81 protein-coding genes (2 of these 81 only partly in view) are annotated in these 115,343 nt (G+C 74.8%); 43 read left to right on the forward strand and 38 right to left on the reverse strand.

What is annotated here, in order from left to right:
- Together ACFCLZ_RS05330 and ACFCLZ_RS05335 are read left to right on the forward strand one after the other, a co-directional pair.
- A protein-coding gene (locus tag ACFCLZ_RS05330) for an SDR family NAD(P)-dependent oxidoreductase (protein WP_380283510.1) crosses the window boundary here: on the forward strand, positions 1-3,053 show its 3' portion. The gene continues 1,504 nt to the left of window position 1, outside the view; 3,053 of the gene's 4,557 nt are visible here — the last part of the coding sequence; the start codon falls outside the window, past its left edge; the stop codon is at positions 3,051-3,053.
- Positions 3,053-13,678 (forward strand): SDR family NAD(P)-dependent oxidoreductase, encoded by a 10,626-nt coding sequence (locus ACFCLZ_RS05335; RefSeq protein ID WP_380283511.1) that lies wholly within the window; start codon positions 3,053-3,055, stop codon positions 13,676-13,678. Before ACFCLZ_RS05330 ends, ACFCLZ_RS05335 begins: the two co-directional genes overlap by 1 nt.
- A 57-nt stretch (positions 13,679-13,735) precedes the next feature.
- Here the strand turns inward: ACFCLZ_RS05335 and ACFCLZ_RS05340 are convergent, their stop codons facing one another.
- Together ACFCLZ_RS05340 and hcp are read right to left on the reverse strand one after the other, a co-directional pair.
- Entirely contained in the window at positions 13,736-14,752 is a 1,017-nt protein-coding gene (locus ACFCLZ_RS05340; protein WP_380283512.1) for a 2Fe-2S iron-sulfur cluster-binding protein, read from the reverse strand.
- A complete protein-coding gene (gene hcp, locus ACFCLZ_RS05345) occupies positions 14,749-16,419 on the reverse strand; it encodes a hydroxylamine reductase (protein WP_380283513.1) in 1,671 nt (556 codons plus the stop codon). The genes ACFCLZ_RS05340 and hcp overlap by 4 nt, the downstream gene beginning before the upstream one ends.
- Before the next feature lie 277 nt (positions 16,420-16,696).
- On the opposite strand from hcp, the gene ACFCLZ_RS05350 reads away from it, so the two are divergent.
- From ACFCLZ_RS05350 to ACFCLZ_RS05445, 20 genes are all read left to right on the forward strand, one after another.
- Positions 16,697-17,656 (forward strand): acyl-ACP desaturase, encoded by a 960-nt coding sequence (locus ACFCLZ_RS05350; RefSeq protein ID WP_380283514.1) that lies wholly within the window; start codon positions 16,697-16,699, stop codon positions 17,654-17,656.
- Between the two features lie 207 nt (positions 17,657-17,863).
- Positions 17,864-19,711 carry a phage tail sheath family protein gene (locus tag ACFCLZ_RS05355; protein ID WP_380283515.1) on the forward strand — a complete coding sequence of 616 codons (1,848 nt, stop codon included), beginning with the start codon at positions 17,864-17,866 and terminating at the stop codon, positions 19,709-19,711.
- A 7-nt stretch (positions 19,712-19,718) separates the two neighbouring features.
- Positions 19,719-20,243 carry a phage tail protein gene (locus ACFCLZ_RS05360; protein WP_380283516.1) on the forward strand — a complete coding sequence of 175 codons (525 nt, stop codon included), beginning with the start codon at positions 19,719-19,721 and terminating at the stop codon, positions 20,241-20,243.
- Between the two features lie 13 nt (positions 20,244-20,256).
- A complete protein-coding gene (locus ACFCLZ_RS05365; RefSeq protein WP_380283517.1) occupies positions 20,257-20,988 on the forward strand; it encodes a hypothetical protein in 732 nt (243 codons plus the stop codon).
- Positions 20,989-21,558: 570 nt separating this feature from the next.
- Positions 21,559-21,690, forward strand: coding sequence for a hypothetical protein (locus ACFCLZ_RS05370; protein WP_380283519.1), 132 nt, complete (start codon positions 21,559-21,561; stop codon positions 21,688-21,690).
- A gap of 16 nt (positions 21,691-21,706) precedes the next feature.
- The gene (locus tag ACFCLZ_RS05375) at positions 21,707-22,975 is read left to right on the forward strand and encodes a DUF4255 domain-containing protein (RefSeq protein WP_380283520.1); all 1,269 of its coding nucleotides are present in this window, start codon (positions 21,707-21,709) and stop codon (positions 22,973-22,975) included.
- 21 nt (positions 22,976-22,996) lie between these two features.
- Positions 22,997-24,991 (forward strand): ATP-binding protein, encoded by a 1,995-nt coding sequence (locus ACFCLZ_RS05380; RefSeq protein ID WP_380283521.1) that lies wholly within the window; start codon positions 22,997-22,999, stop codon positions 24,989-24,991.
- The gene (locus tag ACFCLZ_RS05385; RefSeq protein ID WP_380283523.1) at positions 24,982-25,323 is read left to right on the forward strand and encodes a hypothetical protein; all 342 of its coding nucleotides are present in this window, start codon (positions 24,982-24,984) and stop codon (positions 25,321-25,323) included. The genes ACFCLZ_RS05380 and ACFCLZ_RS05385 overlap by 10 nt, the downstream gene beginning before the upstream one ends.
- A complete protein-coding gene (locus tag ACFCLZ_RS05390; RefSeq protein WP_380283524.1) occupies positions 25,320-30,251 on the forward strand; it encodes a DUF4157 domain-containing protein in 4,932 nt (1,643 codons plus the stop codon). The genes ACFCLZ_RS05385 and ACFCLZ_RS05390 overlap by 4 nt, the downstream gene beginning before the upstream one ends.
- A gap of 1,302 nt (positions 30,252-31,553) precedes the next feature.
- Entirely contained in the window at positions 31,554-32,150 is a 597-nt protein-coding gene (locus tag ACFCLZ_RS05395; protein ID WP_380283525.1) for a hypothetical protein, read from the forward strand.
- Entirely contained in the window at positions 32,147-32,794 is a 648-nt protein-coding gene (locus ACFCLZ_RS05400; protein ID WP_380283526.1) for a hypothetical protein, read from the forward strand. Before ACFCLZ_RS05395 ends, ACFCLZ_RS05400 begins: the two co-directional genes overlap by 4 nt.
- Complete coding sequence (locus ACFCLZ_RS05405; RefSeq protein ID WP_380283527.1) at positions 32,791-33,144, forward strand: hypothetical protein; 354 nt, start codon at positions 32,791-32,793, stop codon at positions 33,142-33,144. Before ACFCLZ_RS05400 ends, ACFCLZ_RS05405 begins: the two co-directional genes overlap by 4 nt.
- 55 nt (positions 33,145-33,199) lie before the next feature.
- On the forward strand, positions 33,200-34,294 hold the full coding sequence (locus ACFCLZ_RS05410; protein WP_380286084.1) for a hypothetical protein: 1,095 nt from the start codon (positions 33,200-33,202) through the stop codon (positions 34,292-34,294).
- Positions 34,295-34,312: 18 nt separating this feature from the next.
- Complete coding sequence (locus ACFCLZ_RS05415; protein ID WP_380283528.1) at positions 34,313-34,822, forward strand: phage baseplate assembly protein V; 510 nt, start codon at positions 34,313-34,315, stop codon at positions 34,820-34,822.
- A 13-nt stretch (positions 34,823-34,835) separates the two neighbouring features.
- Entirely contained in the window at positions 34,836-35,168 is a 333-nt protein-coding gene (locus tag ACFCLZ_RS05420) for a hypothetical protein (protein ID WP_380283529.1), read from the forward strand.
- Entirely contained in the window at positions 35,165-35,581 is a 417-nt protein-coding gene (locus ACFCLZ_RS05425) for a GPW/gp25 family protein (protein WP_380283531.1), read from the forward strand. Before ACFCLZ_RS05420 ends, ACFCLZ_RS05425 begins: the two co-directional genes overlap by 4 nt.
- Positions 35,578-38,835 (forward strand): putative baseplate assembly protein, encoded by a 3,258-nt coding sequence (locus ACFCLZ_RS05430; protein ID WP_380283532.1) that lies wholly within the window; start codon positions 35,578-35,580, stop codon positions 38,833-38,835. The genes ACFCLZ_RS05425 and ACFCLZ_RS05430 overlap by 4 nt, the downstream gene beginning before the upstream one ends.
- Positions 38,832-42,587: a putative baseplate assembly protein gene (locus tag ACFCLZ_RS05435; RefSeq protein WP_380283533.1), complete on the forward strand. Its 3,756-nt coding sequence runs from the start codon at positions 38,832-38,834 to the stop codon at positions 42,585-42,587. Before ACFCLZ_RS05430 ends, ACFCLZ_RS05435 begins: the two co-directional genes overlap by 4 nt.
- Positions 42,584-44,815, forward strand: coding sequence for a hypothetical protein (locus ACFCLZ_RS05440; protein WP_380283534.1), 2,232 nt, complete (start codon positions 42,584-42,586; stop codon positions 44,813-44,815). The genes ACFCLZ_RS05435 and ACFCLZ_RS05440 overlap by 4 nt, the downstream gene beginning before the upstream one ends.
- A 68-nt stretch (positions 44,816-44,883) precedes the next feature.
- Positions 44,884-46,290: a DUF6519 domain-containing protein gene (locus ACFCLZ_RS05445; protein ID WP_380283535.1), complete on the forward strand. Its 1,407-nt coding sequence runs from the start codon at positions 44,884-44,886 to the stop codon at positions 46,288-46,290.
- A gap of 14 nt (positions 46,291-46,304) precedes the next feature.
- On the opposite strand, the gene ACFCLZ_RS05450 is transcribed toward ACFCLZ_RS05445, so the two are convergent.
- Positions 46,305-47,228 (reverse strand): hypothetical protein, encoded by a 924-nt coding sequence (locus tag ACFCLZ_RS05450; protein WP_380283536.1) that lies wholly within the window; start codon positions 47,226-47,228, stop codon positions 46,305-46,307.
- A 313-nt stretch (positions 47,229-47,541) separates the two neighbouring features.
- Between ACFCLZ_RS05450 and ACFCLZ_RS05455 the strand changes: the two genes are divergently transcribed.
- Complete coding sequence (locus tag ACFCLZ_RS05455; protein WP_380283537.1) at positions 47,542-48,783, forward strand: glycosyl hydrolase family 8; 1,242 nt, start codon at positions 47,542-47,544, stop codon at positions 48,781-48,783.
- A 23-nt stretch (positions 48,784-48,806) separates the two neighbouring features.
- On the opposite strand, the gene ACFCLZ_RS05460 is transcribed toward ACFCLZ_RS05455, so the two are convergent.
- The 3 genes from ACFCLZ_RS05460 to ACFCLZ_RS05470 all read right to left on the reverse strand — a co-directional run bounded on the left by ACFCLZ_RS05460 (position 48,807) and on the right by ACFCLZ_RS05470 (position 50,634).
- Complete coding sequence (locus tag ACFCLZ_RS05460) at positions 48,807-49,319, reverse strand: hypothetical protein (protein WP_380283538.1); 513 nt, start codon at positions 49,317-49,319, stop codon at positions 48,807-48,809.
- A 106-nt stretch (positions 49,320-49,425) separates the two neighbouring features.
- Positions 49,426-50,154: an LPXTG cell wall anchor domain-containing protein gene (locus ACFCLZ_RS05465; protein ID WP_380283539.1), complete on the reverse strand. Its 729-nt coding sequence runs from the start codon at positions 50,152-50,154 to the stop codon at positions 49,426-49,428.
- Between the two features lie 105 nt (positions 50,155-50,259).
- Complete coding sequence (locus ACFCLZ_RS05470) at positions 50,260-50,634, reverse strand: alkylmercury lyase (protein WP_380283540.1); 375 nt, start codon at positions 50,632-50,634, stop codon at positions 50,260-50,262.
- A gap of 181 nt (positions 50,635-50,815) precedes the next feature.
- Here ACFCLZ_RS05470 and ACFCLZ_RS05475 point away from each other — a divergent pair, with 181 nt between their 5' ends.
- From ACFCLZ_RS05475 to ACFCLZ_RS05485, 3 genes are all read left to right on the forward strand, one after another.
- Positions 50,816-52,009: a CapA family protein gene (locus ACFCLZ_RS05475; RefSeq protein WP_380283542.1), complete on the forward strand. Its 1,194-nt coding sequence runs from the start codon at positions 50,816-50,818 to the stop codon at positions 52,007-52,009.
- Positions 52,010-52,605: 596 nt separating this feature from the next.
- The gene (locus ACFCLZ_RS05480) at positions 52,606-56,772 is read left to right on the forward strand and encodes a GDSL-type esterase/lipase family protein (protein WP_380283543.1); all 4,167 of its coding nucleotides are present in this window, start codon (positions 52,606-52,608) and stop codon (positions 56,770-56,772) included.
- 154 nt (positions 56,773-56,926) lie between these two features.
- Complete coding sequence (locus ACFCLZ_RS05485; protein ID WP_380283544.1) at positions 56,927-57,754, forward strand: universal stress protein; 828 nt, start codon at positions 56,927-56,929, stop codon at positions 57,752-57,754.
- A 68-nt stretch (positions 57,755-57,822) separates the two neighbouring features.
- On the opposite strand, the gene ACFCLZ_RS05490 is transcribed toward ACFCLZ_RS05485, so the two are convergent.
- On the reverse strand, positions 57,823-59,799 hold the full coding sequence (locus ACFCLZ_RS05490; RefSeq protein WP_380283546.1) for a hypothetical protein: 1,977 nt from the start codon (positions 59,797-59,799) through the stop codon (positions 57,823-57,825).
- A 318-nt stretch (positions 59,800-60,117) separates the two neighbouring features.
- On the opposite strand from ACFCLZ_RS05490, the gene ACFCLZ_RS05495 reads away from it, so the two are divergent.
- Both ACFCLZ_RS05495 and ACFCLZ_RS05500 read left to right on the forward strand, forming a co-directional pair.
- Entirely contained in the window at positions 60,118-62,085 is a 1,968-nt protein-coding gene (locus ACFCLZ_RS05495) for a glycoside hydrolase family 5 protein (RefSeq protein ID WP_380283547.1), read from the forward strand.
- 277 nt (positions 62,086-62,362) lie between these two features.
- On the forward strand, positions 62,363-62,770 hold the full coding sequence (locus ACFCLZ_RS05500) for a hypothetical protein (RefSeq protein ID WP_380283548.1): 408 nt from the start codon (positions 62,363-62,365) through the stop codon (positions 62,768-62,770).
- A 91-nt stretch (positions 62,771-62,861) separates the two neighbouring features.
- Here ACFCLZ_RS05500 and ACFCLZ_RS05505 read toward each other — a convergent pair whose 3' ends face one another.
- From ACFCLZ_RS05505 to ACFCLZ_RS05585, 17 genes are all read right to left on the reverse strand, one after another.
- Positions 62,862-63,683, reverse strand: a complete 822-nt coding sequence (locus ACFCLZ_RS05505; protein ID WP_380283549.1) for a lipase family protein — start codon at positions 63,681-63,683, stop codon at positions 62,862-62,864.
- Positions 63,684-63,767: 84 nt separating this feature from the next.
- Entirely contained in the window at positions 63,768-64,757 is a 990-nt protein-coding gene (gene hypE, locus ACFCLZ_RS05510) for a hydrogenase expression/formation protein HypE (RefSeq protein WP_380286085.1), read from the reverse strand.
- An 88-nt stretch (positions 64,758-64,845) separates the two neighbouring features.
- Positions 64,846-65,970 (reverse strand): hydrogenase formation protein HypD, encoded by a 1,125-nt coding sequence (gene hypD / locus ACFCLZ_RS05515; RefSeq protein WP_380283550.1) that lies wholly within the window; start codon positions 65,968-65,970, stop codon positions 64,846-64,848.
- Positions 65,967-66,257 carry a HypC/HybG/HupF family hydrogenase formation chaperone gene (locus ACFCLZ_RS05520; RefSeq protein WP_380283551.1) on the reverse strand — a complete coding sequence of 97 codons (291 nt, stop codon included), beginning with the start codon at positions 66,255-66,257 and terminating at the stop codon, positions 65,967-65,969. The genes hypD and ACFCLZ_RS05520 overlap by 4 nt, the downstream gene beginning before the upstream one ends.
- Positions 66,258-66,277: 20 nt before the next feature.
- The gene (gene hypF / locus ACFCLZ_RS05525) at positions 66,278-68,596 is read right to left on the reverse strand and encodes a carbamoyltransferase HypF (protein WP_380283552.1); all 2,319 of its coding nucleotides are present in this window, start codon (positions 68,594-68,596) and stop codon (positions 66,278-66,280) included.
- A complete protein-coding gene (gene hypB, locus ACFCLZ_RS05530) occupies positions 68,593-69,381 on the reverse strand; it encodes a hydrogenase nickel incorporation protein HypB (RefSeq protein ID WP_380283553.1) in 789 nt (262 codons plus the stop codon). The genes hypF and hypB overlap by 4 nt, the downstream gene beginning before the upstream one ends.
- A 5-nt stretch (positions 69,382-69,386) precedes the next feature.
- Complete coding sequence (gene hypA, locus ACFCLZ_RS05535; protein WP_380283554.1) at positions 69,387-69,767, reverse strand: hydrogenase maturation nickel metallochaperone HypA; 381 nt, start codon at positions 69,765-69,767, stop codon at positions 69,387-69,389.
- A 116-nt stretch (positions 69,768-69,883) separates the two neighbouring features.
- On the reverse strand, positions 69,884-69,985 hold the full coding sequence (locus ACFCLZ_RS05540) for a DUF6893 family small protein (protein ID WP_380283557.1): 102 nt from the start codon (positions 69,983-69,985) through the stop codon (positions 69,884-69,886).
- A complete protein-coding gene (locus ACFCLZ_RS05545; RefSeq protein WP_380283558.1) occupies positions 69,982-70,488 on the reverse strand; it encodes a hydrogenase maturation protease in 507 nt (168 codons plus the stop codon). Before ACFCLZ_RS05545 ends, ACFCLZ_RS05540 begins: the two co-directional genes overlap by 4 nt.
- Positions 70,485-71,867: a hypothetical protein gene (locus ACFCLZ_RS05550; protein ID WP_380283560.1), complete on the reverse strand. Its 1,383-nt coding sequence runs from the start codon at positions 71,865-71,867 to the stop codon at positions 70,485-70,487. Before ACFCLZ_RS05550 ends, ACFCLZ_RS05545 begins: the two co-directional genes overlap by 4 nt.
- Complete coding sequence (locus ACFCLZ_RS05555; RefSeq protein ID WP_380283561.1) at positions 71,864-72,508, reverse strand: DUF6084 family protein; 645 nt, start codon at positions 72,506-72,508, stop codon at positions 71,864-71,866. Before ACFCLZ_RS05555 ends, ACFCLZ_RS05550 begins: the two co-directional genes overlap by 4 nt.
- Positions 72,505-73,113, reverse strand: coding sequence for a DUF5947 family protein (locus tag ACFCLZ_RS05560; protein ID WP_380286087.1), 609 nt, complete (start codon positions 73,111-73,113; stop codon positions 72,505-72,507). Before ACFCLZ_RS05560 ends, ACFCLZ_RS05555 begins: the two co-directional genes overlap by 4 nt.
- Before the next feature lie 35 nt (positions 73,114-73,148).
- A complete protein-coding gene (locus ACFCLZ_RS05565; RefSeq protein WP_380283563.1) occupies positions 73,149-73,631 on the reverse strand; it encodes a thioredoxin in 483 nt (160 codons plus the stop codon).
- Positions 73,628-75,412, reverse strand: a complete 1,785-nt coding sequence (locus ACFCLZ_RS05570) for a nickel-dependent hydrogenase large subunit (protein WP_380283565.1) — start codon at positions 75,410-75,412, stop codon at positions 73,628-73,630. Before ACFCLZ_RS05570 ends, ACFCLZ_RS05565 begins: the two co-directional genes overlap by 4 nt.
- Before the next feature lie 79 nt (positions 75,413-75,491).
- Positions 75,492-76,547 carry a hydrogenase expression protein HypE gene (locus ACFCLZ_RS05575; protein ID WP_380283567.1) on the reverse strand — a complete coding sequence of 352 codons (1,056 nt, stop codon included), beginning with the start codon at positions 76,545-76,547 and terminating at the stop codon, positions 75,492-75,494.
- A 132-nt stretch (positions 76,548-76,679) separates the two neighbouring features.
- The gene (locus tag ACFCLZ_RS05580; RefSeq protein ID WP_380283568.1) at positions 76,680-78,359 is read right to left on the reverse strand and encodes a hydrogenase maturation protein; all 1,680 of its coding nucleotides are present in this window, start codon (positions 78,357-78,359) and stop codon (positions 76,680-76,682) included.
- A gap of 105 nt (positions 78,360-78,464) precedes the next feature.
- On the reverse strand, positions 78,465-78,692 hold the full coding sequence (locus ACFCLZ_RS05585; protein ID WP_380283569.1) for a winged helix-turn-helix transcriptional regulator: 228 nt from the start codon (positions 78,690-78,692) through the stop codon (positions 78,465-78,467).
- Positions 78,693-78,897: 205 nt separating this feature from the next.
- Between ACFCLZ_RS05585 and ACFCLZ_RS05590 the strand changes: the two genes are divergently transcribed.
- Entirely contained in the window at positions 78,898-80,301 is a 1,404-nt protein-coding gene (locus tag ACFCLZ_RS05590) for an MFS transporter (protein ID WP_380283571.1), read from the forward strand.
- Positions 80,302-80,382: 81 nt separating this feature from the next.
- The gene (locus tag ACFCLZ_RS05595; protein ID WP_380283572.1) at positions 80,383-81,177 is read left to right on the forward strand and encodes a shikimate dehydrogenase family protein; all 795 of its coding nucleotides are present in this window, start codon (positions 80,383-80,385) and stop codon (positions 81,175-81,177) included.
- Between the two features lie 82 nt (positions 81,178-81,259).
- Here the strand turns inward: ACFCLZ_RS05595 and htpG are convergent, their stop codons facing one another.
- Complete coding sequence (htpG, locus tag ACFCLZ_RS05600) at positions 81,260-83,179, reverse strand: molecular chaperone HtpG (RefSeq protein ID WP_380283573.1); 1,920 nt, start codon at positions 83,177-83,179, stop codon at positions 81,260-81,262.
- Between the two features lie 166 nt (positions 83,180-83,345).
- Between htpG and ACFCLZ_RS05605 the strand changes: the two genes are divergently transcribed.
- Both ACFCLZ_RS05605 and ACFCLZ_RS05610 read left to right on the forward strand, forming a co-directional pair.
- A complete protein-coding gene (locus ACFCLZ_RS05605; protein WP_380283574.1) occupies positions 83,346-84,149 on the forward strand; it encodes a glycerophosphodiester phosphodiesterase in 804 nt (267 codons plus the stop codon).
- Positions 84,146-85,534 carry an MFS transporter gene (locus ACFCLZ_RS05610; protein ID WP_380283575.1) on the forward strand — a complete coding sequence of 463 codons (1,389 nt, stop codon included), beginning with the start codon at positions 84,146-84,148 and terminating at the stop codon, positions 85,532-85,534. The genes ACFCLZ_RS05605 and ACFCLZ_RS05610 overlap by 4 nt, the downstream gene beginning before the upstream one ends.
- A gap of 4 nt (positions 85,535-85,538) precedes the next feature.
- On the opposite strand, the gene ACFCLZ_RS05615 is transcribed toward ACFCLZ_RS05610, so the two are convergent.
- The 7 genes from ACFCLZ_RS05615 to ACFCLZ_RS05645 form a co-directional block, all read right to left on the reverse strand.
- Positions 85,539-86,564, reverse strand: a complete 1,026-nt coding sequence (locus tag ACFCLZ_RS05615; RefSeq protein WP_380283576.1) for an LLM class flavin-dependent oxidoreductase — start codon at positions 86,562-86,564, stop codon at positions 85,539-85,541.
- A gap of 168 nt (positions 86,565-86,732) precedes the next feature.
- Complete coding sequence (gap, locus tag ACFCLZ_RS05620) at positions 86,733-87,731, reverse strand: type I glyceraldehyde-3-phosphate dehydrogenase (protein WP_380283577.1); 999 nt, start codon at positions 87,729-87,731, stop codon at positions 86,733-86,735.
- A gap of 211 nt (positions 87,732-87,942) precedes the next feature.
- Complete coding sequence (locus tag ACFCLZ_RS05625; RefSeq protein ID WP_380283578.1) at positions 87,943-89,268, reverse strand: DUF6271 family protein; 1,326 nt, start codon at positions 89,266-89,268, stop codon at positions 87,943-87,945.
- Positions 89,269-89,503: 235 nt separating this feature from the next.
- A complete protein-coding gene (locus ACFCLZ_RS05630) occupies positions 89,504-90,463 on the reverse strand; it encodes a GlxA family transcriptional regulator (protein WP_380283579.1) in 960 nt (319 codons plus the stop codon).
- Positions 90,464-90,638: 175 nt separating this feature from the next.
- On the reverse strand, positions 90,639-91,337 hold the full coding sequence (locus ACFCLZ_RS05635) for a DUF998 domain-containing protein (RefSeq protein WP_380283580.1): 699 nt from the start codon (positions 91,335-91,337) through the stop codon (positions 90,639-90,641).
- A gap of 149 nt (positions 91,338-91,486) precedes the next feature.
- Positions 91,487-92,809, reverse strand: a complete 1,323-nt coding sequence (locus ACFCLZ_RS05640; RefSeq protein ID WP_380283581.1) for a diaminopimelate decarboxylase — start codon at positions 92,807-92,809, stop codon at positions 91,487-91,489.
- Between the two features lie 436 nt (positions 92,810-93,245).
- Positions 93,246-94,877 (reverse strand): PucR family transcriptional regulator, encoded by a 1,632-nt coding sequence (locus ACFCLZ_RS05645; protein WP_380283582.1) that lies wholly within the window; start codon positions 94,875-94,877, stop codon positions 93,246-93,248.
- A gap of 192 nt (positions 94,878-95,069) precedes the next feature.
- On the opposite strand from ACFCLZ_RS05645, the gene ACFCLZ_RS05650 reads away from it, so the two are divergent.
- The 6 genes from ACFCLZ_RS05650 to carB all read left to right on the forward strand — a co-directional run bounded on the left by ACFCLZ_RS05650 (position 95,070) and on the right by carB (position 105,266).
- Positions 95,070-96,293 carry a sensor histidine kinase gene (locus ACFCLZ_RS05650; protein WP_380283583.1) on the forward strand — a complete coding sequence of 408 codons (1,224 nt, stop codon included), beginning with the start codon at positions 95,070-95,072 and terminating at the stop codon, positions 96,291-96,293.
- A gap of 143 nt (positions 96,294-96,436) precedes the next feature.
- Complete coding sequence (locus tag ACFCLZ_RS05655) at positions 96,437-97,474, forward strand: IopA (protein ID WP_380283584.1); 1,038 nt, start codon at positions 96,437-96,439, stop codon at positions 97,472-97,474.
- A gap of 196 nt (positions 97,475-97,670) precedes the next feature.
- Entirely contained in the window at positions 97,671-99,851 is a 2,181-nt protein-coding gene (locus ACFCLZ_RS05660; RefSeq protein WP_380283585.1) for an iron-containing redox enzyme family protein, read from the forward strand.
- Positions 99,852-99,862: 11 nt separating this feature from the next.
- Positions 99,863-101,683 carry a carbamoyltransferase gene (locus ACFCLZ_RS05665; protein WP_380283586.1) on the forward strand — a complete coding sequence of 607 codons (1,821 nt, stop codon included), beginning with the start codon at positions 99,863-99,865 and terminating at the stop codon, positions 101,681-101,683.
- Between the two features lie 52 nt (positions 101,684-101,735).
- The gene (locus tag ACFCLZ_RS05670) at positions 101,736-101,933 is read left to right on the forward strand and encodes a hypothetical protein (protein WP_380283587.1); all 198 of its coding nucleotides are present in this window, start codon (positions 101,736-101,738) and stop codon (positions 101,931-101,933) included.
- A 12-nt stretch (positions 101,934-101,945) separates the two neighbouring features.
- The gene (gene carB, locus ACFCLZ_RS05675; protein ID WP_380283588.1) at positions 101,946-105,266 is read left to right on the forward strand and encodes a carbamoyl-phosphate synthase large subunit; all 3,321 of its coding nucleotides are present in this window, start codon (positions 101,946-101,948) and stop codon (positions 105,264-105,266) included.
- Here the strand turns inward: carB and ACFCLZ_RS05680 are convergent.
- On the reverse strand, positions 105,230-105,718 hold the full coding sequence (locus tag ACFCLZ_RS05680; RefSeq protein WP_380283589.1) for a flavin reductase family protein: 489 nt from the start codon (positions 105,716-105,718) through the stop codon (positions 105,230-105,232). The two genes, carB and ACFCLZ_RS05680, sit on opposite strands and share 37 nt — an antisense overlap.
- Positions 105,715-106,707 carry a beta-ketoacyl-ACP synthase 3 gene (locus tag ACFCLZ_RS05685; RefSeq protein WP_380286088.1) on the reverse strand — a complete coding sequence of 331 codons (993 nt, stop codon included), beginning with the start codon at positions 106,705-106,707 and terminating at the stop codon, positions 105,715-105,717. The genes ACFCLZ_RS05680 and ACFCLZ_RS05685 overlap by 4 nt, the downstream gene beginning before the upstream one ends.
- Positions 106,708-106,859: 152 nt before the next feature.
- Between ACFCLZ_RS05685 and ACFCLZ_RS05690 the strand changes: the two genes are divergently transcribed.
- From ACFCLZ_RS05690 to ACFCLZ_RS05700, 3 genes are all read left to right on the forward strand, one after another.
- Positions 106,860-107,465 carry a DNA-binding response regulator gene (locus ACFCLZ_RS05690; RefSeq protein WP_380283590.1) on the forward strand — a complete coding sequence of 202 codons (606 nt, stop codon included), beginning with the start codon at positions 106,860-106,862 and terminating at the stop codon, positions 107,463-107,465.
- A 118-nt stretch (positions 107,466-107,583) separates the two neighbouring features.
- Positions 107,584-108,405: a BTAD domain-containing putative transcriptional regulator gene (locus tag ACFCLZ_RS05695; protein WP_376079910.1), complete on the forward strand. Its 822-nt coding sequence runs from the start codon at positions 107,584-107,586 to the stop codon at positions 108,403-108,405.
- Positions 108,402-109,346 carry a 3-hydroxyacyl-CoA dehydrogenase NAD-binding domain-containing protein gene (locus ACFCLZ_RS05700; protein ID WP_380283592.1) on the forward strand — a complete coding sequence of 315 codons (945 nt, stop codon included), beginning with the start codon at positions 108,402-108,404 and terminating at the stop codon, positions 109,344-109,346. The genes ACFCLZ_RS05695 and ACFCLZ_RS05700 overlap by 4 nt, the downstream gene beginning before the upstream one ends.
- Before the next feature lie 80 nt (positions 109,347-109,426).
- On the opposite strand, the gene ACFCLZ_RS05705 is transcribed toward ACFCLZ_RS05700, so the two are convergent.
- The 3 genes from ACFCLZ_RS05705 to ACFCLZ_RS05715 all read right to left on the reverse strand — a co-directional run bounded on the left by ACFCLZ_RS05705 (position 109,427) and on the right by ACFCLZ_RS05715 (position 111,512).
- The gene (locus tag ACFCLZ_RS05705; RefSeq protein ID WP_380283593.1) at positions 109,427-109,897 is read right to left on the reverse strand and encodes a nuclear transport factor 2 family protein; all 471 of its coding nucleotides are present in this window, start codon (positions 109,895-109,897) and stop codon (positions 109,427-109,429) included.
- 61 nt (positions 109,898-109,958) lie between these two features.
- The gene (locus tag ACFCLZ_RS05710; RefSeq protein WP_380283594.1) at positions 109,959-110,843 is read right to left on the reverse strand and encodes an SDR family NAD(P)-dependent oxidoreductase; all 885 of its coding nucleotides are present in this window, start codon (positions 110,841-110,843) and stop codon (positions 109,959-109,961) included.
- Between the two features lie 177 nt (positions 110,844-111,020).
- A complete protein-coding gene (locus tag ACFCLZ_RS05715) occupies positions 111,021-111,512 on the reverse strand; it encodes a MarR family winged helix-turn-helix transcriptional regulator (protein ID WP_380283595.1) in 492 nt (163 codons plus the stop codon).
- Between the two features lie 78 nt (positions 111,513-111,590).
- On the opposite strand from ACFCLZ_RS05715, the gene ACFCLZ_RS05720 reads away from it, so the two are divergent.
- Positions 111,591-113,072: an MFS transporter gene (locus tag ACFCLZ_RS05720; protein ID WP_380283596.1), complete on the forward strand. Its 1,482-nt coding sequence runs from the start codon at positions 111,591-111,593 to the stop codon at positions 113,070-113,072.
- A gap of 453 nt (positions 113,073-113,525) precedes the next feature.
- Entirely contained in the window at positions 113,526-114,629 is a 1,104-nt protein-coding gene (locus ACFCLZ_RS05725; RefSeq protein WP_380283597.1) for a hydrolase, read from the forward strand.
- Positions 114,630-114,698: 69 nt separating this feature from the next.
- Here ACFCLZ_RS05725 and ACFCLZ_RS05730 read toward each other — a convergent pair whose 3' ends face one another.
- On the reverse strand, positions 114,699-115,343 hold the 3' portion of the coding sequence (locus ACFCLZ_RS05730) for a DUF6081 family protein (RefSeq protein WP_380283599.1). It continues 387 nt past the right edge of the window; only the last 645 of its 1,032 coding nucleotides appear in the window; its start codon lies off the right edge, out of view — the gene reads right to left on this strand; the stop codon is at positions 114,699-114,701.

Consider the following 115,343-nt stretch of genomic DNA (forward strand, 5'->3'; position numbering starts at 1 on the left):
TCGCCGACCTCGGCCGCTCGCTGGCCACCGGCCGGTCCGCGTTCGAGCACCGGGCCGTGCTGGTCGGCCGGGACCGCGCGCAGCTGCTCGCGGCGCTCGACGCGCTGGCCGCCGGACGCCCGGGGGCCGGGACCGTCACCGGGAGCGCCGAACTCACCGGCCGGACGGCGTTCGTGTTCTCCGGTCAGGACTCCCCCGAGCCCGGCGCGGCGGCCGGACTGCTGGCCGGATCCGCGGTCTTCGCCGAGCAGGTGGCCGCCTGCGACCGGGAACTCGCGCCGCTGCTCGGCTGGTCGGTCTCCGACGTGCTGCGCGGCGCCCCGGGCGCGCCGTCCACGGACCTGCCGGAGGTGGCGCACCCGGTCCGGTGGACGGTGCAGGTCGCGCTGGCCGCCCTCTGGCGGGCGCACGGCGTCGAGCCGGACGCCGTCCTCGGGCACGGCCCGGGCGAGGTCGCCGCGGCGACGGTCGCCGGGCTGCTGTCGCTCGCCGACGGCGCACGGGCCGCGGCCTCGCTGGGCCGGGCCGACGGACCGGGCCTGCCCGACCGCCCCGGGCCGGCCGCGGACCCGGACCCGGCCGCGCGCCGCCCGGCGGTGTACTCGACCGCGATCGGCGGCCGGCTCGACCTGGACGCCACCGGGACCGGGGCATGGCTCGCCGCGCTCGGCCGGGAGGCCGACCCGGCGCCGGTGGTCAAGGAGCTCGCCGAGCGCGGCCACCGCGCCTTCCTCGCCGTCGGTCCGGACCCGGAGCTCACCGCCCTGGTGCGGGAGACGCTCGCGGCCCTCGACCACGAGGCCGTGGTCGTCGAGGCGCCCGGCCCGGACGGCGACCCGGTCGCCGCGCTGGAGCGGTTCGCGCTCACGGCGGCCGAGCTGCACGTCAGCGGCTTCACCGCCGACTGGGCCGCGTTCTTCCCCCACGGCAGCACCGTCGACCTGCCCACCTACCCGTTCCAGCACACGTCCTACTGGACGACGCCGGAGCCGTTCGGTGCTCCGGCGGCCCCGGAGGCCGCGGCGGCCTCGGCGGGCTCGCTGCGCTACCGGGTGCGGTGGGCCCCGGTCGCCGACCTGCCCGAGCCCGCGCTGTCCGGTGTCTGGCTGGTCGTGGACGACGAGCGCGCCCCGGCGCCGGAGCAGGTCGTGCAGGCCCTCACCGCGCACGGTGCCGAGGTCGTCCGGCTCACCGTGGACGCCACCGCGGCCGACCGGGCCGCGCTGGGCGCGCGGATCACGGAGCTCCTCGGCGAGGAGCGGCCCGCGGGCGTGCTCTCGCTGCTGGCGCCGGCCGAACCGGAGGCCGAGGAGGTCCCCGCGCCGGGCGTCACCGCGACGCTCCCGCTGCTCCAGGCCGTCCTCGACGCCGGGATCGCCGCGCCGTTCTGGTGCGTGACCCGGTCCGGCGCGGCCGTCGAGGACGGCGAGGACGTCGATCCCTCGGCCGCCGCGCTGTGGGGCGCGGGCACCGTGCTCGCGCTCGACCTGCCGGCCGTCTGGGGCGGTCTGGTCGACCTGCCGGCGGAGCCCGGACCGGAGGCGGCCGGCCTGCTCTGCGCCGTCCTCACCGGCCGGGCCGACGAGGACCAGGTCGCCGTGCGCGGCGCCCGGGCCTACGCCCGGCGCCTGGTCCCCGCCCCGTTGGACGCGAACGAGCCGGGGACGGGCGGCGACTGGCGGCCGGGCGGCACGGTGCTGGTCACCGGCGGCACCGGCGCCATCGGCGCGGCCGTGGCCCGCCGGCTGGCCCGCTCCGGCGCCGAGCACCTCGTGCTGGCCGGCCGGCGGGGCCGCGGCGCCCCGGGCGCGGCCGAGCTCGAAGCCGAACTGACCGCGCTGGGCGCCGCCGTGACCGTCGTGGCCTGCGACGTCACCGACGGCGAGGCGGTGGCCGAGCTGGTCGCCGGGCTCCCGGAGCTGACCGCCGTGGTGCACGCCGCCGGGCAGCTGCCCGCGGAGAGCGCGCCGACGGACCTGACGCCGCAGGAGTTCGCCCGGGCCACCCGGGCCAAGATCGCCGGCGCCCACCACCTGGACCGGGTGCTCGGCGACCGCCCGTTGGAGGCCTTCGTGCTCTTCGGCTCCGGCGCGGCCGTCTGGGGCACCGCGGGCCGCGCCCCGTACGCGGCCGGGAACGCCTACCTCGACGGCCTGGCCCAGCGGCGCCGGGCCCGGGGGGTGACGGCCACCTCGATCGCGTGGGGCACCTGGGCCGGCGGCGGCATGGTCGACGCCGAGGCGGACGACCACCTGCGGCGCATCGGCCTGGCCTCCCTGGACCCCGACGCGGCGCTCGACGAACTGTGGCGGGCCCTGGGCCGGGACGAGAGCCACCTGGTCGTCGCCGACATCGACTGGGCCAGGTTCGCCCCGGTCTACACCGCGGCCCGCCCCCGGCCGCTGCTGCGCGAACTGCCCGACGCCGTCCGCGCCCTGACGGGCGGGGACCCGGCCGACGGGCCGTCCCCGGACGGCCCCGGCCTGGCCGACCGGCTGAGCGGCCGGGCCGGGCCGGAGCGCTCCCGGATCGTGCTGGGCGTGGTGCGCGAGCAGGCGGCCGCCGTGCTCGGCCACGAGGGGGCCGGCGCCGTCGAACCCGGCCGCACCTTCAAGGACCTCGGCTTCGACTCGGTGTCCGCGGTCGAGTTCCGCAACCGGCTCAGCACCGCGGCGGGCCTGCGGCTGCCGGCCACCGTCGTGTTCGACCACGCCAACCCCAGGGCGCTGGCGGAGTTCATCGAGGCGGAGCTCGCCGACCTGGCCCCCGGGGGTGCGGCGGCGGTGTCCGCCGAACTCGACCGGCTGGAGGCCCTGGTCGCCGGGCTCTCCCCGGAGGAGGCCGAGCGGGCCCGGCTCGGCCCCCGGCTCCAGGCCCTGGCCGCCCGGCTGGGCGGCGCGGGCGGCTTCCCGGGCGGTGCCCCGGGCGGCTCCCAGGACGCCGCAGGAGCCGGCCCCGAGCTGGCCCGTGTGCTCGAATCCGCAAGCGCGGAAGACCTGTTCAACCTGCTGGACAAAGAGCTCGGATCGAGCGGAAACGGCGAGGGTTTCTGATGGCTGAGGAAGCAAAGCTGCTCGACTACCTCAAGCGGGCGACCGCCGAGTTGCACGAGACCCGCAGCCGGCTGCGCGAGGTGGAGGCGGCGGACCGGGAGCCGGTCGCGATCGTCGCGATGAGCTGCCGGTACCCCGGGGACGTGCGCTCCCCGGAGGACCTGTGGCAGCTGGTGTCCTCCGGGACCGACGCGGTCGGCCCGTTCCCGGCCGACCGCGGCTGGGACGGCGGCTCGCTGTTCGACGCCGACCCGGACCACCCCGGCACCACCTACGTCAACGAGGGCGGGTTCTTCCACGGCGCGCCCGAGTTCGACGCCGGGCTGTTCGGGATCTCCCCGCGCGAGGCGCTGACCATGGACCCGCAGCAGCGCCTGATGCTCGAACTGGCCTGGGAGGCCTTCGAGCGGGCGGGCCTGGCCCCGAGCGGGCTGGCCGGGCAGCGGGTCGGGGTGTTCCTCGGCAGCGGCAGCCAGGACTACTACGAGGACCTGGCGCCCGGCGCGGTGGCCGCGGTCATCGACGACTACCTGAGCACCGGCAACGCCGCCTCGGTGATCTCCGGCCGGGTGGCCTACGCGTTCGGCCTGGAGGGCCCCGCGCTCACCGTGGACACCGCGTGCTCCTCCTCGCTGGTCGCCCTGCACCTGGCCGTCCAGGCGCTGCGCCGCCGGGAGTGCGCCATGGCCCTGGCCGGCGGCGTGATGGTGATGTCCGCCCCGGGCCCGTTCATCGCCTTCAGCAAGCAGCGCGGGCTGGCCCCCGACGGCCGCTGCAAGGCCTTCGCCGAGGGCGCCGACGGCACCGGCTGGGCCGAGGGCGCCGGCACCCTGCTGCTGGAGCGGCTCAGCGACGCCCGGCGCAACGGTCACCAGGTGCTCGCGGTGATCCGCGGCAGCGCGGTCAACTCGGACGGCGCGTCCAACGGTCTGACCGCCCCCAACGGCCCGTCCCAGCAGCGGGTGATCCGCCAGGCCCTGGCCGACTCCGGCCTGGCGGCCGCCGACGTCGACGCGGTCGAGGGCCACGGCACCGGCACCGTGCTCGGCGACCCGATCGAGATCCAGGCCCTGCTCGCCACCTACGGCAAGGAGCGCGCCGACGGGCGCCCGCTGTGGCTCGGCTCGATCAAGTCCAACATCGGGCACGCGCAGGCCGCGGCCGGCGTCGGCGGCGTGATCAAGATGGTCGAGGCGATGCGCCACGGCGTGCTGCCGCAGACCCTGCACGCCGCGAAGCCCTCCGAGCGCGTCGACTGGTCCGCCGGGAACGTGCGGCTGCTGTCCGCCCGGCGCGCGTGGCCGCAGACCGGCGCGCCGCGCCGGGCCGGCATCTCGTCCTTCGGCGTGAGCGGGACCAACGCGCACGTGATCCTGGAACTGCCCGAACCCGCCCCGGCCGCGGCCGACGGCGCGGCGGAGCAGGCCGGGTGGCCGGGCGCGGCGCCCGTCCCGTGGCCGCTCGGCGGGCACGGCGAGGACGCGCTGCGGGCCCAGGCCGGACGGCTGCTGGCCCACCTGGACGCGCACCCCGGGGCCGACCCGGTGGACATCGGCTTCTCCCTGGCGACCGGCCGGGCCCCGCTGGACCGCCGGGCCGTGGTGCTCGCCGGCCGCGGGCCCGAGGACCGCGCCGCCCTGGCCGCCCTCGCGGACGGCACCGCCGTGCTGCACGGCGCGGCCGACCCGGGGCTGACCGCCTTCCTCTTCTCCGGCCAGGGCGCCCAGCACGTGGGCATGGGCAAGGGCCTGTACGAGACCTACCCCGTGTTCGCGGCGGCCTTCGACGAGGTGTGCGCCGGCTTCGACCTCGACCAGCCGCTGCGCGCGGTGGTGTTCGGCAAGCCCCGGCTGCTGAACCAGACCCGGTACACCCAGCCCGCGCTGTTCGCCGTCGAGGTCGCCCTCCACCGCCTGGTCGAGTCCTGGGGCCTGACCCCGGACCTGCTGCTGGGCCACTCGGTCGGCGAACTCGCCGCCGCGCACGTGGCCGGGGTGCTGTCGCTGGCCGACGCCTGCACCCTGGTCGCCGCCCGCGGCCGGCTGATGCAGGACCTCCCCGGCGGCGGCGCGATGGTCGCCGTCCAGGCCACCGAGGAGGAGGTGCGCGAGCTGCTGACCGACGGCGTGAGCCTGGCCGCCGTCAACGGCCCGCGCTCGGTCGTGCTCTCCGGTGACGAGGAGCCGACCCTGAAGATCGCCGCGCACTTCGGCGACCAGGGCCGCAAGACCGTGCGCCTGAAGGTCTCGCACGCCTTCCACTCCGCCCGGATGGACCCGATGCTCGCCGAGTTCCGCGAGGTCGCCGCCGGGCTGACGTACCACGCGCCGGCCGTCACGGTGGTCTCCGGACTGACCGGCCGGGTGGCCTCGGCCGAGGAACTCGCCGACCCCGACTACTGGGTGCGCCAGGTGCGCGAGACCGTGCGCTTCCACGACGGCGTGCGGCGCCTGGAGGCCGAGGGCGCGAGCCGGTTCGCCGAGATCGGGCCGGACAGCGTGCTGATCGCGCCCGCCCAGGAGACCCTGGCCGACGCGGCCGGCCCGGCCACGCTGGTGCCCGTGCTGCGCAAGGACCGCGACGAGCCGGCCACGCTGATGGCGGCCGTGGCCCGGCTCCACGTCAGCGGCGCCGAGGTGGACTGGGCGGCGCTGTTCGCGGGCAGCGGCGCCCGGCGCGCCGAGCTGCCGACGTACGCCTTCCAGCGCCGGCGCTACTGGCTCGACGCCCGCGGCGGCGCGGGCGGCTCGGCCACGGTGGCCGCGGCGGGCCTGGCGGCCGCCGGCTACGGCGGCGGCGAGCACCCGCTGCTGGGCGCCGCCGTCGTCCTGGCCGACACCGACGGCGCGGTGATGACGGGCCGGCTGTCGGTCGAGGCCCAGCCCTGGCTCGCCGACCACGTGCTCGGCGGCGTCGCGACCGTCCCCGGCACCGCGTTCGTCGAACTGGCCGTGCGGGCCGGTGACCTGGTCGGCTGCGGCCGGGTCGAGGAGCTCACCCTCAGCAGCCCGCTGGTGGTTCCGGCCGGGACGGGCGTTCAGCTGCAGGTCGCGGTCGACGCGCCGGACGCGGCCGGACGCCGGGTGCTGACCGTGTACTCGCGGCCCGAGGAGTCCGGCCCGGGTCCGGAGTGGACCCTGCACGCCACCGGTCTGCTCGCCCCCGCGGTCGACGCCCCGCCGGCCCGGACGGCCGCCTGGCCGCCGAGCGCGGCGCAGCCGGTGGCCCTGGACGGGCTCTACGACGCCTTCGCCGCGTCCGGGATCGACTACGGGCCCGCGTTCCGCGCGTTGAGCGCGGTGTGGCGGCAGGGCGAGGAGATCTTCGCCGAGGTCCGGCTGCCCGAGAGCGAGGCGCAGCGGGCCGGCGCGTTCGGCCTGCACCCGGCGGCGCTCGACGCGGCCACCCACGCGCTGCGCGCGGTCGGCGGCGCCGAGGACGGCGAGGACGGCGAGGACGGCCGGGACCAGGGGCGGATGCCGTTCTCCTGGTCCGGCGTGCAGTTGTCCGCCACCGGCGCCACGGTGCTGCGGGTCCGCTTCGTCCCGGCCGGCGCCGACGCGTTCGCCGTCGAGGTGACCGACCCGGCCGGCGACCGGGTGGCCTCGATCGACTCGGTCGCCTTCCGCCCGCTGGTGCTGCCCACGGCCACCGCCGCCGCCCCGCTGTACCGCCTGGAGTGGCGGCCGCTGCCGGCCTCGGCGGCCCGGCCCGGCCCGGCGGTCCGCCACGAGCTCTTCGCCGGCCCGGCCGGCACCGACGCCGAGGCCGTGCACGCGGCGACCGCGGAGGCGCTGCGCGCCGTGCAGGCGCGGCTGTCCGACGACTCCGCCGACGGCCCGGTCCTGGTGGTGGTCACCCGCGGCGCGCTGTCCGTCGATGGCGAGGACGTCACCGACCCGGCCGGCGCCGCGGTGTGGGGACTGGTCAGGTCGGCCCAGGCCGAGCACCCCGGCCGGTTCGTGCTGCTCGACGCGGACGGGGAGTCGGACCTCGACGCCCTGCTGCCCGAGGTGCTGGCCTCGGGCGAGCCGCAGGTGGCGCTGCGCGCCGGCGCGGCCCGGGTGGCCCGGCTGACCCGGCTGCCGCGGCCGGCGGACCCGGCGGTCCCGGCGTTCGACCCGGAGGGCACCGTCCTGGTGACCGGCGCCTCCGGTGCGCTCAGCACCGTGCTGGCCCGCCACCTGGTGGCCGAGCACGGTGTGCGCCGGCTGCTGCTGCTGAGCCGCGGCGGCCCGGACGCGGTGGCCGCGCTGACCGCCGAGCTGACCGCGGCGGGCGCCGAGGTCGACGCGGTGGCCTGTGACGTGGCGGACCGCGAGGACCTGGCCGCGGCCCTGGCGGCCGTGCCCGCCGCGCACCCGCTGACCGCGGTGGTGCACGCCGCCGGCGTCCTCGACGACGGCGTGGTCACGGCCCTGACGCCCGAGCGGACCTCGGCGGTGCTGCGTCCCAAGGTGGACGGCACGATCAACCTGCACGCCCTGACCGAAGGGGCGGACCTGGCCGCGTTCGTCCTGTTCTCCTCGGTCTCCGGTGTGCTCGGCGCGCCCGGCCAGGCGAACTACGCCGCCGCCAACAGCTTCCTGGACTCCTTCGCCGCCCACCGCCGCGCCCTGGGCCGCCCGGCGCTCTCGCTGGCCTGGGGCCAGTGGGAGCAGCCCGGCGGCATGGCCGGCTCCGGCCGGCCGGTCGGCACCGCGGCCCTGGCCGCGCTGTCCACCGGGGAGGGCCTGGCCCTGTTCGACGCGGCGCTCACCACCGGCCTGGCCGCGCTGGTCCCGGTCAAGCCGAACTTCGCGGTGCTCCGCGACCGCGCCGCCGCGCTGCCCCGGCCGCTGCACGACCTGGCCGGCCCCGGGCGGCTGCGGACCGCGGCCGGGACCGGCGACGGTGACACCCCGTTCGGCCGGACCCTGGCCGCGCTGCCCGAGGCCGACCGGGCGGCAGCCGCCCTGGACCTGGTCCGCACGCAGGCCGCGGCGGTGCTCGGCTACGGCTCGGCCGCGGACGTCGAGCCCGCCGGCCAGTTCCAGCAGCTCGGCTTCGACTCGCTGACCGCCGTGGAGCTGCGCAACAACCTCAACGCGGCCACCGGGCTGCGGCTGCCGGCGACGCTGGTCTTCGACTACCCGACCCCGGCCGCCCTCGCCGAGCACCTGCTGAGCGAGACCTCCGGGACCGTCGCGACGGTCGCCGCGCAGCAGAACCACCACGACGAGCCGATCGCGATCGTCGGCATGGCCTGCCGCCTGCCCGGCGGGGTCGGTTCCCCGGCCGAGCTGTGGCGGCTGGTGTCCGAGGGCTCGGACGCCATCGGCCCGTTCCCCGCCGACCGCGGCTGGGACCTCGCCGCGCTGCACGACCCGGCGGGCCTGCGCCCCGGCACCACCTCGGTCAACGAGGGCGGGTTCCTCTACGACGCGGGCGACTTCGACCCGGCCTTCTTCGGCGTCCCGCCCAAGGAGGCGGCGCTGGTCGACCCGCAGCAGCGCCTGCTGCTGGAGGCGTCCTGGGAGGCGCTGGAGCGCTCCGGCATCGACCCGTCGCAGCTCAAGGGCAGCGCGACCGGCGTCTACGCGGGCGTCCAGTTCCACGACTACGTCGGCAGCAACAGCACCGGCTCGATCGTGACCGGCCGGATCGCCTACACGCTCGGCCTGGAGGGTCCGGCGGTCAGCGTCGACACGGCGTGCTCCTCCTCGCTGGTCGCGCTGCACTGGGCGAGCCAGGCGCTGCGCAGCGGCGAGTGCTCACTCGCCCTGGCCGGCGGCGTCACCGTGATGGCGACCCCGGAGACCTTCGTCGAGTTCAGCCGGCAGGGCGGCCTGGCCGCGGACGGCCGCTGCAAGGCCTTCTCCGCGGACGCGGACGGCACCGCCTGGGCCGAGGGCGTGGGCATGCTCGTCCTGGAGCGGCTCTCCGACGCCCGGCGCAACGGTCACCCGGTGCTCGCCCTGGTCCGCGGCTCGGCGGTGAACCAGGACGGCATGTCCAACGGCCTGACCGCGCCGAACGGCCCCGCCCAGCAGCGGGTGATCCGCCAGGCGCTGGCCAACGCGGGCCTGACCGCGGCCGATGTGGACGCCGTCGAGGCGCACGGCACCGGCACCCGGCTCGGCGACCCGATCGAGGCCCAGGCCCTGCTGGCCACCTACGGCGCGGAGCTGCCCGCCGACCGGCCGCTGCGGGTCGGCTCGGTGAAGTCGAACATCGGCCACGCCCAGGCCGCGGCGGGCGCCGCCGCGGTGATCAAGATGGTGCTCGCGCTGGGCCACGAGGAACTGCCGCGCACGCTGCACGTGTCCGAGCCCTCGCCCGAGGTCGACTGGTCGTCCGGCCACGTCAGCCTGCTGGCCGAGCCGGTCGCCTGGCCCAAGGGCGGCCGGGTCCGCCGGGCCGGCGTCTCCTCCTTCGGCATCAGCGGCACCAACGCCCATGTGATCATCGAGGAGCCGCCCGCCGTCGCGACCGCGCCCGGGCAGGAGAGCGCGCCCGAGCAGGCGGCTCCCGCCGTCGTCGCCTGGCCGGTCTCCGCGCGGACCCCCGCGGCGCTGCGCGGCCAGGCCGAGCGGCTGCTGTCCTACCTCGACGAGAGCACGGACCAGGACCTCGCGTCGGTCGGCTACTCGCTGGCGTGCACCCGGTCCGCGTTCGCGCACCGGGCGGTGCTGGTCGGGACCAAGCGGGGGGACTTCCTGCGCGGCCTGATGGCCCTGGCCGACGGCGAGGAGACCCCGGGCCTGGCCACCGGTTCGGCCTCGGCGGCCGGCCGCAGCGCGGTCCTGTTCTCCGGGCAGGGCTCCCAGCGGACCGGCATGGGGTCGGGCCTCTACGAGGCCTCCCCGGTGTTCGCCGCCGCCTTCGACGAGGTCTGCGACGCGCTGGACCCGCACCTGGACCGCCCGCTGCGCGAGGTCCTCGCGGGAGACCAGGGGACGCTGAACCGGACCGGCTACGCGCAGGCGGCGCTGTTCGCCCTCGAGGTGGCGCTGTACCGCCTGGTCGAGTCCTTCGGCCTGCGCCCCGACTACGTCGCCGGACACTCCGTCGGCGAACTCGCGGCGGCGCACGTGGCCGGGGTGTGGTCGCTCGCCGACGCGGCCCGGCTGGTGGCCGCGCGCGGCCGGCTGATGCAGGCGCTGCCGGCCGGCGGGGCGATGATGGCGATCGCCGCGTCCGAGGCCGAGGTGCGGGCCGCGCTGGTCCCGGGCGTGGACATCGCGGCGGTCAACGGCCCGACGTCGGTCGTCGTCTCGGGTGCCGAGGACGCGGTGTTCGCGGTGGGCGCGGGCTTCGGCCGCTCCAAGCTGCTGGCCGTCTCGCACGCCTTCCACTCGGCCCTGATGGAGCCGATGCTGGAGGAGTTCCGCGAGGTCGCGCGGAGCATCTCCTACGCGCCGCCGCGGATCCCGGTGGTGTCCAACCTGACCGGCGGACTGGCCGGTGCGGACGAGCTGGTGGACCCGGAGTACTGGGTGCGCCACGTCCGGCACGCGGTGCGCTTCGCGGACGGCGTCGGCACCCTGCGGGACCAGGGCGTGACCCGGTTCATCGAGCTCGGCCCGGACGCCACGCTGACCGCGCTGGCCGGCGAGACCCTCGGCGCCGAGGGCGTCGAGGAGGCGGTCCTCACCCCGCTGCTGCGCAAGGACCAGGAGGACCTGCGGGCGCTGTGGTCCGGCCTCGCGGCGCTGCACGTCCACGGCCTGTCCCCGGACTGGGCCGCGGTGTACCGGGGCGTCGGGCTCACGCCCGGCATCCTCGAGCTGCCGACCTACCCCTTCCAGCGCAAGCGCTACTGGTACCAGGGCGCCGGGGGCGGCGTCGGCGGCGAGCAGGGCGGCACGCACCCGCTGGTCGGCGCGGCGACCGAACTGGCCGGCGACGGCGGCCTGCTGCTCACCGGGCGGCTGTCGCTGGGCACGCACGCCTGGCTGGCCGACCACGAGGTCTCCGGCGCCGTGGTCTTCCCGGGCACCGGCTTCGTCGAGCTGGCCCTCCACGCGGGCGAGCAGGTCGGTCTCGACCGGCTCGACGAGCTGGTCCTGGAAGCCCCGCTGATCCTGCCGGGGACGGACGGCGTCCGGGTCCAGTGCGCCGTGGGCGCACCGGGCCGCGACGGCGGCCGCACCGTCACCGTCCACTCGCGGACCGAGGGCGGGCCGGCCGGCCGGCCGTGGATCCGGCACGCGACCGGGCTGCTGGCCCGCAGCGGCGGGAAGCCGTCCTTCGACCTGACGGCGTGGCCGCCGAGCGGGGCCGAGCCGGTGTCCCTGGACGGGCGGTACGAGCAGCTGGCCGAGGCGGGCCTCGCCTACGGGCCGGCCTTCCGCGGCCTGCGCGCCGCCTGGAAGCGCGGCGGCGAGGTCTTCGCCGAGGTCGGGTTCGACCCGTCGGCGCCGGTCGACCCGGAAGGGTTCGGCCTGCACCCGGCGGTGCTCGACGCGGCGCTGCACGCGATCGGCCTGAGCCGGGCCGGGAGCGGCGAGCCCGTGCTGCCGTTCTCCTGGGAGCAGGTGGAGCTGCACGCCGTCGGCGCGTCCGGCCTGCGGGTCCACGTGCGGCCGACCGGCACCGGCACCGCCGCCCTGGACGTGGCGGACGCCACCGGGCAGCCGGTCGCCTCGATCGGCTCGCTGGTCCTGCGGCCCGCGGCCGCGCTCTCCCAGCCGGCCGCGACGGCCGTCGGCGCCGACGCGATGTACCGCCTCGCCTGGCAGCCGGCGGACGCGGCGGCGGCCGGCGGCACCGCCGGCTGGGCCGTGGTCGGCACCGACCCCTGGGGTCTGTCGCCCGCCCTCGGGATCGACGTCCGGCCCGACCTGGAGGCGGCGGTCGGCGTCGCCACCCTGGTCGTCCCCGTGGGCGAGGAGGCGGCCACCGGGGCCGCCGCCGAGCCGGCGGAGGCCGTCCGGGCCGGACTGCACCGCATGCTCGGGTTCCTCCAGCAGTGGCTGGCCGACGAGCGCTTCGCCGACTCCCGGCTCCTCGTGGTCACCCGCGACGCGCAGGACTGCGGGGACGAGGCGCCCCGGGACCCGGTCGGCGCGGCGGTGGCGGGCCTGGTGCGCTCCGCCCAGGCGGAGCACCCGGACCGGATCGTCCTGGTCGACATCGACGCGGTGCCGACCGCGGCCGGGACGCTCGCGGCCGCGGCGGCGAGCGGGGAACCGCAGACCGCCGTGCGCTCCGGCGCCCTGCTGGCCCCGCGGATCGCGGCCGTCTCCCCCGCCGAGGCGGGCCCGGCCGACGGACCGGTCTGGGACCCCGACGGCACCGTGCTGATCACCGGCGGCACCGGCGCCCTCGGCCGCGCGGTGGCCGGACACCTCGCCGCCCGGCACGGCGTCCGCCACCTGCTCCTGGTCGGCCGCCGCGGTGCCGACGCACCCGGCGCGGCCGAGCTCCAGGCGCACCTCGCGGGCCTGGGCGCCACGGCCTCGCTGGTCGCCTGCGACGTCGCCGACCGCGAAGCGCTGGCCGACCTGCTCGCGGGGATCCCGGCCGACCGGCCGCTGCGCGGCGTGGTGCACGCGGCCGGTGTGATCGACGACGCCGTGATCGCCTCGCTCACCCCCGAGCGGGTGGACACGGTGCTGCGCCCGAAGGTGGCGGCCGCGGCGAACCTGCACGCGCTCACCGCGGGCCTGGACCTCACCTCGTTCGTGCTGTTCTCCTCGGCGTCCGGCGTGCTCGGCGCGCCGGGCCAGGGCAGCTACGCGGCGGCCAACGCGTTCCTCGACGCGCTGGCGGCGGACCGGCGGGCGGCCGGCCTGCCGGGTACGTCACTGGCCTGGGGCGTGTGGGAGCAGACCGACGGCGCGGGCATGGCCTCCGGTCTGAGCGAGTCGGACCTGCGCCGGATCGCCGAATCCGGTGTGGGCGCGCTGACGGTGGACCAGGGGCTGGCCCTGTTCGACCTGGCCGGCGGCCTGGCCGACGCCGTCCTGCTGCCGGTCAACCTGGACCGCGCCGTCCTCGACCGCGCGGGCGACGAACTGCCCGTGCTGCTGCGCGGCCTGGTCCGCGGCGGCACGGCGAAGCGGGTCGCGGGCGAGGCGGAGCCACAGGCCGGGTCGGGCTCGCTGCGCGAGCGCCTCGCCGCGATGCCGGCGCCCAAGCGCGGACCCGCCCTCCTGGAGCTGGTCCGCACCCAGGCGGCGACGATCCTCGGGTACGCCGACCCGCAGGAGGTGCCGGCGGACCGGGCCTTCAGCGAACTCGGCTTCGACTCGCTGTCGGCGATGGGTCTGCGCAACAAGCTGACGATCGTCACCGGTCTGAAGCTGCCGACCAGTCTGATCTTCGACTACCCCAACGCCCAGGTCCTGGCCGATCACCTGGCCACGGAACTGGTGCCGCAGGAGGAGGAGAGCGGCGAGGAGGCGCTCACCGACGAGAAGGTCGCGGAGATCCTCGGCTCCATCCCGCTGTTCCGGCTCCGCGACGCGGGGCTGCTGGACAGCCTCCTGGAGCTGGCGGGCGTCCGGGTTCCCCTGGCCGGGGAGGCCGCCTCGGCGGAGGGTGAGCCGTCGGCCGCCGGCTCGTCCGCCTCGATCGACGAGATGGACAGCGAGGCGCTGATCAACCTGGTCATGGGGGGTGCCACCGACCTGGATTGATCGCGAGAGCGGTAGGGGCCGGCCCGGTGTCCGTCGGACACCGGGCCGGCCCCGGTCTCAGGTCGCCAGGAAGCGCTCCCGGTGGACCTGGTCCGGCGGCACCCCGGCCGCCGAGGCCGCCTGCAGGACGGAGTCGACCAGCGGGGGCGGGCCGCAGACGTACAGGTCCGGTGCGGCGCCCGGGAGTTCGGCCAGGGCGGCGGCGAGCAGCTCGGACGGGAGGCCGGTCGGGCCGGACCATTGCGGCCCGGGCTTCCAGGCGCAGACCTCGTACCGGAAGCCCGGCAGGTCCGCGGCCACCGCCTCCAGTTCGCGCAGGCCGAAGACGTCCTGCGGCTCGTTGACGCCGAGGAACAGCCGGGCCGGCTGCGCCTCCTGCCACTCGGCCATCCGGCGGACCATCGCGAGCAGCGGGGCCAGGCCGGTGCCGCCGGCCACGAACCAGCGCGGCCGCAGGCCGGTCTCGTGCAGGCCGAAGGCGCCCTGCGGCCCGTGCACGGTCAGCCGGTCGCCCGGGCGGGCCCGGTGGGCGAGGTAGGAGGAGAAGGCCCCGCCCTCCCGCAGCTTGACGAAGAACTCCAGGCGGCCCTCCCAGTTGCCGGTGTTGGCCAGGGAGTAGGCGCGTTTCACCTCGGTGCCGGGCAGCTGGAGCTCCATGAACTGTCCGGCGTCGAACTGGCAGTCGAGGTCGTCGGCGCGCAGCTCCAGGCGTACGGTGTCCCGCGCGACCGGCTCCACGGCGACGACGGCGGCCTCGCGGACCGGGATGCCGCCGTACAGGATCCGGGACCGCTCGTACGGCAGGGCGGCGGACAGCGGGCCGCACGGGTAGGTGCGGCAGAGCAGCACCGCGCCACGGGCGCGCTCCTCCGGTGGCAGCGCCTGCGCGCTGTGCGGACCGAGGTCGTACGGGCCGTCGGTGACGGAGGCGTGGCAGGAGCCGCAGGTGCCCTGGCGGCAGGAGGCCGGGAGGGCCGCGCCGGCCGCCGCCGCGGCGTCCAGCACGCTCTGCCCGGGGGCGCAGGGGAACTCCAGGCGCCCGCCGTCGCCGGTGGTGAGGACGACCTCGGTCACGACGCGGCCCGTTCCAGTGCGGCGGCCACGTCGGCGGCCGGGTCGCCGATCACCCGCAGGCCGAACCGCTCGACCAGGCCGTCGACCAGGGCGGGGGTGAGGAAGCCGGGCAGCGAGGGGCCGAGGTGGATGTCGCGGATGCCGAGCGCCAGCAGGGTGAGCAGCACCGCGACGGCCTTCTGCTCGGTCCAGGACAGCGCGAGGGTGAGCGGCAGGTCGTCGACGCCGCACCCGAAGGCGTCGGCGAGCGCGGTGGCGATCCTGATGGCGGAGTAGGTGTCGTTGCACTGGCCGAGGTCCAGCAGCCGCGGGATGCCGCCGATCTCGCCGAACTCGTGCCGGTTGAAGCGGTACTTGGCGCAGCCGAGGGTGAGCACCACGCTGTCGCGGGGCGCCCCGAGCGCGAACTCGGTGTAGTAGTCGCGGCCCGGGGTGGGGCCGTCGCAGCCGCCGACCAGGAAGAAGTGCCGGATGGCGCCCTGCCGCACCGCGTCGACCACCTGGTCGGCGACCGCGAGGACGGCGTCGCGGCCGAAGCCGACGGTGATGGACTCCTCGTCCGCCGCGGTCTGCGGGAAGCCGGGCAGCGCCTTGGCGGCCTGGATCACCGGCGCGAACCGGTGGTCGGTGAGGTGCCGGACGCCGGGCCAGCCGACCGGGCCGGCGGTGAAGATCCGGCGGCGGTAGCTGACGTGGGGTTCGATGATGCAGTTGGAGGTCATCAGGATCGGGCCGGGGAAGGCGGCGAACTCGCGCTGCTGGTCCTGCCAGGCGCCGCCGTAGTTGCCGGCCAGGTGCGGGTACGCCTTGAGCAGCGGATAGGCGTGGGCGGGCAGCATCTCGCCGTGGGTGTAGACGTTGACGCCCTGGTCCTTGGTCTGCTCCAGCAGGGCCGCGAGGTCCCGCAGGTCGTGGCCGCTGACCAGGATCGCCTTGCCGGCGACCGGCGTGGTGCGCACGGCGGTGGGCTGCTGGGCGCCGTAGGTGCCGGTGTTGGCGGCGTCGAGCAGTTCGATCGCGGCGAGGTTCAGCCGGCCGAGTCCGACGGCGCGTTCCAGCAGGTCGGCGGCGTCGGCCGGCTGACCGGCGAGGTGGGCCAGGGCGTCCTCCACGCCGCCGAACACCTCGGCGCTGTTGCGGCCGAGCACGTCGGCGTGGTGGGCGTAGGCGCAGATGCCCTTGAGGGCGTAGAGGTGGAGCGAGCGCAGTGCGACCACGTCCGGCCCCACCAGCGGGAGTCCGAGGTCGACCCGGGCGTCCGAGGCCTGGCCCGCCAGTCCGGCGGCGTCCGGGGCGGGCGTCCAGGCGGCCGGCCCGGTGAGGGTCTGCGGCTCGCGTCCGGCGGCCCGGGCGGCCCGCTCGTAGCCGTCCTTCACCCGGTCGCGGACGGCGACGGCCTCCCGGATCAGGGCGTCGAAGCGGGTGGGGTTGAAGTTGACGTTGGTCAGCGTGGTGAAGACCGCGTACAGGACGAACGCGGCCGCCTCGTCGTCCGGCGCGCCCAGGGCCCGCGCCTTCGAGGCGTACTGGGCGACGCCCTCGACGGCGTGGATCAGCAGGTCCTGGAGGTCCGAAGTGGCGGCGTCCTTGCCGCAGTTGCCGAGCAGTCCGGCGCAGCCGGGGGTGGCGCCGGTGCGGTCGGTCTGTTCGCACTGGTAGCAGAACATGCGGGTCCTCCAGGACTCGTGGGTGTCGTACGGTCCGCGCCGTGGGAGGGCCGGGCCGCCGGTTCCCAGGATGGGCCCGGGCGGCCGGTGCCCGTCCAGGGCCCGACGGCCCTGCGGCGGGGCCGTGCGTCCCTCCCCGGCAGGGCCGAACGGCGAACGGTCCGGGGCCGGGACCGAATGGGGTCCAAGGACCCCAGACAGCGGCCGGGCGGCCAACCTACGGTTACGTAACCTACGAAGCCGTAGGTTCTGCCGCCCGTCCCGGAAGCTGGAGCCCGTGAGCGCCACCCCCACCCGCCCGTCGTTGACCGATGCCCGCCTGCTGCACGACCTGGAGGAGGTCGTCGCGCGCGAACTCGACCGCCATCTGCGCGTCTTCAAGGAGTGGATGCCGCACGAGTACGTGCCCTGGAGCCGGGGGCGGGACTTCGACGGGCCGCTCGGCGGTGAGGCGTGGTCGGTCGAGCAGTCCCCGCTCACCGAGGTGGGCCGGGTGTCGCTGGTGGTGAACCTGCTCACCGAGGACAACCTGCCCAGCTACCACCACGAGATCGCCACCCTGTTCGGCCGCGACGGCGCCTGGGGCACCTGGGTGCACCAGTGGACCGCCGAGGAGGCCCGGCACTCCATCGTGCTGCGCGACTACCTGGTCGCCTCGCGCGCGGTGGACCCGGCGGAGCTGGAGCGGGCCCGGATGACGCACATGAGCAGCGGCTTCGTCTCCGACAACCGGCACTCCCCGCTCCACACGGTCGCCTACGTCGCCTTCCAGGAGCTGGCCACCCGCATCTCGCACCGCAACACCGGCCGCGAGTCCGGGGATCCCGTCTGCGACCGGATGCTGGCCCAGGTCGCCAACGACGAGAACCTCCACATGATCTTCTACCGCAACCTGCTCAAGGCCGCCCTCGAACTCGCCCCCGACCAGGCCATGCAGGCGGTCAACGAGGTCGTGACCGGCTTCCGGATGCCCGGGCACGGCATGCCCGGCTTCGAGCGCGCCGCCGCCCGGATCGCCCTCGGCGGCGTCTACAACCTGCGCGTCCACCACGACGACGTCCTCCAGCCGGTCCTGCGCCACCTCAGGATCATGGACCTCGGCGGGCTCGGCCCCGACGGGCTCAGGGCGCAGCAGGAGCTGGGCGCGCACCTCGCCGAACTCGCCGACCAGGCCGGCCGGTTCGACGAGCGCCGGGCCGCGATCCTGGCCCGCCGCGCCGCCCGGGCCGACGGCTGAGCAGCACTCCGGCGCGGACGGGGTTTCGGAGTCTCCGGCTCCGAAGCCCCGATAATAATTAGCACAGTAATACAATTCCCCTTCCAAAAAAGGGCCTTGACGAACAATCACCCCGAATACCAAACTGAGCCTGCCGTCAACGCATCGGGAACTCACGGCCCGTCCATTCTCCGGGTCTCCCGACGCACGAAGTGAACGGAGGCGGAATTGCCGACGACACCGACCTACCCCGGCGTCTACATCGAAGAACTCCCCAGTGGCGTCCGTACCATCACCGCGGTGAGCACCTCGGTGACCGCCTTCGTCGGGGCCACCCGGCGCGGCCCGCTCGACCAGCCCGTCACGGTCACCAGTTTCGCGGACTTCGAACGCCGCTTCGGCGGGCTCGCGAGCGGGAGCCCGGTCAGCTACGCCGTCCAGCAGTTCTTCCTCAACGGGGGCTCGATCGGGGTCGTGGTCCGGGTCGCGGCGGCCGGCACCGGCGCCGCCGCGGGCGTCACCCTCACCTCCACGCAGACCTCCACCGCCACCCCCGCGCTGCAGGTCACGGCCGTCGAACCGGGCGTCTGGGGCGCGGCGCTGCGGGTCGCCGTGGACTACCGGACGCCGACCCCGGCCGCGACGTTCAACCTCCAGGTGCTCGACACCTCGGGCGCCGTCCAGGAGTCCTTCGCGGACCTGTCGGTCCGGGCCGCCGACCCCCGGTTCGCCGAGACGGTGGTGAACGACGGCTCGGCGGTCGTCCGGGTGAAGGTCCTGACGGAGAGCCGGCCGGACCCGGTGGGCACCGTCTCCAAACCGTTCGCGGCCACGCTGCCGGACCTCACCCACGAGATCCAGGTCAAGATCGGCGACGCCGCGCGGACCCTGAGGATCCACGACCCGGCCGTGGACGGCGCCGCACCGACCACCGTCGCCGAACTCGCCCTGCTGCTGGAGCGCAAGCTGCGCGCGCTGCCCGACGCCCCCGGCCGGCGGGCCTTCGCGGGCACCAGGGTGAGCGTGTTCGGCCGGCAGCTCCAGGTCGTCGCCGGCTCCACCGACCCGGCCGACGTGGTGCGCTTCCTCGGCGAGGCCGCCAACAACCTCGGACTGGAGGGCTCGGTCAGCCCGCCGGTCCTCGCGCTCGCCGGCGGCCAGGACGGCGCGGCCCCCGGCCTGACCGACCTGATCGGCAGCGAAGCGGCCAAGACCGGCATCCAGGCGCTGCGCGACGTGCAGGACATCAACCTGCTGGTGCTGCCGGAACTGGCCGGCTACCCCGATCTCGACGACGCCGTCACCGTCGTCTCGGCCGCCCAGGCGCTCTGCGCGGAGAAGCGGATGTTCCTGATCGTCGACTCGCCGCAGGCGTGGACGACGCTGGACGCCGCCCGGGCGGGCCTGTCCGCCTTCGACTCGGTGCGCAGCGACCACGCGGCGCTGTACTTCCCGCACCTGGAGCTGGTCGACCCGCTCACCGGCCGGCTGCGCAGCTTCCCGCCCTCGGGCACCATCGCCGGCGTGATGGCGCGCACCGACGCCCAGCGGGGCGTCTGGAAGGCGCCCGCGGGCACCGAGGCCGGCCTGCCCGGGGTGCGCGCGCTGACCGTCCCGCTGACGGACCGGGAGAACGGCCTGTTGAACCCGCTCGCGGTGAACTGCCTGCGGACCTTCCCGGTGGTGGGCCCGGTCGCCTGGGGCGCCCGGACCATGGCCGGCGCCGACGCGCTCGCCTCGCAGTGGAAGTACGTCCCGGTGCGGCGGCTCGCGCTGATGCTGGAGGAGAGCCTCTACCGCGGCACCAAGTGGGTCGTGTTCGAGCCCAACGACGAGCGGCTGTGGGCGCAGATCCGGCTGAACGTGGGCGCGTTCCTGCACTCGCTGTTCCAGCAGGGTGCCTTCCAGGGCACGGCCGCCCGCTCGGCCTATTTCGTCAAATGCGACCGGGACACCACCACCCAGGACGACATCAATCGCGGCGTGGTGAACGTCGTGGTCGGATTCGCGCCGCTGAAGCCCGCGGAATTCGTGATCGTCAAGATCGAGCAGCTCGCCGGACAGTTCGAGGTTTAGGATCTCCATGGTCGAGTTCACCGTCAATCCGCACCGGTTCGATCCGTACAAGAACTTCAAATTCCTGGTCGTCTGGGACGGCCGGGTGGTCGCCGGAATCAGCAAGGTCAGCCCGCTCAAGCGCACCACCGAGGTGGTGAAGCACCGCAGCGGGGGCGACGCGAGCGCGCCGCGGAAATCGCCGGGCCGCACCGACTTCGAGGCGGTCACCCTGGAGCGCGGCGTCACCCACGACCCGGAGTTCGACCGCTGGGCCAACAAGGTCTGGACGGTCGGCGCGGGCCGCGGGGCGGAGGTCTCACTGCGGGACTTCCGCAAGGACCTGGTGATCCAGGTGCTCAACGAGGCCGGTCAGGTGGCGGTCGCCCACAAGCTGTACCGCGCCTGGCCGAGCGAGTACCAGGTGCTCGGCGAACTGGACGCCAACGCCAACGCGGTGGCGATCCAGAGCCTCAAGCTGGAGGTGGAGGGCTGGGAGCGGGACGAGGAGACTCCCGAACCGGAAGAGCCGTCGTTCCAGCAGCCGGCCTGAACGGCGGCGGACCGTGGAACGCGCCGGGCAGGCCGCCCTGCTGGCCACCTGGGAGGCCGGACTGACGGCCGGCCGCACCGGGCGGGCGCTGCTGCTGCACACCGTCGCCCGTCCCGGCGCCGGGACGGCGGAGCTGCTGGCCGTGCCGCTCGGCGAGCGGGACGCCGCACTGTTCGGCCTGCGCACCGAGCTGTTCGGCGAACGGCTCACCCTGCGGATCGGCTGCCCCGACTGCCCGGAGGAGCTGGAGGTCGCCTTCGACGCGGGGCAGCTGATCGGCGCCGCACCACCGGCGACCGGACCGCTGCGGGTGGAACTGGACGGCTGGCGGGTCGCCTTCCGGCCGGCCACCCCCGGCGACCTCGCCGCCGCCGAACAGGCCCCGGCGGACCGGGCCAGGGCCGTTCTGCTGGAGCGGTGCGTGCTGAGCGCCGAGCACGCCGGGGAGCCGGTGGCCGCCCGGCAGCTCCCCGAACCGGTCCAGCGGCGCATGGCCGAGGCCGCCGCCGCGGCCGACCCCTGCGCGGACGTCCGGCTGAACCTCAGCTGCCCCGCGTGTGGCCGGCCGACCCTCGCCGAGCTGGACATCGCCTCCTACCTCTGGGAGGAGCTGGACGACTGGGCCCGGACCACCCTGCTCGACGTCCACCTCCTCGCCACCGCCTACGGCTGGAGCGAGCCGGAGATCCTGGCGCTCAGCCCGCTGCGGCGCCGCTACTACCTGGAGCTGTGTGCCGATGCCTGACCACTTCGACCGGTTGGTCGCCAAGGGCGACCCGGACCGGACCGGTCCCGCGGCCGGGGCACGGGTGCGCCCGCGCCTGCCGGGACCCTTCGAACGGGCCACGACGCCCGGACCGGCGCCGGCGGCCGTCGGGGAGGCGCGGGAAGCACCGCGGCCCGTCCCCCCGCCGCTCCCCCGGGCGGCGGCGGATCCGGCGCCGCGTCCCGGAGCGCCCCGGGCGACGGCCGGCGACGACCGGCCGGTCACCGCACCCGTCCTTCCGCCGCCGCGCCCACCGCTGCTGGTCGCACCGCCGATCGCCCCCGCCGCCGCGCCCTCCGCCGGGCCGGTGGCACGGGTGGCCGCCGCCCGCCCGGCAGCCCCGTCGCCCGGCGCCGCGCTTCCCGCCACCGCACTGGCCGTCACCGCACCTGCCCGCAGGCCCGTACCCGAGCCCCGGCCGGCGCGCCGCCCGGGGCGGCACGCCCCGCCCTCGCGCCGGCGTCCGGACGGCGGGCGGTCGCCGCGGCCGCCCCGGGCCAGGCTCCCGGGACCGGGGCCCGCCGCCGGCAGCGACCGGTCGAGCGGGTGGTGCGCGTCCAGATCGGGCGGGTCGAGGTCAAGGCCGCCGAGCCCGGCCCCGCCGTCCCGCGCAGGCCGGCGGCGGCCCGCCCGGCCCCCGCCGTCGACCTGGGCAGCTACCTCACCCGGGACCCCTCATGACCAGGCGGGCGGGCCCATGAGCAACCACCTCGCGATCGCGACCGTGAGCGAGGCGCTACGGCTGCTCCTCACCCGCGCGCTCTCACCCGACATCCCGTTCGCGGTCGAGGTCGGCACCCGCAAGCCGCCGACCGAGCCGCCGGCCGACCCGACCATCACCGTCTTCCTCTACCAGGTGACGCCCAACGCCTCGCTGCGCAACCTCGACGCCCCCACCCGCACCGAGGACGGCACCCTGCTGGCCCGGCCGACCGCCGCCCTCGACCTGCACTACCTGATCAGCTGCTACGGCGAGGAGTCCCAGCTGGTCGGCCAGCGGCTGCTCGGCTGCGTGGTCCGGGCGCTGACCGAACAGCCGGTGCTGTCCCGGCAGTTGATCGAGGAGGCGGCCGACCGGCCGTACCTGGCGGGCAGCGACCTGGCCGCCTCGCCGCAGCGGGTGCGCTTCACGCCCACGCCGATGGACGTCGACGAGCTGTCCAAGCTGTGGACCACGCTGTTCCAGACCCCGTACGCGCTGTCCGTCGTCTACCAGGCCACCGCCGTCCTCGTGGAGGGCCGGGCCGACCCGGTGGCCGGCAAGCCCGTGCTGCGCCGCACCGTGCGGGCCCTGCCGTCGCGCGGGCCGGTCGTCGAGCGGGTGCGCTCCCGGCCCACGGGGTCCCCGGGCGCCCCCGAGGAGGGGCCGGTGGCCAAGGACCGGGAGCTGGTGGTGGACGGCTCCGGCCTGCGCGCGGACCTGGTGGTGGTCCGGCTGGGCGAGCGGCGGGTGGCGGTCGACCCGGGCGGCGTCCGGGACGACCGCCTGGTGGTCGCCGTGCCGGAGGACCTGCCGCCCGGCCGGTACCGGCTGCAGGTACTGCACGGGCTGGCGCTGGACGGCCGGCCCGCCGCCGACCACCTCGCCCTGGAGTCCAACGCGCAGACCTTCGCCCGGCAGCCCCGGATCGTCGCGCCGATCCGCACGGCGGAGCGCACCGACGGACCGGCCGGGGTCTCGGCCCGGCTGGACGTCCGGCTGGACCTGCCGCTCCGGGACGACCAGGAGGTCCTGCTGCTGCTGGACGAGCGGCACCCGCCTACCGGGCGGCCCGCGGCGAGCCACCGGTTCCGCGCACCCGCGCCGGCGCGGCCGCGCACCGACCCGTTCGCGGTCCGGGTGCCGGTCACCGGTGTCCGCCCGACGGCGTACCTGGCCCGGGTCCAGGTGGACGGCGTGCCGAGCCCGTTGACGGTGTCCGACGACGGGTCCCTCACCGGTCCCGTCGTGGACCTGACGCACTGACCGCAGGACGGGGGGAGAGCGATGAGCACGCGCCGAGGGCAGAGCGGCGGCGGCCCGGCGGACGAGCCGCACCGGCAGGCGCTGTCGGCCGCGGTCGCCGCCGTGCTCGCACGGGTCGACGCCCACGCGGCCGGCCGCACCGGCCCGCCCCCGTCCGACCCGCCGCCGTCCAGCGCGCCCCCGTCCGGCCCGCCCGCGCCGCCGTCCGGCGGACCCGCCACGGCCCTGGACGCCCTCACCGCCTCCTTCGGGCTCACCCCGTTCGAGCGCGGCGTCCTCCTGCTGGCCGCCGCCCCCGCGATCGACCCCACCGCCGCCGCCCGGTGCGCCGCGGCGGGCGGCGACCCCGGACGCGGCTACCCGACCTTCTCGCTCGCCCTCGCCGCCCTGGACCGGCCGCACTGGAGCGCGCTCACCCCGGTGGCCCCGCTGCGCCGGTACCGGCTGGTCGAGCTGGACGACGAGACGGCGCTCACCACCTCCCGGCTGCGGATCGACGAGCGGGTGCTGCACTTCCTGGTCGGCGTGCCGTACCTGGACGTGCGGCTGCACGGCCTGCTCACCCGGGTCGGGCCGCCCGGCGAGCTGCCCGACCCGCACGAGCGGTGCGCGGCCGAGCTGGCCCGGGGCTGGACCGCGGCCGCCCTCACCGGCCCGCCGCACGCCGAACTGACCGGCGCCGACCGCCGCACCCGCTGGGAGATCGCCGCGGCGGCGGCCCACCGCGCCGGGCTCGGCCTCTACGCCGCGCACCGCGAGGACCTGCCCACCGAGCCCGCCGAGCGCGAGCAACTCGCCCGGCTGTGGCAGCGGGAGGCGATCCTGATCCCGGCCGCCCTGCTGGTGGAGGGCGGGGAGCCGGGCCGCGAGCGCCCGGCGGCCCCGAACGGCACGGAGTCCTTCCTCGCGAGCCTGGCGGTCCCGCTGGTCGTCTCCGGCGACGATCCCCCGCCCGCCGGGGCCCCGGACCGCGCCCGGCTGACCGTGCCCCCGCTCGGCCCCGAGGAGCAGCTGGCGATCTGGACCGCCGCGCTGGACGGCGCGCCGGGCATCACCGAGGGCGGACTCCGCGCGCTCGCCGCCCAGTTCTCGCTGCCGGGCCATGTGATCCGCTCGGCCGCGGCGACCGCCCGGCGGGCGGCCGGGGACGGCCGCGACCTCGGCCCGCTGGCGTGGCACGCCGGGCTGCTGGAGGCCCGGATGTCCCTGGACGAGCTGGGCCGGCGGGTCGAACCGCGGGCCGGCTGGGAGGACCTGGTGCTGGAGGAGCGCCAGCGCGCGACGCTGCGCGAGATCGTCGCCCACGTCCGCCGGCGCGGCACGGTCTACCAGGAGTGGGGTTTCGAGGCGGTGCTGCGCCGCGGCCTCGGCGTCACCGCGCTGTTCGCCGGCGGGTCGGGCACCGGGAAGACGCTGGCGGCCGAGGTCGTCGCCGGGCAGCTCGGCGTGGACCTGTTCGTCATCGACCTCTCCCAGGTCGTCAGCAAGTACATCGGCGAGACCGAGAAGAACCTCCGGCGGGTCTTCGACGCGGCCGAACGCGGCGGCGCGCTGCTGCTGTTCGACGAGGCCGACGCGCTGTTCGGCAAGCGCAGCGAGGTCAGGGACAGCCATGACCGCTACGCCAACCTGGAGGTCAGCTACCTGCTGATGCGGATGGAGGCCTACCGGGGCCTGGCCGTGCTCACCACCAACATGAAGAAGGCGCTGGACCCGGCGTTCATGCGGCGGATCAGGTTCGTGGTCGACTTCCCGTTCCCCGGGGTGCCGGAGCGCGCCGAGATCTGGCGGCGGGTCATCCCCGAACGGACCCCCCGCCGGGGCCTCGATCCGGAGCGGCTCGCCCAGCTCACCGTGACCGGCGGCTCCATCCGCAACATCGCGCTGTCGGCCGCCTTCCAGGCCGCCGACGAGGACTGCCCCCTGCAGATGCGGCACCTGCTGGCCGCCGCGCGCACCGAGTACCTGAAGCTGGAGCGCTCGCTCACGCCCTCGGAGGTCGGCGGATGGATCTGACCGAGGAGCGGCCCGAACCCGGGGCCGGGCGTGGGGCCGAGGGCGGGAGCGGCGGACGGATCGAGGTCGAGATCGGCGAGCTGGTCCTCGACGGCTTCGCGGGAATCGACCGGGACCGGGTGACGGTGGCGTTCCGCGGCGAACTGGCCCGCCTGGTCGAGGCGCACGGCGTCCCGCTCGCGGCCGGCGGCGACCGCGTGCTGGACCTGCTCTCCGGGCTGCCGCCGCTGCCGGCGGGCACCTCCCCGCGGCGGCTCGGCGAGGCGCTCGCCCGCGCCGTGCACACCGGGCTGTCCGGCGGCGGCCGGTCGCCGGGGCGGGGGCGGACATGAGTCGACCCGCCACCACCGCCACCGCCGCGTCGAAGGGCCCCGAACAGGGCGCGGCCCGGCGCAGGACGCGCACGCCGAAGGCCCGGACGCCCGAGCCGAGGGAGATCGTCTCCGGCGCCGGGCAGCCGCTCGACCCGGGCCTGCGCCGGGAGTTGGAGGCGCGGCTCGGGCACGACCTCGGCCGGATCCGGGTGCACACCGACCGGGACTCCGCCGCGCTGACCGAGCTGATCGGCGCGGACGCCGTCGCCGTCGGCCCGGACCTCTTCTTCGGCGAGGGCCAGTACCGGCCGGCCGCCGAGGACGGCCGACGGCTGCTCACCCACGAGCTGCTGCACACCGTCCAGGCCCCGCACCCGCTCGGCGCGCTGCGGGCCGGCCGCGACCTGGGCGCGGTCAGCCTGCCGCAGGACGCGATCGAACGGGAGGCGGAGCACGGCGCGCGCGGCGAGGGGCCGACGGCGGCGACGCCGGGTGCCACCCCGGGCTGGCTCCGCTACGCGACCGCCGACGCCGACCGGTTCCGCACCGAACGGCTCGATCCGGCCACCCTGGTGGACCGGCTGGCGGCAGGAATCCTGCGCTCGCTGCGCGGCGACCCGACCGACTCCTCCGGCCGGGTTCGCCTGCAACTCGCGCGATTCGCACCCGAGTTGCAGGCCTCCGTGCTCGCGCGACTGGCGCACCGGATGCCCTCCTCGGACTACACCCGGGTGCTGGAGCTGGTCGAGGCCGCCGAGCACCGCCCGGCCGACGTGGACGGCGCGCAAACGCCCGGGCCGGTCGCCGAGGCCGCCGAGCCCACCGCCGAGCAGGCCGCCGACCAGGGGCCCGGGCAGACCCGGCAGCCGGTCCAGGAGGCCGACCGGCCGGACGGCCCGGCGGGTGACGAGGGACACCCGAGGCAGGAGGACCAGCAGCAGGGCGCACCACCGGCACCTCCTGCGGAGCCCGCGGCCGTCCCGGAGGCCCCCTCCGAGGCCCGCGCCGAGGCCCCCACCGAGACACCGGAGACGGCGCCGCAGGCCGCCCCGCAGGCCGTACCGCAGGCGCCCGCCCCGGCCGAGGAGGCCGCCCCGCCGGTGGCCGCCCCCGTCACCGGCACGCCCGAAGCCGGGCAGCCGGACGCCGCGGCCCGGCCCTCGCCCGGGACGACGCCACGGGAGCCCGCCGCCGGAGCGCCCCCGCAGCCCGTGCCCGTCCAGCCCGAGCGGCTGGACGCGATCGCGCGGGCCGAGGACAGCCCGCTGGCCCGGCACGGCCTGCTGACGGGCGACCAGCAGCAGCGCGAAACCCGGGACGAGGAAAGGCCGTTGGGCCTGGAGCCCGGCGCGGACTCCGAGGTCCACGACGGACCGGGCAAGGACCAGGACCGGCCGTCGCCGACGGCCGACTCCGGGCCGGAGCTCACGCCCGGGGACTTCCTGCCCTCGTCCGACCTCGATCTGTCGGCCGTCCCGACGGCCGATCGGATCGCACTGTCGGCGGACGGCACTCCCACCGGGATCGCCGAGGCGCCGGAGTTCCCCGAGCCGCCCGCGACCAAGGCCGACCAGGTGCAGGCCGAGCGGGAGAGCCGGCCGGAGGAGGAGGCGGAGCCGGCGGGGGCGCCCGAGCAGGCGCAGCCCGGGGCGGCACCGCCGGCCGCCCCCGAGCCGGCCCCCGCCGCCGAGGCCGAGGACCGCAGCGACCGCGACCTCCAGCCGCAGCAGCCGATCGAGCAGGAGGTCGGCCCCGACCCCACCTCGAACCCGGCCACCTCGAACCCGGCCGCCCCGGCCCCGGCCGCCGCCGAACCCGCCTCACCGGAACCGCAGCAGCCCGCAGCCCCCGCCGAGGAGACCCGCGAGGCCGAACCGGCCCCCGAACCCGCCGCCGAACCAGCCGCTTCACCCGAGCCGAGCGGCCCGGAGCGCACCGCCGCCCCCGCCGCGTCGGGGCCGGTCGGCGGGGACGGCCCGGGTGGGCCCGCCCCCGTCCCGGACGGCGCCGGGCCCGAAGCGGCATCCCCCGGGGCCGCCCCCGGCCCGGCGGCCGAGCAGGCCGACGCACCCGGCGCACCCGGCGGACTCGCCGCCCAGCCCGCCCCGGACGCCTCCCTGGAGTCCGGCGGCGGCGCCTGCGCGGGGCCGCAGCAGCCCACCACCGAGGCGGAGCCCGACGGTGCCGGTGGCGGCTGTGCCGCAGGGGGCGGCGCGGGCGGCGCCCCGGCGAAGCAGGAGGAGCAGCCGGCCCCGCCCGATGTCTCCGGCCAGGACCCGCAGGGTGCGCTCGCCACCGCCGCGAGCCTGCCGCCCGATCGGATGGCCACCACGCTGGACGGCGTGGACGGTTCGGTGGACCGTACGGTCGACGAACAGCACGCCCGGCTGCAGGCGACCCCGCCGGCCGTCCGGCGCCCGTCCGGATCCCCGCACACCCAGTCCGGCCCGCCCGAGGCCGCGCCACCCGCCGAGGCGGTGACGGAGCGGCTGGAGCGGGTCGGTCCGCAGGGCGCGGACGGCGGGCAGCGGAAGGCCGAGGACAAGCAGGTCACGGGCCGCAACCCCGGCGACCGGGTCGCCCCGCCGCACGTCGCCGACGACCCGGGCAACCAGGTCTCGGCGCAGGAGGTGCAGCAGGCCCAGGTCGCGGTCGACGGGGTGCCCTCGACCGACCCCGCGCTGAACACCACCGTCGGCGCCGCGCCGAAGGTCGAGCTGACCGGCGAGAGCGACCCGGCGCGCACCGACCAGCAGGCGGCGAAGCTCAAGGACGGCTCCGCCAGGATCCTCGGCGTCGGCCGGGAGGACGCCGCCAAGCCGATGGGCGAGGACCGGATCTACCCGGACGTGCCGCAGGAGACCCTCACCGCCTCCGTCCCGGGTGGCGGCCGCAAGCACGGGGGCGCCGGTGCCCGCGGGGCGGCCGCCGCCAAGCCCGGCATCGGCGTCGTGACCCAGCAGGAGCGCGGCCCGCAGATCCAGGCCGCGGTCGGCCAGGGCCAGAGCCGGCTGGGCTCCGAACAGGCCCGACAGAAGCAGGGCGAGGCCGAGGGCCGCCGGCAGAACCAGGCCGAGATCGACCGGGCGGTGGCCGACAGCGCCCAGGCCCAGGCCGACGAGCGGGGCGAGGCCGCGGAGAAGGTCACGGCCGAGCGCGAGCAGTGGCGCGCCGAACAGGACCGGAAGGTCTCCGGCGCGGACCGGGACGCCGACGCGGAGCACCAGGACAAGAGCGGCCGGATCGGCAGGAAGCGCACCGAGACCGACAAGGACGTCCAGGACCGTCAGCAGCAGGACGACCGGAAGATCCAGGACAAGCGGAAGGAGGCCGAGGAGAAGGCGCAGAAGGAGAAGGACCGCAAGAAGGAGGAGTCCGAGGGCTGGTGGGGCTGGGTCAAGTCCAAGGTCAAGGCGGCCTTCGACGCGCTGGTCGAGGCGGTCTCCAAGGTCTTCGACTACTTCCGCGGCCTGATCAACGACATCATCGACGGCTTCCGAAAGTTCGCGAACTGGGCGATCGACCAGGCTCGGAAGTTCGCCGTCGACCTGATCGACAAGCTCGCGGACGCGCTGATCAGGATCTGCGACGTCCTGCTGGCGGCCTTCCCCGAACTGCGGGACAGGTTCCGCCGGAAGATCGAGGAGTGGCGCGACAAGGCCGTCGCCAAGGTCAACGCGTGGGCGGACAGGCTCAAGAACGCCGTCAACAAGCTGCTCGACGCGCTCGCGGCCGGGCTGAACGCGCTGCTGGACGCGCTGGAGGCGGGGCTGAAGGCCGCGATCGAGGCGGTCCGCAAGACGGTCATGGACGCGATCGACTTCGTGCAGAAGGCGATCGCGGTCTTCGGCGAGTTCGCGGCCCTGATCGGCGACATCGCCCCCGACCCGGGCGGATGGCTGAAGAAGCTCGGCAGCGCCGCGGTCGACGGCATCCAGCACTACCTGTGGGGCGCGGTCAGGAGCGCGGTGCGGACGTGGTTCAACGAGAAGGTGGAGTCGGTCGTCGGCCTGACCTCCACCCTCGTCAACGTCCTGGTCAAGGGCTGCATCTCGATGGCCCAGATCGGCCGGATGGCCTGGCAGTCGATCGTCGCCGCGCTGCCCGGGATGATCATCTCGATCGTCGTCGAGAAGCTGGTGTCACTGATCGTGCCGGCGGCGGGCGCGATCATGGCGATCATCCAGGGCCTGGTCGCGGCGTGGAACACCATCAGCAGGATCGTCGCCGCGATCGGGAGGTTCGTCGCCTTCCTCAAGGCGGTCAAGTCCGGATCGGCCGCGTGCCTGTTCGCCGACGCGGTCGCGGCGGGCGTGGTCGCGCTGCTGGACTTCATCTCCAACTTCCTGCTCGACAAGCTCAAGGGAGCCGGCAAGGCGGTCGGCACCAGGCTCAAGGGGATCGCCCAGCGGATCCTCAAGGGCCTGGCCAGGGCCGGCAAGGGCGCCCGCAAGGCGGCCGGGAACGCCGTCAACAAGGCCCGGGCGAGCCTGCGCCGGGCCACCCGGTCGCTGCGCCGCCGCCCCTCCCCCGGCCGCCCCCGCCCCGCGCGCACCGGGCCCGCCCGGCCCACCGTCCGCCCCGCGGAGCGCCCCACCGCCCACCGCCCGGCCGCGACCCCCGGCCGCCCGCGCCGCGAGGTCACCCGCCCGAAGCCCACCGCCCCCGAAGCCCCGCCTCCCCCGTCGGCCGCGCCCTCAACGCCTCCCGCCGGACCGTCAAGGCCGCCCTCGACCGCGTCCGGGCCGCTGCCCGCACCCTCGGCCGCACGCTCCTCGACAGCAAGTTGGGCCGCGCCCTCACCAACGGCGCCCACCGGATCCGCGACGCCTACCGCAAGCAACGCGACCGCCTGCGCACCTGGCACCGCAAGCGCCAACAGCAGCGCGCCGAACGCCGCGCCCACGAGAACTCGCCGGCGGCCAAGCGGCAGCGCCTCGACCTGATCGTCGCCCGCATCCGGCCGCGAGTCCAACGGATGCTGGCGCGCGGTGTTCCACGCCCGGCGCTCCGTGCGGCGCTGGCCGGCATGCGCCTGTGGTACCGGCTCACGGACCTGGCGGTCCGCGGCGCGGAGCACTTCGGGATCGTTGCGCTGATCAATCCGGAGGATCTGGTCCTCAAGGGACAGGACGTGACGATTTCGCGCCGCGAGGTCCTGGAATTCCTCCACCGACTCGCCATCGAGATCGAGAACGATCCGGGGATCGTGAAGGCGAGCGGGAATGTCGACGTCACGCAGAAGGAGCCGGGCAGCGTCCCCCGGCACACCGTGCGGGAACCCGTCCCGGCGCCCGCGATCACCAGGAAGACGCGGGCGCTCAATCCGCTGCAGAAAAAGGAGCAGGACGTTCTGGACTTCCCCGACGAGCAGGGGGAGATCGCATCGCTCCGACGCACTCAGACCGGCGACAAGGCTCCCAACAAGGTGGTCGTCGGCGAAGGGTTCCTGTCCGAGGAGCAGCTGAGTCACATCTATCTGACCAAGACGACGAAGGGGGTGAAGAAGCCCGGTATAGCCGACGAGCTGACGAAGAACGGCCAATGGGACGCCTACGTCACCTTCATGGACAACTTCTTCCGTGGAAGGCCGCAGCTGTCCGGGATCCCGAAGAAGGACCGGACCGACATGCTCAAGACCGCCTGGCTGCTGGCCGGGCAGGAGGTCGAGCGCGATCCGCAGGCCATGGTGACGAACGCCCTCCTGGTGCAACGCCTCGTCAATGAGAAGGAGGGAAAGAACCGGCCCCGCGTGCTGAAGGGCGTCTTCGAATCCCTCCCTGCCGCCTTCTCCGGCTCCGAGAAGGGCGGGGAGTGGCTGACCGACGATCTGGCCGGCGCCCGGTCCATCGAGAGCGAGCGCGACCGGATCAAGCAGGAGCGTGCCGCCGACCTCGAGAAGTTGAAGCAGCTGCGCGCAGATCCCGGGGTCGGCAAGGCGGAGGTGGACGAATTCAACAGGGAGTCGAGGAACAGGTACAACCGGGAACTGCGCCCCCTGAAGAACGCCGACAAGCTTGCGGACCGCCATGTCAGGTCCGTGGCCGCATGGATCAAGGACTTCGGAATCGAGGAGAAGATTCCCGCCATTGTCAAGGAGTTCGGGCTGGAAAGCGTCGATCCGACGGATGAGAGGGTGAAGCAGGCTCTCTTCGCCAAGATCGGCGCCATGGTGAAGGAAATGTACATCGCCGAGAACCGGAAATAGAGCCGGCCGCGTTCCGCCCGCCGCACGAAGGATGACAAGCGTGACCGAGTACGAATACCAGTCCGATCGACATGTCCTGCGGCCCGGAGTGGGCGCCGAGCAGGCCGACGACCTTGCCCGCGGCCTCGGCTGGGAGCTCGTTCGGGAGATCGCCCGCGACAAGGACGAGGGCGTGGACGGGCAGGTGATCTGGCTGGGCACGGACGACGTCTCGCTGCACTACGTCGTGGACGCCATGTCGGGCATCGGATACACCGTCCTCGCCGGACCGAGCCGGCCCGCCGTGGAACCGTTCGTGGGTCCGGTACTCGATCACCTGCGGCCGTGGACCCTTCCGGAACTGTTCGAGCGGCTCGACGAGGCCGACGAACCCCGCGAACGGGTCAGGAACATCCTGCGCATCGGGCTCGCCGCGGCTGCGGAGTTCGACAAGGAGGTGTTCCACAGGATCAGCGGGACGTACACCGACAGCGAGGCCCAGGTCCGACTCGCCGGCCTCTGGGCCGCGACGTACACCGGCTATCCGCAGTTCCTCCCCCGGATCAGGGAGATCGCGTTGCACGACCCGGAGGAGTGGCTTCGCTCGCGCGCCGCGAGCATCGCGACGGCCTTCGCATCGGAGGGTGATGCGTCATGACGGGCTACACGGACGCCCCCAGACCCGTGCGGTCCGGGCTGGTCATCGTCGATCCGCAGCGCGGCACGCCGCAGCGGATCGTCGTGCTGCAGTTCAACCCGGACAGTCTGGAGCGGTCGCTGGCCCCGCAGACGGCGGGGGCGGACGGGAGCGGGGACCGCACGGAGGCACTGCGGCTCAAGGGGCCGGCCGTGGAGACGTGGAAGTTCACCGCGGAGCTGGACGCGACCGACCAGCTCGACGTGCCGGCCCCGAACGGCGTCCATCCGCAGCTGGCCACGCTGGAGCTGCTGGTGCAGCCGGCCGGTGCGCGGCTGCGGGCCAACCAGGCGCTCGCCGCGCTCGGCACCCTGGAGATCACGCCGATCGAGGCCCCGCTCACCCTGTTCACCTGGGGCGGCAAGCGGATCCTGCCGGTGCGGCTGACCGAACTCACCATCACCGAGGAGGCGTTCGACATCGACCTGAACCCGATCAGGGCCACCGTCGCAATCGGCCTGCGCGTGCTGACCGTCAGCGATCTGCCGACCGGCCACCGCGGGGCCGAGCTCTACCTCGCCCACCTGGCGCAGAAGGAGCGGCTGGTCGGCGCCGCGGCCGACGGCCGGCTGAGCGCGCTCGGCCTGGGAGGAGGACTCCAATGACCGCCGACAACCCGTTCGACGCGCTGCCCGCGCCCTCGCCGTACCCGCTGACCAGCCGGTATTACGGCGTCCCGGTCGCGGTGCACACCGAGCCGGACGGGCGGCAGGTGCCGTACCTGAGGCGGCGGCTGCTGCCGGGTCCGGACGGCCTGACCCCGCTCGCCGAGCACACCGTCGGCGCCGGCGACCGCCCCGATCTGCTCGCCCAGCGCTACCTCGGCAGCGCCGACCAGTGGTGGCGGATCGCCGACGCCAACCCGGTGCTCGATCCGCGGGAGCTGACCGCGACGCCGGGCCGGCGGATCACCGTCGCGCTGCCCGGCGCGGTGCCGGGGGTGGGCCGTGCCTGACGCCTCGGCCGTCACCGGGGGCGGCCCGGTCGGTTCGATCCGCCTCAGCCTGCTGATGGGTCCGCAGATCCCGGTGCCGGTGCCGCAGCCGGTGACCGACGCCCTGCTGTCGGCGCAGGTCACGGTGGCGTCCGGGCAGCGCAGCGGGTTCCAGCTCGCCTTCGACCTGTCGAAGCAGGGCTTGATCAACACCGCGCTGCTGCCGGGCGGCTTCTTCGACCCGAAGATCAGGGTCGTGCTGGTGGCGACCGTCACGGGCACCCCGACCGTGCTGATGGACGGTGTGATCATCCGCCAGGAGGTCGGCATCAGCAACCAGCCCGGCCAGTCCACGCTCACCGTCACCGGCGAGGACCTCACGGTGCTGATGGACCTGGAGGAGCGGGCCGGTGTGCCGTTCCCCGCGATGTCCCCGGCGGCCCGGGTCGCCGCGATCATCAGCCTGTACGGCCAGTACGGCATCGTGCCGCTGGTCATCCCCGAGCTGGTGCCGCAGACACCGATGCCCATCCGGCGGATCGACTTCCAGAAGGGCACCGACCTCGGCTACGTCACCGAGCTGGCGAAGGCCAACGGCTACGTGTTCTACCTCGACCCCGGCCCGCTCCCCGGGACGAGCCGCGCCTACTGGGGGCCGGAGAACCGGCTCGGCGTCCCGCAGCACGCGCTGAACGTCAACATGGACGCGCTGTCCAACGTCGACCAGCTCACCTTCGCCTTCGACGGGACCGCCCGCGAGGAGCCGGAGGCCCGCATCCAGCTCCCGGCGACCAAGGTGTCCTCCGTCCTGCCGGTGCCGGAGGTCGCCGTCCTGCGCCCGCCGCTGGCGCTGCGGCCCGCACCGGCGCTGAAGAAGAAGGTCGTCGCCGACACCGCCAAGAAGGACACCACCCAGGCCGTGGCCGAGATCATCGCCCAGGCGATGCAGTCGGCGGACGCCGTCTCGGGCTCCGGCCGGCTCGACGTCGTCCGGTACGGCCGGGTGCTGCGGCCGCGCGAGCTGGTCGGCGTCCGCGGCGCCGGGCTCACCTACGACGGCCTGTACTTCGTCAAGAGCGTCACCCACAACCTCGGGCGCGGCTCGTACACCCAGAACTTCACGCTGACCCGCGAGGGCCTGATCGCCCTCCGACCGACCGTCGTCCCCTGACCAGGAGGTGTGGCCGGCATGGCCGAACCGACCCGCTACCTCGGCAAGTTCCGGGCGACGGTGGTGAACAACGCCGACCCGCTCGGGATCGGCCGCATCCAGGCCCAGGTGCCCGACGTGCTGGGCGAGGCGGTGTCGGGCTGGGCGATGCCGTGCTTCCCGGTGGCCGGTCCGGGCATGGGGCACTACGCCGTCCCGCCGGTCGGGGCGGGCGTGTGGCTGGAGTTCGAGCAGGGCGACCAGAGCTACCCGGTCTGGACGGGCTGCTGGTACGGCTCCGCCACGGAGGTCCCGGTGGAGGCGACGACCGGCCCGCCGGGCGCGCCGAACACGGTGCTGCAGACCTCCGGGCGGCGGGTGATCGTGCTGTCCGACGATCCGACCACGGGGATCACCCTCCGCACACCGGGCGGGGCCTCGATCGTGATCAACGACTCGGGCATCCGCATCAGCAACGGCCAGGGCGCCTCGATCTCGCTCGTCGGCGCCACCGTTTCCATCAACCAGGACGCCCTGAGCGTGACCTGACGGGGAGGACCTCGTGCCCGGAAATCTGCTGCACGTCAACGCGACGGTGACCTGCCCGCACGGCGCCCCGGCGACCGCCCGGCCCGCCCAGGCCCGGGTGCTGGTCACCGGCCAGGCCGTCACCAGCACGGCCGACCCGTACACCGTGACCGGCTGCCCGTTCACCGTGGCCGGCAAGCCGCAGCCCTGCGTCACGGTCCGCTGGGTGGTGCCCTCGGCCCGGATCCGGGTGAACGGCTCCCCCGCGCTGCCGCAGTCCGCCGTCGGGCTGTGCCAGAGCGCCGAACAGGTCCCGCAGGGGCCGCCGGTCGTGACCGTCGTCCAGCAGCGGGCGGAGGGGGTATGAGCACCGCCCAGCCCTCCTGGAACGGCTTCGCGCCGTGCGGACCGGTCCGCACGGACCTCGCGTTCCCGTTCCGGACCGACCGCCGCGGGCGCACCGCCGAGGCGGCGTACGACGACCATGTGCGCGACCTGATCGAGCAGTTGCTGTTCACCAGCCCCGGCGAGCGGGTGATGCACCCGGACTTCGGCTGCGGACTGCTCGACCTGGTCTTCGCGCCGAACAGCCCGGAGCTGGCGGCCACCCTGCAACTGTCCGTCCAGGCGGCGCTGCAGCGGTGGCTCGGCGATGTGATCGAGGTCGCCGCGCTCGACGTGGAGAGCGAGGACAACGTGGTGCGGGTCGAGCTGGCGTACGTGGTCGTCCGGACCGGTACGCGGCGGCAGGACGTGTTCGAGGGCGGGGTGGCGGCATGACCGGGCGATCCGAACGGCCCACGGCCCGGTGCGGGACGGAACTCCGGCGCGCCGACGTGCGCGCGGCGCACCTGCTGGGCCTGGACGGCGCCGAGCCGGACGACGACGGGCGCACGCTGGGCGTGACCTTCCTCGGCCGGGCGCCGGACGGGCTGGGCCCGGAGAACATCCGCGTCGACGGCGGCCGGCGGATCACCGGCCTGCGCGCCGTCGCGGTCGACATCGAGCGCGCGGACGACCCGGAGCTGGACGACCGGATGCGCATCACCCTCGACCGCTCCGGCGACACCTCCCGCTACCGGCTGACCGTGGTCGAGGCGGACGCCTACGGCCGGCCGGGCACCCGCCCGTACCCGGGCTTCGACCCTCGGTACGCGAGCACCGGGTTCTCCTTCGGCGCCGACTGCCCCTCGCCTTTCGACTGCCGCACCGAGGAGGGCTGCCCGCCCGCCGTCCGGCCGACCCCGGTCGTCGACTACACCGCCCGCGACTACGAGAGCCTGCGGCGGCTCGTCCTGGACCGGATGAGCCTCACCGTCCCCGGCTGGTCCGAGCGGCACCTGCCCGACCTCGGCATCACCCTGGTCGAGCTGCTCGCCTACACCGCCGACCAACTCTCCTACCAGCAGGACGCGGTGGCCACCGAGGCGTACCTCGACACCGCCCGCCGCCGGGTGTCGGTGCGCCGCCACGTCCGGCTGATCGACTACGCCGTGCACGACGGCTGCAACGCCCGGGCGTTCGTCGCGCTGACGGTGGACCGCCCGCTCACCCTGCGGCGCGGCACCTTCCGCTTCGCTGCCGTCGACCTCGGCCGGCTCGACCCGCGGGAACGCCCGGAGCTGTCGACGGTGATCCCGGACGAGCAGCTGGACACGCTCGCCGGAACCGCCGCCGTCGAGGTGTTCGAACCGCTCGGCGGGGCGGACCTGGCGCTGCACCCCGCGCACAACACCCTCCGGTTCTGGACCTGGGGCGACCAGGACTGCGTGCTGCCCGAGGGCGCGACCTCCGCCACCCTGCGCGACGACTGGCACGCGGCCGATCAGCGGGAGGGCGGCCGGCCGGAGTCCCGCCCCCGGCGCCTGGCGCTGCGCCCCGGCGACCTGCTGATCATCGAGGAGGTGCTCGGCCCGCGCACCGGCGCCCCCGCCGACGCCGACCCCGCGCACCGCCAGGCCGTCCGGCTCACCTCGGTCACCCCCCTGGTCGACGAGCTGTACGGGCAGCCCGTGGTCGAGATCGCCTGGGCGCCGCAGGACGCGCTCGCCTTCCCGGTCTGCCTGTCCGCGCACGGCGGGAGCGCGTGCGACCCGATCGCCGACGTGAGCGTCGCCCGCGGCAACGTCGCCCTGGTCGACCACGGCCGCTCGCTCACCTTCTGCGGCGGGGCCCCGGAGACCTTCGCGGTGCCTCCGGAGCCGGTCCGCGTGGCGCCCTGCGGGCCGGACGGGTCCGGCTGCGCGGACCGCACCGGGGGCAGCCCCGCCGCGGAGGCGATCCACGGGCTGCTCGACCAGACCCGGACCGGCCGCCCGCTCGGCCCGGAGCAGGTCCGCGAGCTGTACGCGCCGGTCGGCGAGGCGGCGGTGCGCCGGGCCGGGCTGAGCGTGCGGCTCGCACCCGGCGCGAGCGCGGAGGGCGGGGACGGCGGGGGCGCCGTGGTCGAGCCGCCCACCGCCGACGCCCAGGCGGCGGCGCTGGAGACGCTGCTCGACCAGACCCGCTACCCCGTCCTGCCGCCGCACTTCCGCCCGCTGCTGCGCTACGCGCCGGTCACCCGGGCCTCCGCCCACCCGGACCGGGCGCACGTCAGCGCCGGACAGGCCGCCCTGCTCGCCGCCGTTCCCGAGCGGGTGCGGCAGCGGCTGGAGGAGCTGTGGCACCGGGCGCGCCGCGGCCACGACCTCTCCCGCACCGAACTCGCCGAGCTGACCCTGCTGTTCGGCGCCCAGGTGGTGCGCGAACTGCGCCTCGCCGACCGGCCCGCCGCCGCACTGCGCGAGCTGCTGGCCCGCCGCACCCGGCTGCTCGCGGCCAAGCTGCGCCGCCTCGACGTGCTCACCGCGCGGGCCCGCTCCGGCGTGCTGCTGCGGCGCTCCGGCGTCTGGGAGGTGGCCCAGAGCTGGGGCGCCCGGTACGCCGCCGGGCTCGACCCCGACTCCCCCGCGCTGGCCGGCCCGGCGGGCGGGATCGCCGTCCAGGACCCGCGCGCCGCGCTGCCCGCGGTCCGGGCCACCGCCGATGGCCAGGAGTGGACGCCCCGCCGGGACCTGCTCGCCGACGGCCCGCGCGACCGGCACTTCGTGGGCGAGCCGGAGGACGACGGCCGCCTCGCGCTGCGCTTCGGCGACGGCCGCCACGGGCTGGCGCCCCGGCCCGGCGCGGAGCTGCGGGTCGCCTACCGGATCGGCAACGGCGCGGCCGGGAACGTCGGCGCGGAGGCCGTCAACCACCTGGTGGTCTGCCAGGACCAGCCCCGCCCGGCGGAGCCCGGCACCGCCACCCGGCCGCAGGACGCGGTGGCGCCCGGCACCGCCGCCCACCCGCAGGACGCGGTGCTCCTGGTCCGCAACCCGCTGCCCGCGACCGGCGGCGTCGAGCCCGAACCGCTCGACCAGGTCCGCCAGTCGGCCCCGCTGGCGCTGCGCCGCACGCGGCTGCGGGCCGTCACGGCCGCCGACTACGCGGAGCTGGCCGCCGCCCTGCCGGGCGTCCGGCGCGCCGCCGCCGGACTCCGCTGGACCGGCAGCGTCCAGGAGGTCCACGTCGCCGTCGAGCCGTACGGGCGGGCGGTGGCGGACACCGCCCTGTTGGAGGCGGTCGGGCACGGCCTGGAGGCGTACCGGCTGATCGGCCACGACCTGGTCGTCCGCCCCGCGCTGCTGGTGCCGATCGACCTCGAACTGCGGATCTGCGCCGCCGCCGGCCACCAACGCGGCCACGTCCTGGCCGAGTTGCGGCGGGTGCTGGGCAACCGCGCGCTGCCGGACGGCCGCCTGGGCTTCTTCCACCCCGACGCGCTGGGCTTCGGCGACCCGGTGCGGGTCTCCCGGCTGGTGGCCGCGGCCGCGGCCGTGCCGGGCGTGATCAGTGCCCAGGTCACCCGGCTGCGGCGGCAGTTCGGTCGGGACGACGGCGAGCCGGCCGACGGGCTGCTGCGGCTCGGCGCGCTGGAGATCGCCAGTTGCGACAACGACCCCGACCGGCCGGAGAACGGCCGGCTCTCGATCGTGATCGGAGGCGGCCGATGACCGGCCAGTGCACCTGCGGCTGCGCGGGCACCGCAATCGAGACCCCCGCCCCGCTGTTCAACCCGCCCGGGCTGGACGCCATCGGCTACCGCGTCGGCCGCCACGGGGAGTTCCTCGCGAGCCTGCTCGCCCGGCTGTCCGGCCCCGCGTACCCGGCGCTGCGCGGCCTGACGGTCCGCACCCCGGACGACCCGGCGATCGCGCTGCTCGACGCCTGGGCCGTGCTCGCCGACGTGCTGACCTTCGCCTCGGAGCGGATCGCCAACGAGGGCTACCTGCGCACCGCCACCGAGGAGGCCTCGCTCACCCTGCTCGGCCGGCTGGTCGGGCACCGCCCCCGGCCCGGCGTGGCCGCCGACACCTACCTCGCCTACACCCTCGACCACGACCCGCGGGCCGCCGAGGACCCGACCGTGACCGTTCCGCGCGGCGCCCGCAGCCAGAGCGTGCCCGGCCCCGGCGAGGACCCGCAGTCCTTCGAGACCGCCGAGGACCTCGCCGCCCGCTCGGCCTGGAACGAACTGGCCGTCCTGCGCCGCCGCCCCTACCAGCTGACGCCCGGCCAGCTGAACCCCGGCGGACGCGCCGAGCTGTTCGCCGCCGGCACCGCCAACAACATCAGGCCCGGCGACCGGCTGCTGTTCGTCTTCAGCGCCGACCGGGCCGCCGACCCGGTCCACCGGGCGCTGCGGCTGGTGCCCGAGGTCCGGCTCGACCGCGAGAACGACGTCACGGTGATCGGGCTGCCCCGCGACCTGCGCACCCTCAAGGACCTGCGCGCCGAACTGGCGGACTGGATCACGCCCGCCCCGACCGCCCCGAACCCCAGGCCCGGGCACAGCCGGATCGTCCGGGACTTCGACGGGCAGGTGCTGGCCCCGCTGCGCGCCGACCTCGACCTGCCGTCCGGTCCGCTGAGCACCCCGGCCGACTTCGCCGACCGGCTCACCCCGGTGATCGCCCGGGCGGCCGAGGCCGCCGAGCTGGCCCGGTCCCGGCCGCCGGTGGCCGACTGGTTCGGCCGCCTCGGCGAGGAACTGACCGGCCTCCAGGACCGCGCCCACCAGCTGGAGCCGCCGCAGGCGCCCGACGCCCCCGGCTCCGCCGCCGACCCGGCCGTGCGCGGACTCGGCTCGCTGCTGGCGGCGCTGCGCACCACCCCCACCCGGCCCCCGCTCAGCGCCCGGGACCTCGCCCGCGACCCGCAGCGCCTCTTCGCCCCCGGTTCGGACCTCGGCGCGCAGCTGCTCTCCGCGCTCGACCCCCGGCTGCGCGACGGCCTCTACCCCGCCTGGCGGCGGGTCGACCTGACCGCGCCGCTCGCCGTGCACGAGATCCAGGCGATGCGGGTGGTCGCCACCCCGTTCGGCGCCACCGCGCCGCTCAAGCCCGTCTTCGGCGACGACGGCCGGATCGACCGCTACGTGGACTGGCCGCTCTCCGGCAGCACGCTGATCGGCGTCCGGGTCGCCTTCGACACCACCGGCGCCGTCCCCGAGACGGCCGACTTCACGTACGTCGAGGCCGGCAGCCTGGTGCACAGCGGCTTCTCGCTGCCGTGGGACCACACCTTCCCGTTCGGGCCGGGTCAGGTCAAGGTGGTCACCACCGCGCCGCCGGCCCCGCCGCCGGACCCGCACGCCGCCGCCGAGCCCGCACCCGCACCCGACCAGGAGCCCGGCGTCAGCGCCCGGTTCCTGGCCAAGCTGCCCGAACGCACGGTCTTCGTCTCCCGCCCGCAGGCCGACAACCGCGTGCACGTGAAGATCGACGGCGGGCCCGGCCCCGCGCTCGACTACCGGCTCGACCCGGACCAGGAGCGGACCGGCGAGTCCGGCGAGCTGAACGTCCGGGTGCACCGCTACCCCGCCACCGAGCAGTCGGCCGCCGCGGTCGAGGTGGTCCTCACCACCAAGCTGCAGCCGGTCTCCGGCACGGTCCTCACCCTCGACGCCGTGTACGACCAGATCGCGCCCGGCAGCTGGGTGGTCATCCAGCGCCCGCGCAAGGGACTCGACGGCGGCATCCCGGGCAGCCGCGACCTCGCCGAGGTCATCACCCGGGTGACCGATGTGCGGGTGATCTCCCGCGCCGACTTCGGCATCACCGGCAAGGTGACCGAACTCTCCCTGCAGCAGCCGTGGCTGGACGACCAGGACACCCAGCTCTCGCACATCCGGGACGCCACCGTCTACGCCCGCGGCGAGTCGCTGCGGCTCGCCGACGAGCCCGTCACCGAGGACGTCCACGGCGGCCGGATCGAACTCGCCCGGCTCTACGACGGGCTGACCCCCGGCCGGTGGATCACGGTCGGCGGCGAGCGGACCGACATCCCGGGCACCACCGGCGTCCGGGCGACCGAGCTGGCCATGATCGCCGGGGTCGAGCAGGGCGTCGACCCGCACCTGCCCGGGGACACCGTCCGCACCACGATCACGCTCAGCGCCGACCTCGCCCACCGCTACCGGCGCGACACCGTCCAGGTCCTCGGCAACGTGGTCCGCGCCACCCAGGGCGCCACCCGCGACGAGGCCATCGGCAGCGGCGACGCCGGCGTCCCGGGCCAGCGCTTCGCCCTCTGGCAGTCGCCGCTCACCTGGCTGGCCGCCGACACCCCCGGGGGCGCGCGCAGCACCCTGGAGGTCCGGGTCGACGGCGTGCGCTGGCACGAGGTCGACAGCCTCGCCGGGCGCGCCGCCGACGAACGGGTCTACGTCACCGCGACCGCGACCGACGGCCGCACCACCGTCACCTTCGGCGACGGGGTGCACGGCTCGCGCCTGCCCACCGGCCGGGAGAACGTCCGCGCCCGCTACCGGATCGGCATCGGCGAGTCGGGCAACGTCGGCGCCGGCCGGATCACCCAGCTCACCACCCGTCCGCTCGGCGTCTCCGCCGTCGTCAACCCGCTGCCCGCCACCGGCGGCGCCGGCCCGGACGGCCCGGGCCTCGCCAGGCGCACCATCCCGCTCGCCGTCACCGCCCTGGACCGACTGGTCTCGGTGGCCGACTACGAGGACTTCACCCGCTCCCGGGCCGGCATCGGGCGCGCCTGCGCCACCCGGCTCTCGGACGGCCGGCGCGAGCTGGTCCACGTCACGGTGGCCGGGGTGGACGACATCCCGCTCACCGACGACTCCGACCTGATCCGCACCCTGCGTTCCGCGCTCACCGCCTACGGCGACCCGAGGCTGCCGGTCGAGGTCGCGCTGCGCGAACTCGTCCTGCTGGTCGTCGCCCTGAGCGTCAAGCTCGACCCGGACCACTCCTGGGACGTGGTCGAACCGGCGGTGCGCCGCGCCCTGCTCGACCGCCTCGGCCACCCCACGCGCCAACTCGGCCAGAGCGCCCACCTGTCCGAGGTGCTCGCCGTCGCCCAGGCCGTCCCCGGTGTGGACCGGGTCGACGTCGACGCCTTCACCGGCGTACCCGGCAGCCTCACCCCGGAGGGCCTGGAGCACCTGTCCGACCGGCTCGCGCGGCCGCAGCCGACGGTCCCGGCCCGGCTCGCCCGCTTCGAGGAGCAGCGGTACCGGGTGCGCGACCCCGCCGGGGAGACCCTGACCGACATCGCCGCCCGCCACGGCATCCCGGTCGCGGAGCTGCTGCGCCTCAACCCGGACGTCACGGACACCCGCCCGCTGCCGGCCGGCCGGGTGCTGACGGTCTTCCGCGGCATCCGCCCGGCCCAACTCGCCCTGCTGTCACCGGATCTGCCCGACACGTTGATCCTCAAGGAGGTCCACGCATGACCGAGTCGACGGAGCGCGACCCGGACGGGCTGCTGGAGCTGCTGCCGCAGTGGCACCGGCTGCGGGACGCCGACGCGGGCGAGCCGCTGCGCGCCCTGCTGGCCGTCGTCGCCGAGCAGGTCGACCTGGTCCGCGGCGGCATCGACCAGGGCTACCGGGACTGGTTCGTGGAGACCGCCGCCGACTGGGCCGTCGCCTACCTCGGCGACCTGGTCGGCTATCGGATCCTGCCCGGCTACGAGGAGGTGCTCGCCACCGGCCTGCACGGCGGCGCCTCCCCGGAGCGGGCCGCGGCCCGCGACCGGCTCGCCGCCCGGCTGGCGCCGCGGCTCGACGTCGCCAACACCGTCGCCAACCGCCGGCGCAAGGGAACGCTCGCCCTGCTGGAGGAGCTGTCCGCCTCGGTCGCCGAGTGGCCGGCCCGGGCCGTGGAACTCTCCCGGCTGCTCGGCGGCACCCAGCCGGTGCGGCTGCTGCGCCCCGACGAGGAGCCGGCCGACCGCCGGCGGCTGAGCCGGGGGCGGCTGATCGACGTCCGCCAGGGCGCCGCGCTGGACCTGCTCGGCGGGCCCTTCGACGAGCAGGCGCACACCGTCGACGTCCGCCGCGCCGCCTCCGCCCGCCGCCGGGGCGGCTACACGCCGGCCGGCGTCGCCCTGTACGTCTGGCGGCTGAAGCCGTACTCCGTCACCCGGGCACCGGCCTACTGCATCGACCGGGCCAGGAACCTCTTCACCTTCTCGGTCCTCGGCAACGACGCCCCGCTCTTCACCAGGCCCGAGCCGGAGCCCTCGCCCGCCCACCTCGCGGAGATCGACAACGTCCCGGCCCCGATCCGGCGCCGCCAGCTGGCCGAGCGCCCGGCCGACTACTACGGGCCCGGCAAGAGCTTCGCCATCTGGCGCGACGGCGCCCAGGAGCCCATCCCGCCCGCGGAGATCACGGTGGCCGACCTGACCGGCTGGACGTACCGGCCGCAACGCGGCCAGATCGCCGTCGACCCGGTGCTCGGCCGGATCGCCTTCGGCGCCCGCACCGCCCCGCGCCGCGGCGTCTGGGTCGACCATCACTACGCCTTCAGCGACGACACCGGCGGCGGGGAGTACCCGCGCGAGCGCCCGCGGACCCGGCACCTGACGGTCTACCGCGTCGGCCCCGGCCAGTCCCACGAGCGGATCAACGACGCGTACGAGCAGTGGCGCGCCGACCAGCAGGCCGGGCGCGCGGGCGGCGCCGCCGTCATCGAGATCACCCACAGCGGCGCCCACCAGGAGCAGCTGGACTTCGACCTGGCGGCCGACGACCGCCTCGAACTGCGCGCCGCCGAGGGCACCCGGCCGGTGATCCGGCTGCTCGACTGGTACAGCAACCGGCCGGACGCGCTCAACGTCCGCGGCCTCCACCCGGGCGGGCGGCTGGTCCTGGACGGCCTGCTGATCACCGGCCGCGGGGTCAACGTCACCGGCCCGCTCGCCTCCGTCACCCTGCGGCACTGCACCCTGGTGCCCGGCTGGTCGCTGGAGCCGCACTGCGCGCCGCACGCGCCGCAGGAGCCCAGCCTCGTGCTGGACCACACCACGGCCTGCGTCCGGATCGAGCGCAGCATCCTGGGCGCGATCCAGGTCGTCGGCGACGAGGTGGACGCCGACCCGCTGGAGATCCACCTCGACGACAGCGTCCTGGACGCCACCGGGCCCGGGCGGCCCGCGCTCTCCGGGCCCGACTGCGCGCACGCCCACGCGCTGCTGCACGCGCACCGCTCCACCGTGGTCGGCGAGGTGCACACCCACGCGGTGCCGATCGCCGAGGACTGCGTCTTCACCGGCCGGCTGCGGGTGGCCCGCCGCGCGCTCGGCTGCCTGCGGTTCTGCTACGTCCCCCCGGGCTCGCGCACCCCGCGCCGGTACGCGTGCCAGCCCGACCTGGCGCGCTCGGCGGTCACCGAGCTGGTCGAGCGCGGCGAGCTGCCCCCGGAGCAGGCCGCCCGGCTGCGCGACACGGAGGCCGCGCGGGTCCGCCCGCTGTTCACCAGCCTGCGCTACGGCACGCCGGGCTACGGCCAGTTGGCCGCCGGGTGTGCGCCGGAGATCACCCGCGGCGCCGAGGACCGCGCCGAACTGGGCGCCTTCCACGACCTGTTCCAGCCCCAGCGGGAGGACAACCTGCGGGCGCGGCTGGCCGAGTACACGCCGGCCGGCACCGACGCCGGGATCTTCTTCGCCACCTGACCCGCCCCCGCTCCTTCCCCTTCTCCTTCCCCTGCTCCTCCTCCCGACCTCGACCCTGTGAGGGAACCGTGCACGCAGACTTCTCGCGCCTGACCTTCCGCCCCGGCAAGCACTACTCCGCGGTGCTGACCCAGCAGGGCCGGGTCCAGCTCGACGCCGACGCCAACGAGCAGGCCGCGATCGAGCGCCACCAGTTGCGCACGCTCGCCGCCGACCTGATCGGCCGCCACGGCGGACCGGCCGCGGCGGCCGGATTCGCGATCGGCCACCTGCCGGGCAACCACGACGTGGACGACCTCACCATCGGCGGCGGCCGCTACTACGTGGACGGCGTCCTGTGCGAGGCGGACCGTCCCGAGCCCGCCCCCGCCGTGCCCGACGACGACTCCCCGGACGGCGACGACCTCCGCCCGGCGCCCGCCGGCTGGACGTACTGGGACCAGCCGGACGCCTACCGGGACCAGGAGCGCCCCGAGGACCGGCTGCCCGGGGAGTTCCCGTTCCTGGTCTACCTGAAGGTCTGGGAGCGCAGCGTCACCGCGGTCGAGGACCCGGAGATCCGCGAGGCCGCGCTCGGTGCGGCGATGCCCGACACGGCGGCCCGGGCCAAGGTGGTCTGGCAGGTGCTCGCCCTGCCCGCCTCGGAGTTGAGCGTTCCGGAGGGCGGCGGGGCGGACCAGGTCCGGGAGGCCTTCGACGCCTGGGCCGAAGCGCACGAGCGCCCCGCCTGCTCGCTGGCCGCCCGCGCCCGCCGCCCGGAGCGGGCGAGCGAGGACCCGTGCCTGGCCCACCCCGAGGCCGCCTACCGGGGCCCGGAGAACCAGCTGTACCGGGTGGAGGTCCACCGCGGCGGCTCCGCCGAGGGCGGCGCCACCTTCAAGTGGTCCCGGGAGAACGGCTCGGTCGTCCTGCCGATCGCCTCGGTCGAGGGCGTCTGGGTCGACCTCACCTCACTGGGCGACGACGACAAGCTCGGCCTGTCGGTCGGCGACCGGGTCGAGGTCGCGGACAGCGCCTACGTCAGCCGGACCGAGCCGGCGGACCTGCTCCAGGTGGAGGAGACCGACCTGCCGGGCCGCCGGGTGCGGCTGTCCGCCGAACCGGCTCCCCAGACCGCCCGCCTGCCCGAACGCCACCCCTTCCTCCGCCGCTGGGACCACCGCGCCCCCCGCGGCCGGTCCGCCCTCCCCCTGTCCGGCGGCGCCCTCCCCCTCCAGGAGGGCACCTGGCTCGACCTGGAGGACGGCGTCCAGGTCTACTTCCGCCCCTGCGGCACCTACACCCGCGGCGACCACTGGCTCATCCCCGCCCGCACCGCCACCGGCTCCGTGGAATGGCCCCAGAACGCCGCCGGCACCCCCCTCCTCCACCCCCCGACCGGCCCCCACCTCCACCACGCCCCCCTCGCCTGGATCACCGCTCCCACCACCACCCTCGACCTCCGCCGCACCTTCACCCCCCTGGCCGGCGCGTAGGGCCGAACCGGGCCCTACCCGGCGGCGCTCATGGCCGGTGCCGTGCCGCGCAGGGACACCCCGAAGCGCGTACGGAGCCGCCGCACCTCCCACCAGGCCACCGCGGTCACCGTGACCGGCCCGCCGACGGCGGCGCACAGCCGGACGGGCAGCGGGCCGGGCGGCAGTCCGCCGAACACCAGCCCGATCACGGCGAGCTCCCAGACCAGCACGCCGGTCAGCACGGGCGGGAACACCGCGTGCACCCGGTCCATGGTGAAGGCCGTACGGACCACCGTCGGTGAGGCGAACGCGACGAACATCAGGGCCCAGATCGGCGCCGCCGTGACCAGCAGGTCGAACACCTGGCCCAGCAGCAGCGTCCGGACCGATCCCCGCACCTCGCCGGCGAGCCACAGCAGCACGGGCACCGCCGTACAGGCGCCCACGTACTGCAGGGCCGTCAGCACCGCCGGCCGCACCTGCGCCCGCATCGCCGGCCGCGCGGCCGGTGCGGCCAGCCGGAACAGCACCCCGACCACCACCGGCGCGGTCACCAGCACCAGCACCGGCGTGACCGCCAACCGCAGCTCCAGCTGATCGTCGACCTCGCTCCAGTCGTCCGGCGACCCGTACACGACCAGCACCACGAGCCCCGCCACGAGCGCCAGCCACCCCCGGACCCGCTGCACCCGCAGCACCGCCGGATCGGTGATCCCCTGCGGCCCGGCCACGACGAACACCCGCCGCGCCAGCCGCCGCGCCGACCGCGCCATCGGATAGAGCCCCAGGAACAGCAGCAGCGGCCACAGGCAGAACAGCAGGGGCACCAGCGCCCACCCGCTGATCGCCCGCCACACCGGCGCCACCAACTCCCGCAGCGTGGGCCACTCCTCACCCCGGAACCGCTGCCGCAGCGGAACGCCGCCGCGTCGGGAGTGCTGATCTCCGTACGTCACACCAAGTTCCTCACGCGGTCTCTGCCCGTTCGCCGACACACCGTCAGCCCTGCAGCGCCGCACACTACTGCCGCCCGCCCGCGCCCCGGCCACCGCCCCGGGCCTGTTCCCGCCGCGCACGGCCTGCGGCCGGGGCGCGCACGCCCTCGGCCCGCGCCGAGGAGGTGCCCCCGCCGTCCGCCGACGGCGACGGCCCCGGGCGCCCGTTTGGGAAATCTCCCTAACTATCACTCTTGACGCGCCCTCGTCGGCCTCGCGATTCTGAAGTCCGCGTCCCCTCCACGTCCCCCGCGCATCGGAGAATCGAGTAGACGTGCACCGACTCAAGAGCGCCCTCGCCACCGTCGCACTGGCCCCCACCGTCCTGGCCCTGCTGCCCGCCGCGAGCGCCACGGCCGCCGGCGGTCCGGCCGTGCCCTTCGGCAGCCACACCTTCCCGTACGCGGCGGGCACGCTGCGGCCGGGCGGCGCCCAGTCGTCCCTCGACCAGCAGGTGATCGACAAGTACAACGCCTGGAAGGCCGCCTTCCTCAAGCAGAACTGCGGCAACGGCTGGTACGAGGTCCTCTCCCCCGACGCCGACCACCCGTACGTGGCCGAGGGCCAGGGCTACGGCATGGTGATCACCGCCCTGATGGCCGGCGCCGACCCCGGCGCGAAGACCGCCTTCGACGGCCTGCTGAAGTTCGTGCTCGCCCACCCGTCGGTGAACAACCCCGATCTGCTGGCCGCCGAACAGAACGCCTCCTGCCGGAGCGTGGACGGCTCCGACTCGGCGACCGACGGGGACCTCGACGTCGCCTACGGGCTGCTGCTCGCCGACCGGCAGTGGGGCTCCACCGGGACGTACGACTACAAGGGCCTCGCGCTCGAGCACATCGACGCGATCAAGGCGAGCGAGATCAACCCGAGCACGCACCTGACCCTGCTGGGCGACTGGTCCGATTCCGGCGACTCCCTCCACTACGTCACCCGGTCCTCGGACTGGATGATCGACCACTTCCGCGCCTTCAGGTCCGCGACCGGCGACGCCGCCTGGGACACCATCCGCACCGCCCACCAGAACCTGATCACCTCCCAGCAGTCCAGGTACGCCGCGAACACCGGTCTGCTGGCCGACTTCGTGGTCAACACCGACAGCACGCCCAAGCCCGCCGCCGGCCAGGTCCTGGAGAGCCCGCACGACGGCGACTACGGCTGGAACGCCTGCCGCGATCCGTGGCGGATCGGCACCGACGCCGTGACCAGCGGCGACGCCGCCTCGCTCGCCTCGGCGCGCAAGCTGAACGCCTGGATCCGGTCGAAGACCGGCGGCAACCCGGGCGCCGTCGTCACCGGCTACCGCCTCAACGGCTCGGCCTTCGACAGCGGCACCGACATGGCCTTCACCGCACCCTTCGTCGTCACCGCGATGACCGACCCCGGCTCCCAGGCCTGGCTGGACGCCCTCTGGAGCAAACTGGTCGCGACCCCGATCAACCCCTCGCTCTACTACGGGGGCAGCGTCCAGCTCCAGACGATGATCGTGGCCTCCGGCAACTACTGGCGGCCGTAACCCCCTTCGAGGGCGGACGGCCGTCAGCCGCTCCAGGTGCCGGCCGAGGTCGCCGTCCGGGTCGCCGCGCCCGGGGCGGCCGTGCCGCCGCCCGCCGCTCCGGCCGAGGTGCGCAGCGCGGCCGCTCCCGTGGAGACCGCCGGACCGTGCGACGCGGCGGCGGTGGTCCGGCGCGCGGCGGCGGCCACGACCGGGGGCGCGTCGCCGGCCGGCGCGAGCCGCTCGATCCGCAGCACCAGGTTGCGGTCCCGGCGGTCGCCGGCGTGGTCGCGGTTGCGGCTGTGCACGACCTGCGTCGGCACGCCCCGGATCTCCTCCCACCGGCCCTGCACCGCACGGACGTTGGGGCACCACTCGCCCTGGTCCCGGTGCTCCAGGTCGAGCTGCCAGCTCGCCGCCTCGACGACGTGGACGGCGCCGACCTCGCCGGGGATCTCCACCGGGGCGGCGCCCCGGACGGTCACCACCGCCCGCTGCGGAAACCCCCCGTCCACCGCCGTCACCGTGATCCGGCTCGACCCCTGGTACCAGGCCATCGCTGTCCTCCCTCGTCCGTCCTGCGGGCCGACTGCCGACCGGCCCCAGCCGGTAGCACGGACGGCGCACCCTTCGGGGTTCGACCGGCGACCGCCGCACGCACCGTCAGGCGCGGCGCCTGGCCGCCGCCCTGCGTGCGGCGAGGACCAGGCCCGCGCCGACGGCCAGCACGGCGCCACCGGTCAGGGCGAGCGGGGTGTTGTCCCCGCCGCCGGTCTGGGCCAGGGCCGGGCCGGCGGTGGGCGAGTCCGTGGCCGTGGTCCTGGCCGGCGGGGTCGCCGCCGAGGGCGTGGCGCCAGGCGAGGCCGAACCGGACGCGCTCGCCGTCGGCACCGGGCTCGCCGGGACGGACCGCGTCCCGCTCGGCGTCGGCGTACCGGTCGGCGTCGCGGTCGGGGTCGGGGTCGGCGTCGCGGTCGCCGGAACGGACGGCGCACCGGTCGGCGTCGGAGTCACCGTCGCGGACGGCGTCGGCGTCGGCGTGGCGGACGGGCAGAGCGGCACGTCCGCGACCTTCCTGTCCACCTGGGTGTCCGCCAGGGTGTACCGCCAGGTGTCGCCCTGGCCGGAGTAGCCGACGGTCACCTTGACGGTGGCGTTCGCCTCGATCCGCCCCCGGTGCACCTCGGTGCCGCCGACCAGGCTCAGGGTGTAGTCGCCGGCCGCCTTGTAGCGGTTCCCGATGACCAGCTCGACATGCCCGGCGTCCGTCCGGCAGCCGACCTCCAGCGAGGCGTCGCTCGGCTTCCAGGCGAACGCGGTCCCGGTGCCTGCCAGGGCGAGGGCCGCGACCGCGCCCCCGGTGACCGCTGCCGTCCGGCGGATGTGCTTCATCTCTGCTTCTCCCAGGGAGTTCGTGGAGCGGGACCGCCTCGCACGCCCTCCCTGCCGTTCGACGCGACTCCCGCCCCCGAACACGGACGGCGGGGCCGATCGGGTTCACCGCAGGTCGGAGCGACCGCAGCAGTCCGATGCCTCCGTGACCTGCCCGGATGCGGCGGCTCCGGCGAGCACGCGGCGCAGCGCGGCTTCGCCCGGCACCCCGGAGACCGTGCCGTCGGCGTCCCGGTACAGGCGACACGACAGGCTGGGCACGGCCCCGGGCGGGGCGAACGGGTCGGTGCCGTCGACCAGGACGGTCGGCGACCCGTACATGCCCCGGCGGAGGGCCTCGGCCTCGTCGCGCACCTCGACCAGCTCCACCTGCGCGTCCCGCCCGTCCCGCCCGTCCAGGCTGTCCAGGGCGGCCGTGACCACCTCCAGCGCCGGCCGGGCGTTGGGGCAGTCCGCCACCGTCAGCACCGTGATCCGCATCCGTTTCACCCTCCAGGTCGTCACTCCGCCACGTGTCGACCGTAGCCCTTCCCGTACGCCCCGGCCGAAGCCGGTACCGGGTCCCTCAGGTGACCCCGGGGCGTGGGGGCGCGGCGCAGCCGCCGGGGCGTCGCATAGTCGGAGTGCTGGTAACACCTTCCGATCATGAGATGAGCCGACCATGCGCCTGCCCCGTCGACCGGCCCTCGCGGTGGCCGTCCCGCTGCTCCTCGTCGTCGCGGGCTGCGGCTCCCCGGCCGAGCCGCCCCCGGCCGACGGCCCGAGCCCCACCCCGACCCCCGCCACCGCCACCGCGTCCCCGACCGGACCGCGCGCGTTCACGCTGGTCGCCACCGGCGACGTGCTGCCGCACACCGAGATCATCCGGCAGGCCAACGAGGACGCCGGCGGCAACGGCTACGACTTCGACAGGATGTTCGCCGACGTCAAGCCCCTGATCAGCGGCGCCGACCTCGCCATCTGCCACATGGAGACCGTCTACGGCCCCGACGGCGGACCCTTCACCGGCTACCCGGCGTTCAAGTCGCCGCCCCAGGTCGCCCGGGCCCTCAAGGACGCCGGGTACACCTCCTGCGACACCGCCTCCAACCACACCCTCGACGACGGCCCCGCCGGCATCCGCCGCACACTCGACGCCATGGACGCCGTGGGCCTCGCCCACACCGGCTCCGCCCGCGACGAGACCGAGGCCGGGCGACCCGCGCTGCTCCGGGCCGGCGGCGCCACCGTCGCCCACCTCGCGTACACCTACGGCACCAACGGCATCCCGCTGCCGGCCGACCGCCCCTGGGCGGTGAACCTGATCGACCGCGACCGGATCCTCGCCGACGCCCGCACCGCCCGCGCCGACGGTGCGGACGTCGTCGTGGTGAGCGTCCACTGGGGCACCGAGTGGCAGGACGCCCCGAACGACCAGCAGCTCACCCTGGCCCGCGACCTGGCCGCCGGGCGGGCCGGGGACCACCCCGCCGTCGACCTCGTCCTCGGCACCCACGCCCACATCCCGCAGGCGTACGAGAAGATCGGCGACACCTGGACCGTCTACGGCCTCGGCGACCAGCTCGCCGGCCACATGTTCACCTACGACGGCGCCGAGGACCCGCGCGGCAACTGGAGCTCGATCGCCCGCTTCACCTTCACCCCGCCGGACACCCCGGACCGGCGCTGGACGGTCACCAAGGCCGAGTTCGTCCCCCAGGTCACGGACCTCGGCCCGCCCTACCGCGTCCTCGACCTCCGACAGGCCGCCCGCCGCGCCCCCGACCGCGCCGACTACACCCGCGCCCTGGAGCACATCAGCTCGGTGGTCCTCAGCCGGGGCGCCGCCTCGGCCGGCCTGACCATGGCCCCCTGATGCGCGACTTCTCAGGATCCTCGGCCACCGCGGCGACCGCCGATTCCGCCGGCACGTGCGGAACGCCGTGCCGTCAAGGATCGTAGGGGCAGTTCCAAGTGCCCGCCGGTGCACTGTACGGGGTCGCACGGCCATGGTTGGCGGATCAGCGGTGACGAATCGTCCATTCCGCCATAAGAGTGGAGGTTTTCTTCCCGTAGAATCCAGAGGAACTCGTGCTTGCCGGAAGTTTGCCATCAATAGGTCGCAGATGCTTGGTTCTGCTGACTCTCCTCGCCGTACTGCTCGGCTGGTCCTCCGCGCTCCCCGCCAGAGCGGTACCGGGAATCCTCCTCCCTGCTCTCACCATCAACTCCCAAGGCGCGAGGTGGGATGCGATCGGGCCGGCGAGTCAGCGATTTCCCGTGATCGCCGTTCAGGAGGCCGGCGGCAGCCCCGCGGCGCTGGGACTGCCGCAGACAGCGGTGACTCACGGGCCCAGCGTTCGGCCCAACTGGAGCCCCATCCACCCCCAGTCGTTGGCAAGCCAGAACGGGGAGCACTACGAGGTCGGGACCTACAGCTGGACCGGTGTTCCGGGCCGACTCCTCCATTGGATGAAGACCGACTTCAGCCAGGCCTCGAGGGTCAACCTCGCCATGGTGACGAGCATGCCGGTCGACGAGGTGCGCATCGTGGAAGGCGCACCGATGCAGAGCGGCTTCTTCGGAAGGCCTTCCTTCGGCGTCCGCATCGGCAGCACCATCTACTACACCCTTCACGCGAGTTCGGGTGACAGCGGCCACGACGCCGACCAGCTCCTTCGCAATATCGCCGCCGACGCCCGGGACGCCTCCAACCGCCTGGGGACCCCGATCGAGTGGGCCGCCCTCGGCGACTTCAACCGGGACCCGGAGCTGTGGAAGCCGACGGGGACGCTGATCCAGACCGCTCAGGCACTGGGCGCCGCCGTCTACCAGACCGGTTACGCCACCCACGAGGGCCAGAGCGAACTCGACTACATGGTGAGCAGTGTCCATCCGGCCCAGCCGGGCTACCGCGCCGAACTGCTCGGCGCGTTCATCCCCTCCGACCACTTCCCCGTGGCCTTCCACGTGCCGATGGCGGGTGGCGCCGATCCCGGGAAGACGTACCGGTTGATGGGCGCGGCCGCGGACAACAGTGCGCGCTGGACCATCGGTGTCGCCCCCGACCGGGCGAAGGACAGCGGCGCCCCGATCACCGCGCAGGCCGTGCACCGCAGTCTCGGCCAGATCCTGCGGATGGACAGGCCGAAGGAGATCGGGGGGAAGACCTACTCCGAACTCGTCGTCATGGCCTCGGAGAAGTGCCTCGACCTCGCGCCCGCCACTCCCACGACACCGGCGAACGCGCTCGTCCAGAACGCCTGCCAGGAGTCTCCCGGGAGCAGCCAGCTCTGGCGCCTGGACCCCGCGTTCAACCAGCTCGTCAACCCCGACGGCCTCGCGGTGACCCTGAAGGGCCAGGCGCTGGGGTCGGGTCTCTCGGCCGCCGCCGCGGTCCCCCAGCCCGACCCCTGGACGATGGCCCCGATCGACCTGATGTCCTGGAGCTGCCCCCTCGTCCCCGTCCCGGGCGTCGTGGCCGCCTCCCTCACGACCGCGGACTCCTCCGGGGGCCAGACACCCTTCCCCACCCCGAAGCCCGACGCGTGCGCACCCGCCCCGGCGGTGGTGTCCATGGGAGACAGCTACATCTCCGGCGAGGCCGGCCGGTGGGCGGGCAACGCCGACAGCTACGCCGACGGGTCCGCCTGGGGCACCGACCGGTCGGCCGTGAACTGCAACGCCGACGAGAGCACCTGCACGCACGACCTCACCCGGGTGTACGGCGACACCTCGTACGCGCAGAAGCCCGGCCAGGCGTGCGACCGGGCGGACTCCGCCGAGATCCGCGGCGCCGAGCTGCCGGACCTGGCCGGCGCCCAGCGCTACAACATCGCCTGTTCCGGGGCGACCACCGCCAGTGTCCTGTCGGAGCCGTTCAAGGGGCAGCGCCCGCAGATCGAGGACCTGCGTGACATCGCCGCCGCGCACGACGTCTCCGTGGTGGTCCTGTCGGTCGGCGGCAACGACCTGCGGTTCTCCGAGATCCTCGCGGACTGCGCCAAGGCCTACCTGTACCCGTCCGTCAACAACCACGGTTGCCGGGCCTCCCAGGAGGACCGGTTCGCGGCGCAGCTCGCGACGGTCAAGGCGGACGTCGTCCAGAGCGTGACGGCGATCCGCACCGCGCTGCGCGCCTCCGGACAGCCCGAGGGCAGCTATCACATCGTGCTCCAGTCCTACCCGAACCCGCTGCCGAAGAGCAGCCAGTACCGGTACCCGGAGGGCTCGCTCAACCCGTTCGACAAGTACGGGCGCTACACCAAGGGCGGCTGCCCGTTCCTCGACCAGGACACCGACTGGGCGCGTGACTCGGTGATCCCCCGGATCACCACGATGCTGGCCGAGGCCGCCGGCCAGGCCGGCGCCTCGTTCCTCGACGTCCAGGACGCCTTCGCCGGCCACGAGCTGTGCTCCTCGTCGGCCCAGCAGGCCGTCTCGGCCAACAACTCGGCCGCTCCGCTGGACGCGACCCGCGCCGAGTGGGTCCGCTGGGTCCCCTACCTCAGCGAGCAGACCAAGGACATCCCCTGGACGGCCCAGGGGCACCAGCAGGAGGCCGTCCACCCCAACTACTTCGGGCAGCAGGCCCTCGCCGCCTGCCTGACCAAGGTGCTCGGCATGCTCGGCACCACCCCGGTCACCTCGCGCTGCGCGGGCACGGCCGGCACCTCGCCCGACAGCTTGGACGACACCAGCCAGGTGCTCGCCAAGGGCAACCGCCGTGGCCCGGTCGACGGCCTGCCGGACTGGAGCGGGGCGGGCTACCGGGGCGGGGAGCGGCTGCCGAGCGCCTCGGCGCGCTCCCAGGACCCGCGCTGCCGGATCACGCCCCAGGACCTGAGCAGCCGGTTCGGGGTGAAGGCCGATGACGGCCAGGACGACACCGCGGGCATCCAGGCCGCGATCGACCACATCCGCACGACGTGCACACCGCACGCCTCGCAGACCCGGCTCTCCTCGATCGAACTGCCCAAGGGCACGGTCAACGTCAGCAAGCAGCTCGCCGTCGACGCCTCCTACCTCGTCATCCGGGGTCAGGGAACGGACCCGGCGAACGGGACCCGCATCGTCTTCAGCCCGGACGCCGCGACCCGCTACGACACCCTCTACCAGGGAAGCCGCTGGGACCAGGACTCGATGCGCTACGAGTGCCCGGGCAAGCTCGGGTCGATCATCGGCACCGGCGGCTGGATCTGGCCCGGACGGGGCCTGTTCCGCGTCCAGACGCGCGAGGTGTCGGCCAAGCACCAGCGGATGTGCGGCGACATCTCGGCGATCCCGGAGAACCGCCGGGACCTCTTCGAGGGCTCGGTCAACCAGCACTGGGAATCGGGCCTGGAGGTCGCCGGAACGGCTGCCGACCCCGCCTTCGCGTCCCGCGAGGGATCCCGGACGATCCAGTTGAAGCCGGATGCGCAGATGTCCGTGTTCAGCCCCGGCGGCTACCTCTGGGTCGGTGCCGCGAACAGCCTGAAGTTCTACCAGAGCCAGCAGATCGACACGACCGCGCAGGCGACCTACCTGGACAACCTGCACATGCGCCAGCAGGTCTTCACGATCTCCTCGGTCGACGCCGACCGTCGCACCGTCACCGTCGACAAGCCCCTGGAGTTCGACCTGCCGGTCAACTCGGTGTCCGACGGGTCGCCGCCGCTGCCCGCCGGCACCGTCTACCCCAGCAAGGTCACCCCGCTCAAGATGATCACGGACGTCGGCTTCGAGGACTTCACCTACACCCAGCAGCTCGACAAGATGCCCAAGAACGGCGGCGGGGCCTACCAGGCCGACCCGAACTGCACGGCCCAGGGGCCGAACTGCCCCGTCCACAACTACGGCAACCTCGCGCCCGAGTACTCCATGCACGGCATCGTCTTCAAGTGGGCCGCCAACTCCTGGGTCCGGGGGGTGCGGGGTGAGATGACCGGCTCCCACCCGGTCGTCACCGAGGTCGCCAAGAACCTCCAGATCGAGAACAACTGGTTCGACGGCTCCTGGAACAAGGGCAAGGGCGGGAACGGCTACCTGCGCGGCTCACGCGTCTGGGACTCCCTCTACGCCTTCAACACCACCCGCAACCTGCGCCACTTCACCTTCCAGTGGTCCTCCTCGGGCAACGTCGCGGTCGCCAACGACTTCGACTCCGACCTGAACCTGCACGGCGGATGGGAACGGCGCAACCTCTTCGACAACAACGTCGTGCACGTCCCCTTCGACCACGCCTCCAAGAGCTGCACCGCCAACTGCGGCGGTGAGGGAGGCGTCAGCGACAAGGGGACCTGGTGGCCGATCTACTGGAGCGCCGGCAACAAGGCGGTCAAGTGGTCCGGCTCCAGCGGTCCCCAGAACGCCTTCTTCAACAACACCCTGTCCAAGCAGACCAGCGCCTCCGGCCCCTATGAGAGCTATCAGCCCTACTCCAGGCCCGGGCGGGTCTACCAGTTCGGATCCGACATGACCGACCCCCGCGTGTTCAAGCACCTCACCACCGGCGGCAGCGCCATCGCCGACTGGGCCGACCTCGAGAACCGGGCCTACACCGGCGGAAACGGCGTGAACGACTCCTACGAGGACGACGGCGACTCGCTGTTCCTGAAGTCCCTCCCGGAGCCGGGACAACTCCGCCGGGGCCGGTGACCGTTCCCCGCACGAGGAGTTGACCGGGCCGTACCCGCCGACCGGCGGGTACGGCCCGTACTCGTGGCCCGGGTGCGGCGGGCTCGCCCGGATGGTCGAATGGAGGTGTCAGCACTCCCCGCCCACCGCCGGGCGCCGGGATCGGAGGCCAGCCGTGGCACGTGACCGGATCATCACCGGCTTCGACGGTTCGGAGCCCAGCCGGGCCGCGGCCCGCTGGGCGGCGCGCGAGGCCGTCCGGGAGGGGCTGGCGCTCGAAGTGCTGCAGGCCGGGTCGCGGGAGCCGGACCGGGCGCCCACCACCGAGGCCGACGCCCTGCGGACCCTCTTCCCCGGTCTGGAGGTGCGGGTCGCCCACGCGCCGGACGACGCGGTCACCGCGCTCGCGGCGGCCTCGGAGCACGCCGTGCTGCTGGTGCTCGGGTCCCGCGGTCTCGGCTCGCTGCGGGGCTTCCTGACCGGCTCGGTGAGCCAGCGGGTCCTCGGCGCGGCGCACTGCCCGGTGGTGCTGGTGCTGGTGCGGGGCGGCGCCGGCGCCCGGCGGGCGGAGGAGTCGCGCGGCGTGACCGCGGGCCTGGACCTCGCGCATCCGTGGGATCCCGTGCTCGACTTCGCCTTCCGGACCGCCGCCCGGCGCGACGACCCGCTCACCGTGGTGCACGTCTGGGGGCCGCCGACCGGCACCGAGTACCTGCACTTCGGCTCCATCGGCGGCCTGGAGAAGCAGCTGGCCGCCGACGCGCGCCAGGCGCTCGACACGGCGCTCGCCCCCTGGCGCGAACACCACCCGGAGCTCCCGGTGTCCACCGAGGTGCTGATGGGCCACGCCGGGATCACCCTGGTCGACTCGGCCGCCGGGACCGGCCTGCTGGTCATCGGGGCCCGGCACCACCACAACCCGGTGGGCGCCCACCTGGGCCCGGTGGCCCACGCGGTCATCCACCACGCACCCTGCCCGCTCGCCGTCGTACCCCTGCACTGACCGCGCCGGACCCCGCCCACGGTGGTGCCGTGGGCGGGGTCCGGCGCGGCGGACGGGTCCGGTGGCCGTCAGGCGAGCTTCTGGCAGAGCAGCGCGTACGGCCGCGCCGCCCACAGCTGCCACCAGGGCTGGCTGTAGGCCACACCCGCGACGAACTCGTCGTCCGCGCACTGGCCCTTGGCGAAGCCGTACGCGAAGTCACCGCCCCCGGCCACCGCGGGGCGGTTGTCGCCCTTGTCGAACCAGAGCGTGCGGGTCGACGCCCCCGGGGGCGTCGCCGACTTCGCGCAGACCACGCCCATCGTCCGGCCGTTGCGGCTGTATCCGGACACGAAGGAACCCGCGGGGCACTGCGCCTTGGCGTAGCCCGGCGCCCAGTCGGTCGTCACGTAGGTGCCGCCGTGGTCGACGACGAACGCACGGCCGGCGTCCCAGAGGTCCTCCTTCGTGACGTCCGTGCACAGACCGTCGTCGCCGCCGTGGCTGAGCCCGATCAGCCGGCTGCCGTCCGGGCAGGACGCCTTGAGGGCGTACGGGTCCCAGTCCGGCCGGGTCTTCAGGTGGGCGGAGCGGTTGTCGTCGGCCAGGCCGGAGCTGAGCGGGGTCCAGTCCACGATGCGCGGCGGGTTCGGGCCGGTGCTCGCCGAGGCGAGTCGCCATTCGCGGTGGAAGGCGAGGAAGGGCAGGTCCGCCGAGAGGATCGGGGTGCCGAGGACGGCGAGCTGCGCCATCAGCGCCCCGTTGATGTCGAGTCCGCCGTAGAGCACGGCCGCGCCGTTGACGTCCGGCGTGCTGCCGGCGCCGTCGAGGACGATCGAGCCGCTGACGGCGGCCCGCAGGTACGGCTCGATCGACGCCTTCACGCCGATCGTGTCGTACAGGGCGACCGAGCCTTCGGCGAGCAGTCCGGCCTTCGCCGAGGCGGAACCCCTGAGGTCGAGGCGCAGCGGGGTGACGCTGGAGGTCCCGGGGTCGGTGGTGGTGGTCCAGCCCGGGCCCTTGACGTAGTCGGAGTGGACGCCCCACTGGCCGTCGTACGCCTGCTCGGCGTCGAGGGTGACGGTGCCGTCGGCGGCGATGTCGGCGGAGAGGGTGAAGTTCAGGTTGATGACGACGGGCAGGGGGCCCACCATCACCACGGGGCTGGCGCTGTACTTGGCCAGCGGTATCCGGACGGAGGTGCTGCCCGCGAGCTTCGCGCTCACGCGCCAGTCGGCGTGGGCACCCAGGCTGAAGCCGATCCGGGCCTGCTGGGGATCGATCGGGCCGAGGCCGCCCTGGTAGGAGAAGTCGACGGCCGGCGTGAGCGAGACCGAGCCCGAGAGCGTCGCCGAGGACCCGTCCGGCAGCGGGACGGTGGCGTTGGCGCTGAGCCCCAGGCTTGCGGAGACGGAGCCCTGGCCGTCGGCCGTCCCGAGGTCGGTGGTGACCTGGATGCCGCCGAGCTGCGGCTGGACCTGGAACGCGCTCGGGCTGACGGCGCTGTGCAGGCTGGTGCTGGTCGCGCCGAGCAGTTCGGGGAGGGTGGCCGGGCGGGTGGTGACGGCCACCGTCCCGTCGGCGGCCGGCTGCACGCCGGTGACGGCGACCAGCGCGCCGTGCGGGGCCGCCGGGGTGGGCGGGCTGTCGATCAGCTGTCCGGGCCGGACGGCGGCCGCGGCGGCGGGGGCCGCCGCCCGGGCGGACGGCGCCTGCGGACCGGTGGCGGCCGGTGCGAGCACGGCGGCGCCGGTGGCCGGGTCGTAGGAGGAGAGCGCGAGGCCGGGGTCGGCCGCGGCGGTGGCCGGCGCGCTGCCCTGCGCCGGGGTCGCCAGGGTCGCCGCGGCCGTGCCGGACGCCGGGGGCGCCAGCGTCGCCGGCGCGTCGGGCGGCGCAGCCGAAGTGGCGTTCACGCTGGCCGCGTTGGCCGTGGTGGCCGTGGTGGTCGTGGTGGTCGTGGTGGCAGCGGCGGCCGGTACTGCCGCCGCTCCGTTCAGGACGACGCCGCAGAGGAGGAGCACGGTGCTGGTGGCGGCTGCTGACATCGTCAGCTTGCGCACGGTCACGTGGAGGGTCCCTTCCGGTCAACAAAGCTGGATCGGTGGCGACTTGTGGCGGGGCGCATGGCCCGGAGCAGCCGCACGCCGCTCCTGACCGACGGGTAACTTAACATTCGCGGACCGCACGACTGCCCGGTTTCACACGGTTCCCGGACCGCCATGACCGAGATTTCACGGCCCGGGAACGGGCCTTTCCCCCGCGGTTAACGCGAAGCCCGCGCCGCGGCTCCGGCGCCGCCGCCCCCGGCCGCCTCCCCCTGTTCGTGGAGGGCTGTCAGACGTACTGTCAGCAATCCCTGCATCCCTTCCTCCCATGGAGACACCGTGAACCCCGGCAGTCCCGCCCGCGCACCGCGAATACACCGCCGACTCCTCGTGGCCGCCCTCGCGGCGGCCTCACTCCTGGCCGGGGCGGCGTCGACCGCACCGGCCGCCGCCGTGCCCGCCGCCGAGGCTCCGGCGAAGGCCGCCGCACCGGTCCTCAGCGGCGCCGGGCTCGCCGCCTCCTGGACCGGCCCGCTGAGCACCCGGGGCCGCTACATCGTCGACGCCGACGGCGACCGGTTCAAGCTGAAGGCCGGCAACTGGGCAGGCGCCCAAGGCACTTGGGAGGGCAGCGGCTCCACCACGGATCCGGCGAACAACCAGGCCCGCCAGGTGTCGTCCAACATCCCGCTCGGCCTGGACCGGGCCCCGATCAGCCGCATCCTGACGGACCTCCACGGCCTGGGCCTGAACAGCGTCCGACTCCCGTTCGCCAACGCGATGATCCACGACACCGCCCCGGTGCCGGACGCCGCCGTCACCGCCAACCCGCAGCTGCGGGGCAGGACACCGCTCCAGGTGTTCGACGCCGTCGTCGCCGCACTGACCGCCGACGGCTTCGCGGTGATCCTCAACAACCACACCACGAGCTACCGGTTCTGCTGCGGCCTGGACGGCAACGAGCGGTGGAACAGCGGCCAGACGACCCAGCAGTGGGTGGACGACTGGCTGTTCATGGTGAACCGCTACAGGACCGACAAGCGCGTGGTCGGCGCCGATCTGCGCAACGAGATCCGCCGGGACGTCTGGGACGACCCCAACTGGGGGATGGGCGACGGCCACGACGCGTACGCCGCCTTCGAGGAGGCCGGCAACCGGATCCTGCGGGCCGACCCGGACCTGCTGGTCGTCCTGGAGGGCATCAACTGGTACGGCATCCCCGCCGCCGGGTTCTCCCACGGCCGGCCGATGCTCACCCCGGTCGCCACCCTGTCCAACACGCTCGTCCGGTCCGACAAGCTGGTCTACGCCGCGCACTTCTACGCCTACACCGGCCCGGCCAACACCGGCGCCGGGAGCGGCCCGGGCTCCACGAGCGATCCGCGCTACGAGGACTTCACGCCCGAGCAGCTCGCCCAGGTGGTCGACCAGCAAGCCCTCTTCGTCACCCGGTCCGGCCAGCACTTCACCGCGCCGGTGTGGATCAGCGAGTTCGGCGCCGCCGGACGCGGGTCCACGAACAGCAGGGAACAGGCCTGGTTCGACCGCTTCACCGACATCCTGGCCGCCAACGACACCGACTTCGCCGTCTGGCCGCTGGTCGGCTGGCAGAACGGCGGCGTCCCGAACGACACCTGGGCCCTGCTCTCCTACGACGCGGACGGGCGGCGACTCGGCCTCACCGACCCGGGCGACTGGCGCGCCGCCGACTGGACCAAGCTCGTCGACGCGCCCTCGTACACCGGCTGGGTCGCCCCGGTGAACCGCTGGAACATGCTCGACCTCGACCACGGCGACCAGAACGTCTCCACCCGCATGCTGGCCCTGCCGGACTGGAGCAGCGGCAACCGCAAGGGCAACTGCCCCGACGGCCAGCGCCTGGCCGGCCTCGGCCGCGGCGACAGCCGCGGCCTGTGCACCGACGCCGGCCACCCCGCCACCGGCGGCGGAGCCTGGGTGACCGTCACCGACCAGCGCTACGTCACCGGGGGCGACTGGGCCTCCGGCTACGACAAGCTCCAGTGCCCCGACCACACCTTCGCCGTCGGCTACAGCGTCGACAACAACGCCATGGCCGCCCTGCTCTGCGCCCCGTCCGCCACCCCGCTGCCCACCACCGGCCGCACCGTGTGGTTCGACCACGGCGACAACCGCCCGGCCACCGGCGGCTCCCTGGCCGGCGACTGGGCACCGGGTCACTACAAGGGCCAGTGCGCCGACGGCGAGTACCTCGCGGGGGTCGCCGACACCTGGAAGTGGCTCCACTACGGCGTCCCGGACGCCCTGCTCTGCCGCCCGCTGGGCTGACACCGCGACGGACCGGAAATCGCGGCCGAATCGTCGGGCAATTCCCCCGGCACGGCCTTCCGCATTTCCGGGGAAGGGCCACCCGGCCGACATTACCCGAATGCGGTGGACACGCGATATACACGGCGTACACGCAGCTCAGGGCAGACGACTCCACGCCATATCGGCGGGTCGTTTCAGACGTCCGCCCATTCTTCGGGCGATCCCGCCGGCCCCGGACCGCACGATGGGGGCGCGGGAATTCCCCGCGCCCCCATCCCGACTGGAGCACATCCTCATGCGTTCTTCCGTTCGTACGAAGTCGGCCCGTTTCCTGGCCGTCCCCGCCGTCGCCGTGGCGGGCCTGGTCCTCGCGACCGCGCCCGCACACGCCAACCCCATCTCGATCTCCGCCAACGGCGCCGTCGTCGCGGACGCCGGCCGCACGCTGAACGTCACCGTGACCTACCAGTGCAGCCCCTCGTCCGACACGGCCATCATCACCCTGAAGGGCACGCAGTCCACCGTGTCGGGCAAGGGCACGCTCACGGTGCCCTGCAGCGGCACCCCGAGGACCGCGACCGTCCCGGTGAGCACCGCCTCGGCCGACCAGGCGTGGGCCAGGGACGCGGTGGACCTCTCGCTGTACATCGTCGACCAGCACATCAACCGCGTCACCACCACGACCCGGATCGTCGCCAAGTGACCGTCGGACGATGAGCCCGGCCCGGCACTCCCACCGCGGCCCCCTTGTTCCGCCCCGGAAGGCCCCGCCGTCCGCCGGCAGGCCGGGGCGGTCAGCCGAGGGCCTTCTCCAGCGCGGCCAGGTAGTTGCGCATCAGGTGGTCGCGAATGCCCTCGCCGTCCGGGGAGAAGGCGGCGGCGCCCAGGCCCTTTCCGCGGTCGGCCAGGCCGGCGACCAGCCCGGTCTTCTCGCGGACGTGGCCCTCGGAGTCGATCTGGTGCAGCGTCTCCACATGGGTGAAGGCGGGCTCCGGGGGCAGTTGGGGAACGATGTCGTTGTCGTGGACGAACCGGTGGGTACGGCCCTGGAGTCCCTTGTTGTACGCGGCGGCGAGCAGGCGGTCGCAGGTGCGCGGCTGGCCGAAGGTGTAGACGCCGTCGGCCTGGAGCCGGGGGTCCTCCAGGCTCAGCCGGGCGGCGGTGAGCATGGCGAGCGCCCCGCCCAGGCTGTGCCCGGTGAACCACACGCTCTGCCCGTCGGCGCGCAGGTCGTCGATGGCCTTGGCGACGTCGGGGAAGACGGATTCGAGGGCCTCGGCGAAGCCGTAGTGGACGTAGCCGGTGCGGGCGGGTCCGGGCCAGGGCGGGGTGGTGCCGTCGGTGAGCCAGTCGCGGATCTGCGCGGGCTCGGTGCCGCGGAACGCGGTGACGATCATCCGGTCGCCGGCCATGGTGTAGGCCTGGGTGTCCTGGAGCGGGAACGGCGGGGTGAAACCGGTGCGGTGGTGACGCACCGTGTCGAAGCCCCAGTCGTGGGCCTGCGCCTCGATCGTGGCCTCGTCCTTGTAGGCGAGATCGGCGGCCTTGGCCAGACTGTAGGCCAGCGGGAGGCCGAAGCCGGTGGCGTCCTGGTCGAAGGCGGTGGGTACGGCCATGGGGGCACGCTCCTGTCGGGTCGATGGTCGGGTCGATGGTGGGGACGGCGGGCGGGACGGCGGGGCCCTCCGTACGCGCGGTAGCTAACAGATCCTCGGCAGCTGCTCGCCCATCGGCAGGTCGACCACCCGGGTGCCGCCGAACGCCGTCCGGGCGACGACCGTGCCGGGGTGCTCGGCCACGCACTCGCCGATCACCGCCGCGCCCGCGCCCAGCGGGTGCGCCCGCAGGGCGGCGAGCACCGCGTCCGCCTCGCCGCGCGGCACGAAGGCCACCAGCTTGCCCTCGTTGGCGACGTACAGCGGGTCGAGGCCCAGCACGGCGCAGGCGTTGGCCACCTCCGGCGGCACCGGGACGGAGCGCTCGTTCACCACCACGCCGACGCCGGCCGCCGCCGCGATCTCGTTGAGCGCCGCGCCCAGCCCGCCCCGGGTGGGGTCGCGCAGCACGTGCAGGTCGGGGGTGACGGCGAGCATCGCCTCCACCAGCCCGCCGAGCGCGGCGCAGTCGCTCTCGATCGCGACCCCGAACTCCAGGCCCTCGCGCACGCTCATGATCGCGACGCCGTGCAGCCCGATGTCCCCGCTGACGATCACCACATCGCCCGGCACCGCCCGCTGCGGCCGGATGTCCACGCCCGCCGGGACGAGCCCGAGGCCGGCGGTGTTCAGGTAGACGCCGTCGCCCCGGCCGGCCTCGACCACCTTGGTGTCCCCGGTGACGACCTCCACCCCGGCCGCCCGGGCGGCGGCGCCGAGGGCCTTCGCCACCCGGTCCACCACGGCCATCTCCACCCCCTCCTCCAGGATGAAGCCGCAGGACAGGTAGGCGGGCCGCGCCCCGCTCATGGCGAGGTCGTTGACCGTCCCGTTGACCGCGAGGTCGCCGATGCTGCCGCCGGGGAAGAACAGCGGCCGCACGACGTAGGAGTCGGTGGAGAACGCGAGCCTGGCGCCGCCGAGTTCGAGCACGGCGGAGTCCGCGAGGCCGGCCAGGGTCCGGCCGCCGTAGGCGGGGGCGAACAGCCCCGCGACCAGCTCGGCGGACAGCGCCCCGCCACCGCCGTGCCCCATCACCACCCGGGGGTGGTCGCGCAGCGGCAGCGGACAGCTCCACCCGGAGAGGTCGGGTGCGGTGGACGGCTCGGCCAGGGTCTCGGTGTCAGCCAACGGGGCTCGCCTCCCGGGAAACGCCCGGCGCGCCGAGCCGCCGGTAGAGGTAGTACGCGGCGCACGCACCCTCGCTGGACACCATGGTGGCGCCGAGCGGGGTGCGCGGGGTGCAGACGGTGCCGAAGGCCTCGCACTGGTTCGGCTTGAGCAGCCCCTGCAGCACCTCGCCGCTGCGGCACTGCGCGGGCTCGCAGGTGGTGATCCCCGAGACGTCGAAGCGGTGCTCGGCGTCGTGCTCGCGGTAGCGCGCCGAGAGCCGCCAGCCGCTGTCCGGGATGACCCCGATCCCCCGCCAGGCCCGGTCGGTCACCTCGAAGACGTCCGCCAGCATGGCCCGGGCCGCCGGGTTGCCCTCCGGGCGGACGGCCCGCGGGTAGGCGTTGTCCACGGTGTGCTCGCCGCGCTCCAACTGCCGTACGGTGCGCCGGATCCCCTCCAGGATGTCCAGCGGCTCGAAGCCGGTGACCACGATCGGCACCCGGTGGCGCTCGGCCAGCGCCGGGTACTCCTCGATGCCCATCACGCTGCACACGTGCCCGGCCGCGAGGAAGGCCTGCACCCGGCACTCCGGCGCGGTCATGATGGCCTCGACGGCCGGGGGCACCCGCACGTGCGAGACGAGCATGCTGAAGTTGCGCACGCCCTGCTTCCTGGCCTGGTGGACGGCCATGGCGTTCGGCGGGGCGGTGGTCTCGAAGCCGATGCCGAAGAACACCACCTCGCGGTCCGGGTTGTCCTTGGCGATCCGCAGCGCGTCCAGCGGCGAGTAGACCACCCGCACGTCCCCGCCCTCGCCGCGGACGCGGAACAGGTCGCGGTCGGTACCCGGCACCCGCAGCATGTCGCCGAAGGAGCAGAAGATCACCCCGGGCCGGGCGGCGATCGCCAGTGCCCGGTCGATCACCTCCAGCGGGGTCACGCACACCGGGCAGCCCGGCCCGTGGATCAACTCCACTTCCTCGGGCAGCAGTTGGTCGATCCCGTGCCGGATGATGCTGTGCGTCTGCCCGCCGCACACCTCCATCAGCGCCCACGGTCTGGTCACCGCCGCCCGGATGTCGGCGAGCAGTCCGCCCGCCAGCTCCGGGTTCTGGAACTCCTCCAGGTACCTCAATTCCGCTCCTCCGTTCCGGCCGACCCGGCCGCCGCCTCCCACGGGTCACCGAACTCCTCCTGCAACAGGCCGAGTTCGGCGAAGAGGTCGAGGGTCCGCCGGGCCGACTCCTCGTCCAGCCGCTGCAGCGCGAACCCCACGTGCACGATGGCGTACTCACCCACCGCCAGATCGGGGAGGTACTCCAGGCAGACGTCCTTGACCACGCCGCCGAAGTCGACGACCGCCATCCGTGTGCCGTCCCGCTCCGCGATCTCCATCACCCTGCCGGGCACCGCCAGGCACATGCGCGCTCTCCTCTCCACTCTCAACCGGCGCCCGGACCGCCGGCCCGGGCACCCACCATCAGCTGGCCGAGCGCCAGTCCGCCGTCGTTGGGGGGCACCCGGCGGTGCCGCAGCACGGTGAAGCCGTCCGCCCGCAGGCCCCGCCCGCAGTCGGCGGAGAGCAGCGCGTTGGCGAAGACCCCGCCGGTCAGGGCGACCGTCTCCAGTCCGCACTCCTCCCGGGCGGCCCGGCACAGCGCGCGGACCAGGCCGGCCACCGCGGCGTGGAAGCGGGCGGCGACCAGGCCGGCCGGCGCCCCGGCGCCGAGGTCCGCGACCGCCGCCGCCAGCACCGGCCCGGGGTCGGCGACCAGCACGCCGCCCTCGTGGCGGAGCGCGAAGGCGTACCCGTCGGCCGGGCCGTGCGCCAGCGCCGCCGCCTCCAGCTCGACCGCCGCCTGCGCCTCGTACCCGGCCAACGGACAGACCCCGGCCAGCGCGGACACCGCGTCGAACAGCCGCCCCATGCTGGAGGTCGGCACACAGTTCAGCGAGCGCTCCAACTGGCGCCGGAGCAGCACCAGTTCATCCTCCGGGCAGTCCCGGACGGCGGGCAGGCCGGCCGTCCACGGCAGGCCCGCCGCCCACAGGTGGGCGAGCGCCATCCGGTACGGGCGCCGCACCGCCGCGTCGCCGCCCGGCAGCGGCACGTACGCCAGCCGGCCGAACCGGCGGAAGCCGTCGTAGTCGGCGAGCAGCACCTCGCCGCCCCACACCGCGCCGTCGTCGCCGTAGCCGGTGCCGTCGAACGCGACGCCGATGACCGGGCGGCGGCCGTCCAGCCCGTGCTCCGCCATCGCCGAGGCGATGTGCGCGTGGTGGTGCTGGACCGTCCGCAGCTCCGCCGCGGGGAGGGCGCGCCGGGCGTGCCGGGCGGACCGGTAGCCGGGGTGGCGGTCCACCACCAGCAGCTGCGGCCGGACCCCGGTGACGGCCCCCAACTGGGCCGCCGCGCGGTCGAAGGCGCCCAGCGTGGCGAGGTCGTCCATGTCCCCGATGTGGCCGGACAGCCAGGCGTAGCCGTCCTCCGCCAGCGCGAGGACGTTCTTGAGGTCGCCGCCGGCGGCCAGCGCGGGCCGCACCGGCACGGGGAGCGGCAGCGGCAGCGGCGCGTAGCCGCGCGAGCGGCGCAGCGGCAACGGTTCCCCGTCCACCACGCGCACCACCGAGTCCTCGCACGGGACGTGGATGGCCCGGTCGTGGGTCAGCCAGCCGTCGACCAGCGGGACGAGCCGTGCGAGGGCCTCCCGGTCGTCCGTCACGATCGGCTCGCCGGACAGGTTGGCACTGGTCATCACGAGCAGCCCGGGGCCGGGCGGGGCGAGCAGCAGGTGGTGCAGCGGGGTGTACGGCAGCATGACGCCGAGGTCGGGGCTGCCGGGCGCCACGGCCTCCGGCACCGCCGACGCCGGGCCCGAACGGCGCAGCAGCACGATCGGCCGGGCGGGGCCGGTGAGCAGTTCCTCCTCGACCGGGCCCGGCCGGACCAGGGCGGCGATCTCCGCGAGGTCCCGGGCCATCAGGGCGAAGGGCTTGGCGCCGCGCCGCTTGCGCAGGCGCAGCCGGGTGACGCTCTCCTCGTTCCGCGCGTCGCACGCCAGGTGGTAGCCGCCGATGCCCTTGACGGCGAGGACCGCCCCCTCGCGCAGCAGCCGGCGGGCGCCGTCGAGGGCGGCCTCGCGTTCGACGGCCGGCCGGCCCGGGACGACGAGGGCGAGCCGGGGCCCGCAGGCGTGGCAGCAGACCGGCTGGGCGTGGAAGCGCCGGTCGGCCGGGTCGGTGTACTCCCGGGTGCAGTCCGGGCAGAGCGGGAAGCCGGCCATGGTGGTGTTGGCCCGGTCGTAGGGCAGGCCGGTGACGATGGTGTGGCGCGGTCCGCAGTTGGTGCAGCTGATGAACGGGTGCCGGTGGCGGCGGTCGGCCGGGTCGGCGAGTTCGGCGAGGCAGTCGGCGCAGGTGGCGGTGTCCGGCGGTACCGGGGTCCGGTGCGGGCCGTCGCCGCGGGACGGGGTGATGGCGAAGCCGCGGTCGCCGGTGGGGGGCAGCGGCGCGTGGTCCACGGCGGCGACCAGGGCGAGCGGCGGAGCGTCGCCGGCGATGCGGCGGCAGAACGCCTCGACGGCCTCCCGCCGCCCCTCGACCTCGGCCAGCACGCCTTCGCCGGTGTTGGTGACGGTGCCGGCGAGCCCCAGTTCGGTGGCGAGCGCGAAGACGAAGGGCCGGAAGCCGACGCCCTGGACGACGCCGCTCACGGCCACCCGGCGCCGTACCGGGCCGGCCGGTGCCGGCCCTGCCGTCACGACAGCTCCGCGGCCGCGTCCGCGTGCCCGTGCGAGTGCTCGTGCGAGTGCTCGTGCGAGTGCTCAGGGCCGTGCGAGTGCCCGTGCCCGTGCTGCGGCGCCGCCGCCATCACCGGCCGGTGGACCTGCCCGCCGTCCAGCACGGCGAGGGCCCGGTCCAACAGCTCCCCCACCCCCTGCCCGGTCCGGGCCGAGGTGAAGACCACCTCCACCCCCGGGTTGACCCGCGCGACGGCGGCCAGGAACGCGGCCTCGTCGAAGTCCACCGCCGCCGCCAGGTCGGCCTTGGTCACCAGTACGAGGTTGGCCAGCCCGAACGCCGTCGGGTACTTGAGCGGCTTGTCCTCCCCCTCGGTGACCGAGGCGAGCGTCACCCGCAGCGACTCGCCGAGGTCGTAGGAGGCGGGGCAGACCAGGTTGCCGACGTTCTCCACGAACAGCAGCCTGGTCCCCTCCGGGAGCCAGCCGGCCAGCTGCCCGGCGAGCATCGCGGTCTCCAGGTGGCACAGCCCGTCGGTGAGCACCTGCTTCACCGGCACGCCCGAACGGGCGAGGCGCACCGCGTCGTTCTCCGTCGCGAGGTCGGCGGTGAGCGCCGCGACCGCGATCCCGCGCTCCCGGGCCAGCCCGAGTTCGGCCTCCAGCAGCGCCGTCTTCCCGCTGCCCGGGCTGGAGAGCAGGTTCACCGCGACGGTGCCCCGGGCGAGCAGCCGGGCGCGCAACTCGCGCGCGCCGTCGTCGTTCCGGGCGAGGACCGCCTGCCGGAGTTCCACCGAGCGACACATGGGGTTCAGCCTTCCTGTCCGGCGCCGGCGCCCGGCGGGCGTGCGGCCCACTCGACGCCGAGGATCTGCAGTTCGCGGCCCGCCAGCAGCTCGACCCGGCTGCCGTCGCAGTGCGGGCAGCCGAGGTCGGGCGGCATGCCGACGGCCCACTCGGTCGCGCACGGCACGCACCTGGCCCGTGCGGGCACCGCCTCGGTCTCCAGCGCGGCGCCCTCCACCAGCGTTCCGGCGCAGGCCAGTTCGAAGCAGAAGTCGAGGGCCGCGGGCACCACTCCGGCCAGCTCGCCGACCTGGAGGCGCACCCGTGCGACCGCGTCCGCCCCGTGCTCGCGCGCCGCGGCGTCCACCTGCTCCACGACGGCCGTCGCGATCGACATCTCGTGCATGGGCCCCGTTCCCGCCTGGGAGGCAACAGGCCCCATTACAGGCCGCGGCGGCGGCAGCGGCCCGAAGCCGCGCCGCCGCCGTGCCCGGGACTACGCCGGACGCACCAACGCCGCCGTCACATCCGGCGGATGCGCAGATAGCGCTTCAGGTCGTCCAGGTTCTGCACGACCAGCGCCACGACGGCGGCCAGCACGGCCGCGCACAGCAGTTTCCTCATGACGGTGAGACCTCTCTGTTGGCCAGCTCCCGCGCCCCGACGGTCCGCAGGACCGTCCGGACCGCCTCCTCGACGGCTGCGGCCACCGGTGCGCTCAGTCCGATCCCCTCCTCCAGCGACTCCGGTTCGCACCCCACCACGAGGACCCGGCCGGGCGGGGAGCCGCCCGTCCCGGCGGCCAGCGTGCCGAGCAGCGCGAGCACGGCGTCCGGGCCCATCCGGTGCCCGTCCAGCACGGGCGCCTCCACCGCTCCGGCGTCCGCCTCGATGAGGTAGACCGTGCCCGGCGCGCCGCCGCGGGCGGTGGCGTCGACGAGCACCAGCATCCGGTAGCCGTCGAGGAGTCGGTACGCCAGGTGGACCCCGCGCACGCCGACGTCGAGCAGTTCGACGTCGGCCGGCAACGCGTGCTCGCGCAGCCGCCGCACGGTCTCCACCCCGAAGCCGTCGTCGCCGAGGAAGATGTTGCCCACCCCGGCGACCAGCACCTTTCCCGTCGTCACGGCGCCTCCAGCGGGGTGATCTCGTCGGGCTGGAAGTACCGGAAGCGGCCCTGGGCGCGCCACAGGTCGGCCCCCGGGTCGTCCTCCAGCGTGACCGCCAGGTGCACCGAGCCGTCGAGGTCGTGCAGCACGGCCTCCACCACGGCGGTCCGGCCGTCCAGGAAGAGGTCCTGGGCGTCGGTGCGCCGCCGTCCCGGCCGCAGCAGGACCCGGCTGCCGGCGCCGACCTCGCGGCCGTCGACCAGGACCCGGTCGTGGTCCGGGTCCACCTCGGGGTCGTCGCCCGGGTCCCACCAGGGCTGTCCGGGCGCGTTGCCGGTGATCTCGCGCAGGCCCCGGACGGCGCCGTGCAGGCGCTCCAGCACCTCCGGGGGCATCGAGTCGGCGAGGTCGATCACCGCGCCGGCCCGCTCGTCGGTCCCCCGGGCCTCGCGCTTCTCGCGGTCCGTCAGGGCGGCGGTCCGCAGGGCGAGGATCTCGTCGATCTCGGTGGCGTCGTAGAGCGCACCGGGGCTCTCCGGGGCGATGCTCGGGTGGTCCTCCAGGATGATCGGCGAGGAGAGCACCACCCGGTCGCGGCCGGGCGGCCCGGCCAGCACCGGCCAGGTGTGCTCGTTGCGGCACTGCGCCGAGGCGGCCCGGGCCCACTCGGGCGGGTCGGTCGGCGACAGGAAGGAGCCGCGGTCGAGCCCCAGCAGCAGATGCGCCGAGACCAGCGAGCGCGCCAGCGCCGCGTCCCGCCCGTCGTCCGGCCGCGGCGCCCAGTCGGTGGTGTTCTCCACCACGGCGGTCAGCAGCCGCACCCCGTACGGTCCCGGGACATCCCGGGCCGTCAGCCGCAGCAGGCCGTCGGTCCGCTCCCAGCGGCGCAGCAGCCGGCCGACGGTGGCGCCGTCCGCGCGCAGCCGTTCCACCTCCCGGCCGGCCGGGAGGTGGAAGGGCCGTACCACCTCGCCGTCCAACTCATCGACGGGCACGACGAGTTCGATGCGCTGCTCGACCCCCTCGTCCCAGGGCACCAGGACCCGGTCGGCGAGCTCCAGTTCGTCGGTCTCCTCGAAACCGCCGCCGGGCAGGGCCCGCTCGACGGTGCGCCGGCGCGCCCGCAGGAAGCGCAGTTCGACGGCCAGCCGGTCGCCGGGGCGCGGTTCGGCGAGGCATTCGGTGCGCTGGTGGAAGTGTTCGCCGCGGTCCGCGCCGTAGCCGGGCGGGACGAGCACGCCGAACTGCCAGCGCAGCCGGTTCTTGGCCGCGGAGGCCCGGTAGGGGTAGAGCACATAGCCCTCGAACAGGACGGCGTCGGCGATCTGCCGGGCCTGCGCGAACCTGGCCTCGACCTCGGCGGCGAAGGCGCCCTCGGGGGTGGCGGGGGCGGTCACCGGGCCGCCTCCCCGACCCCGGTGCCCGCCAGCAGCTCGCGCACGGTCGCCTCCCAGGACGGCAGGGCGCGGCGCGAGCGGTAGGCGAGCAGCGCGTCCATCAGGTCCTCGGGCAGCCGCAGCCAGCCGCAGCCCGGGAAGTGCCGGTCGATCGCCTCGCGCCACACCCCGGCGGGCATCCGGACGGCGGCCTCCCGGTCCCAGGGGACCGGGGAGACCTGGAAGCCGCCGGGGCCGGCGAAGGCGGTGCCGGAGAACAGCAGCAGCAGGGGGACGTCACCGCCGTCCAGCGCGCCGAGGTAGCGGGCGGCGGCGACGTCCTGGTCGTAGGTCACGGGGACGGGCAGGTCGAGTTCGGTCTCGCCGGTGAAGCCGGGGACCATCAGCGGCACCTGGGCGAACTCGACCGGGTTGAGGGTGGTGCCCCAGCGCGCGCGCTCGCCGAACAGGTCGGTGAGCCGCCCGGCCTCCGTCTCGGCGTAGCCGCGCCGGGCGGGCTCGATGCGCAGCTGGCAGCGCAGCGCCAGGGCGTGCACCCGGGTCCCGGGGGGCGCGGTGATCCGCAGCCGGAACAGCAGGGTGGGTCCGGCGGTGTGCTCGGCCGCCCGGACGGCGGTGCAGGAGAAGGCGAGCGGGGTCACCGGGGTCCGTCCTCTCGCAGCGGCCGGGCCCGTTCGGCGAGCCGGGCGAAGAAGGCGTCGAGTTCGGCCCGGGCCTCGGCCCCGCCGTCGAACCCCTTCCAGCGGCGCCGCAGCCTGCCGACCAGTTCGTAGCAGGCGTCGATCGGCACCAGCAGGCAGTGGATCCCGGTGTCGGTGCGGCGCAGCAGCAGTGCCTCCACGTCGGGTTCCAGGACGGCGGCGAGCCGGCTGCCGCCGAGGGCGGCCTGCCAGGCGGCCTCGTCGGGTTCGCTCTCGGTGGCCCCGCCCGGGCCGGGGTAGAGCAGCACCAGCCGGTCCTGGCGGGCGTTGCGGAAGAGGAAGGCGGTGCCGACCGGGATGCCGAGGGCCGTCCAGGCCTGCTCGCCGAGCCGGTGGCCGGGGTCGGTGAGGTGGCGGTCGGGGACGTGCCGGTAGCGGCCGCCGGCCGCGCCGGGCTGCTGGAACAGCAGCGCGCAGGCGGTGCAGACGCAGGTGAGGGTCTGCTCCTCGGTGTCCACCAGGTGCCGGTGCGACGGGGGGACGCCCTGGCCGCAGAAGGCGCAGCGCTCCGGCTGCGGCGCCGCGGGCTCGCGCAGCCGGTGCAGCAGGGCGGTGCCGGGGCGGGCGAGTTGGCGGGTGCTCACCGGGCGGCCTCCGCGGGGGCGCCGGGCCGGGCGCCGATCTGCAGCAGCTGCGCCGCGCGTTCGACCACGGTGGCCGTCACCTCGGGCGCGTGGCAGGCGAGGACGGCCTCGATGTCCTCCTCGGAGCAGCCGCAGCCGGCGCGGGCGCGGCGCAGCCGGGCGGTCCCGGTGGCGGGGTCGAAGCCGGCCAGCTCGACCGGTTCGGGCAGCGCGGCGAGCGCCCGGGCGATCCGGGCCTCGGTGTCCTCGGGGTGCAGCTCGTGCAGGACGAGCAGTCCGGCGACCGCCGGGTCGTCCAGCAGCGCGGTGAGGGCGGGCCCGGGCAGCGCCCCGACGATCCGGGCGAGGCCGTCGTGGTAGAAGTCCATGAGGTCGCGCACCAGTTGCTCGCCGGCCTGCTGGGCCGCGCCGTCGCCGCCGATCCCGTCGAGCCGGTCGAGGGCCTCCTGGATCCGCAGGCCGGTCTGTTCCGCCGTCATGCGGTGAGTCCGCTCAGGCCGGTGGGCACGTGCATCTGCTGCACGGTCCGGCCGCCGCCGACGTACATGTGCACGCCGCAGGGCAGACAGGGGTCGAAGCTGCGGACGGCGCGCATGATGTCGATGCCCTTGAAGTCCTCCGGCGGGTTCTCCTCGAAGATCGGCGTGTTCTGCACGGCGTCCTCGTAGGGCCCGGGCGTGCCGTAGCTGTCGCGCACGCTGGCGTTCCACGGGGTGGGCGGGTAGGGGTGGTAGTTGGCGATCTTGCCGTCCCGGATCACCATGTGGTGGGACAGGACGCCGCGCACGGCCTCGGTGAAGCCGCAGCCGACGGACTCGTCCGGCACCTCGAAGCGCTCCCAGGTCCGGCTGCGGCCGGCCCGCACCTCGTCCAGCGCCTTCTCCGCGAAGTGCAGCGCGCAGGCGGCCGCGTAGGCCTGGAAGTAGGTGCGGGCGCGGTTGCGTTCGAGGGCGTTGCTCCACTGCGGGATCTTCCACTCGAAGGTGGTCTGCGGCTTGGTCATCGAGCGCGGCAGGTTGATCTGCACGCTGTGCCCGGTGGCCTTGACGTAGCCGATGTCGACCAGCCCGGACAGGGCGGTGGACCACAGCCGGGCGATCGGGCCGCCGCCGGTGTCCAGGGCGAGGTGGTCGGTGCCGTCGAACCAGCGCGGGGACATCACCCAGCTGTACTTGTCGTCGAAGTCGCGCTTCTGCGGGGCGGGGATGGTGTGCTGGTTCCAGGGGTGGCGGGGGTCGACCGGGTTGCCCAGCGGGTCGTGGGTGACGAACAGCTCCTGGCCCTGCCAGTCCTGGTAGTAGGAGCTGCCGAGCAGGATGCGGATGCCGAGGTTGATCCGGGTGAGGTCGTTGGTGACCAGCTTGCCGTCGACCACGACGCCGGGGGTGACGAACATCCGCCGGCCCCAGTCGGTCATGTTGCGGTAGGTGAAGTCGCAGTGGTCGGGGTCGTTGAGGCTGCCCCAGCAGCCGAGCAGGACGCGCCGGCGGCCGACCTCCTCGTACCCGGGCAGCGCCTCGTAGAAGAAGTCGAAGAGGTCGTCGTGCAGCGGCACGACCTTCTTCATGAACTCCACGTAGCGCATCAGCCGGCTGAGGTAGTCGGTGAACAGCTGGACGGTGGCCACCGTGCCGACGCCGCCCGGGTAGAGCGTGGAGGGGTGCACATGGCGGCCCTCCATCAGGCAGAACATCTCCCGGGTGTAGCGGCTGACCTGGAGCGCCTCGCGGTAGAACTCGCCCTCGATGGGGTTGAGCGAGCGCATGATGTCGGCGATGGTGCGGTAGCCGTGGTCGCCGGCGTGCGGGGCCTCGGTGCGCTCGGCGAGCTCCAGCACGCCGGGGTTGGTCTCGCGGACCATCTTCTCGCAGTAGTCGACCCCGACCAGGTTCTCCTGGAAGATGTTGTGGTCGAACATGTACTCGGCGGCCTCGCCGAGGTTGATGATCCACTCGCCGAGGTGCGGGGGCTTCACGCCGTACGCCATGTTCTGCGCGTAGACCGAGCAGGTGGCGTGGTTGTCGCCGCAGATGCCGCAGATCCGGCTGGTGATGAAGTGCGCGTCGCGGGGGTCCTTGCCCCGCATGAAGACGCTGTAGCCGCGGAAGACCGAGGAGGTGCTGTAGCACTCCGCGACCTTCTTCTGCTTGAAGTCGATCTTCGTGTGGATGCCCAGGCTGCCCACGATCCGGGTGATCGGGTCCCAGGACATCTCCACCAGGCCGCTGCCGTCCCCGGTCGCCCTGCTCGTCGCTGTCATCGTGTCTGTCGTGCCCTTCTGGAGGCGGGAGGGGATGGACGGCGGGGCCGCCGCGCACGCGGCGCGGCGGCCCGTCCGGTCACCGCGGCGGGCGGTAGCCGGTGGTCAGGGTGCGCCCTTTGTGGCGCCACCTCGGTTCCTTGTCGAGCGTCTTGAGGGTGATCCCGCGCAGCCGCCGGATCACCGTGCCGTACGTCCGGCTGGCCTTGGTCGAGACCGCCGAGCCGGGCGGCGGGTCCATGAACGGCATGAACTTGTCGGGGAAGCCGGGCATCGTGCAGGCGATGCAGATGCCGCCGACGTTCGGGCAGCCGCCGACGCCGTTGATCCAGCCGCGCTTGGGGACGTTGCACTTGACGACCGGGCCCCAGCAGCCGAGCCGCACCAGGCACTCCGGCGCGCCGTACTCGGTGGCGAACTGCCCCTGCTCGTAGTAGCCGCCGCGGTCGCAGCCCTCGTGCACGGTGGCGCCGAACAGCCAGGTGGGCCGCAGCTTGTCGTCCAGCGGGATCATCGGCGCGGAGCCGGCCAGCTGGTAGAGCAGGTAGGTCAGGGTCTCGGCGAAGTTGTCGGGCTGGATGGGACAGCCGGGCACGCAGACGATCGGCAGGCCGGCCTTGGACTTCCACTCCCATCCGAGGTAGTCCGGCACGCCCATGGCGCCGGTCGGGTTGCCCTCCATGGCGTGGATGCCGCCGTACGTGGCGCAGGTGCCGATCGCGACGACCGCGGTGGCCTTGGGCGCGAGGCGGTCCAGCCACTCACTGGTGGTGATCGGCTGGCCGGTGGCCGGATCGTCGCCGAAGCCGCACCAGTAGCCCTCCTCCTTGATCTGCTCGTTGGGGATGGACCCCTCGACGACCAGCACGAACGGGTCGAGCTCGCCGCGGTCCGCCTTGAAGAACCACTCGACGAAGGCGTCGGCGCCCTGCACCGGGCCGCACTCGAAGTCGATCAGCGGCCAGTGCACGGCGATCTTCGGCAGGCCCGGCAGGGCGCCGGTGACGATCTCCTCGATGCTCGGCTGCATGGCGGCGGTCAGGGCGACCGAGTCGCCGTCGCAGCTCAGGCCCGCGTTGATCCAGAGAATGTGCACCACGTCGGTGTCGGTGGCGCTCGTTGCTGCAGCACCCATGAGGATGCCTCCTCGGAACTGGGAGCCGGACGGAATGGCTCAGAACCGTCATAACAGCCCCCGGCCCGTCCCGCCGTTCCACGCAGCCGGGCGGAGCGTCCGAACGGCCGCGATCCGGGTGGGCCGTTCGGGTCACACCGTCGCGGCGGGGGCGGGCAGCTTCCGGACGAAGGCCGAGCGCAGCGCGTGGTAGGGCGCCGACGGGTCGAAGAACTGCCGGTGCATCACGGCCAGTTCCGCCGTCCGGTGGTCGGCGAGCGGCCTGGTGCGCTCGTCGGCCTCGCGGGCGGCCTTCTTGGCGGCGATCCGGCCGTGCACGGTGGGCGAGGCGGCGGTCAGCCGGGCCAGGTGGGCGGCCTGCGGCCCGAAGTCCTGCGGGGCGCAGCCCAGCACCCGGTCGACCAGCCCGATCCGCAGGGCGGCCGCGGCGCTCACCGGCAGCGCCCGTTCGGTGAGCCGGCGGGCCTGTGCCGCGCCCACCCGGCGCGGCAGGGTGTAGGTCCAGTACTCCGAGCCGTGCAGGCCCATCCGCCGGTAGTGCGGGTTGAGCACGGCGCCCCGGCGGCACCAGACCTCGTCGGCGGCCAGGGCGAGCATCACCCCGCCGGCCGCCGCGTTGCCGCCGAGGGCGGCGACCACCAGGCGGTCGGTGGTGGTGAGGACCGCCTCGACCAGGTCGTCGATGGCGTTGATGTTCGCCCAGGACTCCGCCGCCGGGTCGGCGGCCGCCTCGATCACGTTCAGGTGGATGCCGTTGGAGAAGAAGTCGCGGCCGCCGCCGAGCACCAGCACCGCGGTCGGCCGGGTCAGCGCGAACCGGTAGGCGTCGAGCAGGCGGCGGCAGTGGGCGGTGCTCATCGCGCCGCCGGGGAAGGAGAACCGCAGCAGGCCGACCGGTCCCCGCTCGGTGTAGCGGATGTCCGACCAGACCGGGTCGTCCTCGGCGGGCATCAGCGGCGCGGGCAGCTCCGGCAGGCGGGGCAGCGCGTCGCCGAGGGCGGTGGCGGCGGGCAGCTTGACGCCGGCGGGGCCGCCCGGGCCGCGGCGCCGGCGCAGCTCGGGGATCCACACCGCGCCGTCGGCGGTCGCCCGGCACAGCGCCCCCGCCCGGGTGGCCAGCGGTTCGCCGGGGCGCCCGCGCAGCGTCCGCTCGGGGTGGCCGCCGTGCAGGTACCACGCCTCGCCCAGCAGGTCGTCCAGCACGCCGGGCCGGGAGTCGGCGGCCCGGAGCTTTCGCACCACGGTGTCGGTGGTGTCGCGCTCCCAGTCGATCCGCCGCACCTCCTGGCGCAGGTAGGGCCGGGTGTGGTCGGGCACCCGCCAGTCGGGGCCGCTCTGCGGGCGCGGGGTGTGGGTGCCGGAGGCGAACCGCCGCACGGCCCGCAGCACCGCCCCGACGGCGGCGTCGGAGACCTCGCCCCGGTACAGGTCGCTCTTGGCGGCGGGCGGCAGCGGGCAGGGCGCCGAGGCCCAGACGGGGCCTGCGTCCATCACCTCGCCGGCCTGCAGCACCGTCACGCCCCAGACCCCGGCCTCCTCGTGGATCGCCCAGTCGAGGGCGGAGGGGCCGCGGTCGCCGGGCGGGCCCGGGTGCACGATCAGGCAGGTGACGGAGGACCAGACGTCGCGCGGCAGCGCCGTCGTGAGCATCGGCGCGATCACCAGGTCCGGGGCGAAGCGGCGCACCGCCGTCCGCAGCGCCCCGTCGTCGCCGGCCAGGTGGACCTCCACCGCATGGCGCCGGTCCCGCAGTTCGGCGTCCACCCGCTGGGTGAGGCTGTTGTACGCGCTCGCGACGAGCAGGATCCGCATGTGCGCCTCCGGCGGTGTGGGCACCCGTGAACGCCGCGATCATCTCCCCCGCCCGCGCCGGGGCGCGCCGCGCCGCTCCGCCGGGTCACCCGGGCGGCGGGCGGCTCAGCGGCCGGTGCCGGACGCGCCGCCCTGCTCGCGGTCGTAGGCCGCGCGGGCGCGGGAGACGGCCTCGCGGTGGCGCTCGGCCCAGCCGGCGAGGCCCTTGAGCGTGGCGTAGAGCTCGTCGGCCATCGCGGTGCCGCGGCACTCCACCTTGGGCGGCACGGTCGCGTGGACGGTGCGCTCCAGCAGGCCGTCGTCCTCGATCACATCGCTGTTCCCCGGGAACATGAAAGTGCCTCCTTACGGCGGACTTGATGGTCACACATGATGGTCGCTGTCACAAGAAGTGCCCCAAGGGAGCGCGGGCGCCACCGGGCGCCCCTCCCCGGCCATTCCCCGAAGGACTCCTCCGATGACCACGAAAGCCCCGTCCCCCCTCCGTCCCGCCAGGTCGCGCTGGTTGGCCCTGGGGGTCCTCTGTACCGGCAATCTGATGATCATCCTCGACGGTTCGATCGTGACCGTCGCCCTGCCGACCATCCAGACCGACCTGGGCTTCACCCCGTCCGGCCTGGCCTGGGTGGTGAACGCCTACCTGATCGCGTTCGCCGGGCTGCTGCTGCTCTCCGGCCGCCTGGGCGACCTGCTGGGCGACAAGCGCGTGTTCAGCGCGGGCCTGGCCCTGTTCACGGCGGCCTCGCTGGCCTGCGGCCTGGCCTCCTCGTCCACGGCGCTGGTGGTGTTCCGGTTCGTCCAGGGCATCGGCGGGGCGCTCGCCTCGGCCGTCGTCCTGGGCATGATCATCACCCTGTTCCCCGACGCCGTCGAGCGCGCCAAGGCACTGGCGGCGTACGCGTTCGTCTCCGCGGCCGGCGCCTCGCTGGGCCTGATCCTGGGCGGCGTGCTGACGCAGAGCTTCAGCTGGCCGTGGGTGTTCTACGTCAACGTGCCGATCGGCCTGGTGGCGCTCGTGCTGACGCAGAGCGTGGTGCCCGGCGGGAAGGGAGCGGGGCTGCGCGAGGGCGCCGACCTGGTCGGCTCGGTGCTCGCCACCGGCGGTCTGATGCTGCTGGTCTACACGATCATCAAGGCCGAGGAGTACACCTGGGGCGACGGCCGCACGCTGGGCCTGCTGGGCGGCTCGCTGGTGCTGCTGGCCGGGTTCGTGGTCCGCCAGGCGTACGCGGCCAAGCCGCTGCTGCCGCTGCACATCTTCCGCTCCCGGGCGGTCTCCGGCGCCAACGGCATCATGGTCCTGATGGTCGCCGGCCTGTTCGGCTACCAGTTCTGCACCGCGCTGTACTTCCAGAACGTCCTGGGCTACGACGCGCTGAAGACCGGCCTCGCCTTCCTGCCCGCGCCGGTCACCATCGCGATCGTCTCACTGGGCCTCGCGGTCAAGCTGAACCAGAAGTTCGGGCCCCGCCGGGTGCTGGTCGCCGGCCTGCTGCTGGTGGCCGCGGCGCTCGCGCTGCTGGCCCGGGTGCCGAGCGACGGAAGCTTCCTCGCCGACATCGTGCCGCCATTCGTCCTGCTCGGCCTCGGCTTCGGCGCGGCCATGCCCGCGCTGATCGGCCAGGCCATGGCGGTCACCTCGCCGAACGACGCCGGCATCGCCTCCGGCCTGGTGAACACCAGCCAGCAGGTCGGCGCCTCGATCGGCACCGCCGTACTCGCCACGGTGGCCGCCTCCCGGACGGCCACGCTGCTCGGCGAGGGGCACGACCGGGCCGAGGCGCTGACCGGCGGCTTCCACCTCGCCTACGGGCTCAGCGCCGCGTTCGTGGTGGTCGGCGTCCTGCTCGCCGCCTTCGTCCTGCGCAGCCCCGCGGTCGCTGCCGAGAGCGCCCCCGGACCGGACCTCACGGCCGCGGAGTCCGCCGCGCCGCACATGTGACGCTCCGGTACCCCGGGGCGCCCACGGCCCGTACGCTGGACGCCGTGCCGTGCCGTGCCGCCACCGCGAAGGAGGCCTGACATGCCGCCGATCTCCGGCCGCACCCGCCTGTTCGCCGTCCTGGGCGACCCGGTCGCCCAGGTCAAGGCGCCCGCGCTGGTCAATCCGCTGTTCGCCGCGAGCGGTGTGGACGCCGTGCTCGTCCCGGTGCACGCCCCGGCGGGGCGGCTGGACGAGGTCGTGCGCGGGCTGAAGGCCACCGCCAACCTCGACGGGCTGCTGGTAACCGTCCCGCACAAACTGGCGATGTGCGCGCACGCCGACGAACTCAGCCCCGTCGCCGCCCTGTTGGGCTCCACCAACGCGCTGCGCCGGGAACCGGACGGCCGCTGGTACGGCGACAACTTCGACGGCACCGGGTTCGTCCGGGGCCTCGCCGCGCAGGGACACGACCCGGCCGGCCGGCGGGTCGCCCTGGCCGGCGCCGGCGGCGCGGGGCTCGCCATCGCCGCGGCCCTGCTCGCCGCCGGCGTCGCCCGGCTCACCGTCAGCGACCCGGACCGGGGCCGGCTGGACGCGCTGCTGGCGCGGCTCGGCACCGACCGGCCCGGCCGCGTCGGCGCCGCCCCGGGGCCCCCGCCGGACACCGGACTCGCCGTCAACGCCACGCCGCTCGGCCTCGACCCGGCCGACCCACTCCCCTTCGACCCGGCCCTGCTCCCGCCGGACGCGCTGGTCGCCGACATCATCATGACGCCCGCCGAGACCCCGCTGCTGCGCGCCGCCGCCGCCCTCGGCCGGCCGACCCACCCGGGCGTCCACATGCTGACCGAGCAACTCCCGCTCTACCGGGAGTTCTTCCGCCTCCCCGGCTGACCCCCGGGCCGCTCTTCGTGTGCGGACGCCCGGGGCACGACGACCCGGCCGCGGGTGCGGCCGGGTCGCGGGGCGGGTGCGGTCAGAGGCCGCGGGCCAGGCGGTCGGTGAGCAGCCTGGTGAAGCGGGCCGGGTCGGGCAGGTCGCCGCCCTCGGCGAGCAGCGCGCCGCCGTGGACCAGCTCGGCGATCTCCGCCAGGGCCGGGTCTGCCGGGTTCGCCTCGTGCGCCGTGCGCAGCGCGGTGATCAGCGGGTGCGCGGGGTTGAGCTCCAGGACCCGCCTGACCGGGGGCACCTCCTGCCCCATCGCGCGGTACATCTTCTCCAGCGTCGGCGTCATGTCCTGGGCGTCGCCGACGACGCAGGCCGCCGAGGTGGTCAGCCGCGAGGACAGCCGCACCTCCTTCACCTGCGCGGACAGCGCCTCGGTCAGCCACGGCAGCAGGGCCGCGAACTCCTGCTCGCGCCTGGCCTTCTCGGCCCCGGCCTCCTCGTCGCCGTCGGCCGGCCCGTCGAGGTCGACCTGGCCCTTGGCGATGGACTGCAGGCGGTGGCCGTCGAAGGCGGGCACCCGCTCGACCCAGACCTCGTCGACCGGGTCGGTGAGGATCAGCACCTCGTAGCCCTTGGCGGCGAACGCCTCCATGTGCGGCGAGTTCTCCACCGTGGCCCGGTCCTCGCCGGTCAGGTAGTAGACGGCGTCCTGGCCGTCCTTCATCCGCCCGACGTACTCGCGCAGGGTGGTGGACCGCTCCGGCTCGTGGGTGGAGGCGGCGCAGACCAGCTCCAGCAGGGCCTCGGTGCTGTCGGTGTCCTCGATCAGGCCCTCCTTCAGCGCCCGGCCGAACTGCTCCCAGAGCTTCGCGTAGCGCTCGGCGTCCTTGGCCTGGACGTCCTTCAGCGCGCCGAGGACCTTCTTCACCAGGCGCCGGCGCACGCCGCGGATCTGGCGGTCCTGCTGGAGGATCTCGCGGGAGATGTTCAGCGACAGGTCGTGCGCGTCCACCACGCCCTTGACGAAGCGCAGGTAGTCCGGCATCAGCGCTTCGCAGTCGTCCATGATGAACACCCGCTTGACGTACAGCTGCACGCCGCGCCTGGTGTCGCGGGAGAACAGGTCGAACGGCGCCTGCGCGGGGATGAACAGCAGCGCCTCGTACTCGAAGGTGCCCTCGGCGCGCATGTGGATCGTCTCGGCCGGGGCGAGCCGGTCGTGGCTGATCTGCTGGTAGAACTCGGTGTACTCGGCCTCGGTGACCTCGCTGCGCGGCCGGGCCCACAGCGCCTTCATCGAGTTGAGGGTGTCGACCTGCCGGGTGGTGACGCCCTCGGCGTCGGTGCGCTCGCCGCCCGCCATCCGGATCGGCCAGCGGATGAAGTCCGAGTACTGCTTGACGATCTGGCGGATCTTCCACTCCGCCAGGTAGTCGGCCAGCCCGTCCTCGCCGTCGACGGGCTTGAGGTGCAGGGTGACCGAGGTGCCCACGGGCAGGCCGTCGACGGCCTGGATCTCGTAGGTGCCCTCGCCGTCGGACTCCCACCGGGTACCGGCCTCGGTGCCGGCCCGGCGGGTCCGCAGGGTGACCCGGTCGGCGACCATGAACGCCGAGTAGAAGCCGACGCCGAACTGCCCGATCAGGCTCTGCGCCGCGGCGGCGTCCCCGGCCTCCTTGATCTTCTCCAGCAGGCCGGCCGTGCCGGACTTGGCGATGGTGCCGATCAGTTCCACGAGGTCGTCACGGCTCATGCCGACGCCGTTGTCGCGGACGGTCAGCGTCCGGGCCTGCGGGTCGACCTCCAGCGCGATGTGGAGGTCGGAGGTGTCGGCGTCGAGACCGGAGTCGATCAGGGTCTCCAGCCGCAGCTTGTCCAGGGCGTCGGAGGCGTTGGAGATCAACTCGCGCAGGAAGATGTCCTTGTTCGAGTAGATCGAGTGAATCACCAGCCGGAGCAACTGACGCGTCTCGGCCTGGAATTCCAGCGTCTCGACAGTGCTACCCACTCGGGGGCTCCTCTCTCGGGCGGTACATGGGCGACGGACGGGGCGGGCGCCGGACGGCCCCCGCCGCATCGGCATGATAGGCGGCCACGCGCCCCCCGTGGGCGTTACAGCTTGACACTGGATGTCACAATGTCACGCACCACGGAGCACAGCGCACGGAGCACCCATGCACCCCTTCCTCGACCACCCGGGGCCCCTCGCCTTCGCCCACCGCGGCGGCGACCTCGGCCGTCCGGAGAACTCGCTCGCCGCCTTCGAGGCCGCCGTCGCCCTCGGGTACCGCTACCTGGAGACGGACGTGCACGCCACCGCCGACGGCGTGCCGGTGGCCTTCCACGACCACCGGCTCGACCGGGTCACCGACCGCACCGGGGCGGTGGCCGAACTGCCCTGGCACATCGTCCGGCAGGCCCGGATCGGCGGCACCGAGCCGGTCCCGCTGCTGGAGGACCTGCTCGGCGCCTTCCCCGACGCCCGGTTCAACATCGACGTCAAGGCGGCGCCGGCCGTCGGGCCGCTGGTCGAGGCCCTGCGCCGGACCGGGGCCTGGGACCGGGTCTGCGTCGGCGGCTTCTCCGACAGCCGGCTCGCCGCCGTGCGCGCCGCCGCCGGGCCCCGGCTGGCCACCTCGCTCGGCCCCCGCGAGGTCGCCCGGCTGCGGCTGCGCTCACTGGCCGGGCCGCTGCTGCGGGGCGGCGGGGCACCCTTCGCCGGCCTCTGCGCGCAGGTGCCCGAGCGGCACCGGGGCGTGCGGGTGGTCGACCGGGCCTTCGTGCGCGCCGCGCACCGCCACGGCCTGCAGGTTCACGTCTGGACCGTGGACGACGCCACACGCATCCGCTCTCTGCTCGACCTGGGGGTGGATGGCATCATGGCCGATCGCATCGACGTCCTGCGCGACGTCCTCCGCGAGCGCGGCTGCTGGACCCACGGCGGCAACGGCTCCAGCACGGGGATTGGAACACCATGAGCACCGCGACCCACCGCCCGGAGCATCCGGCGACCGCCACCGACGACGACGGGCGCGCGCTGCGCCGCATACAGGTCGGCTGGTACATCAACGACTGGGCCTCCGCGGCCTTCTCCTCCACCGTCCTGACGGTGTTCCTCGGGCCGTACCTGACCTCGGTCGCCAAGGAGGCCGCCGACGCGCAGGGCGACGTGCACCCCCTGGGGCTGTCGATCCGTGCGGGTTCGTTCTACCCGTACACGGTCTCCCTCTCGGTGCTGCTCTCGGTCGGGGCGATGCTGCTGGCCGGGACGGTCGCGGACCGCACCGGGCGGCACAAGGAGCTGATGTGCGGCTTCGCGTACCTCGGCGCCACCGCCACGATGGGCATGTTCTTCCTCGGCGGTGACCGCTACCTGCTCGGCGGCGCCCTGCTGGTCGTCGCCAACCTCGCCTACGCGGTGTCGGTCGCGCTCTCCTACGCCTACCTGCCGGGCCTGGCCGGGCCCGACGAGCGCGACGCGGTGTCCTCCAAGGGCTGGGCGTACGGGTACGCGGGCGGCGGGCTGCTGCTGATCGCCAACCTGGCGCTGTTCCAGGGGCACGACTCCTTCGGGCTCTCCGAGGGCACCGCGGTGCGGATCTGCCTCGCCTCGGCGGGGCTGTGGTGGGCGCTGTTCACCATCGTGCCGATGCTCCGGCTGCCGTCCCGGGCCGGGGTGCTCCCCGGGCCCGCCGCCGGAGCCGTCCGGGACGAGCCCGCCGCCGGCAGTCTGCGGGAACTGGGCCGGACCCTGCGCGGCATGCGGCGCCACCCGCTCACCCTGCTCTACCTGGCCGCCTTCCTCTGCTACAACGACGGCATCCAGACCGTCGTCTCGCAGGCCGCCCTCTACGGCAGCGAGGAGCTGGGCCTGGATCAGACCGCCCTCGTCACCGCCGTGCTGCTGGTGCAGGTGGTGGCGATCGGCGGCGCGCTGCTGCTGGGCCGGATCGCCCGGCGCCACGGCGCCAAGCGGACCATCCTGGGCTCGCTGGTCGGCTGGGTGGTCACCCTCGCGCTCGGCTACCTCATGCCGGCCCACCAGCCCGCCTGGTTCTACCTCCTGGCCTGCATGATCGGCCTGGTGCTCGGCGGCAGCCAGGCGCTGTCGCGGTCGCTGTTCTCCCACCTGATCCCGGCCGGCAAGGAGGCCGAGTACTTCAGCCTGTACAAGGTCAGCGACCGCGGCACCAGTTGGATGGGGCCGCTGGTCTTCGGCCTCGCCTACCAGGTCACCGGCAGCTACCGCTCGGCGATCATCTCGCTGCTGGTGTTCTTCGTCATCGGCTTCGCCGTGCTGCTGAAGGTCCCCGTGCGGCGCGCGATCGAGGCCGTCGGCAACCCGGTGCCCGAGCGCCTCTGACGGCTCAGCCGCCGGTGGCCGGCTTCCAGCCGAGGAGCGGGGCGAGGACGGTGGCGATGTCGGTGAGGATCTGCGCGTAGTCCTCGTGGCCGAAGGTGAACGGCAGCGCGAAGACCACCTCGTCCACCTCGCGGAACCCGGCGTGGGCGTACAGCCGCTCGGCGATCTCGGCGGAGCTGCCGACGATGTCCCGCGCGAACATCACCCGCGCCGGGCCCTGCGGGGCGGTGGTGCGGGCCGTGCGGCCGCGGACGTACTCCTGGTAGCGCGCCCGCTGGCCGGCGGTGGCGCTGTCGGTGGGGATCACCACCAGGCCCTGGGAGACCCGGGCCCGCGCGCCCAGCGGGTGGTGCGCGCGGAAGGCGGCGATCTGCGAGCGCTGGATCTCGGCGAAGTCCTCGGACTCCTCCGCCCGCACCACGTTGCTGGTGAGCAGGCCGAGCCCCTGCTCACCGGCCCAGCGGGCGGAGCGCAGGCTCCCGCCGCCGTACCAGACGCGGTCCGCCAGGCCGGGCGAGACCGGCTGGACCCTGTCCGAGTACACCTCGATGCCCTCGACCCCGCTGAAGTCGGTGACCGGCTCGCCGCGCAGGAAGCCCAGCAGCCGGCTCACCCGCCGGTAGTCGAAGTCCTCGGCGTCGGCGGTGTCCGGGTAGAGCGCGCCGGCCACCCGCTCCCAGTGGCCGGGGCGGCCGACGCTCACGCCCGGGTTGAGCCGGCCGCCGGAGAGCAGGTCGGTGGTGGCGAGGTCCTCGGCCAGCCGCAGCGGATTCTCCCAGCCGACCGGGATCACCGCCGTGCCCAGCTGGATCCGGCTGGTGCGCTGGGTGGCCGCCGCGAGCACGGCGACCGGGGAGGAGATGCCGTACTGCAGGTGGCGGTGGCGCACCCAGGCACTGTCGAAGCCGAGCTGCTCACCGAGTTCGATGATCCGCAGCGTCGACTCGTGGCCCGCGGCCGGGTCGGCCGGGTCGAACAGCCCGATGGTCAGGAATCCCAGTTTCCGCAGGGGCTGTTCGTGGGTCGGCACCGGTGTCCTCTTTCGTCGGATCTGCCCGCCCGGCGGGTGACGGGCCGGGCGTGCCGTCCACCGTCACACACCGGTTCGGGGCCGCTCAAGGGCCGCCGGAGGATCGCCACGGGGCGCAACACGGGCGTCACGTGTCCGCAGTGGTCCTCCGGCGGCCCCGAGGGCGGGTCAGCCCCGGGAGAGCAGCTCCAGGGTGTCGATGACCCGGTGGGAGAAGCCCCACTCGTTGTCGTACCAGGCGACCACCTTGACGTGCTTGCCGTCGACCCGGGTCAGCGCGGCGTCGAAGATCGAGGAGGCGGGCTCGCCGGTGATGTCGCTGGAGACCAGCGGCTCGTCGGCGTAGTCGAGGATGCCCTTGAGCGGGCCGTCGGCGGCGGCGCGGTAGGCGGCGAGCACCTCGTCGCGGGTGACCTCGCGCTCGACCGTGGTGTTCAGCTCGACGAGCGAGCCGACCGGGACCGGCACCCGGATCGAGTCACCGGAGAGCTTGCCGTCGAGGCCCGGCAGGACCAGGCCGATGGCCTTGGCGGCGCCGGTGGTGGTCGGCACGATGTTGACGCCGGCGGCGCGGGCGCGGCGCGGGTCGCGGTGCGGGCCGTCCTGGAGGTTCTGCTCCTGGGTGTAGGCGTGCACGGTGGTCATGAAGCCGTGCTCGATGCCGGCCAGTTCGTCCAGCACGGAGGCGAGCGGGGCGAGCGCGTTGGTGGTGCAGGAGGCGTTCGAGACGATCACGTGCTCGGCCGGGTCGTAGGCGTCGGTGTTCACGCCGTAGGCCAGGGTGACGTCCGCGCCGTCGGACGGGGCGCTCACCAGGACCTTCCTGGCGCCCGCCGCGAGGTGGGCGCGGGCCGCCTCGGCGGAGGTGAACCGGCCGGTGGCCTCCAGCACGATGTCCACGCCGAGTTCGGCCCACGGCAGGTCGGCGGGGTCGCGCTCGGCGAGCACCTTGATCCGGCGGCCGTCGACGACCAGCTCGTCCCCCTCGACCCGCACCGGGCGGCGGAAGCGGCCGAGCGAGCTGTCGAAGCGGAGCAGGTGGGCGAGCGAGTCGACGGAGGTGAGGTCGTTGACGGCGACCACCTCCAGCTCGCTGCCGCGCTCCACCAGGGCGCGCAGGCTGTTGCGGCCGATGCGGCCGAAGCCGTTGATGGCGATGCGGGTCATGAGGGCTCCCTGGGTCGTGCCGGTCGTTCCGGTCCCGCCGGACGTTCCGTTCGTTTGATGACGGTTCAATCATCGGACGATCGGAACGGCCCGGACAGGGGCCGGATCGACATGGTGCGCAAGGATCCCGCCAGACACTTCGCCACCGACCGCAAGGATCCCGCCACCCCGCCTCGGGGGCGCCGGCCGGCCGCCGGATCCGGGGGCCCACTCAGCCGGCCGGAACCTCCGAAACGGCGCCGAGCCCCTCCGCGCGGGAGGCGGCCACCAGCGGCGCCCAGGCCTCGATCAGCACCGCCCAGCGCCTGGCGTCCTCCTGCGCCTCGTCCAGGAGCTGCGGGCGCCGCTCGGCCACCGCGTCCGCGAGCTCGGCGTACTTGCCGCCCAGCTTGCGGTAGGAGCGGTCCAGGACGTCCAGGCAGTGCTCGTTCCCGGCCCGGTCCCAGTCGACGCTGCCCCGCACCAGCTCGAGGATCGGCTCGACCTTCAGCCCGTGCCGCTCGTCCAGCATCCCGCGGCCGAGGTCGATCATCCCGCCGTAGACCGGGTACAGGTACAGCATCGAGAGCAGGAGCTTGACGAACCCCATCTGGTAGGGGACGAAGCCGGCGCCGGTGCGGCGCTCGGGCGTGTAGTAGTTGACGATGTGGCGGTTGTGGACGACGCCGGGCATCCGGGCGTGGACCAGGGCGTGCAGCAGGGCGTAGTCGCAGCCGAGGGTCTTGACCGAGGGCAGCAGCGGCAGCACCTCGTAGGCCCGGTGGTCCAGGGCGACGTTGCACATGAAGACGTTCCAGATGTCGGGCACGCCGAGGACGGACTCGTCGGCGGTGAACGGCTCGGTGCCGGTGCCCTTGAAGGAGACGTCCACCATCGCGTCCCGGTCCTCGTCCGGCCACACCGGCGGGGTCCACAGGCGCACCACGTCACGGTAGACCTCCGGGTCCAGCTCGCGGATCTCGCCGATGTCCACGTTGAGTTCGCCCATGAAGGAGCCGCTGACCAGCAGCACCGGCTTGTCCGCGTCGGCCGGGTCGAGCTCGGAGCGGGTCACGCCGGCCACCGCCTCGCCGGCCGGCCGGCCGATCGAGAGCAGCTCGTGGTGGATCGGGAAGATCTTCTCGCCGTCGAGGACCTGGAAGTCGGCGTCGTCGTTGCGCAGGTGCGCCGAGGTGCAGCCCAGGGCGGCCGCGCCCAGGAAGATCCGGTTGACGCAGGAACCGTACGCGACGGCCCCCGGGAGCATCATGTCGAGCAGCAGTTCGGGGTCGGCGGCGCCGGAGCGCTCGGCCACCCGGCGGAAGAACTCCCGCTGCTGCTCCTCCCCGAGGTGGTGGACGAACACGCCCGGGGTGGGGGCCAGCGAGGCCACGGCGTCCGCGTTCTTCGCGAATCCGGCGGCGTCGGTGGTGTCGAGGACGAGGATGTGCACCTCGGCCCCGAAGTTCGCGACGGCGTAGGCCGCCTCCTCGGCGAGGTCCACGATAGTGCCGGGGCAGGGACGCATGGTGGGCAGCGCGAGGCAGACTTTTTGCATGGTGCGGGCTTCTCCGTCTGATCGTCAAATACGGTGCGGTGGTGTCCGGTTGAGCGCGCGGGGGGAGTTCCGGACGGCGACCCGGGCCGATCCGTCGGACCACCATGGACTAGACCACATGTGATGTCAACGATAGACAGCGCGGCCTCGAAGGGGGCGGAATGCGCCGCCCTTCTGCACGATCGGGCACCCCCGCGCGGGCCCCGGGACCGAACGGCGCGGGCCCACCACGCACTCAGTCCTCCGAGCGGGCCGCGAAGGTGTGCCGGTACTCGGTGGGCGAGGTGCCGAGGACGCGGTGGAAGTGCAGCCGCAGGTTCGCCCCGGTGCCGAGCCCGACCCGGTCGGCGATCTGCTCGACCCCCAGGTCGGTGCGCTCCAGCAGCTCGCGCGCCAGGTCCACCCGGGCCCGCAGCACCCACTGCATGGGCGTGTAGCCGGTGTCCTCGACGAACCGCCGCGAGAAGGTGCGCGCGGAGACCCGGGCGTGCCGGGCGAGCCCCTCCAGGGTCAGCTGCTCGGCGAGGTGCTCCAGGGCCCACGCGCGGGTGTCGGCGAAGAGGTCGCCCAGCGGCTCGGGCACGCTGCGCGGCACGTACTGGGCCTGGCCGCCGCTGCGGTAGGGCGCGGCGACCAGCCGCCGCGCCACGTGGTTGGACAGCCCGACGCCGTGGTCGCGCCGCACCAGGTGCAGGCAGAGGTCGATGCCGGAGGCCGCGCCGGCCGAGGTGAGCACGGCGCCCTCGTCCACGAACAGCACGTTCTCGTCGACCCGGATCCGCGGATGGCGCTCCGCCAGGGCCTTGGCGTAGTGCCAGTGGGTGGTCGCCCGCTTGCCGTCGAGCAGCCCGGTGGCCGCCAGCGCGAACGCGCCGGTGGAGATCGCGGCCAGCCGGGCGCCGCGCGCGTGCGCGGCCACCAGCGCCCGGACGACGGCCGCCGGGGGTTCGGTGGTGGCGGGGTCGCGGTAGCCGGGGACGAAGACGGTGTCGGCGTGCTCCACCGCCTCCAGGCCCTCGGCGACGTGGTACGAGAGGCCGTCGCCGCCGGCCACCAGACCGGGCGCAGGTCCGCAGACCCGCACCGTGTAGGGCATGCTCGGCCGGCTGGAGAACACCTGGGCGGGGATGCCCACGTCCAGCGGCTTCGCCCCCTCCAGGACCAGCACGGCCACGTGGTGCTTCCTGCGGCCCATCGGACCTTCTCCACTCCCCGCGGTCGGTGCCGTCGGGCGCCGCGGCGCGCCCCGGCCGGTCCGACACCGGCCGCAAGCATCCTGCCATCGGCGGGAGCCTGCGGCCCGGTCGGGCGGGGTGCGGTCGGGCGGCCGGGGTGCGGTCGGGGTGCGGTCGGGTGGCCGGCCCCGAGGCTCAGGCCGTGACGGCCCGGGCGGGGCGCGGGGCGAGGCCGGTGAGGGCCTCGCTCTTCACCAGCCAGGCCACGCCGAAGGCGAGGACGGAGACCGCCTCACCCAGGTAGGGCACGGTCAGCGGCCAGTCCCGGGCCAGGTGGAGCACCCCGGCCACGGCGACCGCCCCGATGCCCGCCACGATCACCCAGCCGCAGACCAGGTAGACCCAGTCACGCGCCGGGCGGCGGCCGCCGGTGGCCGGCGAGTCCGCGAACAGCCGCAGGCAGAAGTACGCCAGCACGCCGAACAGCCCTGCGGCGAAGGCGAGATGGACCATGCCGACGGCCGTCTGGACACCGCTGGGGTGGGCGGTGACGGAGTCCGGCGGCTCGGTGGGGAAGAGCGCCACCCCGATCGCCAGCACCCCGGCCACCGAACTCAGCCGGTCCTCCCGGCGGTCGTGGCGGTAGCAGATGAGGAAGACGCCGATGGCGCACAGGCCGCCGACGAAGACGTTGCGCATGTGGGTGTAGTAGGAGGCGCTCATCGAGTCGAGCAGCGCGATCCGGGCGGAGGTGAGGCTGTTGCCGACGGGCAGCACGATCGGCAGCAGGAGGCCGAGGACACCGACCCCGAGCCGCAGGCGGCGCACCGTGCGCACGTCCTGGGCCTGGGGATCGGCGGGGGGTCGGACGTCGGCGGGGGTTCGGGCGGTCATGACGAGGCCTCCTTCGACGAGCTGAGGCTGTCGCACCGCGGCCCCGGGGGCGGCGGTCGCGGCAGGGTGATACCCGCGCCGCACCACCCGGCACGCCTTCCCTCCTGCGATTTTGACCGTCCGTCACCGGACTGTGACCCGTCGCCGGGTCAGCCCACCGGCCGGAGCAGCTCCTCGACGGGCTGGGCCCGGCGCAGCGGCTCGAAGCGCACCGCTCCCCCGGCGTCCACCGTGAAGCCGTGCACGGCCGGCTCGGGCAGGCTGTTGTACTGGAAGTGGGTCGTCGCGTAGTACGCGCCGGTGTCGAGGAGCGCCACCAGGTCGCCCGGCTCCAGCGGCGGCAGCGGACGGGCCCTGGCGAGCAGGTCGCCGGCGAAGCAGCAGGGCCCGGCGACGTCCTGCGGCACCGGGTCGTCGCCCTCCTTGGCGGCGCCCGAGGGGTGGTGCGCGGTGATCCGCAGCGGCCAGGTGTCCGGCATGAACACCGTGCGGGTGGCGACCTGGGCGCCGGCGTGGGTGACCGCGATCCGACGGCCCCCGGAGGCCTTGGTGTACTCGACGTACGCGGCGGTGAAGCCGTTCTTGGCGAGCAGCGAGCGGCCGAACTCGGTGGCCAGCCGGTAGCGGCCGTCGAACAGCTCCGGCGCGTGCGCGCGCAGCCGCCCGACGTAGTCGGCGTAGGTGGGGGTGGTGGTGTCGTCGGCGAAGTTGACGGGCAGTCCGCCGCCGAGGTCGATGCCCACCACCTGGCGGCGGCCCAGCTCGGCGTTGACCCGCTCGGCGAAGGCGACGACCTGGGCGACGCCCTCGGCCATCAGGTCCAGCGGGCAGCCCTGCGAGCCGACGTGCACATGGACCCAGGTCAGCCAGGGGCGCGCGCGGAACGCCTCCACCAGCCGCTCGGCGTTCCCCTCGTCCGCCAGGGTGATGCCGAACTTGGAGGTCGCGGTGGCGGTGCTCATCGCCCCGATCGCCCCCGCGCCGACCTGCGGGTTGACCCGCACGCCGATCCGGGAGGCGGAGGCGCCGGCCCGCAGCAGGTCGTCGACCCGGTCGAGCTCCTGCCAGTTGTCGATGTTGACGGCGGCGCCGAGCTCCAGGGCCTGGACCAGCTCCCGGCGGGTCTTGGCGGGCGAGTCGAAGACGATCCGGGCGGGGTCGAATCCGGCCGCGAGGGCCTGGGCGAACTCGCCGGGGCTGGCCACCTCGCAGCCCATGCCGAGCCCGCGCAGCCGGGCGAGCAGCGGGACCAGGCAGTTCGCCTTCGCCGCGAAGGCGTGCAGCACCTCGACCCCGGCCGGGAAGGCGCGGTGCAGGTCGGCGACGCTCGCGGCCACGCCGTCGAGGTCGACGAAGGCGGCGAGCAGCGCGTCCTCCGGGTCGAGCAGCCGGCGGCGCACGGCCTCGCGCAGGGCCAGTTCGCGGCGGGCGGCGGCGTCCTCGCCGGTGGCGGCGGGCTGGGGAAGGGGCATGGTGTCGCGCTCCTCGGGCTCGTCGGGCGGATCGGACACCCGGGGCCGGGACCAAGGTGGCCCCGGGCGTGGCACCAGGCTGCCGGGCGCGCGGCGGCCGCGTCTTCGTCCCACGGCGCGGATTTCCGGGGACGGCGCCGCGTCACCCGACCGGGCGGCGGCGCCGGGGCCGCCGGATTGGTGCCCGGCGGCGAGCGGGGGGCCGGATCACCGTCGTCCGCGGCGAGTCCGTCGCGCTGGGCGGGGTCGGTCGCGCTCGGCGGGCTAGCCACGCAAGGCATTGTCGACCGTGCTAGCAGAAGTCAACGGCGCCAGGTACCGTCGCCCGCGCGACGGCCGAGGTCGACGGCGCCAGGTACCGTCAACGCGCTAGGAGAGATCAACAGCGCCAGGAAACATCAACGGCGCCAGGAGAGCTCAACGGCGCCGGGTGACATCAGGCGTGCTCGGCCGCGTCCAGGGCGAGCAGGCGCAGTTGCAGGTGGGCGAGCAGCCGGGCGTCCGGGTCGTCCAGGTCGATGCCGCAGACCTTCTCGGCCTTCTGTTTGCGGTAGCGGAAGGTGCTGGCGGGCACGGCCAGGGCGGCGGCGGCCCGGGCGCTGTCCCCGGCGTGCTCCAGATAGGCGCGCAGCGTGTCGAGCAGCACCTCCTCCCCCGGTTTCGCCGCGTGCGCCACCAGCCGGGCCACCGAGCTTTCCGGCGCGGGCGCCAGGTGGGCCCGCAGCGCGTCCAGGGCGGTCAACAGGGCGACGGTGTCGGCCAGTTCGCGGACACCCGCGGCCGGCGGCGGGTTCGGCGAGCGGCCGAGGCGCAGGGCGCGCAGCGCCTGCTCGGCGGTGCGGGCGGACTCCGCGGCCCGGTCGAGGGCGGCCCGGACCTCGCCGATGCCGATCCGCAGCGGGCGGCCGAGCTCCGCCGAAAGCTCCCGCGCGAGCGCGCCCGCCAGCCGGGCGAGCCGGTCGGCGGCCCGCTCCGGATCGCGCTCCAGGCCGCCGAGCAGCACCCGGGCGCCGCCGTCGGCGGCCACCGCCACCACGGGGTGGCCGCGTCGCGCGCAGGCGGCGCGCGCCGAGCGGGCCAGCCGCCCGCCGCCGACCGGGGCGGCGTCGGTAGGTCGGGGATCCGGCCCGGGGGCGGGGGCGATCGCCAGCACCGCGCACGGCTCGGCCGGCGGCAGCCTGGTGCGGGCGGCCAGCAGGTCCGCCGAGCCGCGCCCCGCCAGCAGGGCGCGCGCCGCCTCCAGCACCAGTTCGTGCTGCCCGGCGCGGCGGGCCTGGTCGTGCAGCAGGTGCGGCGCCGCGATCCGGGCTGCCGCCCGCAGCGCCTCGGCGACGGTCGGCGGCAGCGGGCCCCCCGTCGGCGCGACCCACAGCGAGCCGAGCACCTCCTCGCCGGCCCGCACCGCGACGGCCGCGCGTTCGGGGACGGTGCCGTCGGCCCGGCGGTGCAGCGCGCCCGGGCTGCGGCGCAGCAGCGCGAGGAAGCCGTCCTCGCGCATCGCCGCCCGGCGTTCGGCCGGCACCCGGCGGGCCAGGATGGTGGAGCGGCGGATGTCGTCGACGTCGCGGTTGTTGGAGGAGTAGGCGAGCACCCGGGAGTCCGGGCTCTCGATCGTCACCGCGCCGCCCACCAGCGCGGCGAGCGCCTCGGCCAGCGCGTCCAGGTCGCCGAGCGGCACATTGGCCGCCCCGGCCTCCTCGGCCACGGCCAGCCCGGCCCGCAGGGTGCCGATCAGCTGCGCCCAGTCGGCCCAGGTCCGGCGGAACAGCACCGCCGTGCCGGCCTCGCCCGCGGCGGCCCGCAGCGCCCCGTTCGGCGCTCCCGCGCCCTCCTCGCGGAACACCACCGCCGCCGCCCGGTCGCGCCCCGCCGCCCGGACCAGCGCCACGGCCCGCTCCGAGCGCGGGTCGACCCCGACGGCCACCACCAGGGCGCCCGGATCGGCCCCGGGCTCGGGCCGGTCGAACACGTCCAGCCCCGTCACCGGCACGTCCAGCCCCGACGGGGCGACGCCCACCTCCACGACCGCCTCGGCGAGTGCCACGACCCCCCGCAAGGTCCGCTCCACAACCCGCTCCTCCCCGCGTCCGGCGCCCAGTATGACCCCCGGTCCGCCGGCCCGTCACGGCGCCCGCGGGTGGCCCCGGTACCCGGCGGCGGGGCCTCGAACCCTCAGCGTTTCGGCCAACTTGTCGGCCCTGTGCATGACAGTCAAGTGCCCCGTGTATGAACTGCCCGTACACCGATCAAGGGCGAGGACATGAGAATCCCCACAGACAGTCCCCACCGCTTCGTCTCCGCACCGCTCGCCGAGGACGCCCATGGAGAGGCCATGCCACCGCGGTTCGCCTACGCGCTCGTGGCGGCGGTCACCGTCGGGCTCACCGTCATCGGAGGCGTCAACCTCGCGAAGCGCACCCACGACCGGGCGGGGCTGATCACCGCCCTGCTGATCGTGCTCTGCTGCTTCGCCATCCAGCTGTACAACTGCCACCCCAGAGCACTGCGCGCGCCGCGCCGGAACACCGCCTGGCTGCTCGGCGTCCAGACCGTGCTGACCTTCCTGACCCTGCCCCTCACCGGGGTCCTGTCCGGCAACCTGAGCGGCTTCCTCGGTGGCGCGATCCTCATCGCGCTGCGCGGCGCACCGCTCGCCTGGGCGCTGTACGCGCTCGTGAACGTGACGGTGCTGGCGCTCTCCCCGCACCAGCACCAGGGTCTCGCACCGCTGTACCTGGAGCTCTCCTCGCTGGCCGTCGGCGTGCTCACCTACGGCCTGAGCGCCCTGTGCGACCTGGTGCACCGCCAGCACGAGGCCCGCCGGCGGGCGACCCGGATCGCCGTCTCCAGCGAACGGCTCCGGTTCTCCCGGGACCTGCACGACCTGCTGGGCTACAGCCTCTCGGCCATCACGCTGAAGATCGAGGTGATCCAGCGTCTGGTCGGCACCGACGACGGCCGGGCCCACGCCGAACTGCGGGACACCCTCGCGCTCGCCCGCCAGGCGCTGGCCGACGTACGGGCGGTGGCCACCGGACCGCAGGCGATGTCGCTGGAACGCGAACTCCAGGTGGTGCGCGGGACGCTGGAGACCGCCGGGCTCCAGGTCGAGATCGACGGCCACCCGCCGCAGAAGCTCGACGAACAGGTGGGCACCAGCCTGTCCATCGTGCTGCGCGAGGCGGTCACCAACCTGCTGCGCCACAGCAGCGCCACCCGGTGCACCGTCATCTTCAGCGAGCGGGCCGGCCGGGTCCACCTGTGGGTGGGCAACAACGGCGCCCGGACACCGCCCCCGGGCGCCCCGGCGCGGCGCGGCATCGGGCTGCGCAACCTCTCCGCACGGCTCGCGCTGAGCGGCGGCACCGTCACCTCCACGGTCCGCGGCGAGTGGTACTGGCTGCACGTCGAGTGCCCGATGCGCCCCGGCTCGGGCCAGGGGCCGCGCAGTTCCGCCGAGGACCCCTGCGGGGCGGCCGCCTGAGCCGGGCCCGGGCGGCTCCCCCGCCCGGGCCCGGACCGCGCGACGCCCGCCGGCCCGCTCCGACACGGTTCGAGCCGCAATCTAGGCACACCTCGAAGACTCGGTGGTCGAAGAGACCCACCGGGGACATCGGAGGCGCCGCAGTGGAAGCGCAGCACCGGCTGACGCCGCAGATCAAGCAGTACGAGGAGTTCGCGACCGGCGAGGTGCGCTGGCTGCCGTACGTGATGTTCTTCAACCGGCCCGGCTACCGCTCCCCGGTGGTGAACACCGACGCCGGAGGGTTCCGGGTCTCGCACGGGACCGCCGGACCGGTCTCGCTGCTCGGGACGGTGCCCGAGGAGCCAGTGGGGGTCGTGCTGGGCGCCTCCCCCGCGTTCGGCTTCGGGGCGAGCGGGGACGCCTGGACGATCCCCTCGCTGCTCGCCCGCGGCCCGCAGGCCCGGCCCTGGCTCAACCTGGCGGCGCCGGCCTTCAACTCCACCCAGGAGGCCGCGCTCTTCCAGCTGCACCGGCACCGGCTGCCGGCGGTGCGCGACGTGGTGGTCTTCTCGGGGCTCAACAACCTCGTGGTGGCCGGGCTGCCGCAGGCCGACGGCGACTACCCGCAGTTCTTCTTCTCCGGCGAGTTCTTCGGCCAGCTCGGCGCGCCCGACCTCGGGCAGCGGATGGGCCAGCCGGGCTGGGCCCGGGGCCGGCTCGGCCGGGTCGCCAAGCGGCTGGGCCGACCGGAGGAGGGCGCGGACACCGCGGGCGGCGCCGTTCCCGACCCCGCCGCGCGCGTCGAGACCGCCGTCCGGCACGCCGCCCGCGACCTGCGCACGCTCGCCGACCTGGTGACCCCGCTCGGGGCGCGGCTGCACTACGTGCTGCAGCCCACCGCCACCTGGACCCGCAAGCCCTTCACCGCCGAGGAGCGCGTCCTCATCGAGGAGGCCGGTGCCGAGCGCGCGGGCATGTGGAACCTCTTCGCCCCCGTCCTCGACCCGGCCGTGCACGACGGGTACGCCGAGCGGCTGGAGGCCGTCTGCAAGGAGCTGGGCGTCTCGTTCCTGGACGCCAACGCGGCCGTCGCGGCCTCGCCCGCCGCCGAGGAGTGGCTCTTCGTCGACCAGGTCCACCTCACCGACCGCGGCCACCAGGTGACCGCGGAGCTGCTGCGCGCCGCGTTCGACCTCTGAACCCGGCCCGGCCCCGCACCACCGCCCGACCACCGTCCCGTCCCGTCCACCGACACCGCATCAGCAGGGAGCCGAACCGTGTTCCGCAAGATCGTCGCGCTGTTCCGCCGGCGCCGCCGCAAGCGCCGCAACGACAACTCCATCTACCCGATGTTCTGACCCGACCGACGCCGAGAACGGAGGGGCGCGGTACGCCATGACCAACGCAGCCGCCCAGCCCGAGCCCGACCACCGCATCCTGTACCTGCGCGCGCTCGACCCCGAGGGGGACCTGCCGCTGCGGCCCGCGGACCTGGAACCGGTCCGGGCGGCGCTCGCCGCCGCCGGCCGCACCGGGGACAGCGCCCCCGGCCGGGCGGCGGACCCAAAGGAGCTGACCGCGGCCGCCCGCGCCTGGGCGGCCGCGGCGGCCGAGCCGTTCGCCCGGGCCCTGGCCGGGCCCGACAACGGCCCGGCCGTCCGGTGCGTGCTGCTGAACTGCGCGCCGCTGGCCCTGTCCGCCGGCGCGTGGTTGCAGTGGCTCTCCAGCTCCGGCAACGCCGAGACCCCGCTCGCCCTGCGGGTGCTCACCCTGTACGCCGCCGACGTCGGCGTCGGCTACGCCGAGGCGGACCGCGGCTCCGACTACAGCCGCCTGCTGCACCGCCACCGCGTCGAGGAACCGCTCGCCCGGATCCGGCTGGCCGCCAACGAGCGGGTCGAGAGCTTTAGTTTCCGGCTGCCCGCGATGCTGCTCGCGCTCAGCCGGCTGCCCGGCGCGTTCCTGCCCGAACTGCTGGGCGCCGACCTCTGCCTGCGCTCGGTCGGCCTGCTGCCCCCGCTGGCCGCCCTCGGGCCGGAGGTACTGGACCGGGACGAGGCCCTGGCCCTGGACCTCGGCGCCGCGCGCGGCGAGCCCGCGGCCACCGCGCTGGAGCTGTCCACCGCCGCCGCCCGCCAGTACCTGGCGGAGAACGGCCCGGCCGGTGCGGAACGGCTGCGCCGCGGTTTCCACTGGGCGCTCGGCGAACTGCGCCGCTGGTGCGAGACGCTGGCCGAGGAGACCCGGCTCTCCCGGCACCCCGACTACGAGGTGTGGCGGCTGATCTGCACCCGGGCCCGCCAGGCCGCCGTCTACCACGCCCGGTACAAGCTGGCGGGCCGCCCGCTCGGCGCCTGGTTCGCCGACCCCGGCGCCGGCCCCGGCCCGTTCCTCGACGCCCTGGCGGCCAGCCCGCTGATCCGCCCGGGCCGGCCCGACGCCAGCCCGCTGCTGCGCGGCCTGATCGGCCCCAAGGGCCCGATGTTCCGGATCTTCACCCCGGCCGAGATCGCCGTGCTGCGCCGCTGGATCGCCGCCCTGCCCACCGACGGCTCCCCCGTGGCCGACGGCGGAACGCCGGCGCCGGAGGACCGGCGGGCACTGCACCGGGCGCAGGGCTCCTGGTACCTGCACCGGGAGCGCCCGGTCCCGGTCCCCGCCGCGCCCGACGCGGCCCCGCTCCCGAGGATCGGCGTCCGGGCCGCCTACCGCGCGCTGCTCTCCCGCACCGACACCCCGGGGCTGCGCCGGTACGCGTACGACTACGCCCGGCGCTGGCTGGCCCGTTCGCGCTACGGCCTGGACCGCGCCCCGCAGCAGCTGCCCGCCCTCTGGCAGGGCGCCAACGGCCTGCGGGAGTGGCTGGACCAGGCGCACGACCGGCACGGCAGCGAGTTCGCCGAGCGGAGCGTGCCGCTGCCCGACCGGGCCGACCTCGTCGACTCCACGGTGCAGCTGGCCCCGCTGATCATGATCGACGGCGGCTGGCTGCAGGGGTTCACCGACTACCGGCTGGCCTCGTCCCGCTGCGGCCAGCTCCTCTTCCGCACCTACTGGGACGAACTCGGCAACGGCGAGTGGGAGTTGAACCACCCGAAGATCTACCGGGACCTGATCGCCACGATGGGCGTCGAACTGCCGCCCACCGGGTCGGCCGCGTTCGCCGAGTGGCCCGGCTTCCGGGAGGAGTCCTTCGCGCTCCCGGTCTACTGGCTGAGCATCTCCCGGTTCCCGCAGCGCTTCCAGCCCGAGATCCTCGGCCTCAACCTCGCCATGGAGCTCTCCGGGGTGGGCGGCAGCTACCGCAGCGCCCGGGCGGGCCTGAAGCACCACGGCTTCAGCACCCAGTTCGTCGACCTGCACAACACCATCGACAACGTCGCCACCGGCCATTCCGCCTGGGCGGCGGACGCGATCGACAGCTACCTCGCCGACCTGCCCGGGGTGGTCGGCCCCCAGCAGGAGGCCGCCGTCTGGGAACGCGTCCGGGCCGGCTACCGGTCCCTGAACCCGCCCGAGGGCACCGTGCCCGACCTGTACGCCGCACTGAACGTCACGTTGAAGAACCCGAATTGAGGAGCTGACCGGTGGCCACCACAGTGCTTGGCATCTCGGCCTACTACCACGACAGCGCCGCCGCGCTGGTCGGCGCGGACGGCATCGCGGCGGCCGCCCAGGAGGAGCGGTTCAGCCGCCGGCGCCACGACTCCGCCTTCCCCGCGCAGGCCGTGCGGTACTGCCTCGACGAGGCCGGGCTGACGCTGGGCGACGTCGACGCGATCGCCTACTACGAGGACCCGGCGCGCAAGTTCCGCCGGGTGCTCGCCACCTACGCGGCCACCGCGCCGCACACCTGGAGCTCCTTCCGGGAGGTCATGCCCGCCTGGCTCGGCTGGAAGGCACGCACCCTGGACACCGTGCGCGAGGAGCTGCGCGGGCTGGGTCTCGGCGCCGTGCCGCCGGTGCAGCGCTTCGGCCACCACCAGTCGCACGCCGCCTCGGCCTTCCTGCCGAGCCCGTACGAGTCCGCCGCGGTGCTCTGCGTCGACGGCGTCGGCGAGTGGACCACCACCTCGCTGTGGCACGGCGCCGGACAGCGCGTCGAGCCGGTCGCCGAGCTGCGCTTCCCGCACTCGCTCGGCCTGCTGTACTCGGCCTTCACCTACTTCTGCGGCTTCAAGGTGGACTCCGGCGAGTACAAGCTGATGGGCCTCGCCCCGTACGGGAAGCCGGTGTACGCCCGGCTGATCCGGGAGAAGCTGATCGACCTGAAGCCGGACGGCTCGTTCCACCTCGACACCGATCGGTTCGAGTACCTGCACGGCCACGTGATGACCGGCCGGCGGTTCGAGGAGCTGTTCGGCGGGCCCCGCCGGCAGCCCGAAGCCCCGCTCACCGAGCGGGAGTTCGACCTGGCCGCGTCCGTCCAGGAGGTCACCGAGGAGGTGATGCTCAGGCTGGCCCGCACCGCCCGCGAGCGGACCGGCGAGCGCCGGCTCTGCCTGGCCGGCGGGGTGGCGCTCAACTGCGTGGCGAACGGCCGGATCGTCGAGGAGGGGATCTTCGACGAGGTGTGGATCCAGCCCGCCGCCGGGGACGCCGGCGGTGCCCTCGGGGCCGCCCTGCTGGCCCAGCGCGCCGCCCGCCCGCACACCCGCACCGGCCGCGACGCGATGCGCGCCTCCCGGCTCGGCCCCGGCTACGACAACGACCGGATCGCGGCCTACTTCGACGCGAACGCCGTCCCGTACACCCGGCTGTCTCCGGAGGAGCTGTCCGGGCAGGTCGCCGAACAGCTCGCCGAGGGCAAGGTGGTGGGCTGGTTCCAGGGCCGGATGGAGTTCGGCCCGCGCGCGCTCGGCGGGCGCTCGATCCTCGGCGACCCGCGCAATCCGGCGATGCAGTCGGTGATGAACCAGAAGATCAAGTTCCGGGAGTCCTTCCGGCCCTTCGCGCCGATCGTGCTGGCCGAGGACGCCAAGGAGTACTTCAAGCTCTCCCAGCCCAGCCCCTACATGCTCATCGTGGCCCAGGTGGCCGAGCAGCAGCGGCTGGAGTCGGACGGCGCCGCGCGGGGCCTGGAGCGGCTCAGGACCGCCCGCTCCACGATCCCCGCGGTGACCCACGTCGACCACTCCGCGCGGATCCAGACCGTCACCGCGGAGGCCGACCCCCGGCTGCACCGGCTGCTCGGCGACTTCAAGGAGCGGACCGGCTGCTCCGTGCTGGTCAACACCTCCTTCAACGTGCGCGGCGAGCCGATCGTGACCAGCCCCGAGGACGCCTACCGCTGCTTCATGCGCACCGACATCGACACCCTCGCCATCGGCGACCTCCTGCTCACCAAGGCCGACCAGCCGGCCTGGACCGAGGACGGCGACTGGCGCGACGAGATCCCGCTCGACTGACCACCCGGCACCCCACCCGCCCCCTCGGGCCCCTCCCGGAAGGACGACCCCGATGAGCACCACCCCGATGAGCACCACCCCGATGAGCACCACCCCGATGAGCGCCACCCGCCGCACCGGCCTGCAACTCCTGCTCCTGCTCGCCTACCTGCTGGTCCTCACTCCCGTCGGGTTCGTCGCCCGGCGCGTGCGCGACCCGCTCGACCGTGCGGTCGACCGCACGGCCACCAGCTACTGGATCACATCCTGACGGAGGGCCGGCGTGCCTAAGCGCACTGACATCAAGTCCGTTCTGGTGATCGGTTCCGGTCCGATCGTGATCGGTCAGGCTGCCGAGTTCGACTATTCGGGCACGCAGGCGTGTCGGGTTCTGAAGGCCGAGGGCCTGCGGGTCGTGCTGGTGAACTCGAACCCGGCGACGATCATGACGGACCCGGAGATCGCGGACGCGACCTATGTGGAGCCGATCACCCCGGAGTTCGTCGAGAAGATCATCGCGAAGGAGCGGCCGGACGCGCTGCTGCCGACGCTGGGCGGGCAGACCGCGCTGAACACCGCGATCTCGCTGCACGGGGCCGGGACGCTGGAGAAGTACGGCGTCGAGCTGATCGGCGCGGACGTCGAGGCGATCAACAAGGGCGAGGACCGCGAGCTGTTCAAGGGCGTGGTCGAGGCCGTCAACGCGAAGATCGGCCACGGCGAGTCCGCGCGTTCGGTGATCTGCCACACCATGGACGAGGTGCTGGCCGGGGTGGACACCCTGGGCGGCTACCCGGTGGTGGTGCGCCCGTCGTTCACGATGGGCGGCGCCGGCTCGGGGTTCGCGCACGACGAGGAGGACCTGCGCCGCATCGCGGGCCAGGGCCTGACGCTGTCGCCGACCACCGAGGTGCTCCTGGAGGAGTCGATCCTCGGCTGGAAGGAGTACGAGCTGGAGCTGATGCGCGACCGCAACGACAACGTCGTGGTCGTCTGCTCGATCGAGAACTTCGACCCGATGGGCGTGCACACCGGTGACTCGATCACCGTCGCCCCGGCGATGACGCTCACCGACCGCGAGTACCAGATCCTGCGCGACATCGGCATCGCCGTGATCCGCGAGGTCGGCGTCGACACCGGCGGCTGCAACATCCAGTTCGCGGTCAACCCCGACGACGGCCGGGTCATCGTCATCGAGATGAACCCGCGGGTGTCCCGCTCCTCGGCGCTGGCGTCGAAGGCCACCGGCTTCCCGATCGCGAAGATCGCCGCGAAGCTCGCCGTCGGCTACACCCTCGACGAGATCCCCAACGACATCACCGAGCAGACCCCGGCGTCCTTCGAGCCGACCCTGGACTACGTGGTCGTCAAGGTCCCGCGGTTCGCGTTCGAGAAGTTCCCCTCCGCGGACGCCACGCTGACGACCACCATGAAGTCGGTCGGCGAGGCGATGGCCCTGGGCCGCAACTTCCCCGAGGCGCTGCAGAAGGCGCTGCGCTCGCTGGAGAAGAAGGGCTCCCAGTTCACCTGGGCCGGCACGGTCGGCGACAAGGCGGAGCTGCTGGCCCGCGCGGTGGTGCCCACGGACGGGCGGATCAACACCGTCATGGAGGCGATCCGCGCCGGCGCCACCCCCGAGGAGGTGTTCGAGGCCACCAGGATCGACCCGTGGTTCGTCGACCAGCTGTTCCTCCTCGACGAGATCGCAGGCGAGCTGGCACGGTCGGAGAAGCTGACGCCGCAGCTGCTGCGGCACGCCAAGCGCCACGGCTTCTCCGACCAGCAGGTCGGGGAGATCCGCGGGCTGAAGGCGGACGTGGTGCGCGAGGTGCGGCACGCGCTCGGCATCCGCCCGGTCTTCAAGACCGTCGACACCTGCGCGGCCGAGTTCGCCGCGCACACCCCGTACTTCTACTCCTCCTACGACGAGGAGAACGAGGTCGCCCCGCGCACCAGGCCCGCGGTGATCATCCTCGGCTCCGGCCCCAACCGCATCGGCCAGGGCATCGAGTTCGACTACTCCTGCGTGCACGCCTCCTTCGCGCTCGCCGACGCCGGCTACGAGACCGTGATGGTCAACTGCAACCCGGAGACCGTCTCCACCGACTACGACACCTCCGACCGGCTCTACTTCGAGCCGCTCACCCTGGAGGACGTCCTGGAGATCGTCCACGCCGAGCGGCAGGCCGGCCCGCTGGCCGGCGTGATCGTCCAGCTCGGCGGCCAGACCCCGCTCGGCCTGGCCCAGGCCCTCAAGGACAACGGCGTGCCGATCGTCGGCACCCAGCCCGAGGCCATCGACCTCGCCGAGGAACGCGGCGCCTTCGGCCGCGTCCTGCGCGACGCCGGCCTGCCCGCCCCCAAGCACGGCACCGCGTTCTCCTTCACCGACGCCAAGGCCATCGCCGACGAGATCGGCTACCCCGTCCTCGCCCGCCCCTCCTACGTCCTGGGCGGACGCGGCATGGAGATCGTCTACGACGAGGCCTCCCTCGCCTCCTACCTCGAACGCCACGCCGGCCTGATCTCCGAACACCCCGTCCTCATCGACCGCTTCCTCGACGACGCCGTCGAGATCGACGTCGACGCCCTCTACGACGGCACCGAGCTCTACCTCGGCGGCGTCATGGAACACATCGAGGAAGCCGGCATCCACTCCGGCGACTCCGCCTGCGCCCTGCCCCCCATCACCCTCGGCGGCCACGACATCAAGCGGCTGCGCACCTCCACCGAGGCCATCGCCCGCGGCGTCGGCGTGCGCGGTCTGATCAACATCCAGTTCGCCCTGTCCGGTGACATCCTGTACGTCCTGGAGGCGAACCCGCGGGCCTCACGGACCGTGCCGTTCACCTCCAAGGCGACCGCGGTACCGCTCGCGAAGGCCGCCGCCCGGATCTCGCTGGGCGCCACCATCGCCGAACTGCGCGCCGAGGGCCTGCTCCCGGCCGACGGCGACGGCGGCACCCTGCCCGCCGACGCCCCGATCGCGGTCAAGGAGGCCGTGATGCCCTGGAGCCGCTTCCGCGACGTCCACGGCCGCGGCGTCGACACCGTCCTCGGCCCCGAAATGCGCTCCACCGGCGAAGTCATGGGCCTCGACCGCGTCTTCGGCACCGCCTACGCCAAATCCCAGACCGCGGCCCAGCTGCCGCTGCCCGCCAAGGGCCGGGCCGTGCTGTCCGTGGCCGACCGCGACAAGCGGGACGCCGTCCTGCCGGCGCTCGCCCTCGCCGGACTCGGCTTCGAACTGCTGGCCACCGCCGGCACCGCCGAGATGCTGCGGCGGGCCGGCGCGCCGGTCACCGTGGTGCGCCGGCCCGGCGAGGGCGAGGGCCCGAACGGCGAGCGGACCGTCGACCGGCTGATCCACGACGGTGAGGTCGACCTGGTCGTCGTCACCGGCCGGAGTGCGGCCGGTCCGGCGGGGCGGAGCGGGGACGGCTACCTGATCCGCACCGCCGCCGTCGCCCGCGCCGTGCCCTGCCTGACCACCGTTCAGGCCATGGGCGCCGCCGTCCAGGGCATCGACGCCCTCCAGTCGGCCACCGCCACGACGGTGACACCGCTTCAGGAGCTGAGGGTCCGGTACGACCGGCCGGCGTAGACCAGCGGGTCACCGCCGTCCGCGAGCCGGACGGCGGTGACCTCGCCGACCAGGATCAGATGGTCGCCCGCCGGGTGCCGGGCGTGGACCACGCAGTCGAGCTGGCAGAGGGCGCCCGCCACGGCGGGCAGGTCCCGGGGCGTCAGCTCGGTGTCCGCCGGGTGGAACTTCTCGGCCCCGCCGGTGGCGAACCGGGTGGCCACGGCGGACTGCTCGCGGCGCAGCACGCTCACCGCGAACTCCTCGCAGCCGGCGAGCGCCTTGTGGGCCCCGGCCGTCTCGGCCACGCAGACCAGCACCAGGGCCGGCTCCAGGGAGACCGAGCAGAACGAGGTCGCGGTGAGCCCCTGCGGGGTGCCGTCGCTCCCCCGGGCGGTGACCACCACCACGCCCGCGGCGGTGCGGGCCATCGCCGAGCGCAGGTCGTCGCGGGTCACCGTACGGCCGTTCACGGCAGCACCACCGTCTGGGCCGCGTAGTTGAGGCCGGCGCCGAAGCCGACCAGCAACGCGGTGTCCCCGCTCGCCGCCGCGCCCTCGGTGAGCAGGGTCTCCAGGGCGAGCGGGATCGACGCGGCGGAGGTGTTGCCGGTCTCGACGACGTCGCGGGCGACGGCGGTGGCGGGCGTCAGGCCGAGGCGTTCGACCATCAGTTCGGTCATCCGGAGGTTGGCCTGGTGCGGAACGAAGGCGCCGAGGTCCGCCACAACCTGGCCGGCGGCGTCCAGGGCCGCCAGCGCGGCGGGAGCGACCTCCTCCATCGCCCAGCGGAACACCCGGCGGCCGTCCATCCGCATCCAGGGCCGCTCCTCGCCGGCCCACGGCGCGGTCATCCGCAGGGCCTCGGCGTAGGCGCCGTCGGAGCGGCGCACCACCGGGCCGATCCCGGGCCGGTCGGCGGGGCCGACCAGCACGGCGCCGGCGCCGTCGGCGAAGAGCAGGGCGCTGGTGCGGTCGGTCGGCTCGACGATGTCGGTCATCCGCTCGGCCCCGATCACCAGCACCCGGCGGGCTCCCCCGGTCCGGACCGTGTCGGAGGCGACCGCGAGGGCGTGGCAGAAGCCCGCGCAGGCGGCCGAGAGGTCGAAGGCGGCGGCGCGGTCGGCGCCCAGCCGGTGCGCCACCACGGCGGCCAGCGCGGGGGTCTGGACCAGGTGGGACATGCTGGCCACCAGCACCAGGTCGACGTCCGCGGCGCGTGCCCCGGCCCGTTCCAGGGCCCGTGCGGCGGCCTCGGCGGCCATCATCGGCAGGGTCTCGTCCGGTCCCGCGAAGCCGCGCCGGCGGATGCCGCTGCGGGTCTCGATCCACTCCGGGGTGGAGTCGATGCTCCGGCACAGCTCGGCATTGTCGACGCGTCGGCGGGGCCGGTAACCGCCGACTCCCAGTATTTCGCTGTGTCCGGTGCCGGCGACGCGTATTGGCCGTTTCCGCGCGTACACCACTTCGGTTCTCCATTTCGCCGTCCACTACCGGGCGAGGCGATCCTCACAATCCGCCCTGGAAAAGCCCTTGAGCCTCGCTGGGCAGCCGTACAATTCGACGGACGCGGGGTCCGGCGGACGGGCGGACGCGAACGGGGAAGGGGGACTCGGTGATACGACTGCTCATCGCCGAAGACGTAAGGATGGTACGCGGTGCACTGGTGGCGCTGCTCGAACTGGAGCCGGACGTCACGGTGGTCGCGGAGGTGGGCAGCGGCGACGAAGTGGTGCCGGCCGCGCTGGAGTCCCGACCCGACCTGGCGGTCCTGGACATCAACCTGCCGGGCCTGGACGGCCTGGACGCCGCCGAGCGGCTCTGGGCCCGGGTGCCCGGCTGCCGGGTCCTGCTGCTCACCAGCCTGAGCCATCCCACCGTGCTGCGGCGGGCGCTGTCGCTGCCGATCGCCGGGGTGCTGCTGAAGGACGCGCCGCCGAGCGAACTGGTCTCCGCGGTGCGCCGGGTGATGGCCGGTGAGCGGGTGGTCGACCCGCAGCTCGCGCTGAGCTTCTCGCTGCCGACGGACGGCCTGCTCACCCCGCGCGAGGTCGAGGTGCTGCGGCTGGCCGCCGAGGGCGACGACGTGCGCCAGATCGCCCAGCAGCTGCACCTGTCGGCGGGGACGGTGCGCAACTACCTGACGGCGATCGTCCAGAAGCTCGACGCCCGCAACCGGATCGACGCCGTCCGTATCGCCCGGGAGGCAGGCATGATCTGACGGCCGCGGACGGCCCGGGCATGAGAAATTCACGGTCCGCGCGTGAGATCATCACTAGGCCCTCCGGAACTCCTCATGCAATACTCCAGGAAACAGACATTTCCATGGAGGCACACGTATGGACATCAGTGTTCTGGGGCCGCTGGAAATACGAATCGACGGAAACTTCATCGTTCCGAGTGCCGGAAAACCACGACAATTACTCGCGCTGCTCGCGCTGCGGGCGGGCCGAATAGTCCAGGTTCCCACGCTGATGGAGGAGGCGTGGGGGGCGCGGATACCGCGCAGCGCCCAGACGACGCTGCAGACCTACGTCCTGCAACTGCGCCGCCGGATCGCGGCCGCGCTGCCGGCCGGCGCCCCTCAGACGGCCAAGGAGGTACTGGCCACCCGGCTCGGCGGCTACCAGCTGACCGGCGCGGTGCACGACTCCGACCTGCGGACCTTCCAGCGGCTGACCGCCGAGGGCAGCGCGGCGCTGGACGCCGGGGACGCCCGCCGGGCCTCCGACGCCCTCGGCCGCGCGCTGCGGCTGTGGCGCGGCCCGGCGCTGGCCGACGTCCCGGTGGGGCCGGTCCTGGAGACCGAGGTCCTGGGCATGGACGAGGCCCGCACCCGGACCGTCGAGCTGCGGGTGGAGGCGGACCTGCAACTCGGCCGGCACGCCGAAATCCTCGGCGAACTGCGGATGCTGACGGCCCGGCATCCTCTGCACGAGAACTTCTCGGCCCAGCTGATGATCGCCTACTACCGCTCCGGCCACACCTGGCGCGCCCTGGAGACGTACCAGCGGCTGCGCGGCGCGCTGGTCGGCGAGCTGGGGGTGGAGCCCTCCCGCCGGGTGCAGCGGCTGCACCAGCTGGTCCTCGGCGGCTCCCCCGGCCCACTCCGGGCCGACCTTCCCGAACTGCCCGAATTCGCCCTGGAGGTGTCGCGGTGACCACCCGTCCGAGGACCTACCGCAGCGCGGCCGTGATCGGCACCGGCACGATCGCACTCGGCTGGATCGCCCTGTTCGCCGCCCGCGGGCTGGAGGTGCGGATCAGCAGCACCCGCGCCGACGCCCGGGAGCACGTGACGGCGGCGCTGCCGCTCTACGCGGCCTCGCTGCCCGAAGGGCCCGCCGATCCGGCCGAGCTGGCGTCCCGGCTGGTGTTCGCCCCCGACCTGGCGAGCGCGGTGGCGGGCGTCGACGTGGTGCAGGAGAACGCTCCGGAGGACCTGCCGCTCAAGCAGCGGCTGTTCGCCGAGGCGGCCGCGGCCGCGCCGGACGCCCTGCTGCTCTCCTCGACCTCGACCCTGCTGCCGGACGACCTGGGGGCCGGGCTCGACACCCCCGGCCGGGTGGTGGTCGGCCATCCGTTCAACCCGCCGCACATCGTGCCGCTGGTCGAGGTGGTGGCCGGCCGGGACGCCGCGCCGGAAACCGTGGAGGCGGCGGTGGAGTTCTACCGCCGGCTGGGCAAGACGCCGGTCGTGCTGCGCCGCGCGGTGCCCGGCTTCGTGGCGAACCGGCTGCAGTCGGCGCTGCTGCGGGAGAGCATCCACCTGGTGCGCGAGGGCGTGGTCACGGTGGACGAGCTGGACGAGGTGGTGACCGCCTCGATCGGGTCCCGGTGGGCGGTGGTGGGACCCTTCCACGCCTTCCACCTCGGCGGCGGTCCGGGCGGGCTGCGGCACTGGCTGGAGCACCTGGGCAGCGGTCTCGAACGCAGCTGGGAGCTGCTCGGCTCGCCGCCGGTGGACCGGGAGACGATCGACACCCTGTTGGCCCAGGCCGACGCGTCGTTCGGGGCGGTGCCGTACCAGGAGCTGGCCGCCCGGCGCGACCGGGGGCAGAACGCGGTGATCGCGGCGGCGGCGCGGGCCCGGACGCCGTGACGCCGACCGGCGTCCCGGAACGGGGAGGGGTCCCGGCCGCGGTGGCCGGGACCCCTCCCCGTCGTGGGGCGCCGGCCCGCTCAGAAGGACGCGTGGTCCTGGGTCACCCGGCGCTCCAGGGTGCGCAGTTCGCCGTCCTCGCGGACCAGGACGTCCCGCACGACGCAGGCGGGTGCGACGACCGGCTGGAACTGCCCGGGCCGGGTGGTCAGCACCAGGGCGTAGAACTCGGTGTGCACGCTGCCGTCGGGCTGCTCGCGCACGTCGAGCATGTTGAACCAGTGCCGGCGCTGCACCGGGTCCTGGGCGAACCGCCGCTCGTTGTAGGAGCGGACCTCGGCGGCGATCGCCTCCCGGCCGCGGACGGCGGGCGCGTCCGGCGAGTGGTCGAAGACGCCGTCGGCCGCGAAGGTCGCGGCGAACGGCTCGGCGCGCACGGCGTCCAGGTGCTGCATCTGGCGGGCGTAGAACAACTGCACCTCGGCGTAGAGCCCGGTCAGGGCCGGGTTGGCCACGGGGGTGGCGGGAGTGGTGGTCGTGGTGCTCGGCACCGGCTTCCTCCTCGGTCGGAACGGCCTCGCGGACGGTCCCGGCCACCCTCGCCGGGGCGGCTCAACCCGCCCTGGAGCCGGTCTGGAGGAACTCCGCCGCGTGGTCCTCGACCCAGCCGCGGAACGTCCGGGCCGGCCGGCCGGTGATCTCCTCGACGGTGGCGACCAGCGGCGGCGGCACCCGGCGCAGGTACTCCTCGACGCCGAGCAGCGCCCGGGCGTAGGCCTCCGGCAGCCGCGCGCCGACCAGCCGCACCCAGGCCTCGGCGCTCAGCCGGCGGACGGTCAGCGGACGGCCGGTCACCTCGGCGAGGATCCGCACCCGTTCCGGGGTGTCCAGCGCCTGCGGCCCGGAGAGCACCAGCGGCCCCGGTCCGGCGTCGGCCCCGAGCAGGACGGCGGCGGCCACGTCGGCGATGTCCCGGGGGTCGATCACCGGCAGGGCGAGGTCCGGGTGCACGGCGCCGATCACGCCCGCCCCGCGCACGGCGGGGATCCACTGCCGGGCGAGCGAGGCGAACGGTCCCGGCCGCAGCACCGTGACCGGCCGGCCGGTGGCCGCGAGGACGGCCTCGCCCTGCCGGTGCTTGCGGAACAGCGGGTTGTCCGCGGCCGGGTCGGCGGGCGCGGGGGGCGCGGCGGCGGAGAGCAGCACCAGGCGCTGCGGGCCGCGGCCGGCCGCGTCGTGCAGCGCCTCGGCGACGGCGGCACCGGCGTCCTCGGCCAGCAGCACGAAGGCCTGCTCGACGCCGTCGAGCGCGGCGCGCACGGCCGTCGGGTCGGTCAGGTCGCCCTGGGCGAGGTGGATCCCGGCGGGCAGCAGGGCGGCGGCCCGGGCCGGGTCGCGGACCAGGGCGCGCACCTGCGCGCCGTCCTTGAGCAGTCGGCGGGCCAGGTGGCTCCCGACCGCTCCGGTGGCTCCGGTCACCAGCACTTTCGTCGGCATGCCGCCTCCCGCGGGTCCGTGCGGGCGGCGCGGTGCCGCCCGTGGACCAGCGAAGCGCGGGCGGCTCGAAGAACGCTCCAGCGGGGCTCGGCCGGGACACGGGCGCCGGGTCGGTCGCACAGTCCGGTCGGGCCGCGGGAGCGGGTCAGTCGCCGGGCGGGTCAGTCGCCGGGCGGGTCAGTCGCGGGGACGGGAGGCGCCGTTCTCGTAGGCCTCGATGGTGCGGACGAACAGGGTGCGCTCCTCCGGCGCGAGCGGCTCGAAGGCACGGCGCCAGGCGGCCGCGCCGTTGGCCAGCCAGCCCTCGATCGCCGCCCTGGTCTCCGGCTCCTCCGTGATGGTGACGATGGTGCGCCGGCGGTCGCCCGGGTCCTCCTTGCGCTCCACCACCCCCTGCCGGCTGAGATCGCTGACCATCAGGCTCACCGTCGTCGGAGCCACCTCCAGCCGCGCCGCCAGCTGGTTCACCGGCATCGGCCCGTCGAACACCAGATAGGACAGCATCGACAGGTGACGGGGCGCCAGGTTCGCCGAGCGCAGCCGCTCGGGCACCGGCGTGCGCTTCAGCCGCGCCGCCACCCTCGGCATGAGGAGCAGCATCGCGCGGATCGCCTCGTCCGTGCTCAGGCCGTGCCCGGGCCCGGCCTCGGACGCGTGTTCCGTTGACATCCCTCCACCCCTCCTCATAACTTTGCTTTCAAAGCAAAGTCTCTGTCCGCTCCCTCAGAGTACCGGAAGGGGCGTCCCATGCCCGTGCCCCGGCCCGCATCCGAGCAGTACAACCCCCGCCGCTGGGCCGCCCTGGTGGTCACCATGGCGGCCACCGTGATGGATCTGATCGACGGAACGGTCCTCCAGGTCGCCTTACCCACGCTCCGCCGCGAGTTGCACGCCTCCTCGACCCAGCTCGAATGGGCCATGGCCGGCTACACCCTCGCCTTCGCCTCCGGCATGATCACCGCCTCCCGCCTCGGCGACCGCTACGGCCGGCTGAAGGTCTTCCAGGCCGGGCTGATCGCCTTCACCCTGACCTCGCTGGTCACCGGGCTCTCCGTCAACCCGGAGATGCTGGTCGCCGTCCGGATCCTCCAGGGCGCCTGCGCCGCCCTGATGGTGCCGCAGGTGCTCGCCATGCTCCGGGTCGAGTTCCCGCCCGTCGAGCAGCAGCGCGCCGCCACCGTCTACGGCCTGACCTTCTCGATCGGCGGCGTCGGCGCCCCGCTGCTCGGCGGCCTGCTGCTCGACGCCGACCTGTTCGGCCTCAGCTGGCGGCCGATCTTCTTCGTCAACGTGCCGGTCGGCATCGCCGCGCTGATCGGCACCGTGCTGCTCTGCCGCGACTCCCGCTCCGAGCACGCCTCCACCACCGACGTGCGCGGCCTGGTCCTCGCCACCGCCGCCGTGCTCGCCCTGCTCTACCCGCTGGTCGAGGGCCGCACCCTGGACTGGCCGTGGTGGACCTTCGTCGTCATGGCCGGCTGCCCGGTCCTGCTCTGGTTCTTCGGCCGCTACGAGCGCGCGGTCGTCGCCCGCGGCCACACCGCGCTGATCGACCCGGCGCTGCTGCGCCAGCGGGCCGCCCTCGGCGGGCTCTCGGTCGCCGTGCTGTTCTTCGCCGGAGCCGCGTACCCGGTGATCCTGACCGTCCACCTGCAGAGCACCGTCGGCTTCTCCCCGCTGCACACCGCGCTCACCATGGTGCCGGCCGCCGTCGGCGTCGGCCTCTTCTCGCCCTTCGCCACCAAGCTGCGCCAGCTCGGCCGGCCGCTCGCGGTGGTCGGCTGCCTGGTGCTCGCCCTCGGCATGGGCCTCACCACGCTCGCGGTGGTCCGCTACGGCACCGGGCTGCACTCCTGGCAGCTGATCCCGGGTCTGCTGGTCGGCGGCGTCGGCATGTCGATGGCCTCGGGCGTGCTGATCGCCACCGTCCTGGCGAAGACTCCGGGCCACCACGTCGGCGCCGCCGCCGGGCTGGTCAACACGGCCATCCAGATCGGCACCGCCTCCGGCGTGGCGCTGCTCGGCACGGTCTACTTCGGCCTGCTGGACGGCGGGCACCCGCCGATCCGCTCCGCCGCGACCGGCCTGCTGGTCGTCGTCGGCCTCTACCTGCTGGCCGCCCCGGCCGCGATGATCCTCCCCGGAGGCCGGCTGGTGTTCATGGCCGCCCGCCCCCCGCAGCAGCAGACCCCCCAGGAGCCGGCCGACGCCGGCGCCGCCCAGGCCTGACGGCGGCCCACGGCCGACCGGACCACCCGCGGGCCGCACCGCACGGGTGGCGGTGGAGGGGCCGACCGTCCCGGCCCCTCCACCGGCGCCCGGTGCGGCCGGCCGGGACCCGCGCCCTCGCCGCACCGGAGCCTGCGAGCGGCCGTCCGCAGGCTCCCCGGCGACCACACCCGAGGCCGCTCCGGCGCCCCGGGCCTGCCCCCGGCCGCACCGGGCGCCGGAGACCGGCCCACCGGCCGGGCGGCCGAGGGCGGCCCACACCCGGCACCGGCGGGTCACCGCACCACCCGGCCACCGCTCCGCCGCGTCGACGTGTCGGGCAGCGGTCGGCGGGCCCCTCCCGTGGTCGCCGGGGCGGGCGGGCACGACCGGAGGTCCAGTGGGTCTCCACCGGGGGACGGGAGGCTGCGCTTCTCCACCGTCACCACCGTCTCCCCGGAGGGAAGTGCCGCCGTGAAGGAACATTCCGACCTGACCGAGGTGTGCCGGCTGGCCTCGGCGCACGCGCAGCGCGCCGAGCGCGAGTACCGGCTGGTCCCCGAGGTCGCCGAGGCCGTCCGGGACGCCGGGTTCGCCCGGCACTTCGTCCCCGCCGCGTGGGGCGGCGACGAGGGCGGCTTCGGCACCTGCCTCGACGCTGTCGCCGAACTCGCCCGGCACGACCCGTCGGCCGCCTGGTGCGCGTCGATCGCCGCGACCCTCGGCCGGATGGCCGGGTTCCTGCCCGAGGAGGGCCGCCGCGCCCTGTGGGCGGACGGCCCGGACGCGCTGGTGGCCGGGGCGCTGGTGCCCGCCGGAACGGCCGTCGCCGAGGACGGCGGCTGGCGGCTCGGCGGCCGCTGGTCCTACGTCAGCGGCATCGACTCCTCCGACGCCGCGCTGCTCGCCTGCCTCGTGCCGGTGCCCGGCGGCGGTCCGGACGAGCGGGAGGCGCGGTTCCTGCTGGTGCCCCGCTCCGCCTACCGGGTCGAGGAGACCTGGCGGACCCTCGGCATGCGCGGGACCGGCAGCCACACACTGGTCCTGGACCCGGTGCACGTCCCCGCCGGGCACACCTTCACGACCGGTGAGCTGCTGGCCGGCCGGCCCGCCGACGCGGCGCCCGCGCCGCTCACCGTCGCGCTGCGCGACGTCAGCGGGCTGACCTTCGCCGGTCCGGTGCTGGGCGCGGTCCGGGGCGCGCTCGACGCGTACGGCGCCGCCGCGACCCGCCGCAAGCCCTCGGCGACGGCCGAGTCCGCGCTCGCACGGGCCGCCGCCACCACCGACGCCGCCGCGCTGCTGCTGGACCGGGCCGCCGGGGACGCCGACCGGGGCGTCCGGGGCGAGTGGCACGGCGCCCGGGCGCAGCGCGACCAGGCGGCCGCCACGGAGTTGCTGCTGGCCGCGGTGAACGGGCTGGCGGGGACGGCCGGGACCGGTGCGCTGCAGGAGGAGGCGCCCTTCCAGCGGTTCTGGCGGGACGCCACCACCGGTGCCACCCACGCCGTCCTGCAGTGGGAGCCGGCTGCGCACCGGTTCGCGGCCGCCGAGCTCGCCGGACGCCGGGCGGACTGACCCCCCGGGCGCGTGGAAGGGGCTGCGGGCCGATGCCCGCAGCCCCTTCCGCCGCCGGCCGGCGGCCGGTCAGCCGGCCGGTTCGTCGGTGACGGTGTAGCCGCCGATGCTCAGCTCGGCGCCCTGGCCGAAGAGCCGGCTGCTCTCCAGGCTCTCCTCGTCGACGAAGGCCTGCTCGTGCGGCTCGCCGGCGTCGGGGCGGAAGTAGGTGGTCGCCCGGGAGAGCCGGACCAGGCCGCGTCCGGTGGGCCAGGAGCCGTCCAGCAGGCTCAGCATGCCCATCCCGAAGCTGAGCTGGCGCGGCTCGACCACCGTCAGCTCGCCGCCCTCGTCGAGGGTGAGCGTCTCGCGGGCGAGCGGCAGGCCGATCCGGTCCACCCGCAGCACCTCCTCGTCCTCCAGCAGCCAGCGGACCACGCCGGCGGCGCGGTCGTAGGAGATCCGCACCCGGTGGCGGTCGCCCGGGGTGCGGTCGAGCAGCGGCACGGTGCAGGCGAAGGAGCCGTACCGGCCGAGCAGGCGGCGGGCGAAGTTGGTCCGCCCGTAGAAGGCGTACAGCCGCCGGTTGGTCAGGATGAAGTCGAAGGCGACCGAGGTCTCCGGGTCGATGGTGTTCAGCATGGCGCCGGCCAGCCGCAGGTCGTCCTCGGGGTCGTGGACGGCGTCGCCGAACGGGTGGCCGGCGGTGCCGTAGGTGCGGCCGGAGACGGTGGC

Source organism: Kitasatospora purpeofusca, from assembly GCF_042691725.1.
In the GTDB taxonomy this organism is placed as follows: domain Bacteria; phylum Actinomycetota; class Actinomycetes; order Streptomycetales; family Streptomycetaceae; genus Kitasatospora; species Kitasatospora purpeofusca_B.

Coding starts and splice junctions, on each gene's coding strand:
- ACFCLZ_RS05575 (WP_380283567.1), bottom strand. CDS start 76,547: ATGGGTGCTGCAGCAACGAGCGCCACCGACACCGACGTGGTGCACATT.
- ACFCLZ_RS05375 (WP_380283520.1), top strand. CDS start 21,707: ATGAGCAACCACCTCGCGATCGCGACCGTGAGCGAGGCGCTACGGCTG.
- ACFCLZ_RS05390 (WP_380283524.1), top strand. CDS start 25,320: ATGAGTCGACCCGCCACCACCGCCACCGCCGCGTCGAAGGGCCCCGAA.
- hcp (WP_380283513.1), bottom strand. CDS start 16,419: ATGTTCTGCTACCAGTGCGAACAGACCGACCGCACCGGCGCCACCCCC.
- ACFCLZ_RS05520 (WP_380283551.1), bottom strand. CDS start 66,257: ATGTGCCTGGCGGTGCCCGGCAGGGTGATGGAGATCGCGGAGCGGGAC.
- ACFCLZ_RS05435 (WP_380283533.1), top strand. CDS start 38,832: ATGACCGGCCAGTGCACCTGCGGCTGCGCGGGCACCGCAATCGAGACC.
- ACFCLZ_RS05710 (WP_380283594.1), bottom strand. CDS start 110,843: ATGCCGACGAAAGTGCTGGTGACCGGAGCCACCGGAGCGGTCGGGAGC.
- ACFCLZ_RS05625 (WP_380283578.1), bottom strand. CDS start 89,268: ATGCAAAAAGTCTGCCTCGCGCTGCCCACCATGCGTCCCTGCCCCGGC.
- gap (WP_380283577.1), bottom strand. CDS start 87,731: ATGACCCGCATCGCCATCAACGGCTTCGGCCGCATCGGCCGCAACAGC.
- hypE (WP_380286085.1), bottom strand. CDS start 64,757: ATGGGGCACGGCGGTGGCGGGGCGCTGTCCGCCGAGCTGGTCGCGGGG.
- ACFCLZ_RS05480 (WP_380283543.1), top strand. CDS start 52,606: ATGAAGACCGACTTCAGCCAGGCCTCGAGGGTCAACCTCGCCATGGTG.
- ACFCLZ_RS05360 (WP_380283516.1), top strand. CDS start 19,719: ATGGTCGAGTTCACCGTCAATCCGCACCGGTTCGATCCGTACAAGAAC.
- ACFCLZ_RS05585 (WP_380283569.1), bottom strand. CDS start 78,692: ATGTTCCCGGGGAACAGCGATGTGATCGAGGACGACGGCCTGCTGGAG.
- ACFCLZ_RS05565 (WP_380283563.1), bottom strand. CDS start 73,631: ATGACGGCGGAACAGACCGGCCTGCGGATCCAGGAGGCCCTCGACCGG.
- ACFCLZ_RS05610 (WP_380283575.1), top strand. CDS start 84,146: ATGAGCACCGCGACCCACCGCCCGGAGCATCCGGCGACCGCCACCGAC.
- ACFCLZ_RS05415 (WP_380283528.1), top strand. CDS start 34,313: ATGGCCGAACCGACCCGCTACCTCGGCAAGTTCCGGGCGACGGTGGTG.
- ACFCLZ_RS05605 (WP_380283574.1), top strand. CDS start 83,346: ATGCACCCCTTCCTCGACCACCCGGGGCCCCTCGCCTTCGCCCACCGC.
- ACFCLZ_RS05475 (WP_380283542.1), top strand. CDS start 50,816: ATGCGCCTGCCCCGTCGACCGGCCCTCGCGGTGGCCGTCCCGCTGCTC.
- ACFCLZ_RS05505 (WP_380283549.1), bottom strand. CDS start 63,683: ATGGCCGTACCCACCGCCTTCGACCAGGACGCCACCGGCTTCGGCCTC.
- ACFCLZ_RS05670 (WP_380283587.1), top strand. CDS start 101,736: ATGAGCACCACCCCGATGAGCACCACCCCGATGAGCACCACCCCGATG.
- ACFCLZ_RS05335 (WP_380283511.1), top strand. CDS start 3,053: ATGGCTGAGGAAGCAAAGCTGCTCGACTACCTCAAGCGGGCGACCGCC.
- ACFCLZ_RS05460 (WP_380283538.1), bottom strand. CDS start 49,319: ATGGCCTGGTACCAGGGGTCGAGCCGGATCACGGTGACGGCGGTGGAC.
- ACFCLZ_RS05380 (WP_380283521.1), top strand. CDS start 22,997: ATGAGCACGCGCCGAGGGCAGAGCGGCGGCGGCCCGGCGGACGAGCCG.
- ACFCLZ_RS05385 (WP_380283523.1), top strand. CDS start 24,982: ATGGATCTGACCGAGGAGCGGCCCGAACCCGGGGCCGGGCGTGGGGCC.
- ACFCLZ_RS05635 (WP_380283580.1), bottom strand. CDS start 91,337: ATGACCGCCCGAACCCCCGCCGACGTCCGACCCCCCGCCGATCCCCAG.
- ACFCLZ_RS05425 (WP_380283531.1), top strand. CDS start 35,165: ATGAGCACCGCCCAGCCCTCCTGGAACGGCTTCGCGCCGTGCGGACCG.
- ACFCLZ_RS05410 (WP_380286084.1), top strand. CDS start 33,200: ATGGGTCCGCAGATCCCGGTGCCGGTGCCGCAGCCGGTGACCGACGCC.
- ACFCLZ_RS05650 (WP_380283583.1), top strand. CDS start 95,070: ATGAGAATCCCCACAGACAGTCCCCACCGCTTCGTCTCCGCACCGCTC.
- ACFCLZ_RS05540 (WP_380283557.1), bottom strand. CDS start 69,985: ATGAGGAAACTGCTGTGCGCGGCCGTGCTGGCCGCCGTCGTGGCGCTG.
- ACFCLZ_RS05715 (WP_380283595.1), bottom strand. CDS start 111,512: ATGTCAACGGAACACGCGTCCGAGGCCGGGCCCGGGCACGGCCTGAGC.
- hypA (WP_380283554.1), bottom strand. CDS start 69,767: ATGCACGAGATGTCGATCGCGACGGCCGTCGTGGAGCAGGTGGACGCC.
- ACFCLZ_RS05660 (WP_380283585.1), top strand. CDS start 97,671: ATGACCAACGCAGCCGCCCAGCCCGAGCCCGACCACCGCATCCTGTAC.
- ACFCLZ_RS05595 (WP_380283572.1), top strand. CDS start 80,383: ATGCCGCCGATCTCCGGCCGCACCCGCCTGTTCGCCGTCCTGGGCGAC.
- ACFCLZ_RS05465 (WP_380283539.1), bottom strand. CDS start 50,154: ATGAAGCACATCCGCCGGACGGCAGCGGTCACCGGGGGCGCGGTCGCG.
- ACFCLZ_RS05580 (WP_380283568.1), bottom strand. CDS start 78,359: ATGCGGATCCTGCTCGTCGCGAGCGCGTACAACAGCCTCACCCAGCGG.
- ACFCLZ_RS05405 (WP_380283527.1), top strand. CDS start 32,791: ATGACCGCCGACAACCCGTTCGACGCGCTGCCCGCGCCCTCGCCGTAC.
- ACFCLZ_RS05640 (WP_380283581.1), bottom strand. CDS start 92,809: ATGCCCCTTCCCCAGCCCGCCGCCACCGGCGAGGACGCCGCCGCCCGC.
- ACFCLZ_RS05440 (WP_380283534.1), top strand. CDS start 42,584: ATGACCGAGTCGACGGAGCGCGACCCGGACGGGCTGCTGGAGCTGCTG.
- ACFCLZ_RS05400 (WP_380283526.1), top strand. CDS start 32,147: ATGACGGGCTACACGGACGCCCCCAGACCCGTGCGGTCCGGGCTGGTC.
- ACFCLZ_RS05720 (WP_380283596.1), top strand. CDS start 111,591: ATGCCCGTGCCCCGGCCCGCATCCGAGCAGTACAACCCCCGCCGCTGG.
- ACFCLZ_RS05630 (WP_380283579.1), bottom strand. CDS start 90,463: ATGGGCCGCAGGAAGCACCACGTGGCCGTGCTGGTCCTGGAGGGGGCG.
- ACFCLZ_RS05430 (WP_380283532.1), top strand. CDS start 35,578: ATGACCGGGCGATCCGAACGGCCCACGGCCCGGTGCGGGACGGAACTC.
- ACFCLZ_RS05590 (WP_380283571.1), top strand. CDS start 78,898: ATGATCATCCTCGACGGTTCGATCGTGACCGTCGCCCTGCCGACCATC.
- hypB (WP_380283553.1), bottom strand. CDS start 69,381: ATGTGTCGCTCGGTGGAACTCCGGCAGGCGGTCCTCGCCCGGAACGAC.
- ACFCLZ_RS05500 (WP_380283548.1), top strand. CDS start 62,363: ATGCGTTCTTCCGTTCGTACGAAGTCGGCCCGTTTCCTGGCCGTCCCC.
- ACFCLZ_RS05470 (WP_380283540.1), bottom strand. CDS start 50,634: ATGCGGATCACGGTGCTGACGGTGGCGGACTGCCCCAACGCCCGGCCG.
- ACFCLZ_RS05695 (WP_376079910.1), top strand. CDS start 107,584: ATGGACATCAGTGTTCTGGGGCCGCTGGAAATACGAATCGACGGAAAC.
- ACFCLZ_RS05570 (WP_380283565.1), bottom strand. CDS start 75,412: ATGACAGCGACGAGCAGGGCGACCGGGGACGGCAGCGGCCTGGTGGAG.